Source organism: Flavobacterium resistens (assembly GCF_900182645.1).
GTDB classification, from domain to species: domain Bacteria; phylum Bacteroidota; class Bacteroidia; order Flavobacteriales; family Flavobacteriaceae; genus Flavobacterium; species Flavobacterium resistens.
On record NZ_FXTA01000005.1, the window covers coordinates 173,015 to 288,357 of the forward strand.

Sequence of the window (115,343 nt, forward strand, 5' to 3'; positions counted from 1 at the left end):
ATTCGATAACGACACCTTATCTATATATAATGAGCAACTGCAAGAATATGGAAAATCGATTTTTGAAAAACGAAAAGAATTTCTCGAGCAGTTTATACCTATATTTAATACCCATCATCAAGCTATAACAGGATCTGAAGAAAGTGTTCAGTTGATTTATGAAAGTCATTTATTCGAAAAAGACTTATTGACGCTTTTGCAGGAAAACATTAACAAAGACCGCGCGCTTCACTACACAACAGTCGGAATTCATAAAGATGATTTGTCTTTTGAAATTGATTCACATCCAATAAAAAAATTCGGATCACAAGGTCAACAAAAATCTTTTTTGATTGCTTTAAAACTGGCTCAATTTGAATTTTTAAAGAAGCAAAGTGGCGTAAAACCGATTTTATTATTTGATGATATTTTTGACAAACTAGACGAAACACGTGTTGCCAAAATTGTCGAAATGGTGAATACCGAAACTTTTGGCCAGCTTTTTATTTCTGATACGCATCCTGAACGAACTGAAGCGATTGTAAAATCGACACATCAGAGTTATAAAATATTTAATTTGTGATTTTAGCTTATGATTTAAAATTGATATAATTTGTATCAGTTTTCATAATCAATCCCAAAATAGAAATTATTAAATTAGCCTGAATAAAAAACTTAAAAACAACTGCAATAATATTAAGGAATATGTTAGCGAAAGAATCATTGCAATTTTTAGACGATTTAAAAAAGAACAACAATCGAGAATGGTTTCAGGAAAATAAAAAACGATACGAAGTTTTCAAGAAAGATTATCATCAATTAGTAAGTGATTTTCTTGATGCGATGAAACCACTTGATCCGTCATTAGAATTATTGGAAGTCAAAAACTGTACTTTCAGAATCAATCGTGATATTCGCTTTTCTAAAGATAAATCTCCGTATAAAGCACATTTAGGCGTTTGGATTTCCAGCGGAATTAGAGGTTTAAACCGAGCAGGATATTATGTTCATATCGAAAAAGGCGCCAGTTTTATCGCCGGTGGATTTTATTCTCCTGAATCAGAAGATTTAAAAAAAGTCCGTAAAGAAATTGCCTTTTTCTATGATGATTTACAGGAAATTTTAAACGAAAAAAACTTCAAAAAAGAATTTGGAAATTTAGATTTCAACGAAAATAATTCGCTTAAAAGCATGCCACGTGGTTACGAAAAAGACCATCCGGCGATTGAATTTTTAAAATTAAAAAGTTTCACTGCAACTCAAAAATATGATATTTCTGAAGTGACTCAGAAAGATTTCGTTTCAAAAATCAGCAAAAAACTAATTGCTTTAAAACCTCTAAACGAATTTATCAATCGAGCTTTAGATACTGAAGAATTTTAGAGATAAAAAAATCGCCACGAATTCACGAATTATTCAAAATTAATTCGTGAATTCGCAGCGAAAAACTTTTATAATGAAAAGAAAAATACTTTTTCTTGGAGAATCTTATCGCGCCGACGCCATAACTTGGATGAAAGGCCTGAAAGAATTTGGTGATTTTGAAATTATCACTTGGGAGCTTCAAACTTCAAATAATCAGAGATTCAAACGTATTCTAGAGTATTTCTTCGCTCCGATTTCTATTCGAAAAATCATCAAAAAAGAAAAACCAGATATGGTTATCGCAGAAAGAACCACTAGTTACGGTTTTCTTGCTGCTTTATCCGGATCTAAAACTATCGCAATCGCACAGCAAGGCCGCACTGATTTATGGCCGGAAGAATCTAAATTATATCCATTTAAAAAATTCATTCAGAAATATGCTTTCAAAAAAGCGCATTTAATTCATGCTTGGGGACCTGTCATGGCAATTCACATGAAAGCAACTGGCGTTGACATGAACAAAGTTTTGGTTCTTGCAAAAGGAATTAACTTAAAACTTTTTACTCCTTTAACCAATAATTCCAATAAAATTGAAGCCATTGTTACGCGTTCGCTTCAGCCTGAATATCGACACGATTCTATTTTAAAATCCTTTGGAATTTTAAATCAAAAGGGAATTGATTTTTCATTAACGATTGTTGGTGACGGAACAAGATTACAATTTTTAAAAGATTTAGCCAAAGAACTTCAAATCGAAAACAAAGTGATTTTTACTGGAAGAATTCCAAACACAGAACTTCCTAAATTATTACAGCAATCCAATATTTATATCAGCATGCCAATTACCGAAGGCGTTTCGGCATCTTTATTCGAAGCAATGGCTTGTAATTGCTACCCTGTAGTTTCTGATATTCCTGGAAATCAAAGTTGGATTACGCATCGCGAAAACGGACAATTGATTGAAATTGATAATATCGAAATGCTAGCCGAAGAATTGATTTGGTCTTTTGAAAATTCAAAATCTAGAAATGAAGCGATTATTCGAAATAGAAAATTTGTTAAAGAAAACGCGAATTATGATATTAATATGAAGATTATTTCGGAGAAATATCGTGAACTTCTCGATTCTTTAAAGTAATTTAACCGCAAAGACGCAAAGTTTTACGCAAAGTTCGCTAAGCTTTGCGTTCATTGCGTAAAACTTTGCGGACTTTGCGGTTAGAAAAAAATTATAATCCTTACTTTTGACTCAGATTAAAAAGCCTTTAATATATGGAAATCCAATCCAATTTTTCTTTAAAAAAACACAACACTTTTGGTATTGAAGCCAGTGCAAAACGATTCGTTGCCGTTCATTCTATTGATGAATTAAAAACAATTTTAGAAGAAAACAAAAACGAAAAAAAATTTATTCTAGGAGGCGGAAGCAATATGCTTTTAACCAAAGATATTGACGCATTGGTTATTCATATTGATTTAAAAGGAAAAAAAATCACAAAAGAAGACGACGATTTTGTTTGGGTTGAAAGTCAGGCTGGCGAAGTTTGGCATGATTTTGTTCTCTGGACAATCGAAAACAATTTTGGCGGATTAGAAAACATGTCGTTGATTCCTGGAAATGTTGGTACAACTCCAGTGCAGAATATCGGGGCATATGGAACCGAAATTAAAGACACTTTTGTTTCTTGCGAAGCCATAAATATTGCAACTCAGGAAATGAGAACTTTCAACAATACGGAATGTAATTTTGGTTACCGCGAAAGTATTTTCAAACACGAAGTAAAAGACCAATACATTATTACTTCGGTTATTTTTAAACTGACTAAACGCAATCATAAAATCAATACTTCTTACGGAGATATTTTAGCAGAATTAGCGAAAAACAACATTTCTGAACCAACATTAAAAGATGTAAGCAATGCCGTAATTGCTATCAGACAAAGCAAATTGCCAGATCCGAAAGAATTAGGAAATAGCGGAAGTTTCTTCAAAAACCCTATTTTATTAAAATCTGATTTCGAGAAAATACATCAAAAATTCCCTGAAATGAAATTTTATGAAGTATCAGATACCGAAGTAAAAGTTCCTGCTGGATGGTTGATTGAACAGTCTGGTTTTAAAGGAAAACGTTTTGGCGACGCCGGAGTTCATAAAAACCAAGCTTTGGTTTTAGTAAATTATGGAAATGCAACGGGGCAGGAAATTTTGGCCGTTTCAAAAGAAGTCCAGAAAACCGTTTTTGAAATTTTCGGAATTCATATTGAGGCTGAAGTCAATGTGATTTAAAACACAAATTTCACGAATTTACAATTATTGTCAGACTGAGCGAAGTCGAAGTCCTTTTTACACAAAACATTTCGACTTCGCTCAATGTGACAAATTGAATTAAAAACAACAGAGATGTATACACCTGAAATATACAAAAACGAAAATCCTGAAGAAATCAGAACTTTTTTAAAAGAAAATAGTTTTGGAATTCTAATCAATCAAACGAACGGAAAATTATGCGCAACGCATATTCCGATAGAATTTGAAATTAATGCTGACGGAAAAGAAATTTTGCAAGGACATATTTCAAAACTGAATCCGCAAGCTGAAGGTTTTAAGGAAAACGATCAGGTTTTAGCCGTTTTTACAGGTCCACATAGTTATATTTCTTCGTCTTGGTATGACCATGAAAATGTACCAACATGGAACTATATAGCCGTACATGTTTATGGAAAAATCAAGATTGTAGATTATGAAACTTCTGTCGAGCAATTAAAAAAATTGGTTGATAAGTACGAAGCGAATTCAGAAAATCCAGTTCGTGTTGAAAATTTATCAGAAAAAACGATGCGTGAAGCAAGAGGAATCTTTGGTTTTGAGATCGAAATAAGTGAAATTCAAGCAACTAAAAAACTATCTCAAAATCGTGATGATTTTAATTATAAAAACATAATTTCGGAATTAGAAAAAACCGAAAACCCTCAGGCTATTGCTGTTGCAAAAGAAATGTCAAAATGCCGAAAGTAAATTGGTTTTGGACATTGAAAATTAGGAATTCATAAGTACATTTGCACTCGCAAGATTCAGAAATTAAAAGATATTAAAATCAGATGCTTACAATTTTATTTTACTTTTTTATTGGTATCGTTGTCGTACAACTTTTTTATTACTTAGGAGTATTTGGAAAGTTTGCTTTCGCTAAACAACAAGAAATTACACCCAAAAAACTTCCCGTTTCAGTAATTGTCTGTGCCAAAAATGAAGAAGAAAATGTCAAGAAATTTATACCGCTTTTAGCCGAACAAGATTATCCGGATTTTGAAATTGTTTTAATTGATGACGCTTCAAGAGATGAAACTTTAGAGGTTTTTGAAGAATTTGAAAAACAGTATTCAAATATTCGTTTAGTGAAAGTTGAAAACAACGAAGCTTTCTGGGGAAATAAAAAATATGCTCTGACTTTAGGAATCAAAGCCTCGAAAAAAGAATATCTTTTATTTACTGATGCCGATTGTTATCCAACTTCTAAAAACTGGATCACTTCAATGACTTCACATTTTACAATGAACAAAACTATTGTTCTTGGTTATGGAGGTTATGAAAAAATAAATCGCTCAATATTAAACAAAGTAATTCGCTTTGAAACTATTTTAACTGCCGTTCAATATTTTTCATGGGCAAAAATAGGCGTTCCATATATGGGAGTTGGACGAAATCTTGCTTACAAAAAAGAAGAATTTTTCAATGTAAACGGTTTTATTGATCACATTCAAGTGCGTTCTGGCGATGATGATTTATTTATAAATCAGGCAGCAAACAAATCAAACACAACAATTTCCTATAATCCGGAAAGTTTTACATACTCAAAACCGAAAGAGTCTTATAAAGAGTGGTTCAATCAAAAAAGAAGGCACGTTTCGACTGCAGAACATTACAAGTTTTTTGACAAAATGCAATTGGGTGTTTTTTATACGTCACAATTATTTTTCTTTATTTTGGTTATCCTTTTATTGTCATTCCAATTTCAATGGATTGCAGTGTTAGCAATTTTAGCAACTCGTTATACTGTTGCATGGACCGTAATGGGATTTTCAGCTGGAAAACTAAAAGAAAAAGACTTGAAAATTTGGTTTCCTGTTGTAGAGATGATGCTTATATTAACACAAATTAATATCTTTATAACTAATATCTTTTCAAAACCGGTACATTGGAAATAAATTCTAAAATAGAAAAAGCAAAAAAAGGCGATCAGATCGCCTTTACTTTTTTATTAGATTTTTATTGGAATGAAGTTTACGGCTTCATGCTCAAACGCACCGAAAACGAAACAATTGCCGAGGATATTACTATTGAAACTTTCTCAAAAGCTTTCGACAAGATCGCCACATACAATTCCGAATTTAAATTCAACACTTGGCTGATCAGCATCGCAAAAAATGTTTATATCGATTTATTGCGAAAAAAGAAAACCAATCTTTTTATCGAAATCACAGATAGCGAAGACCAGCAAGCATACAACATTGCCGACCCTACTCCATCTGCAGAAGATGCATTAATTAAAGAGCAAAATCTCTCTCGTTTGCTTTTATGCATCAAAGAATTAAAACCCCACTATCAGGAAGTTATTCAACTTCGTTATTTTCAGGAAATGTCCTATCAGGAGATCGCTTCTAAAATTGATGAGCCTTTAAGCAATGTAAAAGTTAAGCTTCTTCGTGCTAAAAAATTATTGGCAGAAATCATTGAACGTAACAGATAATTTATTATCTTTAAGAAAAGATTAAAGTATTATCATACTTTTTCTTAAAAAAATTATTATCTAACATACTAAAACAACAACTTCTGCGTTGTTTGCTAAAACCCAAACCCTATTCGCGTATGATTTAAAGTTACTTAACCTTAAAATCCAAAAATCATGTCAAAATCAAGCATCTATGAAAGCAAGTGGACCGATCTTGTTTTCGAAAACAAAAACAAAGAGTATGGAGCGTATCAATTACGCCAAGAAAATTCTAAAACAACAGTTACCGCATTATTTATGGCGTTGCTGTTGATAGCCGCCTTGGGAAGCGCGTCGATGCTGATTAATAAATTAAGACCACATGAAGCTGTTGAACCTATCACTACTCTTCCAGATCCAATTGTTGTAAAAGTAGATCCATTGGTGAAACCAGAAAAACAAGAACCTATTGCTCCACCTGCACAAAAACAGGAAGCTACTAAACCAATTACTTCGGAACAGTTAACAAATCCTGTTGTATCTCGTACAGAAGAAGCTGTTCAGGAAATTGCAACTAATGCAGAAAACCACACAGTTGTAGACAACGCTACACCTGGTGATGGAACAATAACAAATGTATTACCTGGAAGTGGTAGTACTGGAGGCGAAGCAATTAGTGAACCGCCAGCAACTAATGAACCTCTTCTTCCTACAGCATTAGACAAAATGCCTAGTTTTCCTGGAGGAATGGACAAGTTTTACAGCTATGTTGGTAATAACTTTAAAAGACCAGAATTGGACGCTGAAATGACTCTTAAAGTATATGTTTCTTTTGTAATTGAAAAAGATGGCTCAATAACAGATATCATGGTACAAAAAGACCCAGGTTACGGAATGGGCAAAGAAGCCATTAGAGTATTAAAATCATTAAAAACAAAATGGGTTCCGGGTGTTTTAAACGGAAAAGCTGTTAGAACAGCGTATAATCTTCCTATTACAATTAAAACGCAACCTGAATAAAATAATAATCTAAAAACAGAAAAGCAGAACTTAGGTTCTGCTTTTTTTTTGATTTTTTGTTATTAAAATATTTTTATCTTTAAATGTATTTTACCAAACTAAAAACCAAATGCCATTTACATTTGCCCACCCTGCAATAATTTTTCCTTTAAAATATTTCCCTAAAAAATGGTTTTCTTGGACAGCTTTAATCATTGGAAGCTTAACTCCAGATTTTGAGTATTTTATCAGAATGCAAGTTCAAAGTAAATATAGCCACACAGTCTCAGGAATATTTTGGTTTGATTTGCCATTAGCAATTGCATTGACTTTTGTTTTTCACAATTTGATTCGAAACGATTTATTTTTAAATCTTCCAAATTCTTTTAAATCAAGAATAATTGCTTTTACGGAATTTAATTGGACGAATTATTTCAACAAAAATCTATTTATAGTTTTATTATCAGCAATTATTGGAATCGCTTCTCATCTTTTTTGGGACGCGTTCACTCACAAGAATGGTTATTTTGTAATTCATATTCCAGAGTTAAGAAACACTTTTATTTTGTTTGGAAACAAAGTCACTTTTTGGAAAGCTACGCAACATTTAAGCACTTTAATTGGAGCGTTGTTTATTGCAATAGCATTTCTAAAACTTCCCAAAAAGCATTATAACCAATCTAAAATAAATTTAAAATACTGGATTTTAATCCTTGTTGTTTCAACAGCTATCTTTAGTTTTAGATTTCTTATTTCTTTAAACATAAAAGCCTACGGAAATATAATTGTTTCTCTAATCTCATCGTTTTTACTTTCGTTAATTATAACTCCTATATTAATTAAATCTAACGGCAATTATAAAATTTAACAAATTCAATTACCTTTACGTTTCCTTAAATGCAAAACAATTTTATTTAAACTAAAAACTAAAAAATGGGAATATTTTCTGCTCTTATGGGCAATGCGGGCACTGTCAGTCAAGAAGATTTACTAAAAAAATACGGACAACTTTTAACTGATAACGAAGAAATCGAAATGGGTTTTAAATTGATTCGTGACACTTTTATTTTCACAAATAAAAGATTAATTCTAGTTGACGTTCAAGGAATTACTGGAAGTAAAACGGAATACAAATCAATCGCTTATAAAAGCATTACCCGTTTTAGTGTTGAAACTGCTGGTACTTTTGATTTGGACGCCGAATTGAAAATTTGGGTTTCAAGCGAATTAAACCCAAGTATTGTAAAACAATTCAATAAATCTGTAAATGTGTATGATGTTCAAAAAGTTTTGGCACACCACGTTTTAGGATAATTTTTAAAATAAAAAAAAACGGCAAATTTAAAATTTGCCGTTTTTTATATTAAATCAGAACAACTATTTCTTTTTAGTTGTTGTAGTTTTCTTTGTTGTAGTTGCTTTTTTTGTTGTAGTTGTTTTTGCAACAGGAGCTGTATTGACAATTTTTTGTTGTACATATGGCTTATACAAACCATCTTTTTCAGCTCTTGCTTTAGCATCATCAGCTCTTTTAGCAGAATCTGGATGTGAACTCATCATTCTATCAAGAAAAGAAGCTTCAGCTCCCTCACTCATTTTAGCCAAAATTCTAAAAGCAGACTCTTCAGCATTTACATTGTACCCGTTCTTCTTTAAAAAATTATACGAAAACAAATCGGCTTCAGCTTCTTGTTTACGGCTATGTTTACTATCAATCATTGCACTTCCAATTTTCCCTAGCTGACTATCTGTTACAGCGCTAATTTTTGCAGATTGCGAAGATGCTCCATCAATTAAAGCTTCTTTTTGGTAAGCCGCTCGCATGGCATCTCTCGTATCATTATTTGCTACGTGACCAATTTCATGGCCAATAACAGCCAACAATTCATTATCATCCATAATATCCATTAAACCAGAATATACACGAACACTTCCGTCAGCAGTTGCAAATGCGTTTACTTCTTTCAATTTGTAAACTTTATAATTCAGCGTATATCCTTCACCAGAAGTATATTTTCCAAAAACTCTGTTTAATCTTAAAGTATAACCGTCGTTTGGTCCTGCAACTTCATTCGTCGAATCTAATTTACGAACAGCTTCTTTCGATAAAGTTGCCGCATCAGCATTAGTAAGGGTAAAACTGGTAACACCTTTTTGAAGTGCACCCATTGCTTTATCTCCTAAATTAATTTGCGCATTCATTTTAGTAAATCCCAATGTGGCAAATAAAAACCCTGCTATTATAATTTTCTTTTTCATGTTTTTTTTATAATTACAATTTGACAACAAATGTAGCATAACAAAATGCTATTTCATTTCACACAAAGCTTGTTTTTTCAACAAATAAAGGTATAAAATTTAAATGAGTTTCATAACGATCTGTGGCTATTATTGATATAAGGCCAAATAAAAAACCGGAAAATTCTTTGGAATTTTCCGGTTTTTTATTTTTATGCAAAAATTATTTCTTTTTTGCTGTTGTTTTTTTCACTGTTATTTTTGTTGCTGTTTTTGCTTTTACAGGCACAGTATTATCAATTTTTTGCTTCTCATAAGCACTATACAATCCATCTTTTGTTGCTCTTTTTTTAGCATCGTCTGCTCTTTTACCCGGCTCTGGATGTGATCTCTGCATTCTGGAAATAAAAGATGAATCTTCTCCTTCACTTGCTTTTTGCAGAATTCTAAAAGATGATTCAACGGCATTAACATTGTAACCATGTTTTTTCATAAAATCATACGCAAATAAATCAGCTTTTGATTCTTGTTTTTTACTATGCCCGCTATCAATCAACTTGCTCCCAAATTTCCCTAATTCAGTTTTACTAATTGTCTTAAAAGCTTCTGATTGCGATGAAGCTGCATGTAGTAAAGCTTCTTTTCTATATAATGCTTTAATATGGTTTTTGGTGTCTTGATTTACAACATGTCCTATTTCATGTCCTATAACTGCAAGCAATTCATTATCATCCATAATATCCATTAAACCTGCAAATACACGAACACTTCCGTCTGCGCAAGCAAAAGCATTGATATCTTTTACTAAATAAACTTTATAGTTTAAAGTAACTCCCTCACTAGAAGCATGTTTTCCAAACAAACGGTTTAATCGAATTGTATAACCATCTGTTGAGCTGGCAATTGGATTGTTTGCATCAAGTTCTGCAACTGTTTGTTGAGCCATAGCTGCTGCATCAGCATCACTAAAAGTAAATCCAATCATTGTTTTGTCCAGGAGTGACAATTCTTTTTTTTCTGAATCTTCCTGTGCATTTATTTTATTAAATCCAAAAGTTGCAAATAAAATTCCTAATACGATAAGTTTCTTTTTCATATTTTCTATACTAATTAAATTAACAGTAAAATTAATACGAGAAAAATCTTATACTGGCCCAATAAGTCAATTTTACAAAAGATTAAGACGAAATTTAGAAATTTAAAAAACGTAGCTTAAATATCAAATTATTAGGCAGTAACTAAAAAGATTATCTTAAAGCGCGCTTTAGAATAAACTATTAACATTTGAACTTAACAATCTTAAACAGCAGCAAACATGAAAAGCAAACGAAAAGCAAATTAACGTCTCTAAATAAACTACATTCCTTATCTTTGTATTTTGAATTTTGATATATGGAAACAGTCATTGAAAATATACCAGCTGGAAAACCTAAATGGTTAAAGGTTAAACTTCCAATTGGACAAAAATATACTGAACTTCGTGGTTTAGTTGATAAATACAGCTTAAACACAATTTGTACTTCTGGAAGCTGCCCAAATATGGGGGAATGCTGGGGTGAAGGAACAGCAACTTTTATGATTCTTGGAAACATCTGTACACGTTCTTGCGGTTTTTGCGGTGTAAAAACCGGACGTCCAGAAACAGTAGATTGGGACGAGCCAGAAAAAGTTGCCCGCTCTATTAAAATCATGAACATTAAACACGCTGTAATTACTAGTGTTGACAGAGATGATTTGAAAGATGGAGGATCTATAATCTGGATTGAAACTGTAAAAGCAATCCGAAGAATGAACCCAAATACTACACTTGAAACTTTAATCCCGGATTTTCAGGGAATTGAAAGAAACATAGACCGAATTGTCGAAGCAAATCCTGAAGTAGTTTCTCATAACGTTGAAACGGTTCGCCGATTAACCCGAGAAGTTCGAATTCAGGCAAAATATGACCGTAGTCTTGAAGTTTTGCGTTACTTAAAAGAAAAAGGAATCAACAGAACCAAATCTGGTATTATGTTAGGTCTTGGTGAAACTGAAGAAGAAGTTTTTCAGACTATGATTGATTTACGCAATGCAAATGTTGATGTCGTTACTATTGGACAATACCTACAACCAAGTAAAAAACATTTGCCAGTAAAGGAATTTATTACTCCTGAACAATTTGCGAGATACGAAAAATTTGGACTTGAATTAGGTTTCCGTCATGTTGAAAGCGGTCCTTTGGTTCGTTCTTCATACAAAGCACAAAAACATATTTTATAATAAAAATCAATCGTTCAATTGATTAATCGTTTAATCGTAGATGCGCTTAACGGTTTAAAAACAATTAAACGATTTCAACGATTAAACGAATAAACCAGATAATTGAAAACAAGAATTGCTATAAATGGTTTTGGAAGAATTGGCAGAAATTTGTTTCGCCTACTTTTAAATCATCCAGAAATTGAAGTTGTTGCCATCAACGATATTGCCGACAATAAAACGATGGCACATTTAATAAAATACGATAGTATTCATGGTGTTTTGCCTTTTACCGTAAGTCATGATGAAGAATCAATTATTGTTGACAATAAACATTTTAAGTTTTTTCATGAAAAAAGTATCTCTAACTTAGACTGGAAAAGCCATAATATTGATTTTGTCATTGAATCAACCGGAAAATACAAAACGCATGAAGAATTAAATGCGCATCTGGAAGCTGGAGCAAAAAAGGTAATTCTTTCAGCTCCATCAGAAGTTGACACAATAAAAACAGTAGTTTTAGGTGTAAATGAAGATATTTTAGAAGGAAATGAAACAATTGTTTCAAATGCAAGCTGCACAACAAACAATGCTGCGCCTATGATTAAAATCATTGACGAACTTTGCGGAATCGAACAAGCTTACATTACAACAATACATTCTTACACAACTGACCAAAGTCTTCACGACCAGCCACATAAGGATTTACGCAGGGCGCGAGGCGCAAGTCAGTCGATTGTTCCAACAACTACAGGTGCAGCTAAGGCATTAACAAAAATTTTTCCTAAATTGCATCAAAAAATCGGAGGATGTGGTATTCGTGTTCCAGTTCCCGATGGTTCATTAACAGATATTACATTCAATGTAAAACGCGCTGTTACTATTGAAGAAATTAATAAAGCATTTGAAATAGCCTCAAAAACAAATTTAAAAGGAATATTAGATTACACAGAAGATCCGATCGTTTCTGTTGATATAATTGGAAATAGACATTCGTGCTTATTTGACGCTCAACTTACTTCTGTCATTGATAAAATGGTAAAAGTAGTGGGCTGGTACGATAACGAAATTGGTTATTCATCAAGATTAATAGATTTGATTTTACTGATAAGAAAAACATAAATTCATTGTAAAAGCATTGCCATACATGAAATACCGCATTCTTATTCTTGTTTGTTTTTTTAGTTCAATTTTGTATTCTCAAACTAAAAAGAATACAGATAGTGTTTCCTATTACAATAAATTAGCCAACTCAAATCTCGAAAAGAAAAAGTACAATAAGGCACTTTTTTACACTAAAAAATCTATTGATTTTTGTCAAACCAATAATAAAACTGAAAATTTAGCCAATCAAACTTTCAAACTGGGAAAAATTTATTACAACCAGCAGAAATTTGATGCAGCTTTAAAAAACTTTCATAAAAGCGTTTCTCTATTTGATAAAGTAAAACCAACATGCACAAAAATATTGGCTTTGCACTATATTGGAGCCACCAATACTGCGCAGGGAAATTTTGAAATTGGCAATATTTATTATAAAAAAGCGGACAGCTTATTAAAAGAATTAAAAATTGTTGATCATGGCGAAATTTTAGGTTATCAAAAAGCGATGGCTTTAAAAATTGGAAAAAATTTGCCACTTTCTGCAAAAACTTTCCAAAAAATAGTAAAGAAACCTGATAATCCAAAAATCCTTAAAACAAAAGCAGATTCTTATTATCAGCTTGGACTTCTTGAAACTGCACTTAAACGAAATGATTCGGCTTTAGTTTATTTTGACAATGCGCTCGATTATAGCGCAAAAAACAACAATCTGGTTCAAAAATCTAAGATTATACTTGCTATCAGTCAGTATTACAAAAAAAACAGAAATTTTGATCTTGCTTATTCTTATTTAGATGAGCATTATCAGATTGAAAATTATATTCTAAAACTTAAAAACGCAAAATTGGATCTCAATGAATTTGAGAAATTCAAAAAAACGCAATCAATAAACAATACACTTCAACGAGAAAGTGACCAAAAAATTCAGCTAAAAACATATCGTTATTCAAAATTAGTAAGTATTCTGGCAATTGCATTGATTTCGATTTTATCGCTTTTAAGTCTGGCGCTTTATAAAAACAATATTATTCGAAACCAGAATAATTTACTTTTAAGAGAAAAAAATAAGGAACTGATCTTGGCAAAAAACAAAGCCGAAAAAGCGTCAAAAGCCAGATCTGAATTTTTATCGACAGTAAGTCATGAACTCCGGACTCCGCTTAATGCAATCAACGGAATTACACATTTGCTTTTAGAAGACAATCCTAAAAAAAACCAGCTGAAGTATTTAGAATCACTGAAATTCTCAGGAAACTACCTGACTACTTTTATCAATGAAATTCTGGAAATCAATAAAATTGATTCGACTAAGGTTGAAGTTGAATATATTAGTTTCAATTTAAAAGAACTTCTGTTTAACATTCAAAGCTCTTTAAAAGAATTGGCAACAGCCAATAAGAATTACTTCAATCTTGAAATTGACGAAGCAATTCCTGATAATTTAATTGGTGACCCAACTAAATTGTCTCAAATTATACTAAACTTAATCAACAACGCTTTAAAATTCACACAAAATGGACATGTCAATGTAATCGCAAAATTATATGCGATTGAAGAAGAAAATGCCACTGTTTATTTTGAAATCGTAGATACTGGAATTGGAATTCCGGAAGACAAGCTGCAATCTGTTTTTGAAAGTTTTTCGCAAGGTTCTATTGAAGTAAACCGTAAATATGGCGGAACAGGCTTAGGTCTTACTATTGTAAAAAAATTAATTGAGTTACTTGGCGGCGAAATAAAATTAAAAAGTGAAGTTGGCAAAGGTTCAACTTTTACTTTCAAATTAAATTTCCATATTAATACAGAGCCATTAGAAGTTGTTGAAGAAAACACAAAACTATACAGTGACAAGCAATTAGAGCATAAATCGATTTTATTGATTGAAGACAACAAAATCAATCAGATGATTACTCGAAAAATGCTGGAAAACAAAGCCATTTGCTGTGAAATAATTGACAATGGAGAAGAAGCTGTCGAACTTTTAAAAGTAAAACGTTTTGACATGGTTTTGATGGATGTGCATTTGCCTGGCATCAACGGAACAACGGCTACAAAATTGATTCGAGAGTTTGACAAAACAACTCCAATTATTGCCTTAACAGCCATTTCGCTTGACGAAAACCGTGATATGCTTTTATCTTTCGGAATGAACGATGTAATTACAAAACCATTTGTTCCAGACGAATTTTATAGTACAATTGCTAAGTTTTTTGATTAACTAAGCTTCTAAGTTTGTTTTCACATACTCTAAAATCGTTGCATCAAAATTTTGTTGATGATTGATAAAAGTGCTTTTTATTGGAAGATAATACAATTGTGAAACCAATTTTGAATCTTTCAATCTTACGTAATCTTTCTCTGTTGTAATTATTTTTCTGCCTTTTGCTTTTTCCTGAATGGAATCTAAATCCGCATCAGAAAAATGATGATGATCCGGAAAAGTCAGACATTCATCATTTTCATTTTTAAGATAATCAAAAAATGGTTTTGGTTTTGCAATTCCAGCCAAAATCAATTTTGATTCTGATTTAATTTGATTTATTTCTATTTTTTCTTCTTTACTATAAATTTCATCATCATAATCTATAAACGTAAAAAAGCTTTGTTGCGAACAACTTAAATTTAATTTCAATCGAATTTCAGCCTGTTTTTCATCTGATAAATCTTTTGGGCATTTTGTTACAATTACAATTTTTGCTCGGTTTGCTCCATTTCTACTTTCGCGTAAATTCCCAGTTGGCAACATAAAATCGTCTGAATATAAATCATCATACGAAGTCAACAAAATATAAAAACCAGCTTTTACTTTTCGGTGTTGATAGGCATCATCAAGCAAAATAATTTCGGGCGTAATTTGTTGCGAAAGCAATTGTCTTATTCCATTTGTTCTATTCGCATCAACAGCAACCATAACAAATGGAAATTTTTGATAAAACTGAAAAGGTTCATCTCCTAAAATTTCGGCATTGGAATTTTTGTCAGCTAAAACAAAACCTTCCGACTTTCTTTTATAACCTCGGCTTAAAGTTGCGATTTGATATTTATCTGACAATAACCGAATCAAATATTCGATTTGTGGCGTTTTTCCAGTTCCGCCAACACTTAAATTTCCAACAGCAATTACAGGAATATTAAATGAAGTCGATTTCAGAATTCCTCTATCAAATAGAAAATTTCGGATCGAAGTAATAAATCCGTATAAAATGGCAAATGGAAAAAGTAATTTTCGAAGTAAGTTCATTTTACGAAAGTATAATTTTTTTCGTTAATTTGTTTTACGAATTTGCTTCAGGTTTCGCATTTCAATTTTTCTCCAACGGCATGAAACCTGAAACAAATTAAACCTGAAACCTGAAACTAAAAGCAAAAATGAAAATCAAAAATATAATCTCAGTTCTCGAAGAAATGTCTCCTTTGGCTTACGCCGAAGATTTTGACAATGTTGGACTTTTAGTCGGAGATGCTGAAACCGAAAGCACGGGCGTTTTGGTTTGCCACGACGCTCTGGAAAATGTAATTGACGAGGCGATTTCTAAAAATTGCAATTTGGTTGTTTGTTTTCACCCAATTCTGTTTTCAGGAATAAAAAAAATTACTGGAAAAAATTATGTTGAACGTGCCATTTTAAAAGCGATTAAAAATGATATTGCGATTTATGCCGTTCACACCGCTTTAGATAATCATTCGGCTGGAGTAAATAAAATATTTTGTGATGCGTTGGGCTTGACAAATACCAAAGTTTTAATTCCGAAACAGAATTTTATTCAAAAATTAGTTACTTATACAGTTCCAGAAAATGCTCAAAAAGTGCGTCAAGCTTTATTCGATGCTGGCGCTGGAACAATTGGAAATTATGACAATTGCAGCTTTAATTCGGAAGGAATTGGAACTTACAAAGGAAATTCAGAAAGCAATCCCGTAATTGGTGAGCGTCATGAATTAACAGAAACTCAAGAAATAAAAATCGAAGTTACATTTGAAAAGCATTTACAATCCAGAATTTTAAAAGCGCTTTTTGCCAATCATATATATGAGGAAGTCGCTTATGAAATTTATAATCTTGAAAATCCGCATCAGAATATTGGTTTGGGAATGATTGGCGAATTTGAAAATGAAATGGATGAAAAGGAATTTCTTCACTTCGTAAAAAACAAAATGATTGCCGACGGAATACGCCATTCGGCATTTTTAGGCAAAAAAATCAAAAAAGTAGCTGTTTTAGGCGGCTCAGGAAGTTTTGCCATAAAAAATGCAATTCAGGCTGGAGCCGATGCATTTTTGACCGCCGACTTAAAATACCATCAATTTTATGAGGCCGAAAATCGACTACTTTTAGCAGATATTGGTCATTTTGAGAGCGAACGCTATACAAAAAACTATATTGTTGATTATCTTCGAAAAAAAATCCTTAATTTTGCCATCATTTTATCAGAAGAAAATACAAATCCAGTTAAGTACTTATAGAAACTTATAGAATATGGCGAATACGAAAGAATTAAGTGTTGAGGACAAGTTAAGAGCAATATACGATTTACAGCTTATTGACTCTAGAATTGACGAAATCAGAAACGTGAGAGGAGAACTTCCTTTAGAAGTGGAAGATTTAGAAGATGAAGTTGCAGGTTTAAGCACGCGTTCAGAGAAACTGAAAAGTGAACTTGAAGTGATTGAGGAGCAAATCAAAGCAAAGAAAATTGCTATTGAAGAGCACAAAGAGGTTATCAAAAAATACACAAAACAACAAGAATCAGTTCGTAATAACAGAGAATTTAATTCTTTGACTAAAGAGGTTGAATTTCAAGAATTGGAAATTCAATTAGCTGAAAAGCAAATCAAAGAAATGAAAGCTTCTATCGAGCACAAAAAAGAAGTTATTTCTAATTTAAAAGAAAAACTTGATGCTAAAAGCTCTCATTTAAAACATAAAAAATCTGAATTAGATGCTATCATGGCTGAAACTCAGAAAGAAGAAGCTTTCTTGAGCGAGAAATCTGCTGAATATGCTTCTCAAATCGAAGACAGATTATTAGCTGCTTACAACAGAATCAGAAGCAGCGTTCGTAACGGATTAGCTGTAGTTTCTATTGAAAGAGGAGCTTCTGCGGGATCTTTCTTTACAATTCCACCACAAACTCAGGTTGAAATTGCTTCAAGAAAGAAAATCATCACTGATGAACACTCTGGAAGAATTTTAGTTGATACTCAATTAGCTGAAGAAGAAAAAGAAAAAATGGAACAATTGTTCGCAAAATTCTAAATATCAAGTCCCGATTAAATCGGGACTTTTTTTTTGCATTAATTTTTTTTTGCAAAAGATTAAAATCATATTTTTTACCTTTAGAAAAAATTTAAGTTTTGGGAATTAAAAAAGGCATTCGCTTCATTACATTAAAATCAGTTGGATCTTATATTAACTTTTTGAGTTATGTGCGTCCGCAAAAAGCCGTTGAACTTTCTTATGCACTTTTTAGCCAGCCAAGAATTGGAAGGCTGCAAAAAGAAGAACTACCAAAAGTTTTAAAGAATACAGAAACAGAAATTTTTCATCATAACGAACATCATTTTCAAACCTATATCTGGAAAGGAAATGAAACCAAAATTTTGTTAGTTCACGGCTGGGAAAGCAATGCTTCGCGTTGGAAAAAAACGTTACCTCATCTTCAAAAATCAGGAAGCACTATTATTGCAATTGATGCACCAGCGCACGGGCAAAGTAGCGGAAAAGAATTCAATGTTCCTCTTTATGCGGCATTTATTAATAAGGCAGTCGAAAAATATCAGCCGGAAATAATTATCGGACATTCGATTGGCGGTGCTGCATCTATTTATCATCAATATTTATTTCCAAATACTAGCATTAATAAAATGGTAATTTTGGGAGCTCCGTCAGAATTGAAAACTTTGATTGACAATTACATCTCAATGTTGAGTCTCAATACCAAAATGTTTTCGCTTTTGGAAAGCAAATTTCTCGATAGATTCAATTTTAAATTAGAAGATTTTTCAGGACAAAAATTTGCTTCAGAATTTAATATTCCAGGCTTGATTGCTCACGATGTTTCCGATAAAATTGTTGCTTTTGAAGAAGGAAAAAAAATAGCAAGCAACTGGAAAAATAGTCAATTTATCGAAACAACTGGTTTAGGTCACGGAATGCATGATGATGAATTGTATGATAAAGTCATTGAGTTTCTTTTTGAAGGTTCAAAGTAACAGAGAGACAAAGGTTTTTCCATATTTTTGTCACCCTGAGCGAAGTCGAAGGGCCACAAGCAGCTCGACAAAGATTGACGATTTTAGGAATGGAGTTTCTTGTGTTCCTTCGACTTCGCTCAGGATGACAAGCGCTATCTAAACAACAATTTTAAAATACTTCAACAACTCCTTCTCTCCTTTTGCAGTCACAATTATTGCTCTGGAATTTTCGGTTTTTCTCAACCAATCTTCATTTTTCATTTTATTGAAAAGCAAAGTTCCAACTGAACCGGCAATGTGATTTCTTCGTTCGCTCCAATCTAAACAGGGTTTTAGAAATATTCGCTTTTGCTTTTGCGCTTCTTCTAAATTAATTCCAAAATCAGAAAACCATTTTTTTCCTTCAATGCTAATTTCAAATGCATTATTATTTTCTTTAATAATATTTTGTTCCAATAAACTATCCGTTAACGCAACACCAATTTTTCCGGCTAAATGATCATAACAAGTTCGGCAAAATTTTATTGGAGGATATTTTTCGGGTTTATTTTTTGAAAGAATTTCTGGTTTCGGAACTAAACTTGCCATTGCTTCAAGTGCGTAAGCGACTTCTTTATTCGAAAATCTATAATATTTATGACGTCCTTGTTTTTCTACACAAAGCAAATTGGCATCGAGAAGTTTTCCTAAATGCATGCTTATATTTTGTGGTGAAGTATTTACAGAAACCGCTAATTCTGTGGCTGTAAAAGCTCTTCCGTCCATTAAAGTCCATAAAATTGAGGCGCGTGTTGGGTCGCCAATTAAAGATGCCGTTTTTATAAATTGATCTTCCATCTAAATTTTCATAGTTAAGTACAGAATGAACTATTGCCTTGTAAAGTTAAATAACTTTGCTAAAAACATTCTACATGAATCCTACTTTATTCCTTAAATCTGATGTCAGCAATCCTTATTTGATCTACAAAACCATGTTGCAAAACAATCGGGTTTATTGGGATGAAACGAATAAAATATGGGCAATATATTCTTATGAAGATTGCGTTTCAATTTTGAAAAATTCAAAAGCTGAAATTCCAGTTGTAAATGCGAACAACGAACAAAAACTGAATAAAAAGACTCTAGAAATTTTAAATAATCTGACACGATTATCAAACGGAATTCAGCATGAGATTTCAAAAGAAATTGCAATGTTGCTGTTCTCAAAAATGAAAACAGTTGCTATTAATTTGATTATTTCTCAATTAATAAAAAGTGATCTGACTGAAAATAAAATCGATTGGGTAAATTCGGTTTGCAAAAAATTGCCTGTTTTGGTTGTTCTGAGAAGTTTTGGTTTTGAAGAAAAAGATTGTGAATTTATTTCAGAAAAAATTGAATCTTTGGTTAAAATAATGCTTCCGCAGAAAACAGAAGAACAAGTGAAATTGATAAATGAAGTTTCGTCAGCAATCTTTTTGATTGTAGAAAAGCAGCTTTCTTCATTACATTTTTTCGAATCTTTGCAAGCCAAAATTTCGGAAGCAAATTCTCTTTCGCTTGACGAAATAAAAACAATAAGCATTAGCAATTTAATTGGATTATTTATTCAGAGTTTTGATGCCGGAAGAGGAATTTTAAGTAATTCATTATTACAGATTCTGAATTACAAGACGTTTTCAAATAAAGATGAAATACAAAAATCGGTTATTGAAACGTTGCGTTTTAATCCTCCAATTCATAATACAAGACGAATTGCGACTGAAGATATTTCTATCGGCGAAAGCCAAATTAAAAAAGGTGATCAGATATTAATTGTACTTGCATCGGCAAATCTTGATTCTGAAAAATTTGAAAATCCAATTAACTTTGACATTGAAAGAAGTAACAATAACGAAAATCTGACTTTCGGAATTGGCGGTCATATGTGTCTTGCAAAACATTTTTCAATTCATTTAGCCACTGAAGCTTTATGGTTTTTATTTGATAACTATAAAACAATAGAACTTTTAGAAAATAATATTCAATACGAACCCATGATCAACGCCAGATTGCCAAAAACAATATGGATTTCATTACAATAAAAAATAAAAATATGATAGCTGTAATTTTTGAAGTTATTCCGAACGAAGGAAGAAAAGAAGAATATTTAGATATAGCCGCAAATCTAAAACCTGAATTAAACCATATTGATGGATTCATTTCTATAGAAAGATTTCAAAGCTTAGCTGATCCTGGAAAAATTTTGTCTTTGTCGTTTTGGAGAGATGAAAAAAGCATTCAACAATGGCGAAATCTTGAAATGCATCGTCAGGCACAGGAAAAAGGCAGAAATGAAGTTTTTAAAGATTATCATTTACGAATTGCAACTGTTGTTCGCGATTATGGAATGTTTGAAAGAAATGAAACTCCGGAAGACAGCAAAGAATTTCATTCTTAAGGTTCAAAGTGACAGAGCAACAAAGGGACAAAGGTTTATCTTTTAATACTTATCCCTAGTTTTGTCATTCCGAGGAACGAGGAATCTCCACAAGTAGCTCGACAAAGATTGTCCGCTATTCTGTGCGGAGTTACGTGTGGAGATTCCTCGTTCCTCGGAATGACAAGATTACGGGAAATCTAAAATCTAAAGATCTAACAAATCTAAATTTTGCCTACTTTTGCACTATGGAAGAAAATTTAAAACGTCTTAATAAATTTATTGCCGAAACGGGATTTTGTTCTCGTCGCGAAGCCGATAAACTTATCGAAGAAGGACGTGTGACAATAAATGGTGTTGTGCCGGAAATGGGAACTAAAGTTTCACCAAATGATGAAATACGCGTAGATGGAAAATTAATCGTGGAGAAACACGAAAAAATGATTTATTTGGCATTCAACAAACCGGTTGGAATTGAATGTACAACTAATTTAGAAGTCCGAAATAATATTGTTGATTATATTAATTATCCAAAACGTATTTTCCCAATTGGAAGATTGGATAAAGCGAGTGAAGGATTAATTTTTATGACGAATGACGGTGATATCGTAAACAAGATTTTGCGCGCCCGAAACAATCACGAAAAAGAATATACGGTTACAGTAAACAAACCCATTACAGATCGTTTTATTCAGAGAATGGGAAATGGTGTTCCGATTTTGGATACGGTAACTAAAAAATGTAAAGTTGAGCAAATCAGCAAATACACTTTCAAAATTATTCTGACTCAAGGTTTAAACCGCCAAATTCGAAGAATGTCTGAATATTTGGGTTATGAAGTTACGGCGTTGAAACGTATTAGAATTATCAATATTTCTCTAGACGTTCCTGTTGGTCGATACCGTGATTTGACTGATGCTGAAATAAAAGAATTAAATCAGTTAATTGAGCCTTCGAGCAAAACGGAAGAAGCAAGTTTTCCAAAAGTCGAAAGTCCGAAACCAGCTTCCAATCGAAGAACAACATTTATCTCAAAACACGATCCCCGATTTAAAAAAAGAGGCGATAATTAAAGTAAAATCATAAAAAATCCCGAACCATAAAACAGTTCGGGATTTTTAATTTCTTATTTTTTTTCTGTCAGGAAATCATAATAAAATGCTTTAGACAGGAAAGTAGCGTTTTGGTAAAAATCAATCAATTCCTCTCTTTGTATTTCAGTTTTACCACCATCTAAATTATTTTTTTGAAAATATTCTCTACGAGTATCATCGTTAAAATTCAAACTGCTTAGAAATTGTGGCGTTACTCCTTTATTTACAGAGATATTATAATTTGTAATTAAATTTCCCCAATTTACATAACTGCACAAAAGAACCGTTCCATAAAAATACCAAACCATTTGATTGACCAAATAAGCATTTGTTTTCTGTTTTGCGATTTTCAAAAAAGTATAAACCAAACCAATAATTGCCAAAATAAGAAAAGCATAAACTCCCAAACGTTTATATGTTAAACCAAAAAATGAAACATATTCAGCATTTTTGACAAAAGTACTTACAATCAAAACTCCATTTAGAAAAATCCAGATCTTAGAAAGTGTTTTAAGAAGAGTTGCTTTTTTATCAAAATTGAATCCGCCTTTGAAATAAAACATAATTACGCCAACCGCCATTAAAATTGAAAGGATAACAGAATTTACTCTTTCATGTGTATCAGCACTCAATTTAGAAGCCTGCGCCGTAACTACTTCAAAAAACTGTTCGTAATTATACGTTACGATAAAAACCAAAAGCATCAAATTCAGCAATCCTAAAGTAATTACACCGCTTTTTCTTTCGAAATCTAAATCTAGAAATGAAAATGTATTCTGGCTTTTGACTTCGGCAATATTTTTAAACTCATTATCAAGAAGTTCATTTTTTTCATAACAAACTTCAGGAACCCAATAATTCCAAAAACTGAATGAGATATAAAAACCTGCAATACTTAACAGCAAAAACTGTGGCACATCAATATCTAATTGATAATCTGTAAAAAGAGAAGAAAAATGCGCGCTCCCAAAAGAATAGACAACGAAAAACAATCCTAGAAAAATAGCTGGAATTAAAACAAAAGCAACCAACTTTTTAGCAAAATTATTATGAATTTGCTTTTCTGGAAGCCATTGTTTGAAAATCCAGATACGCCCTAAAGAAGTTATTCCGTTTAGGAATATCAATGGAAAAACCTGAACGATTTTTAATTTATTATCCTGCGTTTTGAACTGCAAAAACAAAATTGAAATTGCCATTGCAAAGAAAGAAGCCGCATCACCGTACCATCCGAAAGCCAAACAAGACAAAACCGATGTTATGACCAATATTAAATGTGTTCTTTCAGTAAATTTATCCTGAAAGAAATAGCAAATAAATCCAATTAAGACAAGTCCAAAAATAGACCAGTTAAGTCCTGGATCTTCTCTGTAAAAAAGCAGTAAAAAGATAAAACTGCAAACTAAAATAATGTGGTGTTTTTTCATGGTTATTTAATTAAAAGTACTTTGCATTTCAAAGTTATTAGACAAAAAAATATAGTTATTAAGATTTCATTAATTTTTCAAGGTAAGAAAGATGCTCTTTAAAAGCCGCACGTCCTAAAGCAGTTACCTGATAAGATGTACGCGGTTTTTTTCCAACAAATTCTTTTTTAACTTCAATATATTCTGATTTTTCAAGCGCTGAGGCATGACTTGCTAAATTACCATCGGTGATATTCAAAAGGGTTTTCATCTCGGTAAAATCTACCCAGTCGTTAACCATCAAAACGGACATAATACCCAGTCTGACACGGCTTTCAAAATCTTTATTTAGTTTATCAATAATTCCCATTGGGTTATTTGTATTTTTTGAACATCACTAATCCGTATATAATATGCAGGATTCCGAATCCAATAATCCAAAATATCAAACCATAACCTATATAAAAAAGCGAAATACCTCCTAAAATAAGCTCCAAAAAGCCCAAATATTTTATATCTGAAAAAGTATATTTTTCGGCATTTATCACTGCAAGACCGTAAAATATCAAAGTTGATGGCGCAACTAAACCGAAATATCCGTGATAGATTAAGGCCAAACAGAAAATACCTCCCGCCACTAATGGAACGGCTAAATTAAACAGCATTTTTTTTGTTGCTGATGTCCAAATTGGCAAATTGTATTTTCGGGATTTTCTAATTGTAAAAAAGGCTCCAAATACAAATGCACAAACTAAAATTACAACTCCAGTCAGGAATAAATGAGAAACCAAGTTTCCAGATAACAAAATATGATCATCAGTAAAATACTCAATACCATTTACCTTAAACAACTGATATACATACAAACCGCCAATTAAGGCCGAAAGTCCAGCAAAGACTCCCGAAAGTCCGCTTAATGATATAAATCGTGAAGAACGCTCCATCATGGAACGAATATGTGCTAAATCTTCTTGGTGTTTCTGATTCATAATAAAAGTACTTTGCAGTACAAAGTTATTATTTATTTTGGATTGACAAATAAAAAAACACTTTTTATTTTATTGAGGTTTAAAGTTTTTTTTCTGAAAAAATTTTAAACCCTTGTAGAAAAGTGATTTGTTATTACCTGAGAGCCGCGTGAGGGATAGAAGCAATCCGCCGCAGCGGAGCGAATAGCCCGACCGTCTCGTTGCAAAAGGGCGCATAACCATAAAGCATATTTGCCCTTTTGCAACGAGACGGTCACGCCCAAAGCATATAAAACGAAAAAAGCCTATTCACATAATGAACAGGCTTTTGTTGTGAATTTTTAATTTAAAACCATCTTCTTCTTTTGAATAAAAAGACTCCGAAAGTTGATAAGATGATGGAGACTAAAAGTAGAATCCAGATTCCGTATTTGCTTTCTTCTAAACCGTTTGGTACGTTCATTCCGTACAAACTGGCAATTAGAGTTGGAATCATTAAGATGATAGAAATTGAAGTCATCTGCTTCATGATGTTATTCATATTATTTGAAATCACCGAGGCATAAGCATCCATCATTCCGGTCAAGATATTACTATAAATATTTGCCGTGTCTTGTGCCTGACTTAATTCGATTTCAACATCTTCTAACAAATCCAAATCGTACTCTGCTTTGTGTGCTTTTAGATTTTTAATGCGTTGAAATAAAACATCATTTGCTTTTAAAGATGTAATAAAGAAAACCAAACATTTTTCAATTTGAAGCAATGCCTGCAGCTCTTCATTTTTAATAGATTTCTCTAAATTATCCTCGGCCAGTTTTATTTTTTGATTTACTTGTTTCAAATATTTTAGATACCAAACACTCGATGACAAAAGCAATCTCAAAACCCAGTCAAAATTATTTTTCACCTGAATGCATTTGCGTCGTGAATACAACATAAAATCATATATAACCTCTGTTTTGTAAAAAGTAATTGTCACGCAAATATCATCTTTGAAAATCACCCCCATCGGAATGGTTTGAAAAGGAAGTTTAATATCGTTACTTTTTATAGGAACACGCATGATAATAAGTGTCCACCCGTCTTCGACTTCTATACGGGGTCTTTCATCAATATCCTCAATATCATTGTAGAATGCTTCAGGAATTTGAAGTTCTTCTAATAAGTATTTTTTTTCTGTTTCTGTAGGATCCTCGATACTTATCCAGCAATTTGGAATCCATTTTGGTATTTCTAGTAATCCGTTGTCGTTTGTGTAAAAGGCTTTCATTTCAAAATACAGGTTTTTATCGCAGCATTTTGAAATTTCAAAAGCTGCTTTTAATTAAATACTAACGAATAATAATCGTCCATTTGGAGAAGTGTTTTTTTAAGTGGTGCAAAAGTATCCTTTATTTTTAAGAACCGAAACTTTAAACTATTAATTAAATATTAAAAACAACAAAGCCTGCTCAAATGAACAGGCTTTGCAAAGTATTTTGAAAAAAAATTATTGATTTCTTGCACTTCTCATTTTACGCGCTAAAAGTGTATTTTTAAGCAACATCGCAATTGTCATTGGTCCTACTCCACCTGGAACTGGTGTTATGAATGATGCTTTTTTGCTTACGCCGTCAAAATCAACGTCACCTTTGATAACGTATCCTTTTGCGTTTGATGCATCTTCTACACGAGTAATTCCAACGTCAATAATTGTTACTCCTTCTTTTACCATATCTGCTTTTAAGAATTCTGGAACTCCTAAAGCTGTGATGATAATATCAGCATTTTTAGTGTATTCTTCTAAGTTTTTAGTACGACTGTGAGTCAAAGTAACTGTAGAATCTCCAGGATTTCCTTTGCGGCTCATTAAGATACTCATTGGACGCCCAACGATATGACTTCTTCCAATTACGACTGTATGTTTTCCTGAAGTTTCAACTTTGTAACGCTCTAATAATTCCATAATTCCGAATGGTGTTGCTGGAATAAAACTTTCCATTTCAAGTGCCATTCTACCAAAGTTAGTTGGATGAAATCCGTCTACGTCTTTATCAGGATCGATTGCTAATAAGATTTTTTGCTCGTCAATGTGTTTCGGCAAAGGCAACTGAACAATATATCCATCTAGATTATCATCTTCGTTTAACTCTTTTATTTTCGCAAGCAATTCGTCTTCGGTAATCGTTTCCGGCAGACTTACTAAAGTAGAATCAAATCCGATTTCCTGACATGATTTTACTTTACTTCCTACGTAAGTTAAACTTGCACCATTGTTTCCAACTAAAACCGCTGCTAAATGAGGCACTTTTCCTCCAGCTGCTTTTATAGATTGAACTTCGATTGCAATTTCGTTTTTAATGTCGTTAGATGTTTTTTTACCGTCTAGTAGTTGCATTGTGTTTTGTTTCAGGTTTAAAGTTTCATGTTTCACGTTATTTGTGAAACTTAAATATTTATGTAATTAAAAAAGTTTCAAATTTCAGTCTCTAACTTGAAACCTGAAACTTGAAACTTTTAATTTTATTATCTCGGCATTCCGCCTGGCATTCCTTTCATTCCGCCCATCATTTTCATTAGGTTTTTTCCGCCCGGACCTTGCATCATCTTCATCATCTTGCTCATTTGGTCAAACTGCTTCATTAACTGATTTACTTGCTCGACTTTAGTTCCCGAACCTTTAGCGATTCTGGCTTTTCTTTTTACGTCGATAATGGCTGGTTTACTTCTTTCTCCTGGCGTCATCGAGTGAATGATAGCTTCGATATGTTTGAAAGCATCATCTTCAATTTCTACATCTTTCATGGCTTTTGAAGCACCTGGTATCATTCCAACCAAGTCTTTCATGTTACCCATTTTTTTCACTTGCTGAATCTGCGTTAAGAAGTCATCAAAACCAAATTCGTTTTTAGCGATTTTCTTTTGAAGTTTTCTAGCTTCTTCTTCGTCAAATTGTTCCTGAGCTCTTTCAACAAGAGACACAACGTCTCCCATTCCTAAGATACGCTCAGCCATACGTTCTGGATAGAAAACATCAATTGCTTCCATTTTTTCTCCAGTACCAACAAATTTGATTGGTTTGTTTACAATCGATTTGATCGAAAGCGCAGCTCCACCACGAGTATCACCATCTAATTTCGTTAAAATAACTCCATCAAAATTCAAGATATCGTTGAAAGCTTTTGCTGTGTTTACAGCATCTTGTCCTGTCATCGAATCGACAACGAACAATGTTTCTTGTGGTTGAATTGCTTTGTGTACACGAGCAATTTCATCCATCATTTCCTGATCTACTGCAAGACGTCCGGCTGTATCGACAATTACGACATTGAAACCGTTTGCTTTTGCATGTTTGATTGCATTTTGAGCAATCTCAACAGGATTTTTGTTTTCTGGTTCTGAGTAAACCTCAACACCTATTTGATCTCCAACAACATGAAGCTGATTAATCGCCGCTGGACGGTAGATATCACACGCTACAAGAAGTGGTTTTTTATTTTTCTTAGTCTTTAAAAAGTTGGCTAATTTGCCTGAGAAAGTAGTTTTACCAGAACCTTGAAGCCCCGACATCAAAATAACAGTTGGATTTCCTGATAAGTTAACACCAGCAACATCTCCACCCATTAATTCCGTCAACTCATCTTTTACCAGTTTTACTAATAATTGTCCTGGTTGTAAGGTTGTAAGTACGTCCTGACCAATTGCTTTGTCTTTTACTCTAGCTGTAAAATCTTTAGCAATTTTAAAGTTAACATCGGCATCAAGTAATGCACGACGCACTTCTTTTAAAGTATCGGCAACGTTTACTTCTGTAATTTTACCGTGTCCTTTTAATATATGGAACGCTTTATCTAACTTATCGCTTAAATTATCAAACATATTATTTTCTTTATTTGAAGTGCAAAGATAATCTAATTAGATATTTCAGGCAATTTTTATTTGTATGCATTTAACCGCAAAGAACGCGATCCCGATAGCCATCGGGATACGCAAAGAATGGTATGTTATTTTGCTCGCAAAGCCGGAAAGTTTTTTCACGCAGATTTAAAAAGATTTAAGCAGATTCAAACAGATTATAATTTTAAGTTCTAAAAAATTAAATCTGCCAAAATATGCGTGAAACAAAAAACGCAAAAGAATAAACCTTTGCGCCTTTGTTACTTTGTCTCTTTGAACCTTTTAAATTAAAATTGAAAGTATATGAAAGGTTGTGATCCTGCTACTGCTGTTGCATAAACAATCCAATAAACGAATCCTAGAATTATTGCTTTTACTAATATTGGCGTTTTATCAAAAACAGATTTCATTCCATTTGTGAAGGTTTCTGGTAAGAAATGCCACACATAACCAAACAACATTAATCCGAATACATTTTTATAACCAATTACAATTGTTTTCCAAAGTTCTGGTTCGAATGTTAATTGGCCAATATTATTAATTACCTGTAAAGCCGTTTCGAAATCTCTTGCACGGAAGAAAATCCAGCAGAAAACTACAAAATGGAATGTAATTACGATGGAGAAAAATCTCCAAAGGAAATTTGGACTTTTATCTTTTTTAGAAGGGAAAATCTCCACGAAAATTTTATGAATCGCCAAAGCCAATCCGTGTAAAGCTCCCCAAACGATAAATTGTGCTCCTGCTCCGTGCCATAATCCGCCCAAAAGCATTGTGGTGAATAAATTTAAATTAGTTACCAGAGTTTGTTTCTTTTTGCTGGAAAGTAAAAATGACAAACAAAAAAGTAATATTGAAACGGACGCAACAATCAACGGAATTACACTTGTATTATAACTTGTGATTCCCCAAACCAACAATCCAAAGAAAAACAAACTAGGGAATAAATATCCCGCAAAAGATCCTTCACGGTTTCCTCCCATCGAAATATATAAGAAATCTTTCAGCCAAGTTGAAAGCGAAATGTGCCATCTTCTCCAGAAATCAGTTATTGAAGTTGATTTATATGGCGTTCTAAAATTGACTGGCAATTTGAATCCAAGCAATAAAGCGATTCCGATTGCCATATCTGAATATCCTGAGAAATCACAATAAATTTGAATTGCATAACCGTAAGAAGCCATTAAATTCTCAAAAGAAGTATAACTCAACGGCGTATCAAAAACACGATCAACAAAGTTTACGGAAATATAATTCGAGATTACTGTTTTCTTAATCAATCCGCCAATAATCAAAAACAAAGCGTTGTTTACATCTTGTCTCGAAAGATTTAATTTTTGATAAATCTGCGGAAGAAAGTCTTTTGCACGCACGATTGGTCCGGCAACTAACTGCGGGAAAAACGAAACGAAAAATAAATATTCGATGTAATTTTTGGTTGGCTTAATTTCTTCACGGTAAATTTCAATAATATAACTCATCGACTGGAAAGTATAAAACGAAATTCCAACAGGAAGAAAAATATCATGAAGCTGATAATTGCCATGAAACATATCATTGAATGTCACAATCATAAAGTTCATGTACTTGAAATAACCTAATAATCCCAAATTCAAGATTACGCTTATTACAAGATATATTTTCTTAGAACTTTCTTTTGTTGCTCTATAAATAATCTGACTTAATCCATAATCTACAACAGAGGAAAGTAATAAAAGTAAAAAGTAAACACCGCTTGACTTATAGTAAAAGAAAAGTGAGAAGAGAATAACATACGTTAATCTCAAATAAAATGTTTTGCGTAAAAAAGCATACACAAAATAAAAAACCAGAAATAATCCGAGAAATAAACCGGTATTAAATAATAATTTTTCGTCTGGATTATAAACAAACCAGCTTTTAACTTGTTCTATTGTAATTGCACCAAAATTTTGAATGAACCAATCATTAATGCTATCTATTGTTATCAATTTAATTCTTTGATTTAAAATTATCGTATGCTTTTAAAACTGCCTGTGCAAACAAGTTTCCTTGTTTCTCATATCCTTTTTTAGAATAATGAACCCAATCTGGCCCAATTAATCCCTGAGTTTTTAATTTTCGGATTCCGTCCATACCTCCAAATTCATCATATAAATCCCAAACGGCAAAACCGTCTTTTTGTGCGATTTCCAAGATTTCTTTGGTATAATCTCTAATATAAGTATTAGGCTTTCTTCTCAATAAAGATGGCGGTGGAGTCATCACGATTATAGGAACGTTGATATTTTGAGCTTTGATATTGCTTATAAACTCTCTCAAATGTCTAATATAACCTTCAACTTCAAGTTTGTCATAACTTTCATTTGTTCCGAGCGAAAAAACAAGTAAATCTGGATGTACTGCTTTTAGCTGTTCAAAAAACAAAGGATATTTATTGTAATCTGAATATTTGGCTCCGTTTACGCCAATACCGCTATACAATATTCCTGGCGCATCTTTTTCCAAAACAATTCCGTTCAATTCATATTTAGAAGCTTCTTTATTCGGAATCAAATAAATTTTTTCTAATGCTTTATCGGAATTGAAGTAATGACAAAAAGAATCTGATTCTACATTCAACGGAACAAATTCGGAGCTTTTAATCGTTTTCTGCTTGGTTTCATTAGTCGGGATTTTTAAAATTCTTCCCGCTCTAATATTATTCGATTTTAAGCTATTCGCTTTTTTAATATCCGTAACTGAAATATTGTATTTGTCAGCAATTGTTGAAATTGCTTCTCCTTTTTTGATTTTATGCGTAATTACTTTTTTCTCTGTCGACTGAATCAGATTCACTTGAGAAGAAGTTGCTAAATCAAACATATTTTGATTTTGAGGCGTAATGATTTTAATGGTATTGAATTTATATGCCATATCTTTCACTCGCAATTCAACAGCAAAACCTCCATTATCACGCCAAAGTCCAATTCCGCTTAAACCAATAGGCGCATTTTTTGCAGGAAGAATATTTCTATAACTTTCCCAGCTTCTGTTCGAATAAAAACGTTCGTTATAAGAGCCGTTTGTTTTTGCCAGCTGATATGGAAAAACCAAACCGCGACCGCCATTTCCAAATTGCTGTTGCAGTTTTTTTCTCACTTCATTTGTCATCAAATCTCCCTGAATATGAGAATCTCCAATATGAACAATATTTATTTTCTGATTGTTCTGACTTTCATTTTCCTTTAATTTTTCGAAAAAATCTTTTAATACTTTCGCATTATAAATTTGATCATCAGAAACAGGATTAGCGACTATTGAATCGACTTTGTGAATCATATTTTTTGTTATTGGAAGTGAATCTGTTTTTGGGGCCTTGTCATTCGAAGAGAAAAAAAGACAACAGAAAAAAATAATCAATTTATTCATTTACACTATCATTTTTGACAGAAGTAGAATCTGCTTTGGTTTTTCGAGCTGCTCTTTGCTGATTCGCAACAGCTTCACGTTTTTCACGCAATATTTTATATTCTTCGTAACCTTTATTTAATTGAGTATATAATAAATTTCCAATTGCTTTTGCACCACGCTGATTAAAGTGCGTGTAATCTTTATTGGCTTTGGCCGGCGTTTCGTCAACCCATTTTACCATCGATCCGTCGCCACCCATCAAAGTATATAAATTTACGAAACCAGATTCAGTATCAAGTGCGTATCTTTTTTGTGCTTTCATCAAAGGTACAACAGCCGAATCAGTTTTCATTTCTAAATCGTATTTGGTCGATTTATCTGCTGTTGAGACAATTAAAATTGAAACTCCCGGGAACGATTCTTTTATTTTATTAACGGTTTTTGTCATTCCTCTTTCATACCAATTATAATTTTTGGTTCCGTAATTCAATACGTTTGTTCCGTAATGCAAAATAATCAAATCGTATTTCAAACTTTTATTAAAACCTTGCATTACATTGGCATTAAACATCGAAATTGGCAATCCAGAATTTCCTCTTTGTGAAAAGTTATCTACGTGAACGCCGCTTCCGTTGTCAAAATTGAAGCCGTAAATTGGAATAGAATCTGCATTTATGAAATTAGCTTTGAAAGCTTTCAAATGTCCTGAACTAACTTTTAAAGTGTTAATCAAATTATTTGGGGCCAAATTTTTCTTCAAAGTATCTTTTCCAATAATGAAATTCACTTTTCCATTTCTCGAAGCTCTTCCGTAAAATAAAGTCGGATTATCTAAAGTTGTTGAGTATTTATTGGTTCCTGCTTCATATTGTACCCAAGTTGGATTTGCTTTATCATTGGCAAAAAATACATGTCCGTTTACACCAAAAGGGCTTGAAGGTTTTTTGACATTTAAATAAGATTGCGTTTTCCAGTTTTTAGAATAAGTAGATTTCACCGAACCGCGCGAAGCCGCCGATTCTGAAGTTATAGAAACAAAACCAACGCCATTTCCGCCAAAACGTTCCTGATAATTAGTTCTTACATCCTGGACTATCAAATCGCCATCGGTCATTGAATCGCCGTAATACGCAATTCTGACATTCGATTCAGGATGTTTCTCTAGTTGATATAATTTTTCATAAAACGAAATCAGATATTGATAACCTTTGTAATTATCAAAAGTTTCAGATGGAAATTCAATTCCTTCGATATTTTCATAAACGATTTCTTCTTTTCCTTCCTGATCTTCAATTGCATCGAGGCTGTCGTTTGTGCCCAATGAATCTTTTGCAACAGCTTCCAAAAGTAAGCTATCAATAAGCACGTTTTTTGAATTCATTTTGCTTTCAGAAAAAATCTTGTCCGGCAAAATTTGCTTGAATCCAATAAAAGCAACCAATGCTAATGCAACAATGGCAAAAGACTGAAAAAAATATGACTTTGTATTCACTTGTAATTTTAAGTTTTGAAGGATGAATTGCAAAAATTAATTATACGAAATTTCTGCCAATTCTTTATGAAAAAATATGTGCAAAGATAAGATTAAAGCTTAATTATTAATTGTTTTTATTAATAAAGTAAAAAACAAAAAAGAGACCAGATAAATCTGGCCTCTTTATCAAAAAAAAAATAAAAAAAACAAAGCTAATGATTAACTAACTGTCTCATAAATGCTATTTGAAAATAACTTTTCCTGATTTAACTTCTTTATTGTCTGATAATATTTTATAAAAATAAAGTCCTTTGCTATAGCTTAAAGGAATATTCCAGCTTATTACCTGATTTGAAGTCACTTTACCCTTAAAAATTGATTTTTTATTTGCTAAATTTTCTGAATATATTACTATTTCAATTTCTTCATTAGTTGAAAAATTGGTTGAGAAATTAACTGACTCAGATGCTGGATTTGGAAAAACCACCAAATCCTGAGATGTGATCTCTAGTTGATTAGTTTTAGCTTTTTTCGCAGTACTTCCATCAGGAAAAATAGTTACAGTATTACTATATGAAACTTTATTACCTGAATAAATTTTTCTATAAAACTTAAGTGGTAACCCACCTATCATAGCTTGATAATAATCACGATTAGTCCCAACCATATCAACTTCTCCAATAACTTCACCATCAAATTCATTATATGCATAATATTCATATCTAAAGGTACCTGTCCCTCCCGTTGGATTACTTCCAGTGATATTAAATCCCGTAGCTTTACTTCCTGACAAAGTAATATTATTATTCGAAATATCTTGTGCAGGGAAAACAATAACAGCATTACTATAAGAACGCTGGTCATTAATCATTGCTTCCCTAACTACAAATGCTTTATCCTGCCCTATATTTCCCCCTGCTATAAAATTGTAAACGCTTGTTGGAATAGTAAAATTTCTAGTACTTTGCTCAAAAACCCAAGGATCTTCACCCTCTAAAGCATAAACATACCATTTATAATAATAATACCCGCCATAGCCTCCATTGGGTATACTACCTTGGACTTCTGAACCAACTAAATTAATGATGTTATTTGATAATTTAGGCCATATAGTTATTGTTATTGTATTACTGGTTCCCAAATAAGCTCCTAAATTATTATAAGTAAGTCGTTGATATAAAGTTGTCGAAACAGTGGTAAGATTTCTCAAATTTAAAGAAAAACCGTTCTCACCTGGAATTGTTTCCCAATCGCCACTACCAACTTTTTTCTGCCATACATAGCTATCAGATTCAGAAACCCACCATCCCCAAAGGGTAATAATTTCACGCTCCCCTTCATAAATATTTGTCGGTTGATTATTAGTTTGTAAAATAAATGGATTAGTTGAAGGAGGATTAGGTATGCTCGCTCCCTTCTTATAATTTACAGTAACCTTAATCATTTGAGATTCATCCTGAGAACAATTATTATTTGTACTAAACTTATAAACTATTTGAGTATCAGCAGTTACGATCTTTTTAAACTTTAATGTTAAAACAGTTGTTTTATTTGCCGTTAACGAGTTTCCGTTTGAGTAATTATGTGAAAAATAACCATCATTCGGCCCTAAGCAAACAACATCTGCACTGAGAACAATTGCAGGATCACTACTGTTCGTTCCTCTACATGTAACTAATATATCAACACTCCCTTCTTGACCTGAATCAAGATTTAAAGTGTGATTGAGCGGACTATAAGTTACAACATTTTGCGAAAAACCAATCTGTATACAAAACGACAAACATATCAATAAAAGTAATTTTATTTTCATATCAATTTATTTTCATATTAATAATCCTTAGTCACTAAAATTTAGTTGTTAGTAACTTTTTTCATGTTAATTTTTTTTTTGATTAAAAAATAACCCTCAAAAAATAAATTATCTGAGGGTTATCAAAATTATTTTATTTTAATATCGCGTACTCCAAAGTAGTATTTCCTCTTAAACCTGCATCATTTGTCATAGCAAGGAATTTCACTTTGTAATAATTTCCAGCTGCATCTTTTACAACATAAAAACGGTCTGTCCTAATGCTTGGCAATGAAGTTGGCCCACCACCATTTCTCCAGTTAGCTCCAATTACTCTTTGATCTGTTGCAGAAACAGTAAAGTTTGCTTCAACTACATCTGCTTTTGCAAAAGCCTCATAAGTTTTAACAGACGTTAATACTTGGTAAGCTTGTGTTCCTCCTTTTGAGTTTGTAGTAATAAAATCAGCATAACCGTATGTTACCTCGCCACTTCCCATGTTTAAGTAGTTTGTAAAAGTTGTGAAATTCAAATCCCATTTTGTTTTTGCTGGCTCTACTGAAACACTATTACCTGAAACTAGGCTAAAAAATGAAAAATTAAAGTCAGCATCTTTTGAGATTGTTTTCTCTGTAAAAGTTGTAGAAGTCAAATCAGCATATTGAATTTTATATCCATTTCCACTTCTTAAGATTCTAACTTTTTTCCATCCTCTTGCATCTCCATCAACACTTACTGAACCAACACCTGGTGTAGTAGTAGAAACTGCAAATCCTAGATTTACTAAATACACTTTGTTGTCAGCATCTGTAGCAGAAATTTCAGCAATTGCTGTTCCGATACCTGCTCCAGCTCCAGCTAAGACTCCAGTTGGGTTATCAACATAACCATTAGATGCAAGGGTTTCACCTGCTCCAACTGAAACATTTGCATCAGCCACCTGAGACAAAGTAATATCTGAAGTAGCTAATTTTTTTACAGCCATTTTAAGAGAACCATTGATGATTACTCTAAATTCTGAACCAGAAGAAAATCCTAAATCCCAAGAAGCTCTGTTTACAGATTTAGTTTCTGCAGCACTTAAATCAAGATAAAGTTGATTTGGTTGGTTTGGTCCACCAACAGAAGTCTTCAAAGTTTCTCCCACTGTTGGGATTTCTACTTTATTGTCGTCATCATTTGAGCATGATGCTAGTGATAGTAACGCGATTGATAAAAATAATAACTTTTTCATTGTATTCTATATTTATATTAAAGATTAAGGTTATATGCTAATTTTAAAAAGTAAGAACGTCCGTATGCAAGCATTACATCTGAGCCTGAAGCATGAGCTCCTGTATTGGCATTCGTTCTGTTTACATTAACTATGTCAAAAATATTTCTAGCGCCAAGGGTAACTTCTAAATGATTTTTGAAGAAATTTTGTCTAATTGAAGCATCAAGCCAGTTACTTGGGTCAACTTCAGACAAAACAAAACCAGAACTTCCTTCGGTAAATTGCTGTGCTTTTCCATTGTATTTATAATATCCCGAAACAACTGTTTTCCATTTTGGAAACATATAAGAAACACTTGCGTTTAAATTTAAAGTGTACAAAAATTGATCAGTCACACCGTTTTCTCCATTATCCATATTTTGAGAAACCCCAGCTAAAGTCGCACCAATATTAAAAGTCAGATAATCCAATCTAAACTGATTGGTCGAAGAGAAGTTCCACATTCTGTATTTACTAATATTGATAAATTGATACATTGGACTTCCTGTGTCTATATTATCTCCAACATATGCCTGATCGATTTTATCTTTTAAATCCAAATAACTTCCAGCAAATGTATTTGCCATTTGCAATCCAGATGAAAAAGCCGTTATTTTTTTGACACTCAATTCATAAGAAGTACTTTTTTCAGGAACTAAATTTTCATTTCCTACAAAAAAGTGGCCATCGAAAATTTGTTTTGAATATAATTCGTTAAAATTTGGCGTCCTAAATCCAGTACCAAAAGAACCTCTTAATTCTAAGCCTTTATCAAATAAATATCTCAAAGCAATTGAGGAAGCGTATTGATTATCAAATTTTGACTGAGCAGAAAAACGTAATCCTGGTTTTATAGAAAATCGTTCTGTCGCTAAAATTTCTGCAGAAGCGAAGAAATCATAGTTTTCCAATGTTTTTTGAATCGGAACATAAACTTTGTTTGCCTCCTGAACTAGAGAAAAACCTTGATTATTTACAAATTCGTATCCTAACTGAAAATCTAATGTTTTACTTTCAAAAAAGTTATTGAATGTTCCCATCGAAGAGAGCACTTCCATCGACTGGTCTTTTACCTTCACATTAAGTGATTCGTCTCTGGTATATAAATTATATCTAAAATCTTCAATATCTCTTTCTTGCTTTTGATGCGTAACGGTAATATTATAATTTACTTGCGAAAACATTTTACCAATAGCATTCAAATTATTAAAATATCGATTTGTAAAATACCTGCTATCTTCAGCATAACGATAAGGTGCAGTATTAAAGCCAGATTGCACAGTACTATTATAATAATCTACATTTTCGTCTAAAAATTCAAATCGGTAAAAAAAACGGAAATTGCCTTTTTGATAGGAAAGCAAAGCTGTACCATTTAATTGTTCTTTTGGTAACCAGCTGTATCCTCTAGTACCATCATTTTCCATATAATTTTTGCCGTTCTTATCTCCTAAATAACCCTGAAAATCATTTCTATTAATTCCGGCACTCACATACCAATTTTCACTAAAAGTATGACCAATACGCAAATTCTGAATATGCCTTCCTTTATCAAAAAGAGAATATTCGTTACCAACCGTTTCTTCTTGAGCAGCAACATTAATATCCCATTTATACTTCGAATATTTTTTTGTAATAATATTAAGAACACCGCTTACTGCATTTGCCCCATAAACAACTCCCATTGCACCTTCTACAATCTCGATGCGTTCTACATCATTAAGGTTAATTTGTGAAAGGTCAGTGTTGTTTCCTAAACCGCCCTCGTTAACCAATGGAACATTATCAACCAAAATTTTAAAATATTGCGCATCCAATCCAAATAACGAAACCGTCGAACGACCACTTGTCCCACTTGGTGTAACTGTAATATTTAAATATTGATTTAACACATCTGATAAATTATTTGCTGCTAAATTCTTGATATCCTTATTAGAAATAACTCGAACATTATATACAGACTTTTTTATAGATTGAGGCTCAATTTGCCCTGTTACAACAACCTCAGAAAGTTTTTCCTGAGAGACAATACTATCTTTTTGCTGAGCAAAAGAATAGGTACAAAATAGAAATCCAGCAAAAAGGGTAATTTTAATTTTCATTATTTTTATTCAGTCTTAATAATGGCGCAAATATATAAACTATTTTTATTTGTTCTAAATAAATTATATATATTTGCAAAAATTAAAAAACAAAATAATAAGTTATGATTACAAAAAGCCTCTATTTATCGGCCGTAATGGCTTTGACTTGTGGTCTTGGTTTCGCTCAGGACAAAAAACAACAAGACATTAAATCAATAAAATCAATGTGTGGTTGTTATGAAGTAAAATTCAATTTTACCGAAACATTTTCATATCCTAAAGATTCTCTTACTTATAAACCATCTGAGACTAAGCACGAATCAGCTTTAGAATGGGTTGAATTATTAGAAGATACTCCAAACAAAATCGTAATGCAGCATTTATTGATTGTAAGCGATGATATGATTATCAAACACTGGAGACAAGACTGGCTTTATGAAAACACAGACTTATATTCTTTCGATAAAGGAACTTCTTGGAAGTATAAAAAATTAGATAAAAAAGCAGTTAAAGGTCAATGGACTCAAAAAGTATATCAAGTAGATGATAGTCCGCGTTATGAAGGATCATCAACTTGGGTACATGTTGACGGAAACGATTACTGGGCAAATGTTGCCGATGCGCCACTTCCTAGAAGAGAGCAAACAAAACGTAATGATTATAATGTTTTAAAAAGAAGAAACATTCACGAAATCACTTCTACAGGATGGAACCATGAGCAAGACAATGACAAATTGGTTCGTGATGATGCTGGAAAAGATGTTTTATTAGCACAAGAAAAAGGTTTTGATGTTTATACTAAAGTTCCAGATTCTAAATGTGCTGCTGCACAAAAATGGTGGGGAACAAACAAAGTACTTTGGAAAAACGTTCGTGATAAATGGCAAACTCTTTTTGACAGACATCAAGATTTAAACTTAGAAGCAAAAGTAGATCGTAAAGCTTTGTATTCTCTTTTATTTGATTTAAAACCAGAAGCAACAAAAGCAGAATCTGATGCTATCATCGAAAAGTTCGTTAAAAAATAAAAATTGTTAGTTAAATAAAAAAAAAGCCGGTAATTTCTAGATTGCCGGCTTTTTTTTGGAAAACAAAAAAGCCGACAGTCATAACTATCGGCTTTAAAATATCTTTGTTTTTAAATATTACATTCTCTCAGGAACCTCAATTCCTAACATAGAAAAGGCCGATTTAATAACTTCGGCTACTTTTTGAGAAAGCTGTACTCTGAAAATCTTTTTAGTCAAATCAACTTCGCCTAAAATATGTACAGATTGATAGAATGAATTATATTCTTTTACCAAATCATATGTATAATTTGCAATCAAAGCCGGACTGTGATTTTGAGCTGCATTCTGAATTACTTCTGGGAAAAGTTCGATTTGTTTTACCAATTCTTTTTCTTTTTCATGTAATTCTTCAATTGTTGTTTTTGCAGAAAAATCAAAATCAGCTTTGCGAATTATCGATTGAATTCTCGCATAAGTATATTGAATAAACGGACCTGTATTTCCAGCAAAATCTACAGATTCCTCTGGATTGAATAAAATACGTTTCTTTGGATCAACTTTTAAGATATAATATTTTAGAGCTCCAAGACCGATTGTTTTAAACAATTTCGATTTTTCTTCTGCAGAATAACTGTCCAATTTCCCTAAATCTTCTGAGATTTGTTTTGCCGTATCCGTCATATCCTGCATCAAATCATCGGCATCTACAACAGTTCCTTCACGGCTTTTCATTTTTCCAGATGGCAAATCAACCATTCCGTATGATAAATGATATAAACTTGAAGCCCAATCAAAACCAAGTTTTTTTAAGATTAAGAATAATACTTTAAAGTGATAATCTTGTTCATTTCCAACAGTATAAACCATTCCACCAACATCTGGCATATCTTTTACACGCTGAATTGCTGTTCCAATATCCTGCGTCATGTAAACTGCAGTTCCGTCAGAACGCAACACAATTTTACGGTCAAGACCTTCATCTGTCAAATCAATCCAAACTGAACCGTCAGGATCTTTTTCAAAAACACCTTTATCTAAACCTACCTGAACAACATCTTTTCCTAATAAATAGGTATTGCTTTCATAGTAATATTTATCGAAGTTAACTCCAAGATTATTGTAAGTTGTAGCGAAACCATCATAAACCCATTGGTTCATCATTTTCCAAAGCTCAATCACTTTTTCATCGCCAGCTTCCCATTTTTTAAGCATTTCCTGAGCCTCAATAATTATTGGAGCTTGTTTTTTTGCTTCTTCTTCTGTTTTTCCTGTTTCAATTAATTGATTGATTTCTGTTTTGTAAGCTTTATCAAACTCTACATAATATTTCCCAACTAATTTATCGCCTTTTAAAGCTGAACTTTCCGGAGTTTCTCCGTTTCCAAATTTCTCCCAAGCCAACATCGATTTGCAAATGTGAATTCCGCGATCGTTGATGATCTGAGTTTTGTACACTTTTTTTCCAGAAGCTTTAATAATTTCAGCAACTGAATATCCTAACAAATTGTTACGAACGTGACCCAAGTGCAAAGGTTTATTTGTATTTGGCGAAGAATATTCAACCATAACTGCTTTGTCATCTGGATTTGGAGTTACGTAACCAAATTTTGTATTGTCTTTTATTTCATTAAAGAAATTCAAGTAATAACTATCTGAAATTACAATATTCAAAAAACCTGAAACTACGTTAAAGCGCGCTACTTCAGAAACATTTTCAACTAGATAATTTCCAATTTTATTTCCTAATTCGACAGGATTGCTTTTGATGACTTTCAGCAACGGAAAAATTACCATTGTAATATCGCCTTCAAACTCTTTTCTGGTAGTCTGAAATTCGATTTTATCAACTGAAACATCAAATAATGCCTGAATTGCTTTTTGTATAGAAGGTGTAAGAATTTGTGATAATGACATGTAACTTATTTTAAAGTGAGCAAAGATACAGCTTATTCATCAATTACAGAAAATGAAAAACATATTAAATCACACAAAACGTTTAGAATTTCTTAAAAAAGCCTTTCAGAAGAATGTTAAAATTATCAAAAAATTAAAACGTTAATCTCCTACAAAACAACAAGTCACAGATTAAATTAAAAAATAATTCATTTTTTCTTGTAACATAATAGATGTAAAAGAGTCTTAATAGTGACTTTGAATTTATTTAAAGCAAAAAAAATCTAACAAAAACAAAAAAAACAATCATCATCAATCAAATCAAAATAATCAGTTATTAATTATGAAATTAAAATTTTTTCTGTTCGCATTATTTAGTTTAATTGCAACAGCACAGGCCCAGAATTCCGGGACAGTTTCCGGAAAAATTATCGAGAAATCGAATAACGCACCAATTTCGTATGCAACTGTTTCTGTCAAAGAAAACGGAAAAGTTGTATCTGGTGTTAACACAGATGACAATGGTGATTTTACAATCAAAAATTTAGCATTAAAAAGCTACACTATCGAAATTCAATATATTGGTTTCAAAAAATATGTTGGTTCATTAATTTTAAGTGAAAACAGAAAAACGGCTACAGTAAATGTTTCTCTTGAAGAAGAAGCAACACAATTGAAAGGTGTAAATGTTGTGGCTGAACGCTCAACTATCGAACAAAAGATTGACCGTAAGGTAATTAATGTCGGTAAAGATTTGACTACAGCTGGTGCTTCTGCATCTGATATTATGAGTAACATTCCATCAGTAAACGTAGATCAAGATGGAAAACTTTCGCTTCGCGGAAATGACAATGTACGTGTATTAATTGACGGGCGTCCATCTAATATTGACCCTGCTCAATTATTGAAACAAATTCCTTCAACTTCTATCAAAAAAATTGAGTTGATTACAAATCCAAGCGCTAAATATAATCCAGAAGGAATGTCTGGAATCATCAACATCGTTTTGCACAAAAATGCAAATACTGGTTTCAATGGAAGCTATAGCGGTGGTATTACTTTTGGAGAAACTGCAAAATACAACCAATCTCTTGATTTGAACTACAAAACCGGAAAAGTAAATTTCTTTGGAAATGGAGGTCAAAACTTTGGTACATATTACAATAAAGGAAGAATCCAAAGATTAGATCAGGATGTTGAGCAAAATTTGAAAATTTCTAACGAAAATGACAATTACTTGTACAAGTTAGGAATGGATTATTTAATCAATGACAAAAATACTTTGTCGTTCTATACCAATCAAAACAAATCAACTGGAAACGGAAATGTAATTACAGACATTGATTACAATAACGCTGATCCAAATATTTTCAATATTTACCAAAATTCAACTTATAAAGGTCCAAGCAAAACAGGAACTTATAATTTAGCGTACAAACATATTTTCAAAAAAGAAGGACATACTTTAGATTTTGAAGGAAACTATAGTGATACTAAATCAGATCAAAATGCAAGTTTTGATACTAAAACAACAAAACCTGACAATACTTCAAATAGCGTAGTTTACAGCGATCAAATAGGTGATCAAAGAAAATTGAGTACAATAAATGTTGATTATGTAAATCCGTTGAATGACAAAACTACGCTTGAAGCTGGTGCTGAAGCTAGAATCACAAGAACAAACAATGATTACAGCACAGGTAATCCATTAGTTGCCGTTGATGCAAGAATTTCAAATTATACTTATTATACTGATATTTATTCAGCATATGTAACTTTTGGTCAAAAATTCAAAAAATTCAGTTACCAATTAGGAACTCGTTTTGAAAGCTATAAAGTAGAAGCGAATTTAAATCACGGTAAGGATAAATTTAATGATGATTATATTACACTATATCCATCGGCATATTTAACGTATAATTTAAACGAAAAAAATGTTTTGCAATTTAGCTACAGCCGTCGTGTTGACCGTCCAAGTATTGAGCAGACAAAACCTATTCGTGAGTTCTCAACTCCGTTGGTAACTTCATATGGAAATCCTACATTAAGACCTCAATTTACAAATTCTGTCGAGGTAAACTATACAAAAACGCTTGATAAAGGAAGCGTTACAGCTGGTGTTTTTGTAAGAAGCATCAATGATCAAATTAGCAGAACTTTGAGCCCGGATCCAAATGACCCATCTGGATACAAACAAATTTTAAGTTATACAAACTACGATCACAACAGCGCTTATGGTTTTGATGTTTCATTAAACTACAAACTGACAAAATGGTGGGATATCCAACCTTCTATCGATTTTTCAAGCATTAAACAACAAGGCGTTGTATTTTTTTATGATCCAGTAAAAAACCAAAATGTAGGAGAAGAGCACCATGTTACAACTACGGCATTTAACGCTCGTATGAACTCAAACTTCAAACCTACAAAACGTTTAAGTTTCTTGTTGTTCGGTTTTTACAGAGGACCAGTTGAAGATGTTCAGCAAAACAGACACGAAATGTACAAAATGGATATTGGTTCACGTTATACATTGTTAGACAACAAAATGAACATTAGCGTACGTTTTAACGATGTTTTCAAAACAATGAAATATGCTTTTGATGGAATTTATCCTTATCCACAAACAGGTGAGTTTTCTTGGGAAAGCAGAACAGTTTATTTAGGTTTGACTTACAACTTTGGTGGTGGAAAAATCAAAAACTTACAACGTAAACAAAGAGAAGATAACACTAATAAAGGTGGTGGCGGAATGTTTTAATCCCACTTTGATTAGTAGATTTTAATAGTTCTTGTAGAAAAGAAAAGCCTGGAGTATGCCAACTCCAGGCTTTTTTATTTAGATTATAAAAAATTTCGCAATTCTTTAATTTCTTCTGGATTTGCAATTTCGGAATTATCTGTAATTGCTGATGAATGATAAAAAGTTGGAGTCAACTTATCTTGCAGCAATTTTATGTTTGAAGATCTTAAGCCTCCTCCTGGCATGATTTCGATTCGGTCTTTGGCTAATTTTTGAATTTGTTCTAAATCGAAAATTCCTTCTTCAACATTTTTTCCTGTTCCAGAAGTCAAAATAGTTTGAAAACCACATTCAATTACATCTTCAAGCCCTTTTTCAATAGAATCTACAACATCAAAAGCGCGATGGAAAGTACATGATAACGGATGCGCTAAATGTACCAATTCTTTATTTTGCCTTTTATTCACTTTTCCGTTTGGCTTCAAAATTCCGAAAACAAAACCGTCAACGCCTAGTTTTTTATACTGTTTGATATCTTGTTTCATTTCTGTCAGCTCTTCATCAGAATAAACAAAATCGCCTCCACGAGGTCTTATAATGACATGCATTTTTATTTTTACGCTTTCGCGGACTTTCACTACTAAAATAGAATTTGGAGTGGTTCCTCCTAATTCCATATTTTCACACAGTTCAATTCTGTCCGCACCGCTTTCCTGAGCAATTATTGCCGACTCATAATTGAAACACGCTATTTCTAGTTGATTTTTTTTCATTTGATTGTTTTTTTGTCATTTCGAATGAAATCACAAGATTTGGGATATCAAAAGTAAAAAAACCTGCTCCAAAAATGAAGCAGGTTTCAAAAAATATAATGTAAGATGATTATTTTACCATTTAATAATTGCGCTCGCCCAAGTGAATCCACTTCCAAAAGCAGCTAAAACTACTGTATCTCCAGATTTTATCTTTCCTTGTTCCCAAGCTTCTGTCAAAGCAATTGGAATAGAAGCTGCAGTTGTATTACCGTATTTCTGGATATTATTATGCACTTGATCATCAGACAATTTGAATTTATTCTGAATGAACTGTGAAATTCTCAAATTCGCCTGATGCGGAATTAACATATCAATATCTGAAACTTGCAAACCGTTTGTCTCTAAACCTTCATTGATAACTTCAGCGAAACGAACTACTGCATTTTTAAACACAAATTGTCCGTTCATGTATGGATAATAACTTTCGTCATTTGGATCATTATCTGCAAGAATATCGGTTACCCAGCGCGCGCCCATTCCCGGTGCCTGCAATGCCAATTCTTCGGCATGCTGACCTTCTGAATGTAAGTGGGTTGACAAAATTCCTTTTGTCAAATCTTCCTCACGACTCAAAACAGCTGCTCCTGCTCCATCTCCAAAAATTACCGAAACACCGCGCCCGCGAGTTGTCATATCTAATCCTGTCGAATGAACTTCAGAACCAATTACCAAAATATTTTTATACATTCCGGTTTTAATATATTGGTCGGCTACAGAAATAGCATAAACAAAACCTGAACATTGGTTTCTTACATCTAAAGCTCCAACAGTTCTTAATCCTAAATCTCTCTGAACCAAAACTCCAGGTCCTGGAAAATAGTAATCTGGACTTAATGTAGCAAAAACTACAAAATCAATATCTTCTTTGGCAACGCCAGAACGTTCTATTGCAATTTTAGCTGCTTTTACGCCCATTGAAGTTGTGGTATCTTCTCCACGAATAATATGTCTGCGCTCCTGAATTCCGGTTCTTTCCTGAATCCATTCGTCATTGGTATCCATAATCTTAGACAAATCATCGTTGGTCACAACATTTGAAGGAACATAATATCCTAAGCCCGCTATTTTTGAATGATACATATTCTTTTTATTGTTTGTTAAAAAATTGGATTGCAAATTTACGTATAGTTTAAAACATAAGCACCCAAATTACTATTTTTTTCGTTATTAGCAATTTAATATACTTTAATTCTAAAGTTTATTAAAACCATTTCTTTTAAAAAAAATCAGTCTTTTGTTAAAAACAATGAAAAGTATTTAAATTATGCTTTAAAATGTAACAAGATTGAAGTACTTTAGTCAAACATTACGAATACCATTTTTTAAACCCCTAAAATTCAAATTATGAAATTAAAGGTTACATTACTCTTATTTCTAAACATTGGTTTTATTGCTTTTGCCCAAGAAAACTTAACGTACCAAAAACCTTCAAAATCTATTTTAGATTTAGCCGATTACGAACGTGCGCCGACAGTATCAATGGATACTAAAAAAGAATACATGTTACTAATGTACAGGCCCACTTATAAAACATTAGACGACTTAAACCAGGAAGAACTTCGTTTGGGAGGCTTGAGAATCAACCCAATTACTAATATTTCAAGTACAGTAACGTATCTTAATAATTTAAAAGTACGCAAAATTAACGGTAAGGACGAAATGCAGGTTACAGGTTTGCCTAGCAATCCAAAAATCAGTAATATTTTATGGTCGCCAAATGACAAAAAAATATTGTTTTCCCATACTGCTGCAACAGGAGTTGAACTTTGGGTTATAGATGTTGCCACTGCAACTGCTTCAAAACTTACTGAAGGAACTGTAAACGCAAATCTTGGAAATCCGTTTAGCTGGTTTTCAGACAATGAAACGATTTTGGTAAAAATGCTTCCTAAAAACAGACCGGCATTATTAGATGCCAAAAAAGATTTGCCAACCGGACCAATTATCTCAAATACTTCTGGAGAAAAATCTCAAAACAGAACATATCCTGATATGTTGAAAAACAAAAATGATGAAGCAAATTTTGAAAATATTGTTACTTCTGAATTATACAAAGTAAACCTAAAAGGAGATGCCGTTTTGTTTAAAGATGCAGCAATGTATGCTGGGGAAAGAATTTCGCCAGATGGAAATTACATTATGCTGACTACAATTCAAAAACCTTTTTCATATGTAGTTCCATTATACAGATTCCCTTCAAGAACAATTGTTTATGATGCAAGAGGAAAAGAAATCAAAACAGTAAACGAAGTTCCATTAAGCGAAATAATGCCAAAAGGTTTTATGGCCGTTAGAAAAGGAAAACGTGAAATGGCTTGGAGAAATGACAAACCAGCTACACTAGCATTCGTAACAGCTTTGGATGAAGGAGATCCAGCAAACAAAGTAGAATTTAGAGATGAAGTTTTTCTTTGGGATGCGCCATTTACAAACAACCCAACTTCATTAGTAAAAACTCCACAACGTTTTAGCGATGTTATTTGGGGGAATGACAATGTTGCTGTTGTTTCTGACGAATGGTACGATACGCGTAATACAAAAACGTATTTAATCAATCCATCAAATCCAAGTGAACAACCAAAACTGATTACAGACAGAAATTCACAAGATGTTTATTCTGATCCAGGTGCTTTTGAAACAAAGAAAAACGAATACAATAAATATGTTTTAGCTATTGAAAACGACAATGCATACCGTATTGGAGATGGATTTACTAAAGCGGGTCAATTTCCTTTTATTGACGAATTCAATTTAAAAACTTTAAAATCAAAACGCGTTTACACTTCTTCTTATAAAGATAAAAAAGAAGATTTATTAGAAATTGAAGATTTTAAATCAGGTAAAGTTTTAGTTCAGATTCAGTCTAAAAGCGAATATCCAAATTATTACTTCAGAAACATTAAAAAACAAAACAGCCTGACTCCTATTACAGCTTTCAAAAATCCTTTTGAGAGTATTAAAGATGTGAGCAAAGAAGTAATCAAATACAAACGTAAAGATGGTGTTGAGCTTTCTGGAACTTTATATTTGCCTGCTGGTTATGACAAAGTTAAAAAAGAGAAATTGCCATTATTGATCTGGGCTTATCCTGCAGAATACAAAGACAAAAACAGCGCTGGACAAGTGACTCAAAATTCAAATGAATTTACAGTTCCTTATTACGGCTCATTTGTATATTGGGTAACAAAAGGATATGCTGTTCTTGATGATGCTGCTTTCCCAATTATTGGAGAAGGTACAACAGAACCAAATGATAATTTCATTTCACAATTAGTTGATAATGCCGAAGCAGCGATTAATGCTGTAGACGCTTTAGGTTACATCAACCGCAAAAAAGTAGCTGTTGGCGGACACTCTTACGGAGCTTTTATGACAGCTAACTTATTGACACATTCTAATCTTTTTGCTTGCGGAATTGCACGAAGTGGCGCCTACAACAGAACTTTGACACCGTTTGGATTCCAAACTGAACAACGTAATTATTGGGAAGTTCCTCAAGTTTACAATACAATGTCGCCTTTTATGAATGCTGATAAAATGAAAACGCCAATTTTATTAGTTCATGGTGAAGCCGATAACAATCCTGGAACTTTTACTTTACAGACAGAGCGTTATTTTCAAGCTTTAAAAGGTTTGGGTGCCAATGCAAGAATGGTAATTTTACCTAAAGAAGCACATAGTTATGTTGCCAAAGAAAACATTTTGCATCTTCTTTGGGAACAAGATCAGTTTTTAGAAAAGTATTTGAAAAACTAATTTAGACACTAATTCTATAAAGCAAAACCCGACAGATTTGAAACTGTCGGGTTTTCTTTTTTAAGTATTCAAAATTATCAAATTAACTCATTTTCTAATTAAAGATAATTTAAACCAAGAAATATTTCCTGTTCAAGAGGCAAATCAATTTCACTTTCAAAGAAGATCAATTGTCTTTTATAAACAGTTTCGATTAAATAATGATTCCCTCTAAAATAAGTTCTTCTGATTTTCACCTGCAATTTTGAATCGGCAACCATTTTAAATTGATGCGGATACACCAATGTTTTATGAGTCTCATCTTCATAATCAAGCAATAAATGAGTTGCAACTTCATTTACTTCTCCAAAAAGCGAAGCAACATATTTAGTTTGAGGATCTTCGTATATTTTCGTTGGATTATCTTTTACAATCACTTCTCCATTACGCATCACAATTGCTTCATCTGCAAATGACAATGCGTCTGTACTGTCGTGCGTAGCAATAATACAGGTAATTCCTTTTTGTTTTAGATATCTAAATAAATTTCGGCGTAAAGCATTTTTCCTAAAAGCATCAATCTGACTGAAAGGTTCGTCAAGCAAAATTACTTCGGGTTCTAAAGCTAAAACTCTAACCAAAGCTACTCGCTGTTGTTGGCCTCCACTTAAAAATTTAGTTTTTACATTGGAAAAATTTTCCATTTCAACCATTTCCAATAATTCCTGAACACGCAGTTTTTTCATATTGGCAAAACCATTCGATAAAAATTTTCCAACATTCTCAGCCACTGTTTCATAAGGAGACAAATCAAAATCCTGAGCCAAATATTTCATATACGGCATTCCCGGAATCAAATTGTATTTTGGACCTAAAACCGGCTTTTCGTTATAAAAAATCTTGCCTTCGTCTAAATCGTATAAACCATAAATTAGTTTTAGCAGTGTACTTTTTCCGCAGCCGCTTTCACCAATAATGGCGATATTTTCACCTTTATTTATAGTAAAAGAAACGTTTTTTATAACGGGCGTATCAATGTACGAAAAAGAAATATTTTGAATATCGAGCATGAGTTGAATTTGAAAGTTCAAATTTACAATGTTTAATTTCTAAAGTCAAAAAAAAAGCTGCTTCAATTATGAAACAGCTTTTAATAAATTTTATTGCCTTCTAAAACTATTTTCCAGCTTCGGCTTTTGCATCGTTTACCATTTTGTCATTTGCAGTAATTGCAAACTCTACACGACGGTTTTGACTTCTTCCTTCTGGAGTATCATTAGTCGCAATAGGATCAGCAATTCCTAAACCTGAGGTTTTGAAACGGCTAGATTTTAATCCTTTTGAAACTAAATAAGCCTGAACAGACGCAGCTCTTTGTCCTGAAAGTGTTAAGTTATATTCTGGTTTACCTGTGTTATCAGTATAACCAAAAATTTCAATATTAGTATCTCCGTAGTCGTTAAACACAGGAACTAATTTATCTAAGTTTGCTTTTGCAGTTGAAGTCAAAGTTGATTTGTTAGTATCAAAACGAACAGCATTTTCATTCAAAGTCAAGTGAATACCCTCACCTACTCTTTCAACATCTGCACCCGGAAGCGCCTGATCGATTTCACGAGCCTGTTTATCCATTTTATTTCCAATAAGAGCTCCGGTTCCTCCACCTACAGCAGCCCCAATAGCAGCTCCTAAGGCAGCGTTTCCACCATGTCCTAAATTGTTTCCTAGAATACCACCAATAAGACCTCCGGCAACAACTCCAATTCCGGCTCCTTTTTGCGTATTATTCGCATTTTTTACTGAATCACAGCTTGCAAAAAAACTACTTAATACAAGTAAACTACTCAACCCTAAAACTTTTATCTTTCTCATGTGTATATATTTTTAATATTAATTAGCTTTCTTAGTTAGCTCTTTGAAATTGGTACGTTACGTCTTTAACTTGTCCGCCTACGTTTATATTGTCAATTAACTGAAAAGAATTATCACTAAGTCCAGCAACTTTCAGCAAATAACCTTCTTTAACGTTTTTAGATTTGGTTCCAGGGTTAACAATTTTAAGAACAAAAAGTCCCTGATTATTGATACTCCAAACAATTGGCGAAGTAAATGCTGTACAGCTTGGCGCATTCAGGGTCATTGTACCTTTATTGTTATTAGAAATAAAATTCCAAGTACTGCCAATAAAACATTTTGAATCAGCTAGATCAAATGAATTCACCTTAATGTAATCAGAACCCGGATAAGATACATTGGTTAAAACCCAATTTCCTTTAATTGCTACTTGAGTTGATTTGTCAAGTTTAGTTGAAAGTGTTGGCGCTTCAGTAGAAGCTGTTGTAGACGAAGATGATTTACACGCAAAAAACATCGTGGCAATCATGCAAATGAAAATAATTTTCTTCATTTTGTACATTTTTTAAGTTAATACTTACGCGTTTAACAATTATTATACCACAAATATACGATTCGTTGAGATATTTTCTCTTCCAAAATCTATTTATTTTCTTTCAAAATTAACACTTCCGACATTTTGTCACCCTAAAAACAATTGGTATTCTATTTGAATAAATGAAAATCATCACATTAAACTCAAAAATTAAAAAAATATGACAACAGGTAAAATTAATGTTTCGGTAGAAAACATCTTTCCCTTAATCAAAAAGTTCTTATACAGCGATCACGAAATCTTTTTACGTGAGCTGGTTTCAAACGGAACTGATGCCACTTTAAAATTAAAACACCTTATCAGTATTGGCGAAGCTAAAGTTGAATACGGAAATCCGGTTATCGAAATCAAAGTTGATAAAGAAGGTAAAAAAATCCATATTATCGACCAAGGTTTAGGTATGACTGCTGATGAAGTAGAAAAATACATTAATCAGGTAGCTTTTTCAGGAGCTGAGGAATTTTTGGACAAATACAAAGATTCTGCTAAAGATTCTGGAATTATTGGACATTTTGGTCTTGGTTTCTATTCTGCTTTTATGGTTGCTGAAAAAGTAGAAATCATCACTAAATCATATAAAGATGAGCCAGCTGCACACTGGACATGTGACGGAAGTCCTGAATTCACTTTAGAACCTGCTGACAAAACTTCACGCGGAACTGAAATCATTCTTCATATCGCTGAAGATTCTTTAGAATTCTTAGAGGATTCTAAAATCAGTGGTTTATTGAGCAAATACAACAAGTTTATGCCTATTCCAATTAAATTTGGAACAAGAACAGAAACGCTTCCAAAACCAGAAGATGCTCCGGAAGACTTCGTAAACGAAACAATTGAAGTTGACAACATTATCAATAATCCAAACCCAGCTTGGACAAAACAGCCTTCTGAATTATCTGATGAAGATTACAAAAACTTCTACAGAGAATTGTATCCAATGCAATTTGAAGAGCCATTATTCAATATTCATTTAAATGTAGATTATCCGTTCAACTTAACTGGTATTTTGTATTTCCCGAAATTAGGAAACGACATGCAGATCCAGAAAGATAAAATTCAGTTGTACCAAAACCAAGTTTACGTTACTGATAATGTAGAAGGAATTGTTCCTGAATTTTTGACAATGTTAAAAGGTGTAATTGATTCCCCAGATATTCCATTGAACGTTTCTCGTTCAGGTTTACAGGCAGATGGTGCAGTTAAGAAAATTTCAAACTATATCACTCGTAAAGTTGCCGATAAATTAAAATCTTTATTCAACGAAAACCGTGCTGATTTTGAAGCAAAATGGAACGATATTAAAATCGTTTTAGAATACGGAATGCTTTCTGAAGATAAATTCTATGAAAAAGCAGGTGCATTTGTATTATATCCAACTGTAGATGATACTTATTTCACTTTAGAAGAATTAAAAGAAAAACTAAAAGAAAACCAAACTGATAAAGATGGTAAACTTGTAGTTCTTTATGCTGGAAACAAAGATGCACAGCACTCTTATATTGAAGCTGCAAAAGAAAAAGGTTACGAAGTATTGCTTTTAGATTCTCCGATTATTTCACATTTAATTCAAAAAATTGAAGGTGACAACAGCGGATTAACTTTTGTACGTGTTGACTCTGATCATATTGATAATTTAATCAAAAAAGATGAAAACACGATTTCTAAATTATCTGATGAAGAAAAAGCGACTTTAAAAACTTCTTTAGAAGCTTATATCCCGAAAGCATACAGCGTACAATTAGAAGCTATGGATTCTCAAGCAGCACCTTTCATTATTACGCAGCCTGAATTTATGCGAAGAATGAAAGAAATGAGCCAAACTGGCGGAGGCGGAATGTTCGGAATGGGAAATATGCCAGAAATGTACAATTTAGTTGTAAACACAAATTCTGATTTAGCTTCAAGCATTTTAAATACTGAAGACAAAACACACCAGGAACATTTGGTAAAACAAGCTTTAGACTTAGCTAAATTATCGCAGAATCTTTTAAAAGGTGAAGCTTTAACTGCTTTTGTAAAAAGAAGCTTTGAGATGATTAAGTAATCTAACTTTCAATAAAAACACCTAAAGCCTTACAGTATTAATTGTAAGGCTTTTTCTAATTATTTTCCTAAAAAATATCTTATTAAATTTTTAATGCATACATTTAGATGAACTTAAAAGCAATCTAAAACATGAAAAGCATTAACCAAATAAAAATTTTCATTTCTTGCCCAGGAGACATTAAAGAAGAAATTGAATCGATAGAATTAATTATAAATGAGATTAACAAAACATCTGGAAAACGTGATGATTATGCATTGGAGCTTTTAAATTGGAAATACGACACATATACAGATATTGGTAGTGATGGACAAGAAGTTATAAACAATCAATTAGAGCATCAATACGATATACTAATTGGAATTTTAGGCTCAAGAGCTGGCACTCCCACAAAAAGAGACAAATCAGGTACGATTGAAGAAATCAATAGAGCAATTTTAGACGATTCAAAAGAAAAAATGATTTATTTCAAGACTTCAGCACCAGAAAACATTTATGACATCGATCCTAAACAACTTGAAATTTTAAAATTATTCAAGAAAGAGCTTACCGAAAAGGGTGTTTTATATAAAGAATTCAACTCTTTAGATTCTTTTGAATCACTATTCCGAATAAACTTATCAAATTTAATAATTGATAAAATTTTAAATAAAAATAAGGCTATTAAGAATCCAATAATCAATAAAAATACAAATAAATATTCCGACATAGTTGATTTAATATCTAAAATTGAAACCAAGGACGATAGTAATATTGAAATTGATCTTTTTAATTTACTAGGAGAAACAACATCATACTTAGAAATAATAACTAAAACTTTGGATTCTATGACTGGTTCTTTAAATTTTCTCACAGAAAAATTAAATTTAAGAACTGAGGAATTAAATAAAATACACCATGTTAAAGATCAAAAACTAAAACAAAGCAAAGCAATTAAGTCTATAAATGATTTGTCTATGGAATTAACTGAATTTAGCACTAGAATTGATAATGATCTTCCAATATTCTCTGAGAACTTCAAACTAGTTGGTAGTTCATATTCAAAAATATTACTAACATTAACAGGAAACAAATCCAATGAGGTTATCAATATGAAAAACCAAATGGAATCTTTTAGGAATAATGTGGAATTTGCTCTTAAAAATTCAGCAATATTATTACAAATTGTGAGTGACTTTCCGTTAATGAACTCAAAATTTAATCATAGTAAAAGACAAACAGAAATATCTATAAAAAACATAACAAAAGAGCTTTTAGAGGGATTATTACTTTTTGACGAAGCAATGGGAATCAACTAAAAGAAAAAAATATATCTCTAAAAATTCGCAAGAAAAAAAATATTTTTTTTTATCTTATAAATAAATTTCTAAAATCCCGTAAGTTCAGCTTACGGGATTTTTTTATTGCGATTCATTTTTTTTGTTACATTTGAAAACCTTTAAAATCTAACTTAACAAAAAACTACTATGAAAAAAATCGCTCTTTTAGTCACAACAGTTTGTGCAACAGCATTAACTTACATCTCGTGTTCCAGCAATGACGATATTGCAACTCAAACTGACACGACAGCTGTTGGCGCTTCAATCTCAATTGATGCCGCAAACGAAATGGATGTTAATACAGGATTATCTGTAACAAACAGCTCAGCAACATCAAAACCTGCTGCGGCAGTTTGCGCAACAATTACCGTTTCTGGAACAACTTATCCTAAAGTTTACACGGTAGATTATGGAACTACAGGTTGTGTCGACAATCAGCTTACAAGAAAAGGAAAACTAAAACTTACTCTTTCTGGACCAGTAACTACTACAGGAAGCAAATTGACTATTGAAAGAATTGACTATTCCATCAACGGAATTAAACTAGAAGGAACAATCGAATATACAAATACTACAACAGTTGCTACTGTACCACAATTTACTAGAAAAGTAACAAATGGAAAATTTACTGACTTATTAGGAAGAGTATACACAAACTCTGGAACCTATACAGTAAAACAAACTGCAGGTGTTGATACTCCATTTGTTCTTGAAGACAACGTATATGAAATGACGGAAGGCACACACACTGTTACTACTGAAAAAGGCACAACTTTAACTTTTACTGTTCAGGAAAGTTTGATTAAAAAATACTCTTGCCAATATATTTCAAAAGGGAAATTAAAAATCGAAGGCGGATTACTTAAAGGAGTTATTGACTACGGAAACAATGACTGCGACAGCAAATTTACATACACTCACGAAAGTGGCGCAACTTACAACTTACAAATGTAATAGGCTCATTTTTATAAAAATACACAAATCCCAATTTAGAAATAAGTTGGGATTTATTTTTTATTAAAATTTTAATCACCATAACCACATTCAAACTATTTTCTTTATTTTGCACCAAAATCTAAAAACCAATGAAAAAATCTATTATTGCCTTTGCTGCAATTGCCCTATTAGCATCATGTAGCAAAAAAAATGAATCTCCTGACAACCTGCACATCACAGGAAACATTAAAGGATTAAAAAAAGGAACTTTATATATTCAAAGAATTGTTGACACTTCGCTAGTTGCAATCGATAGCATTAAAATTGATGGAAATTCGGCTTTTGAGCGCGATATCAAATTAGAATCTCCAGAAATGCTTTATTTGTTTTTAGATAGAGGTGTAACGAATTCAATGGACAATAATATTTTGTTTTTTGCAGAACCTGGAAATATTAACATTGATACCAACTTAGATAATTTCATTTATAATGCTAAAATCACAGGATCTAAAAATCAAGAATTATACGAAGAGTATAAAAAAATAAACGATCGTTTCAATGATGAAAGTCTGGCTTTGGTAGAACCTAGATTTAAAGCAATGAAAAGAAACGATCAAAAAGCTTTAGACAGCATTAACACAAAAGAGGACTCAAATACTAAAAGAAAATATCTTTTTGCTACAAACTTCGCTCTTAACAACAAAGATCACGAAATCGCGCCTTATATTGCTTTAGCAGAGATTTATGATATCAATGTAAAATTCTTAGATACAATTCAGAAATCGATGACACCAAAAGTAGCGCAGTCACTTTACGGAAAGAAGCTAACAAAATATGTTGCTGATATAAAAAAACAAGAACAAAAAGCTCCGGTAGCTGCAGAATAAAAAATAAAAAAACGTCCTGAAATTCAGGACGTTTTTTTTTATACTAACAACTCGGTGTTTTAAATAATGCCATCTAAAATTATCTCCCTAACAAAGACCCTAAAATAGCAAACATAAAAATCAACGCATACAAGACCAACATCGAAACCATCAAAATACCAATAAATTTATAATGCGATTTTAAATATCCTAAAGAAGATGTCAATGCCTCAGAATCATTTTCTCTAAAAGCTCTTTTAGCATTAGAACCAAATCTGAACAAATAATAAACAGGAAAGAAATAAACCGCCGCAATTAACAAATAAAAGAAACTCATAATCGCACCGAAAGAACCTGCAAATACTCCCACTCCTGCCATTGTATTTCCCATTGAAGCAAAAATTGCTCCGGCAAAAATTGCAATTACAACAAAAAGCCCAATTCCTATAAATCCGAGAATTGACAAAAAGTAAGCCCACTTTGCGGTTTCTTTTAAAAAGTCTTTTGCAGATTGATCGAGATGGAGCTCGAATTTTTCAAATACTGAGGTTTCTTCCATTATGATTAGGTTTTTGGTTAAGAAACAAACATAAGAAAAATAGGAATTCAAAAAATTCAAATTTAAAATTTCAAATCCCAATTTAAAACCAAAACCTAAACATCAACAATGTCACCCTGAGCGAAGTCGAAGAGTAAATGCAAAGCTCTTCGACTTCGCTCAGCCTGACAATACAAGCAGAACCTGAAACCTGAAACTTGAAACCTGAAACTTAAAATTTAGAATTCGAGCAAAAAAAAAACCACCACATTTCTGTGATGGTTTTTGAGCCGATAGAGGGACTCGAACCCACGACCTGCTGATTACAAATCAGCTGCTCTAGCCAGCTGAGCTACATCGGCCTTTTTAACGGGTGCAAAGATAAAATTGTTTTTTTAATTTCCAAAAATAATTTCACACCTCTCTCTATAATTTAAAAAACCACCACATTTCTGTGATGGTTTTTCCGTTGAGCCGATAGAGGGACTCGAACCCACGACCTGCTGATTACAAATCAGCTGCTCTAGCCAGCTGAGCTACATCGGCCTCATTACGGGTGCAAATATAAAGCGGTTTTTCGTTTTCCCAAAATAAATTTGCACTTTTTTATACTTTTTTTTGCTTACAATTCGTTGATTTTAGCAATCAATTGATTAGCAACTTGTTCCAATTCTACATTTATTTGTTTGAAGTGCGCTTTTTTATTTTCAACGTTCTTTGCGTTCACTTTTGTGATCAAAGTATCAAATGCAGCGATAGCTTCATCAACTAAAGCATTCGTTTCTGGAGTAGGATTTCCTGTTGTTGACATCTCAAACAAGTAAACTGCCTCAATAATATCTCCTAATACGAAATTGATGTCTTTCTTTAAATTTTTAACGTTTGCCATTTTTATTATAATTTTAATTTGCGTTTGCAAAAGTACATATAATCTTTAGATTAAGTGCTATGAAATGTAAATTTCTAAAATTGAAGCTTTTCCGCTCAAAATAAATGCATTTATCGCAGCCGGAACTAAAACAGTATCTCCTTTTTTATAAGTATGCTTAAAGCCATTATATTCAATTTCAAAACTTCCTTCAATACACATGTAAACTGTAAAAGTTTCACCAGATTTAGAAACCTCGATTTTATTTTCTAACGGAATAAAATTAGTTGTAAAATAAGGACAATCAACAACTGTGTTAGAAGTATTTAATTTCGTTTCGTATTTCTTTTGTGTATCAACTTTATTGTAATTGATCGCATCAAGAGCTAAATCTACGTGCAATTCTCTTTTATTTCCCTGCGCATCTACACGGTCAAAATCATACAAACGATATGTGATGTCAGATGTTTGCTGAATTTCAGCAACAACCAATCCGGCTCCAATTGCATGAACTGTCCCTGTTTCTAAAAAGAAAACATCTCCAGGTTTTGCTTTTACATCATCTAAAATCGAAACTAGTGTATTATCATGCAAATGTTTCAAATATTCTTCTTTACTGGAATCTTCTTTAAAACCAACGATAATTCTCGACTCAGAATCGGCCTGCATTACATACCACATTTCTGTTTTCCCAAAAGAATTATGACGTTCTTTTGCTAATTTATCATTCGGATGAACCTGAATTGAAAGATCTTCGCGCGCATCTAAATATTTAAAAAGCAATGGAAACTGCTTTCCAAAACGATCATAGACTTTGCTTCCTAAAATTTCATTTGGAGTTTCATCAATAAGTTCCATTAAAGATTTTCCTTTCAACTCACCATTTGAAACTACACTAACATCTCCCTGAACAGTTGACAATTCCCAACTTTCGCCTGTAATTTTAGAAACAATAGGTTTATTTAAAACTGTTTTCAGTTTTTCTCCTCCCCAAATTCTTTCTTTCAAAATGGGCTCAAATTGTAATGGATATAATTCTGTACTCATATATTTTTTTTCGAGGCCAATATCTTTATTATTTAAATATTGATCTAATACTATTTTCTTAATCTATAATACTAATTCTTTAATTGTTTCCAATGCTTTCGGAATATGTTTCGCAGCATTCATACTATCAAAAATCAAAATGACAACACCATTTTTATCCACAATATAAGTTACCCTTCCCGGAAGAAGGCCAAATAAATTATTGCGAACACCAAACAGTTGTCTTAATCTTTTATCTTGATCTGAAAGTAAAATAAAAGGCAACTTATGCTTATTTGCAAATTTGTGATGCGATTTTACACTATCACTACTTATACCAATAACTTCGGCACCTAAATCCTTAAAATCTTCGTATTGATCGCGGAAACTGCAAGCTTCAGTAGTGCAGCCCGGCGTATTATCTTTTGGGTAAAAATAAATCACGAGTGGCTTTCTTCCTAAAACGCTCTGGCTGTCAAAAAGTTCTCCATGACTATCTTTTGCAGTAAAATTCGGAACTATATCTCCTATTTTTAACGACATGTATTATTCTCCTTTATAAGTTACAAAATTGCGGTCCGTTTCATTCAGAACGATTTCCAGGTCGAAATCAGGCTGAATTCTTTTTCTAATTTTATTCCATATCACAACAGCAATGTTTTCAGCGGTTGGATTCAAATCCTGAAATTCCGGAACATCCAGATTCAGGTTTTTGTGATCAAACGGAATTTCAACTTCTTCAAGTATAATATCCGCTAATACTTTCACATCTAAAACAAAACCAGTTTCCGGGTCAATTTTTCCTGTAACACTAACTGTTAAACCATAATTGTGACCATGAAAATTGGGATTATTGCATTTTCCAAAAACAGCATTGTTTTTTTCGGATGTCCAATCTTTTCTGTATAATCGATGTGCAGCATTAAAATGTGCTTTTCTTGATATGGTTACTCTCATTTAGGCTTTTGGTTAGTTTTGGTTATAATTTATGGTCTTCAAGATAATGATCAAATTCATCAAAAATTATCTTAAACCAAACAGTATAAATTTCGGGCTGTTTTTCAATATCAGCTTTAACATCTTCAATACTCATCCATTTCCAGGCTTCAACTTCCTCTGGATTAATGTTTGGTTCATCATCATAATAGCCAATCATTACATGATCCAATTCATGTTCAGTCAAGCCATTATCAAAAGGCGCTTTGTAGATAAAATGAAAAAGCTCTTTTAATTCGGCTTTAAATCCCATTTCTTCATACAGCCTTCTGCTTCCCGCTTCAATGTTACTCTCGCCTTCACGCTGGTGGCTGCAACAAGTATTTGTCCAAAGTAAAGGGGAATGGTATTTATGATGCGCTCTTTGCTGTAGCATAATTTCATTTTTATTATTTAAAATAAAAACTGAAAATGCTCGGTGCAAAAGTGCTTTTTCATGTGCTTCTAATTTTGGCATCAAGCCAATCTGCTCGTCGTTTTGGTTAACTAATATTACGTTTTCTTCTGTCATATGGCGTATTGAATTAACAAAAATACGAAAAAAGAAATGGCTATAAAATCCTAGCAGACATTGTGAAAAGTTTAACTACTTTGGAGTTTTTATAAAATTCTGGCTATCAGAATACTACATTCGTTATCAAAATAAAAATCCTTTAAAAATAAGATACAAAAACTACTCCAGTCGTTTTTACGTAAATAACGAAAAGTTAAAACATACTTAAAAAAAACTGAATTGTAATCTAGCTGACATTTCGAAACAGAATCCCACCGTATCTTTGAACATCAGATTAATGCACCAAAAAACTATGAAATCTAAAAACTTAATTTTCAGCCTTTGTTTTGTACTGCCGCTTTTTATTTTTCAAGCCTGCGGACAAAACACAAAAAAACAAGCCCCAAAAACAGCTACTTCTATGGAAAACAAAATCAGCAAACCGGGAAACCCTTATTATTCAAATACGGATACAACCAAATTAAACATTAGCGATGCCGAATGGAAAAAGGTTTTACCTGAAGATGTTTATGCCGTAATGCGCGAGGCTGACACTGAAAGACCTTTTACAGGAAAATATTGGAATACAGATGAAAAAGGTACTTATTATTGTGCTTCCTGCGGAAATAAGCTTTTTAGATCGACTGCTAAATTTTCGAGCAGTTGCGGATGGCCGAGCTTTTTTGAACAAGACAACAAAACAAGCGTGGTTTACAAAAATGACAATTCATTAGGAATGGAAAGAATCGAAGCGCTTTGCGGACGTTGTGGCGGACATCTTGGACATTTATTTGACGATGGTCCTGAACCAACCGGAAAACGCTACTGCATGAACTCTATTGCTCTTGATTTTATTCCTGATAACAAATAATCCAATTATGAAAAATTTACTTTTAATCTGTTTATTGGCTTTATCGCTAAACGGATTTTCACAAAATAAAAAAGCTTCCAATTTAGAAACAATTACGCTTGGCGGAGGCTGTTACTGGTGCGTTGAAGCTGTTTATGAAAATTTGGACGGAGTTAAATCTGTTGTTTCTGGATTCTCGGGTGGAAATGTTCCAAATCCTACTTATGAAGAAGTTTGCACTGGAGAAACTGGTCACGCCGAAGTCGTTCAAATTACGTACGATAAAAACGTAACTGATATTAATGAAATCTTCAAAGTCTTTTTTACCGTTCACGATCCAACAACTTTAAATCGTCAAGGAGCAGATGTTGGAACACAATATCGTTCTGTTATCTTCTACAAAAACGAAGAGCAAAAAAAAGCCGCACAAAGCATTATTGCCGAATTAAACAAAGCAAAAGTGTACAGTAATCCGATTGTAACAAAAGTAGAACCTTTTAAAGCGTTTTATAAAGCCGAAGATTACCATCAAAACTATTACGCAAACAATAAAAGTCAGCCTTACTGTAAAATGGTGATTCAGCCAAAAATAGAAAAGTTCGAAAAAGTCTTTAAAGACAAACTAAAAAAGAAATCATAAAAAAAGGGAAATGAATTAATCATTTCCCTTTTTCACTTTAGCTAGAATACTAAAATTATTTAGCCACTTTTTTAAATCGCATCATTGGCACATCACCCTGAATCAAATTTAATTTGCCATCTTTATCAATAGAATAGCTTGTGATTTTTTTCATTTGCTGTAAAAACTGTTGTTCTCCTCCTCCATCACAAAACATTAATGTGCTTGGTCCTGGTTCTCCAAAAGTCAAAGATTTTCCGCTTAAAGTATAAGGCGCACTGTATCCGTTACATCCATTGTTTCCAAAAACTTTTGTTTCTTTTTGATCAAAAGTAATCTGCGGTTTTTTATTCGGATACAAACCTTCAAAAGCAATTCTTGGCCCGGAGATATATTCTAATTCCCAAGTTGTACCAAATAAATTTCCTCCGCTTGACGCGTCTTTCGATGTTTTACAAGAAGCTAATAATACCATTAAAACTGAAACGGCTGCGAGTGTGTATTTTTTCATAAAAAATGTGTTTTAAAGATTAATATAATTGTTTTTTGAAGATTAAAATTATTCTATAAACATTCCTTTCTCAATATTCGTGCCCAGTTACACGATTTATTAAAGTTTAAATTTCTCGGCAAACTGTAATTTTCTAATCTCTAAGTTACATCATTTTGTTTAAAACAATATTAATCAAACATTTAAATTACAATTTGTGATTACATTTTTTTTGTAATTTGCAGTTATCAAAAAACTAAAAATCATCAATAAAAAACCACAAAATGAAGCAATTATTCGTATTCTTTGCATTCTTACTTACAATCAGCCAAATTCATTCGCAGGAAAATCTTCCAACAGATTACCTTTCAAAAGAGTTTCATAAAGGCCGCCGCGAAGCTTTTAGAGCTCTAATGCCTGCTAATTCCGTAGCGGTAATATTTTCATATCCGGAAAGAGTTTTCTCAAAAGATGTCAATTACAATTATCACGCAAATCCTGACATGTATTACTTATCAGGTTACAAAGAAGCTGATGGTGTTTTATTAATTTTTAAAGAACCACAAGGAGCTGAAAAATACAACGAAGTTCTTTTTGTGAGAGAAAGAAACGCCAATCGCGAAATGTGGACAGGAAGACGTTTAGGAGTCGAAGGAGCAAAATCAAAATTAGGGTTTTCAACTGCTTATAATGGCAAAGATTTCAATGCTTTTAAAGTTGATTTTGAAAAATTCAACAACATAATTTACGATAAAATCCCAACAGATTTAAATAATGATAATAGCGGATTTGATCTTTTTGGTTTAATTCAGATATTTAAATCCAAAGCTTCAATTACACAAGAAAACAAAGCTTCAACCGATTTATTTACCACTATTACAAACTCACTTCGTCAAATAAAAACTCCCGAAGAGCTTGATTTAATGCGCAAAACCGTAAAACTTTCCTGCATTGCACACAATGAAGTAATGAAAGCAGTTGGCCCAGACATGAGCGAAAATGAAGCAGACGGAATTCACGCTTACGTTCACCGAAAATACGGCGCAGAAGACGAAGGTTATCCGCCAATTGTGGGCGCTGGAGCAAATGGATGTATTTTGCATTATGGCGAAAACAATTCAACAAAAATTGACAACCAATTATTATTAATGGATGTTGGTTCTGAATATCATGGTTATTCAGCAGATGTTACCAGAACAATTCCAGCAAACGGAAAATTTACTGAAGAGCAAAAAGCCATATATCAAATTGTTTATGAAGCACAAGAAGAAGTTTTTAAACTTTGTAAAGAAGGAACTCCAATTCAGGATTTAAACAAAAAATCTAGAGAAATAGTTGCTGCTGGATTAATCAAACTAGGAATTATTACTGATCCAAAAGATGCCAGAATATATTATCCGCATGGCTGTTCACATTTTCTTGGCTTAGATGTTCACGACAAAGGAGATTATATGGGCAATTTAAAAGAAAATATGATTCTTACTGTTGAGCCGGGAATCTACATTTCCGCAAACAGCAAATGCGATAAAAAATGGTGGAATATTGGCGTTCGTATCGAAGATGATATTTTGATCAAAAAAGATTCATATGAAAATCTCTCAGCAGAATCACCAAGAAAATGGCAAGATGTTGAAGCTTTAGCCAAACAAAAAAGTACTTTCAATGAGATGAAGTTTCCTAAAATATAATCTGACAGACAATACATTCAAAACTTTAAAACCTACACTTTCAAAATTGAAAATAAAACATGAAGACCTTTTTAAAATTGATTTTATTTGCCTTTATCTTTTCAGGATGCAATCAAAACGTTAATCAAAAAATTGAAAATGCTGCTGAAAAAGATACCATCACAAAAACAAAAAAAACTATTACAGAACCAGTTGTCGATAGTAGAGAAAAGAATACTGGAGATTTGGATCAACTTTTTCCAATAGATATTCTGAATCCCAAAAGTAAAGATGTATTTAAAAAATATGGAATCGAATTTACAGGTAATTGTTATGCGTGCGACTTGGCAATTGTATCGATATCGAAAAAAAGCTTCAAACTAACCAATGTTTGTGATGACAAAACAACACAAGAGTTTGAAATTACTGAATTTTCGGGGTCTGATGATTTAATCGAATTTAAAACAAAACAAAATAATTTTATATTAACGAAAATAGACAAAGCCCCAGTTTACGAATTAAAAATCACTGGCGACACTTTAAAAATTAAAAATCTGAGAATTTCAAAATTCTATACCACACAAAAAATGCTGGATAAATTTGAGGAACACGACTGTGGCGATTTTCAAGGATAAAAGGAATTACTTGCAAAAAGAGGAAAAACTAGCTTAGAAAAACCATTATAGACAGTTTGAACTACTTGAATTGTATTTCAGATATCTATCAACCCGAAACAAAATTGCAAAAATCCAAAAAGACACCATAAATGAAAACTAAAAGCCTTTTACTTTTATTCTTTATTACAATATTAATAGCCTGTAACAGTCGTAATGAAAAAGCAAACGAGTCCAAAAAAAATATTGAAACCAAACATGAAGTCAATACATCAATAGAACCAAAAGAAAAACTAAAAGATAAATCAATTTATGATTCGAAATTTCTTGGAAAAGAAAACGTCCTAATTAATGATCATAAAGTAATATTGACAAAAGATGAATTTGAATCGATTTATACTCATGTTGATTCTATATCAACACAGCTTTGGGAATGTGGCAGTCCGTTTGAATGGTTAGACGAAAAATGGATGATTAAAACATACGGTAAAAAAAATAAAGAAACAGGAAATTTTAATACATTCAATGGAGAAATAACAACGATATTCAGCCAAAATATTCAGTTTGCGACCAATAATCACATTGTATTATTTGATACTGGATTTGTCGGCAATAATTCATTTAAAATTATTTCACACAATATTACATTAAACAAAGACACAACAGTAAAAGAATTTAGGAGTAAGTTTCCAAATACAGAAATGGAAAAAACGGATTATCCGAACGAAGTACGATTTAGGTTTTATTTAGATAATAAGAGTGACGATTGTTTTCTATTTTATTTTAAAGACGGAAAACTTAACTATCTTACTTTATGGTGGCTTTTGTGTTAAAAAAATGCTTTTAAATTTCATTTAAAATCAAAACAATAAACGTCGTAAACAAGCTTCAATTTTCACTTACTTTGTATTTCTAAATTTATTTTAAAAATGAAAGCACTTACCTTCTCTAAATTCGGAGATTCAGATGTTTTAGAATATATCGAAATTCCTGCACCACAACTAAAAAGCGATGAAATTTTAGTCGAAATGAAAGCCATCGGATTAAATTTTGCCGATGTTTACAGACGAAAAGGAAATTATCACTTAAAAGGAAATCCGCCTTTTATTGCCGGTTACGAAGGCGCCGGAATTGTTGTCGATGCAAATAATCATCCTGAATATAAAGTTGGCGACCGTGTGGCTTTCGCCGATGTTCCTTTCGCAAATGCCGAATTAGTTGCTGTAAACACAAACCACGTTTTGCCTTTGCCGGAAGCGATTTCTTTTGAAACCGCAGCTTCTGTTTTATTACAAGGTTTGACCGCGCATTATTTAGCAACCGATAGTCATAAAACTCAAAAAAGCGAAACTGTATTAATTCATGCCGTTGCCGGCGGAGTTGGACAAATTCTGACCCAAATCAGCAAGCTTTTAGGAGCAAATGTAATTGGTTTGACTTCATCTGCAGAAAAAGCAAAAGTTGGTTTTGAACAAGGTGCAGACCATGTTTTTCTTTATAATGACGATTGGAAATCACAGATTTTTAAAATTGTTTCAAAAGGTGTTGACGTAGTTTACGACAGTATCGGAAGCACTTTAAAAGAAAGTTTCGAAGTTACAAAAGAATGCGGACAAGTCGTTTTCTTCGGAATGGCGGGCGGCGATCCCGAATTTGTAGACCCAAGAATGCTAATGGATGGTTCGAAAACTTTAACAGGAGGCGATTTATGGAGTTATTTAAACTCTAAAGAAGAACGAATCAAACGCGCCACTCAATTATTCAATTGGATTACCGAAGGAAAAATCAAACTTTCCGAACCAACTTCTTTTAAATTATCAGAAGGAAAACTAGCACACGATTATCTGGAAAGCAGAAAAAGTACCGGAAAAATAATTTTGATTCCGTAAAACAATCTGGGCGTGCCACCAATAAAAAAAGGAGCCAACTATGCAAAACACTTAGTCGGCTCCTTTTTTTATTGGTGTCGGGCTTTCGCTGCTACTTCGGTAGCTTAGCTCTATCCCTCACGCGAACTCGTATTCAAAAGACTTTTTTTAGTTTATTTCAGAGCTTCAGCAATCATCAAAGCACATTTTTCTCCATCAATTGCTGCCGAAATAATCCCACCTGCGTAACCTGCACCTTCTCCACACGGATATAAACCTTTTATCTGCAAATGCTCTAAAGTCATAGGATCTCTCGGAATTCTCACTGGCGATGAAGTTCGGCTTTCTGGTGCGTGCAAAATCGCTTCATTGGTTAAATAACCTCGCATTGATTTTCCAAATTCCTTAAACCCTTCGCGTAAAATCTGAGACAAAAATCCAGGAAAAACCTGTCCCATTTCAACCGAAGTTGTTCCGGGAACATAGGAAGTTTTTGGAATATCTGCTGAAACTTTATTTTGTGTAAAATCGATCATTCTTTGTGCCGGAACTTTTTGAGTTTCTCCAGCCAAATGCCACGCTTTTTGTTCAATACTTTTTTGAAATTCCATTCCAGCCAAAGCACCAAATTTTGCAAAAGGTTTAAAATCTTCCAATTTCAACTCTATTACAATTCCCGAATTTGCCGTCGCCTGATCTCGTTTTGATGGTGACCATCCATTGGTAACAACCTCACCCGGACTTGTAGCACAAGGCGCAATTACACCGCCCGGACACATACAAAACGAATACATTCCACGACCATTAACCTGCTTTACAATCGAATATGGCGCTGGCGGCAAATAATCTCCACGATAATCACAGCTATATTGAATACTATCAATTAATTCCTGCGAATGTTCAGCACGAACTCCTAAAGCAAAAGGTTTCGCTTCAATAAAAATCTTCTTCTTATCCAACAATTCAAAAATATCTCGCGCCGAATGTCCGGTTGCTAAAATCAATTTGTTAGCCAGAATTTTATCTCCGGTTTGAGTTACGATTCCTTCAACTTCATTATTTTTTACCAAAATATCAGTAACTCTGGTATCAAACAAAACCTGACCACCAAATTCGATGATTTTATTTCGAATATCTTCAATAATTTTTGGCAACTTATTGGTTCCAATATGAGGATGTGCTTCTACCAAAATATCTTCTGAAGCTCCAAAAGCTACTAAAAGTTCTAAAATTCGGGTTACATCACCACGTTTTTTGGAACGCGTATATAATTTTCCGTCAGAATAAGTTCCGGCTCCGCCTTCTCCAAAACAATAATTAGAATCTTCATTAACGATATGTTCACGGTTGATTGCTTTCAAATCGCGTCGGCGTCCACGAACGTCTTTTCCTCGTTCGAGGACAATTGGCTTTAAGCCTAATTCTATTAATTGCAAAGCTGCAAAAAGTCCAGCAGGACCTGCACCAACAACAATAACTTCCTGAGCAGAAGAAACGTCTTTGTATAAAGGAAGTTCAATTTTAGTTTCCTGAAAAGGTTCTCCTTTTAAATATATAATAACTTTCAAATTAATTTTAATCGCTTTCTGACGTGCGTCAATTGAGCGTTTTAAAATCGAAACATGCTGAATTTCTTGAACCGAAACTTTTATTTGCTTAGACAAATGGTCTTTTAGCAAAGATTCGTTTGCAGCAATTTCTGGTGTAACTTGAAGTAAAAGTTCTTTAGGCATTTTATAAATGAAATAATATTTTTAAAAGATTGAAGCTACAAATATGTATGCAATATAACATAGTGGCACAATAACTATTGATAGGTAATGAAACTTTAAATATTTAAAGGACATTTCTAATGAATCTGAATCATCACATTCTAGAGCCATTTTTAAACTCGCTGAAAACTTAAATAGAAAGTATAATGGAAAAAAAATCATAGAGCAAATTATGTAAAAAATCCTAGACATCTCCATAATAAGTATATAGCCAACTCCACCACCAGCAGGAACATCATCCCAATTAGACATTTTAATATCATCATAAATAAAACGAAGAATTAAAAAAATCATAATTGTTAATGCAATAATAGACATTATGTATACCCATTTCGCAATAGTATTTAAATGAGCCTTTGCATTTTCACTTAATAACAATTCCTCTGAAACCGAATTCTCCTCCATTTAGTTTTTTTAATTAGAATTTAAATACAATGCAAAAATAGTGTTTTGAAATGAGAATATGTAATTACATCTATTAGCACATTTCTTCTAATCGAGTAAAATCGAAATACATTTTGTTCCCGACTCCGTTCAAATTGACAATCGAACAAAAGATAAAAATCCATTTTCAAAAGAGACTTTGTACCTTTGTCACTTTGAACCTTTGCACCTTAAAAAAAATGTCTAGAAAAATAAAATTGATTTGGGATTTCCGAGGCCCGGCTTCTGCAAAAACTGCCGAACATCACGAAATTCATTTAAAAGAATATATTGCTATTGAAAAGCTTCCTTTAAATATTACAGGATTTAAAATCATCGATGATATGTACGCCATAGCTTTTATGGTCGTAACCGATGAAAATATGATTCAGGTAAGAGATGCTTTGAAACCCCATCGTGGCGAAGTTTATACTGAATAAAATTCCAAACTTTGAAAACTTCAATAAAAAAATCCAAATTCCAAGTTGGCGATACAATTGGAATTTGGATTTTTTTTATTTTGAGATTTAATTTTTCTTATTTCAAATCAAGTTTATAATCGGTAAATATATAGGTATTGTTATCTTTTCCCGAAAGCTTTATGCTTTTAAATTCAACAGATTCTTCACCTTTCACTTCATAATTATAAACATCAATATCTTTAGTACTTGAAGCCGCTTCATAAAATTTGCCGTTTTCTGTCCACCATTTCCCTTTTTCAGTCATAGTTTCAACTTCACAATCTTGTTTTGCTGTAAACATGATTACATAAGTACCATCTGCAAATCGTTGCTGAATCCAATGTTTTTCAACTCCATCAATCTGTCCGTCTTTTTCAAAACCTTTCCAAATACCGACTAGTTTTGCATCATTGTCTTTTTTATCGATAGTAAAACTTAAAATTAAAATTGAAAATACTGCAAAAACAGCAACATAAAATAACGTAGATACTTTTTTCATAAATATTAATTTGTTGGAATTTCTATTGTTTTAATGTAGTCTGATAAATAAACATACATAAACGAATCAACTTGTTTTTCTGCTCTAAACTCGGCCTCTCTTTTCTTTAAGGCTTGATTTTCTTTCCCTATTCCCGGATTTCCTTCTACAAAACTGCTATTTGGGAAATTATTTTCAGCCATCATTTCTTTAAATTCTTTGGCTTTCAGCTTATACTCATCTGTCTGTTTAAAATATTTAAAATAATCCATTTTAAACTTCTGGAATTCTTTGCCAGTAAACTTTTTCGATTTAATATTGACTCCGTTTTTTATCTCTATAAGATCATAGTTTTCATAAACCGAACTATATCCCATATGAACATACTCCAACATTTTCCCCGAAGGACAAATCAATAATCCAGAATAGAAATTGCATTCAAAATTTTTACGATCGCCAAAAATCTCTTTATAGATCGAAGTCAATAAATATTTAAGATCCCCTTTTTCATTTTCAGAATAGTCTTCCTTGTAAATATTCTCGACAACTAATTTTCCGTTTAAAAACTTAAAATATGCAACATAACCTCTCCAATTAGCAGTAGAAATACTTCTGTTTAAACTTTTTGGCATTGGATGTTCCTTAAAATAATCTTCCAATGGATTGGATTGAATCATTAAAGTATCCTTGTCCACAATCAAATAATCTGGAACTTGAGCAGTTGCAAAAGATTTAAATGAAAATAATAAGAAAACAAAAAACAGTCTATAAAGTTTCATGGAACATTTTTAATTAGCAACTTCGCTGATAAACTTAATACGCATCAAACGCAATTCATCAATATCGTAATCGCCATCAAACTCTTTTAAGGCATCTTCAATTTTATCCGATTCTGATTCCATGAAGTAATCGTGAATTTCTTCCTGTTGATCATCATCCAGCATATCATCAACCCAATATTTAATATTCAGTTTTGTACCAGAATAAACAATTTGTTCCATTTCTTTGATCAAAGCATCCATCGAAAGTCCTTTTGCAGAAGCAATATCACTTAAAGGAAGCTTTCTATCAATATTCTGAATAATGTACAATTTATTAGCAGAGTTAACTCCGGTAGATTTTACAACCAAATCATCCGGACGAATAATATCATTATCCTCAACATATCGGCTGATTAATGCTACAAATTCTCCGCCATATTTTTTGGCTTTTCCTTCTCCAACTCCATGAATATTATATAATTCAGTTAATGAAATTGGATATTTTAATGCCATATCTTCAAGTGAAGGATCCTGGAAAACAACAAAAGGAGGAACACCTAATTTTTTGGCTACTTTTTTACGAAGTTCACGAAGCATTCCCATCAAAACTTCATCAGCAGTTCCTGATGATTTTCCTGCCGTTACAATTGCTTCATCATCAGCTTCGCTATATTCATGATCTTCTGACATCATAAATGAAACCGGTTTTTTGATAAAATCTAAACCAGCTTTCGTGATTTTTATTACGCCATAAGTTTCAATATCTTTTGATAAATATCCCGAAACCAAAACTTGTCTTAACAACGCCATCCAATATTTTTCATCATGATCTGAACCTGTCCCAAAGAAAGACTGCGCATCTGTTTTATGTGCTTTAATTACCGCATTAATACGGCCAATTAATGTAAACACAATTTCTTTTGACTTATAAATATGTTTCGTGTCGCGCACAATTTCAAGTAATTTAACGACTTGATCTTTGGCTTCGACTTTATGTTTAGGATTTCGAACGTTGTCGTCCATATCTGCGCCTTCTCCGGTTTCGCTGTCAAATTCTTCTCCGAAATAATGCAACAGAAATTTTCTACGTGACATTGAGGTTTCGGCGTAAGCCACAACTTCCTGTAAAAGAGCAAAGCCAATTTCCTGTTCGGCAACTGGTTTCCCAGACATAAATTTCTCCAGCTTTTCTACATCTTTATAAGAGTAATAAGCAAGACAATGTCCTTCTCCTCCATCACGTCCGGCGCGACCTGTTTCTTGGTAGTAACTTTCTAGCGATTTTGGAATATCGTGGTGAATTACAAAACGAACATCTGGTTTATCTATTCCCATTCCGAAAGCGATTGTTGCCACAACTACATCAACATCTTCCATCAAAAACATATCCTGATGTTTGGCGCGTGTTTTTGCATCTAAACCTGCGTGATAAGGAACGGCACTGATTCCGTTAACTTGTAAAACTTCGGCAATTGATTCTACTTTTTTACGGCTTAAGCAGTAAATAATACCCGATTTGCCTTTATGTTGTTTGATAAATCGAATAATATCCGACTCAATATTTTTCGTTTTCGTGCGAACTTCATAAAATAAGTTCGGTCTGTTGAATGATGCTTTAAAAGTATTGGCATCAGACATATCAAGGTTTTTCAGAATATCTTCCTGAACTTTTGGGGTTGCAGTTGCGGTAAGCCCAATAATTGGCACTTTTCCTAATTGTTTGATTATATTTCTAAGGTTCCTGTATTCCGGCCTAAAATCATGCCCCCATTCTGAAATACAATGCGCTTCATCGATTGCTACAAAAGAAATTGGTACACTTTGTAAAAAGGCAACATATTCTTCTTTGGTCAAAGATTCGGGCGCAACATACAAAAGCTTTGTCAGGCCTGAACTAATATCCTTTTTAACTTGGGCAATTTCTGTTTTTGTGAGAGAAGAATTGAGCACATGCGCAATTCCATTTTCTGAAGAAAGGCTTCGAATCGCATCAACCTGGTTTTTCATCAAAGCAATTAAAGGAGAAACAACAATTGCTGTTCCGTCCTGAATTAAAGCGGGTAATTGATAACAAAGAGACTTTCCACCGCCCGTAGGCATAATTACAAAAGTATTCTCTTTACCTAAAATACTCGTAACGACTTGCTCCTGCAAGCCCTTAAATTGGCTAAAGCCGAAATACTTCTTTAATTCCTTGTGTATTTCAATTTCGTTTGAATTCATTCTTTATTTTAATGGATATTTTTGTATAAATTTGCAACACATAAAGATACAACTTTCTTTTATACATACAAATTTTAAATATTCTGTTTTGATCACAAAAGAAAATATATTGGCAATCGCCAAAAAAACCATACTATCTGAAAGTGAGGCAATTACAAAATTAATTGATTTTCTTGATGAAAATTTCTACGAAGCGGCACAGCGTATTTATGAATGCAAGGGCCGTTTGATCGTTACAGGAATCGGAAAAAGCGCCATTATTGCGCAAAAAATGGTTGCTACTTTTAACTCTACCGGAACTCCATCGATGTTTTTGCATGCCTCAGAAGCCATTCATGGCGACTTAGGAATGATTCAGAATGACGACATTATAATCTGTATTTCAAAAAGCGGGAACAGTCCTGAAATTAAGGTCTTGGTTCCTTTATTAAAACGCTTCGGAAATACTTTAATTGCAATAACAGGAAACATAACTTCGTTTCTGGCAAAAGGTTCCGATTTTGTTCTCAACACAACCGTTGAAATGGAAGCTTGCCCAATAAATCTCGCACCAACAAACAGCACTACAGCTCAACTTGTTATGGGAGATGCACTAGCAGTATGTTTGATGGAAATGCGCGATTTTAAACCTGAAGATTTTGCAGTTTATCATCCGGGAGGCGCTTTAGGCAAAAAATTATTGCTTAAGGTAAAAGACATGATTGAGCATTCATTAAAACCAATGGTTACTCCGGAAACCTCAATCAAAAAGGCTATTTTTGAAATTTCAGAAAAAAGATTAGGCGTAACTGCTGTTATTGAAGACAACAAAATCGTCGGAATTATTACCGATGGGGATATCAGAAGAATGCTAAACGACAGAGATTCAATTGCTGATTTAACAGCAAGGGATATTATGTCCAAAAACCCAAAATTAGTTTCATCAGAAACAATGGCTGTTGATGCTTTGAATATTCTAGAAGATTTTTCTATCACACAGCTAATCGTTGCCGACAATGGCGAATATAAAGGAGTATTACATTTACATGACATTTTAAAAGAAGGAATCGTATAATGGCAAAGAAAAACCTTGGCGAGATGTCATTTTTAGATCATCTTGAAGAACTTAGATGGTTATTGGTTAGAAGTACAATTGCAATATGTATTATGGCATTTGTTACTTATTTTATTAGTGATTATTTATTTGATCAAATTATTTTAGGTCCAATTAGACCAACATTCTTTACCTATGTTTGGTTTTGTGACCTATCACATTCATTGGGATTTGCAGATAGCATTTGTATTACTGAACTGAATTTCATTATTCAGAATACCGAAATGGAGGGGCAAGTAAATATTTTTGTATGGATGTGTCTTCTGGCAGGTTTCATATTGAGTTTTCCTTATATTTTATGGGAAATCTGGAAATTTATCAGTCCGGCGCTATATGAGAAAGAACGTAAAAATGCGAAAGTTTTCATTTTTGTTTCGTCGTTGCTTTTCTTCTTAGGAGTATTATTTGGCTACTATGTTGTAATTCCGATGTCAGTGAATTTCGTTGCTACTTTCTCAGTAAGTGACGTTGTAAAAAATCAATTTACACTTGATTCATACATGGGAATGGTAAAAACAAGTATTCTTGGAAGTGCGATCTTTTTTGAGCTTCCAATCGCAATTTATTTCTTAACCAAGTTAGGATTAGTAACCCCAACTTTCTTAAGAAAATACTGGAAATATGCAGTAGTAATTATTTTAATTATCGCTGCAATCGTAACACCACCGGATGTAGTAAGCCAAACCATTGTGGCAATTCCGATGTTGATTATCTATGAAGTGAGTATTCTTATTTCAAAGATTGTTTATAGAAATAAAATGAAAGAAAATGTCTGATATCGTACAAGAATTTAACGACTATCGTTCTAAAATGAACGAAAAATTACTAGCTGACAACAACAAAATTGTAAAGCGAATTTTTAACCTTGACACAAACGCATACGCTCCGGGAGCACTTGACGTAAAAACAAAAGAACTTTTAGGTTTAGTTGCTTCAGCCGTTTTACGTTGTGACGACTGTGTAAAATACCATTTAGAAACCAGCTACAAAGAAGGTATTTCTAAAGAAGAAATGATGGAAGCAATGGGAATCGCAACTCTTGTTGGCGGAACAATTGTAATTCCGCATTTAAGAAGAGCTTACGAATTCTGGGAAGCTCTTGAAGAAGCAGGGAAATAAATAATTGTTAATACGTTTAACTGTTGAATCGTTTATTCGTTAATTTGCAGCGACTAAACGATTTATCGATTAAACGATTAAACTTAGAAAATGAAATTAAGAGCCGATAATTTAATCAAAACCTATAAAGGACGAAGTGTTGTAAAAGGAATTTCTGTTGAGGTAAATCAAGGAGAAATTGTGGGACTTTTAGGTCCGAATGGTGCTGGAAAAACAACTTCTTTCTATATGATTGTTGGATTGGTAAAACCAAATCAAGGAAATATTTATCTTGATGATTTAAATATTACCGATTATCCGATGTACAAACGTGCTCAGCAAGGAATTGGTTATTTGGCACAGGAAGCTTCGGTTTTTAGAAAATTAAGTATTGAAGACAATATTCTGAGCGTTTTACAATTGACTAAACTTTCAAAAGAAGCTCAAATTGCCAAAATGGAAAGTTTAATCGAAGAATTCAGCTTAGAACACATTCGTACCAACCGAGGCGATTTACTTTCTGGAGGTGAGCGTCGTCGTACCGAGATTGCCCGCGCATTGGCAACTGACCCAAAATTTATTTTGTTAGATGAGCCTTTTGCAGGAGTTGACCCGGTTGCAGTTGAAGATATTCAGCGAATTGTAGCGCAGTTAAAAAACAAAAACATCGGAATTCTGATTACCGACCACAACGTTCAGGAAACTTTAGCAATTACCGATAAAACATACTTAATGTTTGAAGGAGGAATTCTAAAAGCAGGAGTTCCGGAAGAATTAGTAGAAGATGAAATGGTTCGACGTGTTTATCTCGGACAAAACTTCGAACTTCGTAAAAAGAAACTTGAATTTTAAAGATGTTATATGTGAATGGTAAAAAGTAAAATGTTAGTTACTTTTTACCATTTTTCTTTTAACATTTCACTTTTCACATCTTACTCTACAGTAATAAACTGCAATTGCTCTAAATCGCCATTGTAAATATTAACATCAACTCTGTGTTTGATTCCCGGCAGAGAAGCTTTTTCTGTAAACTGCCAAAACAGCCAATCATCTTCAATTTTTTCTCTGTAGAAATTGTAATTGGCAATCCAGAATAAATATTCGCCAAACTCTTCTTTTAGAAAATCAGTATAATATCTTTCCCCTGAATAAATAATTGGGCGAACCTGATAATGTTTCTCCACTTTAGCCAGCCAACGTTTTAAACCTTTTTTTAAACTGTCCAAAGGCTGATTTTTTGGTAATTTTTCAATATCTAAAACTGGCGGAAGATCACCTTTTTGCAATTTTACTGTTTTAATAAAAAGATTCGCCTGTTCAATAGAATTTTCGTTTGGACGATAATAATGATAAGCGCCGCGCATAATTTTATTTTCTTTTGCGCCTTTCCAATTTCGTTTAAATTGTCTATCCACATAATCATTTCCGGCAGTTGCACGTATAAAAACAAACTTGACAGGGTATTTCTCGTCTAAAATTTCAACTTCTTCCCAATCTACTTTTCCTTGAAATTCAGACACATCAAATCCGACGACTTTTCCTTTATGATTTTCGAGAACCCTAATATTTCGAACATCAGAAAGGTGTTTATCTACCTCATTTTCATCTAAAACCTTACCCGATCTGAATCCGAGATAATAAGCTAATCCGGCTCGATAATGGTAAATTGTACCAATGAAAAGCGCTGCTAAAAAAGCAAACACGATAAAACGCATTAACTTACTGAAAAAAGATCTTCCAGCCGGTTTTCTTGCATAGGTTTTACGATAAGTCGTTTTTCTTGCCATTCGGATACAACTACTTTTTCAGAAACACATTGTTTATGATTGACAGCAATACATAAAAAGCAATGATAACAGGAATAGCACCAAATTGAAGCAATAAAAGTAAAACCAGAGAAATTGCTAAAAATACAATTTGCAGTACATTATCCTTAAAAGTAAATTTTTTAATTTTTAAAGCAAAAAGCGGAATTTCAGCATTTAAAATATAAGCGCTACACAAAGTAATTGCCAATAAAATCCACTCATTGGTTAAAATTTCCAACAGTAAAAGTGATGAACCTGCATAAATATCCAGAACTACTTTCAAACTAATTATAAAAAGCGCATTTGCCGGCGTTGGCAATCCAATAAATGAATCGGTTTGACGTGTATCAATATTAAAATTAGCCAAACGATAACAAGAACCCAAAGTAATTATGAATCCCAAAAGAGGAATAAATTCGTTTGTCCCTAACTGATGTCCGCTATTAGCAAACATCGTGTACATTACATAACCTGGCGCAACACCGCTAGTAACCATATCTGCCAGAGAATCCAACTGCAGACCAAGCGGACTTGAAACTTTGAATAATCTGGCGAAAAAACCATCAAAAAAATCAAAAAAGATTCCTAGACAAACCATATAAAAAGCCATTTCATATTTGGCTTCAGAAATAAAAACAACGGCTACGCAGCCACAGAAAAGGTTTATTAAGGTGATTAAATTAGGAATGTGTTTTTTAATATTCATCTTTACAATTTTTGATAATGGTGAGGAACAAATTTCGGATAAAATAAAATGACATCAACATGATTTGCATAAATAATTTTCACAATTTGTTACAAATAACTTACACCAAAAAGAAAACGAGTTCGTTAAAATAAAGTTTGAAATTATAACTTTTCGATATTTATCAGAAGGACAGAAATTAGGTGAGTAAAATATTCTATTTTTGGTGAAAATTAAAAACAGGTCTCAGTCTGCAAATAAATAACCGTTGAAAAAACTTTTTGCGTTTTTATTATTTTGGAATTTTGCTGCACAGTATGCACAAACCGTTCGGAAATATTCGAACGAGTTTATGAATATTGGTGTTGACGCCGCGGCATTAGGAATGTCGAGCGCCGTTGTTGCTTCAACAAATGATGTCAACGCAGTTTACTGGAATCCAGCAGGTTTGACCAATCTTGAAGATCATCAAATTTCATTAATGCATGCGAATTATTTTGCCAATATTGCACAGTACGATTTTATTGGATACGCAAGTCCGATTGATGACCGAAGTGCCTGGGGAATTTCGATGATTCGTTTTGGTGTTGATGATATCATGGATACCACACAATTGATCGACAGCGAAGGAAATATAGATTACAACCGAATCAACTTGTTTTCGACTGCTGATTATGGCTTTACATTTTCTTATGCTAGAAAATTGCCTGTAGAAGGTTTTCAATATGGTGTAAATGCAAAAGTGATTCGAAGAATTATTGGAAAATTTGCCAATTCGTGGGGTTTTGGTTTTGATGTCGGTTTACAATTTGAACGCAATGATTGGAAATTCGGATTGATGCTTCGCGACATTACGACCACTTACAATATTTGGAATATCGACGAAGAAGAATATGCCAAAATCGCCAATGCAATTCCCGGAGAAAACAACGAATTACCAGAAAGTACCGAAATTACTTTGCCAAAAGCACAATTAGGTGTTTCAAGAAAATTTGATTTCCATAATGATTACAGCCTTTTGACTGCTGTAAATTTAAATATGCGATTTGAGCAGACAAACGATATTATTTCTTCAAAAGCCGTAAGTATTGATCCAGCAATTGGTTTTGAATTTGGTTATACAGATCTTGTTTTCTTGAGAGCTGGCGCAGGAAATTTTCAGAATGTAATGCAATTGGACAATACTGAAAAATTAAATTTCCAGCCAAATATTGGACTTGGTTTCAAATACAAAGGAATTCAGGTTGATTATGCTTTGACCGATTTAGGAAACCAAAGTGCTGCACTTTATTCTAATATTTTTTCTCTAAAAGTAGATTTAGGTATCTTTAGATAATATTTACAAAACCATTAAACTTCTTAAAAATTTTAAATTATGAAAAATGTCATTTTCAAAAAAACACTTTTTTGTTTACTATTATTATTGAGCTTTATTGGTTTCAGCCAAAATCTGCCTTTATCAAAAGATGCTCGAATAAGTGTGATTACTTGTGGTTTAGGAAATGAAACATATTCTTATTTTGGCCATACCGCCATTCGTGTTGCCGATCCGGTAAACAATATTGATGTAGTTTATAATTATGGCGCTTTTGATTTTAGGACGCCAAATTTTGTTGCCAAATTTGCAAAAGGAGATTTGCAGTATTTTGTTATTGTTCATTCTTTTATTGATTTCATGAATGAGTACAATTATGAGAAAAGAAGTGTTTTTGAACAAGAATTGATTATTCCACAAGATTTAAAACAAACGCTTTTTGACAAATTAAATGCTACTTTGTCATCTGAAGATCGTTACTATACTTATAAATTTATTGATAAAAACTGTACATCTATGGTCGTTGATGTAATCAATAAATCATTAAACCAAAATGTAATCACTAAAAAAGGCGATACAGATATTACGTACCGCTCTATTTTATTTCCCTATTTTGATGGGCATTTTTATGATAAATTAGGCACCAGCATTATTTTTGGAACCAAAGTAGATCAACTCGGAACTAAAATATTTTTACCTTTTGAATTAAAAAACAGTTTAGCTAAAACTACTTTTCAAAATCATCCTCTGGCAAAAGAAAGTCAAACACTTTTAAGTTTTGAAAAAGAAACGCCAACATCATGGTGGAATAATGTTTATAGTTATCTTATTGTATTGGCCTTTGTTATTTTGGCAAAAAATAAAATAATTGATAAAATTTTCCTTTTGATTTTATCTTTAATGGGCGTCTTTTTTGTTGCCGTTGGATTTTATTCTTTTCATCACGAATTGGCGATGAATTACAATGTGCTTTTGTTTAGTCCGCTTTTATTGATTTTGATTGTTTTCTCAATTCTAAAAAACAAACGATGGACGTATCGCTTTGCCGTATTACATCTGATGTTTTTACTTATTTACACCTTATTTTTAATCAACAAAGCCCACTTTTTTATTGTTTTACCAATGATTATTACAAGCGGATTTGTTTTGGTTAGAGTTGTTCTAAGAAACAAAAAACGCATTCCAATTATTATCTAAAAACTATTGCCCTCGATAGAATAAAACGGTTGTAATTGTTTTGAAGGTAATGCTTAAATCCAGAAAAACACTTCGATGCTTTATATAATATAAATCATACTGAAGTTTTATCAAACTCTCGTCAATAGATTCGCCGTATGAATAATTTACCTGAGCCCATCCTGTCAAACCCGGCTTGATAACATGACGTGTTTCATAAAAAGGCATTATTTTAGCAATTTCAGCAACAAAATAAGGCCGTTCAGGTCTAGGTCCTATAACACCCATATCGCCAATTAGAATATTGAAAAACTGCGGCAATTCATCTAATCTTGACTTACGCATGAATTTACCAAATGGTGTAATTCTTTTATCATTTAATTGAGCAAATGGTCCATTTACATCTGTGTTTTCAATCATTGTTCTGAACTTGTAAATCTTAAAAACAACGCCATTTTTACCTACACGTTCCTGCGTATAAAACAAGCTCCCTTTGTTGGCTATTAAATTTCCAATAAAAATTACAGGAATAAACAGAACACAAAATAGCAAACCAATAATCGAAAGAGAAAACTCTATTAAACGAATTAAAATCAAATACAATTTGTTGCTATTACTGCGACTAAATGGAAAAAAACGATAGAAATCACGTTCAATATAATGCACAGGAATACGCTGTGTTTTACTTTCATAAACATGAGTATATTCTTTTATGATATTTCCAGATTCTAATAAGTGAAGAAGTTGCTGGTATAAATCAGGCGTAATTCCATCCGTTTTTTGAGCTGCGATGACAATCTCAGAAACATTGTGATGCATTACAAAATCCTCTAAATCCTGTTTTTTGATTTCCTTGACATAATTAAACTCATTGCTTTGCTCTGTAACCGAGTCAGAATTCACAAAACCAATAATATTATAATGAGGATCAACATTTTCAAGACCCGAAACCAATCCTTCGACCTGATCCTTCCCACATATTAAAACCACACTTTGAGAAAAACGGTGCGAAGCTAAAAAAATAGCGTAAAAAAAGCGCCATACCAATAATATGATTAAAATCGTAAAATAAAAAACAAGAATTACCAAACGTTTTTTTGGAAGTTCGGGCGATAAAATAGGCGTAAATAAATATAAAATTACCGAAGCTGTTGCTGTTAAAACGACACTGCGAACGATTTGGACCTGATTGCTTGAAACCTGAAGATTATACATTTCAAAGATTACTCCAAAAATAAATATATAAGTAATCAGCAAAATTGGTCTATAAAAATAAGCCAAATCCAAAATGTAATAGCTATTGTCAAAAATAAAGTGTAGTAGGTAGAGACCGGTCATCAAAAAAGCAGCATCAAAAAAGCGCAATAATATTTTCCGTTCCGAAATCTCGAAATGCATTTTTTTTCGTGCCATAGTAAGTTGTAAGTTTTAAAGTTGGGGACTTTTTCTTCAACGCAAATGTATTATAAAAAATTATAATTTAACCATCTGATTGTTCAGCTTTTTGAGGCACCATTATATGTACTGAAAGTAATGATAAAGCATAAACAAATGCTGGTGCTGCGATTCTCATTGCAGCGTGATTTATAGTCAATAACCAAAAAAGATAAAACGAAAAAAAGTAAATATGCTGCCTATTATATATAAAATGAACAATTGGAGTTATAAATAATATTAAAAGTGCAAAAATACCAAACATACCATGTTCTGCCAGCATTCGGGTTATTTCATTGTGTGAGGCAATTACGCTACCTGATTCTTTTCGAAATTCTTTTCCCATTCCGGCACCTACTCCCATGATTGGATTATCTAAAAAAAGTTTTATTTCAGAATCCATAATACCTTCTCGTCCGCTCAAAACACTTTTCTTCTCTCTTCCTAAAGCATCTTTATTTGCATATCTTTTCTCAATTAACCCTCCTGTTTGAATAGAACTATAAGTCCAAACACCAATACCCATCAAAGCCGTTAAAATAAGTACAAAACCAAATTTTATCTTTCCTTTTGCATTTGAAAATTGATACAAAAAAAACAGAAGACAAGCAATCATGACAACTCCAGTTATAATCCCACCTCTAGAAAAAGTTACAACTCCTCGATAACCGATAAAGGCAAGTAGACATCCATTCAAAATAATCTCTTTTATTGATTTGGAAGACAACACAAGTTGCCTAAAAAAAATAAAAACCCCCAAACCTAAAATTGTTGATACCTGATTTGGTCCAAACCCTCCCGATGTTTCAAAATTAGAACCTGTACTTGTTACTACATCTCTCACACTCGGTGTGTATAAAAACAAATAGACTGTCGTAGTCAAAATCGGTAATCCCATTACAGAAAGAATATTCTGCAATTGAGAAAATTGAACCCGCCTGGAGTACATATATATAGAACAAACTCCTAAGCAAACTGGTCCGGAAAGATTAAAAAACAATAGTTTTTTTACATCAATATTAATTTGATCTACTGAAGCAGTGACCAAAATACAAGGAACGAGTAAAATTAAGAAAAACCAATAAATAAAAGAAGATGATGAAAAACTGCTGTAAATCATGCCTAGGAACATGAAAAAAACAAGATTAAATTTTACATATTCATTATTAAAATTCCCTCCTGTCATACGCAAAAAAACCTCAACGCCCACCAAATAGGCGCACACTAACAAAACTTCATTATTTCTGTTATTTGTTTTATTTACCAAATAAATTCCAACTATTGGTATTATAACCGCATAAAGTTTCGAAAGAACTGGTAAAACAAAAACTGCTAAAGCAATAAGCAAATGAAATAAAATAAGGTAATTATATGTGATGGTTTTATTTTTCATTAATATTTTTAAACTGAAGTTTAGGAAGTAAAATTAGTTAAAGAATTTAACCATTGTAAATAATCTTTGATAATTGATTTTTGAGAATATCTTGACTCAACAACATCGTGTAGTGCTAACCCCATTTGAACACGCTCATCTTCATTCTCAATTAATCTCAACAATGACTCTGTAAATTGGCTTAGATTATTTGAATCGACTAAAAGACCTTCTTTAGCTGACTTAATAATTTCAGAAATCTGCCCTACATTTGTAGCTACCACTGCTTTTTTATGCAATCCGTACTCTAAAATTGCTAGAGGAAGTCCTTCTGATAAAGATGGTAAAACTGCAATTTCACATTGTTTTAAAACTAAAGCTACATTATCAACTGTACCGTAGAAAAAAACAGATTTTTCTAATTTTAATTCGCTAATCAAATTTTTAATTTTTTCAGAATGAATGTCTTGAAAATCTTTTCCAAAAAAATGAAAAGTCCAATCTGGATATTTTTCTTTAATTAAATGCGCCGTTTTAATTAATAATTCATGATTTTTTTGCGGACGTAGATTAGCTACACAGATAATTCTTTTATTGTCTTTTCCTTTTAGTAAAAACTCTTTTTGTGAATTAATAATATCATCGATGAAATTAGGAAAATAGACAACGTTTTTGATCCTTAAATAGGATTCTGCCCAGTTTTTTAAAGCCGAATTAACCGCAATGCTTCCTTCAAAAAAGGATGAGCCTATTTTCAATCCTATGTTTTTTCGTTCTGCCAGATTCTGCGAAATGCCATAATGATCATGCCAAACGATTTTGATTTTAGGAAAAATACATTTAACCAGAACGGCTAAAAAAAATGAAGAGCTATGTGCGTGAATAACATCGACTGCATTTTTTTTAATATATGCTCTCGCTGCAAAAACTGCTTTTAAATCAATTTTTTTCTTCTTATTTAAAAATAAGTATATAACGTTTTCATCAATTTGATTTATAAGCAAACCTTCTTTTCTGGTTGCAATTAAACCTGAAAATTCAATTTCTTTTGACAATGCATTAGCATAATTGACCGCCATACGCTCAGCTCCTCCAGCTTCTAAAGAATCAATTATTTGAACAATTCTCATTAAAGTAAATTTTTAATTTCTTTTTCAAAAAAATCAGTTGTATAATTTTGAGACCATTCTTGAGACAATCTACTCTTATTCATGAGAGTCTCATTGTTTTTAATAAGATTGGTCAGTTGAATCAGATCTTTTTCTAAACTCATTTCCAATAAAACACCTCTATTTCCATAATCTAACATAAACGGAACACACGAAATCTTAGTTGCAATTGGAACACAGCCCCAAAACATACCTTCAGCGATTGCTTTTGGCCAGCCTTCACTTTTTGATGGCAATAGTACAAAATGGCTTTTTTTATACGCTTGCGAAATCACATCTTTTTCTTGATTTCCACGCAAAAAAACAAATTCTTCTAGTTTATTCTCTATGATGTAATTTTCCAGATTATTTTTTTCGATGCCATTTCCATACAAATCTAGATTTGCTTTTATTCCGCTTTCATTTAACACTTGTACAAGTTTAATAGCATAAAGCGGATTTTTTCCAACAACTAAACTGCCTACAAAAATAAATTTCGCTACTTCGTCTATATTATTCTTAAGAACAGTTTGTTTTTCATTTTCGGAATAAGTTGCCGTAAAAAATGATTTTATGTTCTTAGATTGATTTTTCCAGTCTCCATAAACTAAAACTTGAATATTACGAGTTAGAAAGGAATTACTAAGGATCCATTTTTGCAGACGATAAGATAAAGGCTGTTTACTTTCTGGATCCCAATTGCCGGCATATTTGGCAGTTTTCTTTTTATTTGGAAAAAAAATTTGTGCAAAACAACCTATTAAACCTACATTTCCAGGACAACGCAAATGAATATGATCTGCTTTGTACATAGCCCAAAATATTCGCCAAAAAATTAAAGGAAGCTTAAATACCGAATTAAAAGTATTTTTCAAACTAATGAAATTGAAATTTGGAATTTGCTTAAAACTGATACTTTCACAGTCATAAAAAGTATCAATTTCGGTCAAATCTTTTTTTATCTCCAGAGGAGCGACAACAACTACTTCATCAATATATTTAAACCAAATATTCATTTCTCTAATGTACGGAGCATAGCCCCAAAAAGCACCATCCTTTTGAACATGAACAACATGGGTTATAACAACTAATTTCATTGGAAAAGCATATTGGAAAAATTATTGCAATAATTCGATATCTCAAATTTTTCCAGAAAAGTTATTCTGGCATTCTCACTCATCTCATTATATTTCGGAAAATTATTTTCGACCTTATTAAATAGAGACACCATTGATTCTAAATTTGGATCAAACTTAAAACAATCCAAACCATCTTGTAAGTAATTTGCTAATCCTGTAAAATTAGAGATCAATAAAGGTGTAGAATTCATTAATGACTCTAGCCCTACTGTTGGTAAATTATCTATTTTTGAAGGTATTATTACAAAATGACTCCTCAACAAATAGTCATCAACTTTATCATACGAAATTCCACCAAAAAACTTAATTGCCTCTTCATTAATAATCATTTTTTTTATTTTGCCCTCTAAACTCCCTGTACCAGCAATATTTAAAAATAAATTTGAAAGTTTATTTTTTGTCCTATAACTTACAAATGCTTCTACTAATTCTAATATTCCTTTTGAAGGATCGAGTCTTCCTAAATAAGAAATAATAATTTTATTCTCATTTTGAATACTTTTGCTTTGAAATCTATCCTTCATTGGATTCAAAACAACTAAACCCTTTTTTAAGTTATAACTTTTTTTCAAATCTTCTTGCGCTAAATCTGATGGACAAATAATTACATCACAAAAAAATTTATAAAATATACTTTTTCTAAAAATTAAAATATTTCTTTTCAAATTTCTGCCTTTGCTATCTAAAGCAATTTGTCCCATCAAAGTATGATAATAACTAAATGTTTTGACGCTGTTAAATGATAACAATTTTGACAAACCAATAGCAATATTGGCTCCAACAAAATGTCCTATAACAATAGTAGGTTTATATTTAAAATAAAGTTTAGAATACCAAAGAGCATCTTTTATTGATGTAGGTCTACGTTCAGTAGGCCATGAACAAATAATTATTTCACCTTTTTGTTTTTTAATTGTTTTCATCTCATTAAAAAATGGCTTGTGCGATATAAAGACAACTCGATTCCCTAAATCTGCTAAATGATTCGCCAAATAATAACTCATTGAAGCAAAGGAATCTTCAGAATAATTATGTGCAATTAAAATTGTTTCTTTAGTTTTCATTTTCAATTTTTGGCTTATTGAATAATAAACTCCACCAACCTATAGTTCTTCCCATAGCTTCCGTAAAAGCTTCTTTTTTCTTAGTACCTCTAAGAGCATTACTAAATCTGATTATTGTCAATAAAATCGTTATTGCGTTCCATTTAAAATGGTCTTTTAGTTCTGGGTTTGGATTTTTTACTCTCCAGACATACCAACCATTTCTAACGACCATTTTTCCATATTTATATTGATTTGGACGGCCAGACGAGGCATGAAAATGACTTAATTTTGCTGATGTATTTAAATATAAATTACCAATTTTAGAAACTCTTATCGTAAAATCTGCATCTTCGTATAAACCATATCCTTCAAAATAATTCGAAAAAGAAAGTTTATCAAAAACTGATTTTCGAAAAGATGAAACACCTCCCATTAATTGCTCCACTTTATATACTTTATCACTTGGAGGCAAAAAACCTACACTTCTTCCATGTGAAAAATTTGGCGCGAAACCTGGAGGGCAATTACTGTCTAAACTAAGTTTTTTTCTAAGAATAAATCGACTTCCGTCTGTACGTTTCCAACCGTCATAATAAAACTCATTATTTTTTGGCACATAATCTTCAGATGTTTTTTCCCATTTTATCTCATTACATATATATCCGCCAACACCTAAAGCATCAGGAAATAATTTATATGTTTCTAAAATTTTCTGAAAATAATCTGTTTCTAAAACCGTATCGTCATCTAAAAAACAAACAATCTCTAGGTCCTCTCCAACTTTGTCAATACCAAAATTTCTTTGTTTTGTAAGGCCTCGATTGACATCATCAACCAAAAAATATTTTAAGTTTTCGAATTGATTTTCCTCTAAAATAATTTTAGTTTCATTATTTGAAGATCCGTCAATAATTAAAATTTCATCTGGATAAAAACTCTGAATTTGTACCGATTGCAATAATTTCAGCAATGGTTCAGGACGCATATAGGTGCAAATAATTAAGGAAAATTTCATACTTTGTCAAATAACTTATTTGCCCAATATAAACTTTTCGCCCATTCTTTTTGGAACTGAGTAAAATACTTTAGTGGGTTTTTAATTGATTGTTTTCTGTAATACTTAAAAAATAAAATTACTTTATATCCTTTATGCTGTTCTTTTGTCTCATGCAAAATTTTATACAATGACACTGTCGGAGATGGTTTTGGCTTAATACTATCATTATTCCAAGCTAAATCTGGCTTTGTCCGAAATCCTCCTATTGGCGCTTTTAAATGCAAGATAGCTGGATTTGGAAAGTATAATACATCGCATCCCATGTTGCGTAATTGCATACCAAAATCTCCATCTTCGCCAAATCCAAATTCATATCTGAGATCAAATCTTGTCATTTTCGCCGCTTCACTTTTTACAAAACTACAGCCAGACCCAAATGCATTCCATTGAAAAACTTTTGTATTGCTTTTTTTCTCATCCTTTTGCAAACAACTAAAACTAACAGCTTTACATTTATATTTTGAAATATCCTTAAAGGCTGATTCAATGAAAAAATGATCTATTCTAATATCATCATCTGCAAAAAAAATCCATTCACTTTCGACTTGATCCAAAGCTATATTTCTTGCATTACAAGCACCCGCTTGATTGGTGAAAGTATGTTTTATCTCGAATGGCCAATCCTCAGAAGTTAAATAATCAAGCTCAGACACACTCCCAGAAAGGGGATTTTGCTCAACAATTATTACATTTTTTGGCAAATAAGTTTGAATAGAAAGATCCTGTAAAAAATCATATAAATATTCTTTTCTTCCGATAGTTGGAATTATAACATCCAAAGCCTCGAAATTAGTCTCATTTTTTGACGAACAATCAACTTCAATTTTGTCAATATTGATAGTCTGTTTATTTATATTTCTAAAGAACACACTATAAATTAAAGATAAAAGGGGGAATTTAAATTCATAAATCACAAAATTTAAAAATAAAATAAAAGTCCATCTTAGCTTATAATGTTGCTTTGTAAATCTAAAAAGAGTAAAACGGGAGGACTTTGAAGAATAAATAAAATCCTTTCTTTTTAATAACTGGGGTTCAGAATAACACAATAAGCCCAAAGGCATACAAACTTTTGCTATTGAGTTTAAATAATAATCAAAATTAGAATGTGGTTTTATAACACTGCAAATCTCCAATAATACTTTAGAATGAACAACTCCAACTAAACTGCTCATTTCCCATGTTGGAAAAGTTACTTCTTTATTGATTTTTATAAATGGAGATGCATCAATGTATCCTATTTCTTTGCCTAAAAAACCAAATGTATTTGGATTGTAACTCAACATCATTTTTTCATGATAAAAAATGTCATTTAAGCTATCCAGATTTAAAAAAGCTTCAAAATTTTCGTTGCACCAAACAATTCCTGACTCTGGATATTTTATGGCAAAATCAATTAAAACTGAAGAAATAGTTCCTTTTTTATTAAAAGGTAGAATTTCATCAGTCAATGTAGAAACTTTTACTACCTTATTATGATTATGGTAAATTATTATCATAGTTAAGATATTATAGTTTTATAAAATTCAATATTTCTTTTTGTCAAAACTTTAATATCAAAAGCTTCTTCAACTTTTTTTCGAGCTGCTTTTCCTGTTTCAGAACAAAGTTTCTCATTATTTAAAAACTCGATTATTCTTTGGGCGTACAAATCGTGGTTATTTGGATGTATTAAAAATCCATTTTTCCCTTCATCTATCATTTCATTTGCCCAACCTATATTTGATGCTACAATAGGTTTTTCCATTGCCATTGCTTCTAACCAGGAAACTGGAAAAGCCTCTGCAAACGATGGAAAAACACATATTTTTGATTCTTGAATTTTTTGTTTTATTTCTTCATATGGAACGCTTCCCAGATAATCAACGTTTTTGAATGCTTCCTCAGAAAAAAGATGCTGCATCATTTTCCATGTTGATGAATTTCCAGATATAATATCTGGAACATCCTTGCCTATCAAAACAAGTCTTGCGGCAGGAATTTTTTCAATAACTTTATTAAAAATCAAAGGCAATTCTAATAATCCTTTTTTTCGAATCAAACTTCCGAAATACAATATAGTTTGTTTTGGTTCTGTGTCTGAATAATCATTTTTAAATAATTCAGAATTAATAAGATTTGGAATTATTTCAAATTTCTTATTTAAACCAAAAATGGAATTTGTTTTATCTGCAGTAAACTGACTTACTGATAATAATGCATCTGCTTTTCGAATTGCTCTTTTTTCATGAAACTTATTTATCCACTTTACAGGACGATTGTCCAAATGACAAAAATAAGCATCAGAACCGTGCAGTCTCAAAACTATTGGGCAATTATCCGGTTGTATGAATGATGTAATACCTGTCCAATCTGGTGCTTCTATTAAATCAATTTCTTTATTAGAATATAATTCATTAATAATTCTTTCAATTTTTTTTCTTGTCAACAGCCAGGAAAATCCTTTTAATTTGATATTTTTTATTTGTTGAACAACAATGGAATTGTCTTCAAAAACAGCATCATTTTTTTGACCATAAACAAGAACGCGGACTGAAACTCCTTGTGCTACAAGTCCAATTGCCAAATTTTTGATACTAGTGCCAAGGCCTCCTGAATTACCAGTTTTGGCATGTGGATATTCTGGTGTCAAAAAAGCTATTTTCATATTTTTATTTATTGAAAAAATCTTTTAACACTCTCTTTGTAAATAGTCTTGCCCCACTATCTGTCATATGTCCACAAGAAGAAAAATATTTATCCTCAATTACAACATTTTCATAATTGTGAATTTCAGGATATGCTTTTTTGACCTTCTCAAAATAATTCATCCCTACAACATTTTCACACATTGGCGTCATAATTGCGATAAAATTAATGTTGTTTGATTTACAAATACTTTTAATTTCTTCGTAGTATTTGTTGTGCGGAAGTGGATTTAAGTTAACAATATTATTTTTCATATTGCCGTTTTTATGCTTTTCTAAAGGGTAATATCCTAAATTATCCAATTTATTGGTCTTTTTATGAACCGCTGTAAAAAAAGCTTCTCTGAATCCAATTTTTGTTTCATATTTAATATATCTGTAAAACGGAATATAATATAATTCAGAAAAATTTTCCTGATCTGAAAAATGATCTTTAATAACCTCCGAATTATGAATATAAGGTAAAAAAAGAGCTGAAATACCTTCGGCCATATGATCGTTAGACAAATTTAAATCGGCTTCAAGAATTACGTTTTTGATTGTATATTTTCGTTCAATCATTAATTTTAACATTAATGATGCTTCAAATAAATGTCCACCGCTCATTCCGTAATTAAATGCTTTTAAACCTTTATCTTCAAACATCTGTGCTACAAAATGATTGTTTGCCCTTGAAGAACCTAAAATTACAACATCATATTTTTGAGCGCTTGAATTAAAAGCAGTTTCAATTTTTCCTCTATTTTTTGATTGCATAAAGATATAGGTATAGAGTCCGTCTAATGCTATAGCTATCAAAATTACCAGAGCTAAAATTTTTGCTGTATAAATTAAAAAATTCTTCATTAAAACTGAAAATATATAAATTCCTTATAATCTGAAAAAGTTCCGAAAGCCATAATTGCTGCGATCGCTAAAGCTACCTTCAATAAGCTTCTTTTTCCTGAAAGCGGTTCTACCTTGTTTCGATTATTCCATTCGATCAAAACAAATAAGCCAATCATTCCTATTAACTCATAACTATAACGTTCATTTTCTAGAAATTGAAAACTAAAATCTCTACTTGAAAAAATTCTCTTTATATACAAAACTGCATCAGTAATTGTTTTAGCTCTAAAAAAAATCCAAGCAATGCATGTTAATGAAAACGTATATAAAATACTGAACATTACTTTTACAGAGTCAAAATCAAACTTTAGTTGGATCGCATCTATATTGTTTCTGTTGCTGTTTGATAAAAGCAATGGCAGAAAATAAACAGCATTAATAAATCCCCAGATTACATAAGTCCAATTGGCTCCATGCCAAAATCCGCTTACAAGGAAAATGATGAAAGTATTCCGGATTTTCATCCAAAGCCCGCCTTTACTTCCTCCTAATGGAATATATAAATAATCTCGGAACCATGACGAAAGGGAAATATGCCAACGACGCCAAAACTCGGCAATATCTCTTGAGAAATAGGGATAATTGAAATTTCGTAATAAATCTAAACCAAATAATTTTGAAACTCCTAAGGCAATATCAGAGTAGCCTGAAAAATCTCCATAAATCTGAAACGCAAAATAGATAGCGCCCAGAATTAATGAAAATGAATTCATCCCTGTATAATTATCAAAAATTGCATTAGCATAAGTTGCACAAGTATCGGCAATAATTACTTTTTTTACTAATCCCCAGATAATTTGATAAACACCTTCTTTTGCAGTTTGAAAATCAAACTCTCGCTTTATTTTTACTTGCGGAAGTAGATGTGTTGCCCTCTCAATTGGACCAGCAACCAAAAGGGGAAAATAACTCACGAAAAGTGAATAATCAACAAAATTGTATTCGGCTTTAATTCGTTTGTAATAAATATCTATAACATAAGAAAGTCCGTGGAATGTATAGAATGAAATTCCCACAGGCAATATTACTTTCAATAAAATTGGACTCGCCTTAAAACCAATTCCATTTAATAAATCTGAGAATGAAGTGGCGAAAAAGTTATAGTATTTAAAAACGCATAAAAAACCGAGATTGACAATGATACTAAGCCAAAACCAAAATTTACGACTATTTTCAGATTTTCCTTTTTCAATTTGTATTCCTGTATAATAATCTAAGAATGTTGAGAATACCAGCAAAAACAAAAATCTCCAATCCCAACACGAGTAAAAATAGTAACTAGCAACTATTAACAAAGCATTTTGGGTGCTCTTGGTTTTATTGAAAACAAACCAATACAGAAAAAAAACAATCGGTAAAAAAATAGCGAATGCTAATGAATTAAAAAACATCTAAGGTATTTGTAAATTTTAAAATTTGTTGCTGTTAAGCAATTGGAAATGATCTTCTATCATTTTCGGCAAAGAAAAGGAATTGGCGATTAATTCCCTTGTATTTATAGATATCTTTTTGTTGCCTAAATAAACATCTTCTAATAATTGTGTTAAAGCTTTTGTATTTTTGGCTTCAAAAATATATCCATTCTTTCCATTTGCTATTGCTTCAGTATTTCCACCGACATTTGTTGTAATAACTGGAACATTTGCAGCGAGACTTTCTAAAATAGACAAACTAAAACACTCCATATGTGTTGGTTGCAACATATAATCATACAGAAAAAAAATTTCATTTAAATTGGCTTTACTTCCTTTAAACGAAAAACAATTTCCAAGAGAATTTTGTTCCACTCTTTCCATTAATTGATTTTTATAAGGTCCATCGCCATAAACATCAATTCTTATTTCGTCTTTTATTTCTTCTGAAAGAAATGACACTGCATCAATTAAATCCTGAATTCCTTTTGATTCTCTCAAGTGCGATGCAACCAAAAAAGATGGTTTTACAATATTTCGATTTTCTCGAACTAAAATTTTCTCTATAACAACTCCGTTATAAATTGTCTTGGTTTTGGACTTTAAATGAAACCCAAAATCTTTCAGGATCTCATTTACCGTATAATCTGAAACTCCAACAAAAAGATCAATATATTTTGCATAAAAAAGTCCTTTTACTTTTTTATTGATTCTCTTTTTTAATGAATAGCCATGCAAAGGTCTTGGATTGTGATCAACAGCGATAATTTCAGCTTTTGACAACTTTTTTATTTTAGAGAAAAAAGGAGTGCATAATTCAACAAAATGAGTAATAATACAAGAGTAGTTTGGCTTATTCTGTTCAAGAAATTGCAGAAAACTGTTTTCTACGTTTAATTTTCCAGCTTCATGAATAGTCAATTTTGGATAGTTTCCATGATTAGAAATATTTGGAAAAAACCAATCGATTTGAATACCATTTTCTTTGCATTTTTTGTCAAAATCCCAGAAAAAATAGTCCATACCTCCTACACGTTCTGGAAGTAATTCATAATTGCAGATTATAGCTATTTTGTTAGTCATTGAAAGATGCTAAAGTTGAAGCAATTCTTTTACTGGTTCCTTCTAAATCCTGCCCAATTTGCAAGTCGATCATAGCCTTTCTTTCCAACTCTCTTTCTTTAGGATGGTTCAATGCTAAATTAATCTGCTCGATGAGTTCCTTTTTATCTTTAGCAATTGTTACAGCATTTCCATCTATAACTTTTTTGTAATGCACATAATTTAGAAATCTTTGATCATTATAGAGTCCATTTTCCAAATTCCCAAAAACAGTATTTACTACAGGTTTATCAAAAAGCATAAAATCAAGACTCATAGTTGAGCACATATTGATACTCAAGTCAGAATTTTCTAATAATGCTCGTAAATCCATAATATCTTCTTGACTAGGAATTCGTTGTGACCAGCTTTCTTGGTGATTTTCTCTTGTCAAAATCCATTTTGGAACATTCCAGATAATTTCTGGAAATTCGTCCCGAATTGCCTTAAATCTACTATCATCCTCAGCTGGACTGGTTCTAACTAAAAGCTGAGCTTCGGTATTAATTTCGTCATTTCGAAGTGCTTCTGCAATAGTTCTAATTACCAAGGGATCATTTGGTCCAATAGAAACATCTGCACAACTATAACAAATAATTTTTTTTGAAGGATCTAATCCAAATTTTGAAATAAATCCTTCTCTTGATGATTTATATTTATCTAAAACATAAGGTTCAAACTGTGGCGTTCCAACAATATGAACATTTTCACTTTTTGCATTTGGATAAAAGTACAGCAACTCCTCTTTCATCAATTTGCTCCAAACTAAAAATTTATCGAATGTTCCAAGCATACGACCTTTTGAGGCCAGATTATCCCAACTAAAAATAAAAGTACTTGTTGGAATTTTTAACTGAATAGCCGCATATAAAAACGGAGCCAAATATGGAGGCCTTTGATGTGTAAAAAACAAATGTGATGGTTTGTCTTCCTTTAATATTTCGAAGTATCTTTTAGTAATTTTATTTTTAGAAAAAGATAAAAATTGAAGTTTTTCTGCAAATAAAATGCTTGAAGTGGAATTTACATATTTTGTAAAAAAATAAATTCCTTTAATGATAAGTGAGCGAGCAGAATTATTTCTAGGAAGACCTGAAACCAAGTTATCGTTCATTCCATAAAAATTTTTAAACTTTTGTAAATGCCCTAATTCCTTCCATTTTCTAAAAAACCAAGTGCCTTTCTTTTCAATAAATACTGGCAATTCGATTATTTCTAACTTTGGACTATTAAAATCATCAAAACAACTTTTTGGCAATCCAGAATAAATCACAATTTTATCAAATTGGGATAAAGCCTCTGTAATGAAATCGCTCATCACAAAATTTCTGAAACCTACGCCATCTGTTATTACGATTCCTAATTTCTTCATTTTTATAGTGTTTTATCTCATTTTATTTGGCTCTTACCAAATAAAATAAAACCTCTTATCAAAGTATATTGTGTGTTTTAAAATTTGATCTTTTCAACATTTCATAAAAACTAATGCATTGCCAAATATGAAAACTAGATTGACTGTTTCCTTGAAAATAGCTCTCTAATTCCGTTTTCAAAACTTTATTATCAAACCAATCTGAATACTCTGATTTTTCTAAACCTGCAAAACATTGTGTTATCCATTGTTTTAAATCAACAGCCAACCATTCTCTTTGTGGTGTCTGCAATGGTCTTTTTGGTGCAAAAATTAATTCATCTTCAAAATACTCCGATGCAATTTCTCTCAGCATGAACTTAGAAATTCCATTTTTTATCTTATAATCCAATGGAAGAGAAAATGCAAATTCGACCAAACGATAATCTAAAAAAGGCTCTCTTAACTCTGTCGAAAAAGCCATTGAAATTCGATCATTAAATCGTAAAGCTCTTGGTATTTTGGTGTAAAATAAATCTCTATATTGTTTATTTAAAACTTCATCCTCAAAAGGCTTAGGATATGAAGGTTTTTCTGCTTTTGCTAAAAAAGATTCAGACAGCATTTGTGTTTTATACGGAGAATCTTGAACGCCTTGTATTGTGGCTTCATTATTTTGAGTATAATAATCATAGCCAGCCCATTGTTCATCCATTCCTTGTCCGTCTAACAAAACCAAAATTTTGTCCTTTCTTGCTTGCTCAAAGATTTTGGCATAAGCCAATGTTGGAATTCCGCCATAGGGTTCGTCTTGCTGCCACTGCATTTTTTCGTTTAAATCTGGAACCTCATCAGCTTGCAAAAGAACTTTTACTAATGGATTTTGAGTATGTGAAATCATATTTTCGACCCAAGGCAACTCATCATAATCTACATTATTTGTATAAAACGTATAGGCATTGATTTTTGAATTATCTTCCTGTTCATTAACTAAAGCCAGCAATACCGAACTGTCCAAACCACCACTAACGTTAAAACCAACAGGAACATCCGCTCTAAATCTTAGATTAATACTATCTTTTAAAAGAGAAATATAATGTCTTTTGGCTTCATCAAAAGTTAGGTTTTGGGGTTGTTTTGCAACTTCTTTTTCAAAATAATACCATTTTTCAATTGATAGTTTTTGATTTTCAAATTCCAATAAAAAACCGCCAGGCAACTGCTCTACATTTGACCAAAAAGTTTCATTGGGCATACCATAAGAGCCAAATGCAAAATAAGAAACCCAAACTTTTTCATTAGGCACTTTTTCAATTCCAGCAATATGCAATGCTTTTATTTCAGATGAGAAATAAAAAATGCCATTATGTAAACTGTAATAAAAAGGTTTTACCCCAAATCGGTCTCTTGCGGCAAATAATTTCTTTTCTTGTTTGTCCCAAATAGCAAAAGAAAACATCCCATTAAGTTTCTCCAAACAAGATTTTCCGTAAATAATATATGCTGCTAAAAGTACTTCTGTGTCTGATTCTGTTCTGAAATTGTATTGATCTTTTAAAGTCGTTTTAATCTCTAAATAATTATAAATTTCGCCATTAAAAACAATAGCAAAACGTCCCGAATTATCAATAAATGGCTGATTCGAATCTGAAGTCAAATCAATAATTGCCAAACGATTATGTCCCAAAGCAACAAAATCAGAATCAAAATATTTTTGAGTGGCATCTGGTCCTCGATGGCTTTGGACAGATAACATTTTATCTAATTGGCTTTCTTTATAATTACCAACAATTCCTGCAATACCACACATTATTTCTGTTTATTTCGAATCATTATTTCTGCTTTTTCCCAATCTTGCATGGTATCAATATTAATGTAGAATTCAGGATCAGATTCAATAAAAGCAGTACTCTTACCATATAAAGAATGTTCTTTTAGAATAACCTCCGTTTTGATAATATAAATACTCCCATCTCTATGATATGCTTTAGGAAGTTCCTGTCTTCTGCTGATAATTTTGTCTTCGCCTGTAGCTATTTTTAAATTCCCTTCTGCGTTTACTTCAAATGTCCAATGCGGGTTATATTCATGTGGAACTTGTAAAACGGAAACCAAAGAATCACAATCACTTTTTATAAATTTTTCAATCGCCTGATTGACAAAAGAAACTGTTCTAAAAGGACTAGTAATTTGAAGAAGACAAACAGCATCAAAATAAATATTTTGAGATTGATACCATTCTAAAGTATGAATAATGACATCAATAGTAGGCGTATTATCTTCGGCTAAATACTTTGGCCTAGTAAATGGAACACTTAAACCTATCTTTTTGCCAGTTTCAATAATGGCCTCGTCATCACTGGATAGTATGACATCTGAAAAACAATCAGATTTTAAAGCTATCTCAGCAGTATATTCTAGTAAAGGTTTACCTCCTAAGCTTTTTATATTTTTGCCAGGAACTCCCTTTGAACCGCCTCGAGCTGGAATTAAACCTAGAACTTTCATTAATTATAAAAAATATTAAAACTTTTTTTAATTATCTTTTTCCTAAACCCAAAATACTTATTGTACCACCAGTTATTCAACAAATTAATTGATTGAGTATTTTCGTGATTTTTAGTATTGGCTGATATTCTTTTATTTTCATTTTGCAAATCTATCATCCAAGTTTCTAATTTATTTCCCATATGAAAAGCATGGTTATTGTAGGTAGACAATCGAAGTTTTTTTGCTTTATCAATAGGGAAATCAACATAATCATTTTCAGAACTTCCTCCAACAAGAGTTAAGGACGGATTTGTAGGTACAGTTTTAAATAAAATATCTCGATCAATTGTTAATACCTGGTGTCCGCTTCCAATATTAGCCTTACAATTATTACTTTCAACGACATTCCATTTATTGTCATTACGGTCTTCCAAATCCCAATTTATACTTGAAAGATATTTATTATATGCATCAAAATTTTCAGGAATAGCTATCCTCTTAAATTTAATTCGGCGCAATAAGATTTGCTTCAAAACAGATGATGTACCAAAATATAGGCCTTTTCTAACTGGAATAGGAGATACTGCACCAACATTCGGAAAATTAGCAAAAATCTCTTTCGTTTTTTCTTGCCATCCGGTCGTAAAAAGAATATCTGAATCTGTAAGAGTAAGGTACTTTTCACGTGCACCTCTGGCCGCACCTATTAATGCATCAATTTTCCCAATATTTTGATTATGCGAAATTAGAGTATCTATTTTTTTTTCCTTTAAATACAAATTTAAGTAATCAGATACTTTTTGGTATGAACCATTATTAACAACAGTAATGGCTGCATCTGAATTTATAGTTGAAATCAAAGAATTCAAACATGTTTTAAAAACTTCAAATGAATTTTCATAAAAGCCTTCTTCGCTTGGAATATAAACAACTACAATAATTCTATGATGAGTGTTTAAAAGTATCTTTTTTTCACTTTTTTGAGGGTTCCATCCAATTCTCATTTTATTTGTATTAGTACATTATAGTTTTATGAAATTGCAAAGGAACTTCTGTCAACAACTCAGCTATTTTCTCACCCGCTTTCCCATTTCCATATATGGATGAAGAAACCGCTTTTCCTTTTTTAATTGAATCTAAAATAGCATTTTCAATTTGTTCTTGCGAATAGTCCACATCAACACTATTTCCTCCTCTATCTCTTCTGTTTTGGCGTGAACCAATATTGACTACTGGAACTCCCAAAAAAGCACATTCTCGAATTCCTACGCTTGAATTACCAATTAAGCAATCGCTATGCTTCAATAATTGCAGAAAATCCCTTCCTTCCATATTCTTGAAAAAGTGAACATTTGGCAAGAGATGTTGTTCTCTAAAAGCACGAATTCCGGTTGAAGTCCCATCTGCTCCTGCATCGACATTAGGCCAAAACCAGAGTGTGGGTCTATCCAACTTATATATTGCTTCTAGCGTCGATTCTATATGTTTTCGAGAATCTTTGTATTCAGTAGTTACCGGATGTTGCATAACAACCAAATAACCCTTTGACAAATCAGGTTTTGCTCCTACACCCCCGTATTTTTCATACGGATCAAAAGGAAGATTTTCGCTTTCAATTATTTCTTTTGCTAAATCTATTGAAGGACATCCTGTATTGAAAACCATTTCAGGATTTTCTCCTAATTTTATAACGCGTTCTTTAGCGCTTTCAGATGCAACAAAATGATAATCGGCTAATTTTGTGATTGAATGACGCACTTTTTCGTCAATATTTCCGGTTACTTCCCCTCCTTGTATATGTGCTAAAGGAATATTCATGTAAGATGCTGCAATTGCCGTGGCCATTGTCTCGAAACGATCTGCAACGGTCACTGCTATATCTGGTTTCAAATTATCAAAAACGCTTGATAATTCTAAAATTCCAATTCCTGTTGTTTTTGCTGCGGCAGTTAAATTTTCGCCTTCCAAAACATTAAATACTCTTGCTGCAATTTTAAAACCATCTTTTTCAATATAATTTACCGCAGAGCCATATCGATCTAATAATGCTGATGCAGCAACAATCAATTGTAGTTCTAAATCTGGATGATTGTCTATTGCTTCTAAAACCGTTTTTACACGACTGTATGATGGGCGAGCTGTAATTACTACAGCAATTTTTCTTTTTTGGTTCATGTTAAATCTTCTTCATTTAAAAAATCCCATTGTTTCATATCTGACCTAAGAGATCTACCTATAATGTCTTTGTATTTGCTGGCTAAAATACCAAATCCTTTTGGCTTTTTAGCTTCCAAATCTTCGAATTTTAGAATATGATTTTTAGGTAAATCTTTATTAATTGCTAATGATTTTTCAAAAATTTGTTTTAAAGGTTTTACTGCTTCAATATCATTTTTATCTATTGGGTTTGCGATCGCTTTTGCAATATTCCGAACAGATTCTACAAGTTCTTTTGTTTCAAGAAGCGTCAAAGAAGCTTTCGAATCAGGTCCGAAAAGTTCTCTGTCAAAAACAACGTGAAATTCTAATATTGATGCTCCTAATGCTGTAGCGGCAATACATGCTTCTTTTTTGGCAGAATGATCTGAAAAACCAATTGAGACATTGTAACGTTTTTTTAATTCGTCAATAACATTTAAGCCATATTGTTCTGGTTCTGTCGGATAAGCTGTTGTACACTGCAAGATTGAAAAATCAACATTTCTCTCTTTTAAAAAACCAACTGTTTCATCTAATTCTGCATAAGAGCTCATTCCTGATGACAAGATAACTGACTTTCCAGTTTGGGCAATTTTTTCTAGAATCAAAAAATTGTTTACTTCTCCAGAACCAATTTTGTAGCATTTTACGCCAATTTCTTCCAACCATTCAACCGCTAAATTGCTGAAAGGCGAACATATAAAATCCAGGCCAACCTCATCGCAATGTTCTTTGATTCCTTTCCATTGTTCTAGAGAAAACCCCATTCTTTTCCAATAATCAAATCGTGTTTTGTCTTCTAATGAAAATTTTACTCGGAAAGGTTCATATTCACTGCTTTCAGCTTCAGCAATATGCATTTGAAATTTAACTGCATTGACGCCGGTTTTTGCAATTGCATCAATATAGGAATACAATATTCCTAAACTGCCTTCGTGCGCTTGGCCAATTTCAGCAATAATATAAGGTGACGATTTGGTTAATAACATATTTTTATGTCAGATTTATTCAAACAAAAGTAACTATTTTTCAGGTTTCCAAAAGATTTTGGCATTTTCTAAATTTTGATATTCTCTATATTCCTCCATTGAAAGACGATTTGCATTTTTCATTATCTTAGGAAACAAAAACAAAACATTGAAAAGAGCAAAAACAAGTGCTTTTAATGCTTTAAAATCGCCTTTAAAAACTTTGCCTTTTAGTTGGATCCAGATAGAATACAACATTTTTCTTGGAATTTTAGCAATAGGATAAAATAGGAAATACAAATACCAGCCTGAACGCAATGATCTTTGTAAGCGCAATGCATAATCTTTATTGTTTTTTCTACCTGAAATATCTACTCGATGATTTACTAAAACTTCTGGCAAATAATATATTTCCCATTTCTTTTTCAATAATTCGTAAGAAGCAAAATCTTCTTCGCCATAAAAAACAAACCATTCTGGATAATTTCGAATTTCATGCCATGCTTGCATTCGCCATACATGCGCACAACCCACAAAACTTTTCATTCTAACTATGTCTTCGTTAGTATAAGTCGAATTTGGGTTTGCTGTAGACCAAAAAACTCGAAATCCCAGTAAACCAGTTTTTTCATTTTTGGCAAAACAACTCTCAATTATTTCCAACGGTTTTTCTGTAACAAAATGAGCGTCATCATCTAATGAAATAGCAAAATCAGCTGTTGTTTCGTTTAGCATTTTGTTCCGGCAATACAGATATCCTTTAGAGATTTTGTTTGTATGCAAAATGATCTGCGGAAAATTCTCTTTTATAAATTCTGTAGTTCCATCAGTAGATCCATCATCAAAAACAACACAAGTAACGTCCTCCCGATCTAACAAATACTGAATTTTTTGCAGTGTAAAACCTAAATCATCTTTACGATTCTTGGTACTAATGAGGATTGAAAAGGTGACTTTAGTCATTAGTTTAATAATTTATTAATCGTTTCTTTTAAATGTGCAACAGAAACATATTCTTCCAAATCTTTTCGGTTTAAATCTAGATTATTTGGGTTTTGTTTCCATAACTGATATAATCTCTCTATTAAAGATGCTATTCTAGAGATATTATCCACTTCTGACCAATATTCATAATCATTACCAAGCAGCCTTCTGGTTTCACTATAATAGGGAGCCAACGAAAGAATAATTTTGTTTGCTTCTATACAGTGTGGGAATTTAGCTGGAAGAAATGGGCTAATTTCTCCCTTTGCTTCAAGAATTATATTAATGGACACATTTTTTTGCAAATAATATACCTCATCAAATAGTTTATTTCCGTTATAGATATATATTTCGGGACTATTTTTTGCATACTCTTCGAGCATATCAGTATGATACGATGCATTACCTAACAAAAGGAGTTTCGCATCTTTTTTTGCCTCCGAGTTTTGTTCCAAAAACATTTTAAAACCTTCTATCAAACCTCTTGGCGAACGCTGTTTCATTAAATTACCTGCGTGTAGCAAATTGAATTTTTCTGGGTCAAAATAAGATGGGAAATTTTCGTTTTGGACTTCATATTTTTCATTTTGATGAGGAATTATTATACCAGTTTTGGAAAACTCCGGAAAATAGCTACTCATCCATTCCTGTAACAACTGACTTGGGAAAGCGCTATATGCCGCTTTTTGTGCAAGTTCCTTAAAAAATAATTCTTTTCGAGCGTAATTAGGTTCAACCCAATTGTAAGGTCTCGGATAAAAATGGAAAGGATACGGATCATGAATATATGCCATCCATTTATTATGAAGCTCTGGAACTTTTAAAATTGCATAATGTGATCTAAAACTAGCTCCTTTGCTTAAGGTAAGTACCAAATCGGGTTCAAAAGATTGTTTCATTACTGCTTTGCGTATGCTGTTTATATCATTAAAAAAAGTAAATGAAAAACCAAATCTTTTTTCTAAAAAAGGAGCAAGGTTCACTTTAAAATGTCGGCTGAAAACCCTTTGAAACCTGCTTAAAAAGTATAAAATACTCGATTTTATTTCAGGTATTTCAAATGTAATTACGTTTTTTAAGCTTATATTTTTACGTGTGTAATGATAAACCAAAATTTCAAATCCAGCTTCCTGCAAATTATTAATCAGAGCCACATTTGCTTTAGATCCGCTACTGTCTTCTATGTTTATAGAATCAACTACAATAAGTATTTTTTTTATCATCTTACCAATTTGTTCTCCAGTCTATATCTTGTTTTACTACATTTGCCGGATTCCCTCCAATAATGGTATTATTTTCTAAGAATTTTTTTGTAACAACGCTTCCAAGGCCTACTAAATTTTGACTTTCAATCACAACTCCAGGTGCAAAAAGACAAGCAGAGCCAATATAAATGTCATTTTTAATAATAATTGACAAATCTTTATTGTTCAATTTTGTATGAATGGAACCATGTGTCCAAAATTGACTGTTTTTTCCGGCAACCCATGTATTGTTTCCAATTTGAATGTTATGCCACAAATCAAAATGGTGATTATTAATAATTCTGGAGTTTGTTCCTAAACAAAAATTTGCCCTTCCCTGAATTACATTTCCAGAATGAATTGAGGAATTTTCTCCAATTGAAAACTCATTGCAAACAATGCTATTTTTACTTGCAATATGTACATTATTTCCAATATATACTTTATTACAGTTAATTATAGTTTTTCCAATTTTAACATTTTTACCTATAGAATAATTAAATAGATTTTTGAGCAAAAATACTTTAACTGAATTAAAGGGTATGTATTTAATTATCCTTAAAATAATCGATTTTAATGTCATACAATGCTAGTTAAGATTCTGTAAAAAACTAATTATATTCTTCGATGCATTCCCATTCCCATATGGGTTTGATTTATTTTCAAAACCATTGAAGTTTTCTAATAGTTCTTGTATGACATTTATAATTTTTTCTTTATCAGTGCCAACTAATTTTGAAAAACCTTCCATTACTCCTTCGGGTCTTTCTGAAGTATTTCTGGTTACCAAAACAGGTTTTCCTAAAGAAGGTGCTTCTTCCTGAATACCTCCGGAATCAGAAACAATTAAAAATGATTTTTGCATTAACCATACAAAAGCAGGATAAGATACAGGATTAATAAGCAGGATATTTTTTTTATCGGACAATAATTGGTTTACTACATCTTTAACATTTGGATTTAAATGTACCGGATATACAATTACAACATCTTCGCGTTTAGACACTTCTAACAATGCTTCACAAAGATTATTCATTCCTGTACCAAAATTTTCTCTGCGATGACCCGTAACTAATATAATCTTTTTATTACTGGGGATTATATTTTTTAATTCTTCTATTTCAGGGTGGATGTAATTTTGTTTTTCAATTTTACTAATAGTCCAAAATAAAGCATCAATCACAGTATTTCCTGTTTGAATAATAGTGGATTGAGAAATTCCTTCTTTTACCAAATTACTCGTTGCTTCGTTGGTAGGTGTAAAATGAATATCAGCTAATCGTCCTGTTAACTGTCGATTGATTTCTTCTGGAAAAGGAGAATGTTTATTGTAAGTTCTTAATCCAGCTTCTACATGTGCAACTTTTATTCCGCGATGAAATGCTGCCAATGCTACCATTGAAGATGTTGTGGTATCTCCATGAACAAAAACCAAATCTGGATTAACTTCTAAAAGTACTTTATCCATTTTGCTTAAAATGAGAGCACTCAAATTATTTAAAGTTTGATTTGGCTGCATTAAATCTAAATCATAATCAGGTTTAATATCGAAAAAATCTAATACCTGATCCAACATTTCCCGATGTTGCGCTGTTACACTAACAATTACTTCAAAATTATTTTCTTTGAGTTTATGATATAAAGGTGCCATTTTTATAGCTTCTGGGCGCGTTCCAAAACAAAGGAGAATTTTCATTTTTTGAAGTTTTTTTTCATTTTATAAATTGGCGAACGCAAAAAATATGATCTGTAGTAGATTTGCCATTTTATTTCTTGAGTTAAGGGCAAATTTAGAATTTTTAAGATTTGGCCAAATAAATCATATTCTTTGTAATCTAATGAAGTCGAAACAAAATATCGAATTAACGAATTCTTAGCTAATTGTCTTTCTTTAAGATTCTTGATTACTAACACTATAGCATCACAATGCGATTTCCTTCTGATAGGATTGTGTGCAAAAAATTCACCAGTATTTGATTGCAAATGTTTTCTACCGTAGAATAGGCTCTTTTTTATAGAAATCCCTTTAATTCCTGATGATAATATTCTTGAATATAGCTCCCATTCTTCTGCATACATAAGATGTTCTACAAATCGATTATTTGCAAAACATTCTTTTTTCCACATAACTGCACATGAATTGAAAGGCAAATTATTGTTTAACAATTTTTCTAAATCATTAACATCGATGAAAAATGAAGAATATTCTTTTGAATAATCAAAGTCGTAATTAAAGTTTCCAGTAAATACTTCCCTTTCATATCTGCAAAAAAATATTTCTGTTTTCTCTAATTCATTTACACACAATTCCAGATTTTGAGGATGCACTATATCATCATCATCAAAAAAAATAATTCTCGATCCTTTTGCTAGATCTAGTCCATAATTTCTGCATCCAGGCAAGCCTTTTTGGTAAGTATCGGGGCGTTTTAAGAATTTAAAACGCAAATCTTCATTCAATATCTGATCGATAACTTCATGGGTATTATCATTCCCTCCGTCATCAATGATCAAACATTCCCAATTTAAATAGGTTTGCTTTTTAATCGACTGTAATGTTTCGACTATAAAATGCGCCCTGTTATAGGTAGCCATAATAATGGTCACTTTAGAATCAATCATTTTAATATTGGTTTAATATCATTCAACTATTTAAAAAAAGAATATTTAATGAGTGTTTTAACTGAATTTTTATCTAAGACCTTCCTATAATTTCTAATTATAAAAACAGATCTCAAAAAATTTCTTTTGGTTTCTTTTTCATTAGTCATCACTCCAATTGTTCTTTGCAGGAAAACTTTTTCTACCATCAATTCATTAGAGAAATTTTGGTTCTTTTTTATTTTTGTTTTTATTTCTTTTATTTTATCATTATTAGCAACTATCGAATCAAAATCGATCTTTTCATGCAGCAACAGTTTGGTTGACAATTCTGCTATTTCAAAATAATTATTTTTTGCAAAATTTTCCCAAAAGCTAAGAAACATTGCTTTTAAATTCTTTTTCCAAAGTATATTTTTTGCTTCGTCAACATTGATTTGGTTCGTTAGACTTTCTTGATGTTTTCTATAATTGTACAAGTATTCATTTATTTGATAAAACTTGCTATGCAATGTGGCTCGCAACCAAAAATCATAATCTTCAATCAGAAAATAATCTTCATTATATCTAATATTCCTTTGATATACTTCTCTTTTGTACATGAAACAGCAACTAATGACATTACCAAAAATCAAATTTTCAATTCCAGGAAGCGTTACTTTTCTAATTTCTTGATCTTTATCATCTATCAATGTAAAGTTGCTATATACAACGTCGGCTTCATTTTGTAGAAGATTATTCAATAAGATTTTTAATGTATCTAATTCATAAAAATTATCATCGCTGGTCCAGGTTATAAAATTTCCTTTGCTGGCATTATGACCAATATTTAGACTTGCTGGTAGTTTTTTATTTATAGAATTACTTATGATTTTTACTCTACTATCTTTCTCAGCATATTGATTTGCGATATTCAGCGTATTATCGGTTGAATTGTCATTGACAATGATTAGTTCAACATTCTGATACGTCTGATTTAATACGCTTTCAATCGATTTTGATAGAAATTTTTCTCCGTTAAAAACCGGCAAAACAACCGATATTAAAAAATTGTTTTCCATTAGTTTTGAAGAATATTATTCTTAACGTTTTTTAAAACTTCCAACCATTTAAAACCAAATTTCAGATCGGGTTCTAAATGATTTCCTTCGGCCCATTCGTTCCAAGATTTGATCATTATGATTTGAGGGTTTTTAGGATTTTTCAACAATTCATCAACTGCTTTTTGCAAATGTTTTTTCCACGACTCAGGATTTGAATTGATAAAGATTAATGACTTTTTTCCGCTACGGGCAGAGTTGTCCCAGTTGGGAAAAACACACGGGATATATTTCTGATTGGGAAAAGTAACATTAATACGAGAAACTGCCTTTGAATAATCTATAATTATAGGCTTAAGTCTTTTGCCAATTACAGTAGTAAATCCAAAAGCTACCTTTATTTTTCTTTCAAGCCAACCTAAGTATCTTACATCATGAAATAAAAAGCCATTTTTGTACCTCATTTTTTGAAATACTTCGTCACCTATTTTCCCGTAAATATGATTGTTTTTGAGAACATTTTCAGATGCGATTGTTGCAACAAAATAGATTCCGGAAAAGCCGTTGGCAATAGCCAATTCATTAAAGACATTTATAAATTCTTCTATATTTGGTATATCATCAAACCTGTAAACATGAAACATCGGTTTATTGTCAATTGTAATATAACGCTCGTCTTTGAAAAATGGCAATAAGTAATCAAAATAAATCTGATATCCTTCTTTTCCATTATAAGTTTGCTCAATCAAAACAGAAGGATTATCTAGTCCATGCCAAATCCCTTTCCATGTTTCATTTGCCCAACAAAAACAATAAGGAAGATCAATATTTTTGTTAAGAAGCATTGCTTCAGCAGGTTTTTCGAGCAACATTTTATTGTCACCAAACCAATATTGATAATAAACAAAACCATCAAGACCATATTCTTTGGCCAATCTTGCTTGTTGTTCCTGAACTTCGGGGATTCTTAAATCATAAAAACCTAAATCAGCAGGCAAAATAGGCTGATTATGTCCTTTAAATAACGGTTTGGCTTTGGTAACGTTTGTCCATTCAGTAAAACCTTTTCCCCACCATTCATCATTCTCTGGTATGGGATGGTATTGTGGCAAATAGTAGGCAAGAAATTTTATTTTATTTTTGGGCATTTGGGGACTTTTTAATTTCTATTGAATATTATTCTTTGTATTTGCCAAATATTGTAAAACCAAAAAATCTTTTGCAGAAAACATCGATTACAAATTTTTCACTCTTCAGGTTTTCTTTATTTTCTCTCTCTACGGCTATTAATTGATGTTCCATTGCTTTAAAAGACCCATATTGCTTTACAAAAAAATCAGCATGTTTAATACTTAAATAATTCAAGTTTTCATTTTCGTTTTCTCTTCCTATACTCTGAAGCATTGAAGTTTTTTTTATTCTGTAATAAAAATTAACCTCATTCAAACATTTGACATTACCTCCATTTTTTAAAATAGCGATCCAAAATTCCCAATCCTCCCAGCCATTTTGCATGGCTAAGTCATAACCATTAACTGATTTCCAATCTTCTTTCTTAAAAAAAGCACTACAGAAAATCAAATTATTGCGACTTAAATTAAAAAGTGAAAACTCAGGCAAATTCCATAAACCATTTTCATCTCCAAATTTCTCCGCCTTGCAATAAACTACTGTCAGAGAATTATTGTCATTAAAAGCTTTTGTTGCTAATTCTAAATATTTATTTCCTATTCGATCATCTGCATCTAAGGGTAAAATTAATTGTCCATCAGCAATATCAATTCCAGCATTTCTGGCACTGCACAAGCCTCCGTTTTTCTTTTTTAAATATTTAAATCTTGGATCTTTGTCACACCACTTTGAAGCAACATCTTCTGTATTGTCTGGGCTTCCATCATCTACAATTATACATTCCCAATTAGAATAGGTTTGATTCAAAACTGAAATCAATGCTTCATCCAGATATTGTGCTTGATTATAACATGGAACAATTACTGATACTTTATTATACATGTTTTTTCAAAATGCTTTTTAAAAATCTTTTGCTAAACTTTTTTATGGAATAAAAATCTAAATATCTAAGATAAAAATAGGTCAAAAAACACCACTCTGAAAGTTTCAATTTTCTTTGTGTAATAATCTCACTTTCATAAAATCTTATGATTATTTCTCTTTCTGGTAATGCATAAAATTTTAATTTATTTGCAATTAAAAACCTATAAAATGATATGGCCGACAATTTTTTTTCATCTTGTTTGTCTTGTTTGCCAGAAATATTCAATGTCGAAAGTCTCACATACACTAGGGCCTTATTTATTGTAAAAATGGGCTTATTATCAGAGAAATCTAGCCAGGCACGATCGTCACTATTCCACGCAAGAGGATAATTATGAAATCCATGCTTAAGGAATGTTTTTCTTGAAAAAATATATTCTGACAACGAACTTCTTGTTAAGTGTCTAAATTTCCTGTAATAAGATTCTGTAGCCACTTCCCAAACAGGATGCAAAAAAGTTTCTGTTACCTCTTTGGTTTCCTGAATTATCATTTTAGAAGCAAAACGAACGAGATTTGCTTTTTTATAAAATAAGTCGAAATTTTCGTACCATAATTCAACTACTGTATCTCCAAGAAAATCGTCATCTCCTAAAATCATCAACCATTCTTGATCTTCACTCAACTTGATACAGCGTTCCCATTGTTTTGTAAGAGAAACAGATCCTAAATTTTTTTCGAACCGTTTGTATACAAAATCAAACTTTCCGTGAAACTTTTTTAATATTTCTTCTGGAGAATCTGGACTTGCATCATCTCCAATATAAACTTTAAATCTTTTATCTGTTTGATTGGCCAATGATTGTAAGACTTCTTCAAAAAAATCAATTTTGTAATAAGGAATAATTATTGCTAACACTTATAACTTGTTTAATATTCTTTTTAAAAATCTAATTTGCCATTTCAATCTCGGGTGCAAAGTAAAAAGTTTCAGCCAAATAAAAAATGCAATCCTATATTTTTTAAATGTCACACTTTCTTCAATAAAATTTGCTGCATTTGCGATTTCAGTTTCTTTTGATACTATATGTGATTTATTGTTTAAAGGCAATATACTTTTATACTTTCTGTGTATATAATAACATGACTTTACCCAATCTTCATTAAGCTTTCCAGTAGAAAAATGCTCCAAAAGAAGCTGTTTGGTTATTACAACTTTATAATCATGTTTTTTATATTCTAAAGAAATATTAAGATCATAATTATGAAAGCCCGCCATTTTAGAATCAAATTGTATCTTTTCAACTTTTCGCGCACTCATAAAAACGCCATCAAGTACCGCTGCTTCAACATTTAAATCTTCATTAAATCCAGAAGTCATGCTCTCTTTATCTTTATGACTGTAATGCTGAATGATATTAATTACAGATTGATTATTTGGACAATTCCACCATGGAGATGGCATTTTACTTTTTATTTTGGATCCTGCTATTCCTATTAAACCAATTTTAAGATCTTCTTTAAAAATTCCTACTATTATTTTTCCCCAGTCCTGGGTATGCATACAAATATCATCGTGAATAAAACATAAAAATTCAAATTTGCTTTTTTGAATTCCTAAATTATATGCTTCAAAAATTGAGTGAGTATTTTTTGAGTTATCAATGATTATTAATTCATAAATACAGCCGATGGTTTTTTCCAGATTTTCGCGTAAAGACAAAGAAATGTCTGAAGTTCTTGAACAAACAATAATAGAAATCATTACTTTATAATTTTAACTATTTTTGATTTGAGTTTTTGCTTCAATTTATATCTTTTTAGAAAAGTCGATAAGATACTCCCTAAAACAAACATTCCTCTTATTTTCTTATTCGTTTCAAGAAATAAAAGACCTTTTTCATATTTCAAATCAATATTTATTTTTTTATTTTGAGAAAAAATAGAAGGCAATTGAGCTGATTTATTTTCGAATAAAAATTTAATAATCTTTTTTCTGGTTTTTAATTCAATATCTATAATAGATGTTCTTTGATCTTTGTGAAGCGATCTTGAAATTACACTATCTGAATGATATCTGAAGTTATTTAGCGATTCGTGAACAAATGCAATTTTGCCATTATTGACTAATTTTATATAAAACAGCCAATCCCCGCAAGTTTTTAAAACCGGATCAAAATCAAATTCTCCTACTTGATGCGCATTTTTCTTTTTAAAAACAACTGCACTGGCATTTGGAATTACATTTTTATAGATCAAAAAATCCTTTATGAATTCGTTGCCGTCCTGTACGAAATTTTCAAGAAATGAAATTTGATTTAAATTATCTGTGTGGGTTATCCAATTTCCTGTAATTTCTCCATTTTGATTTACTCGATTCGATTGACAATATGACAAAACCAATTCAGGTTCATCTTGAAAAGGTTTTATTACTTTTTCTAAAAAATTGTTTTCACAAAAATCATCCGACTCTGCAATCCAGATCAAATCACCTTTGGCTAATGAAATTCCTTTTGACCACTGTTTAAAAGTATTTCCAGAGTTTATTTCATTAAAAACACAATGAGTAACTTTTTCATTTTTTGCATATTGACTTAAAATTTCTCTACTGACATCTGTACTTTTATCATCTAATAAAATGACTTCAAAATTTTGATATGTTTGATTAAAAATAGTGTCTAAACGTTGAGCTAAGTAACTACTGTGATTAAAATTGGGAACAATAACTGATATTAAAGGAAAAAAGGTTTTCATCTTCAAATTAAAAATTATCAAATTCTGTTTTGAAAAGTGAAAACTTGAAAAAAGTTTTGCAAAATAAATCTACAATCACTTTTTTGCTTTTCAATTTGTTGCTGTAATTCCTTTTTAAAACAGCAGGATAATCAAGTACCTGGCAATAGTGATCATAAAATAATCTAGAATGTTTTTTTACAATATAATCTTGATTTAATAAAATCACTTCATCAGTAAATGATTTACTCATTGAGGTACTTGAAACATAATATTTGAAAGTTATTTTGTCTAAATAATAAAATTTAACTTTTAATTCTGCTAATGAAACCCAAAACTCCCAATCTTCATGTCCTTGGTAAGGCATATTTTCATCATAACCACCTACTTTTTGCCAAAGACTTTTCTTAAATATAGCACAAGCATCAATATAATTATGAACTAGCATTTTGTCTAAACTAAATTCATCAACTTTCCAAAGCCCGGTTTTTTCGCCATAAAATTCTGCGTTTCCATAAACAACCCCAATATTTTGATCTTTATCAAAAATTGACATCGCATCAATTGCAAAATTTTCTGTTACTTGATTATCTGAGTCTAGAGGAAGTATAAATTCTCCTTTAGCTTTTTTTATACCATAATTACGAGCAGATCCTAGACCGCCATTTTCTTTCTTGAAATAAGTAAATCTTGTATCTTTTTCTACATATTTCAAAGCAATTGCCTCTAAATTATCTGGAGATCCATCATTAACCATTATTGCTTCCCATTCTTGGAATTCTTGATTAAGAACCGATTTCAAAGTTGTTTCTAAAGTAGATTCAGAGTTGTAACAAGGAATAATTATGCTAAGTTTAGTACTCATAAAATTATTATTTAGTTGCGAAACCATACAAACCAGAAAACATCTGATTGTTTGCAAAATTTTGCTTTTTATCTTTTTTTACCAACGTATTTACAATGTAATTAAAAAAAGGTTTAATAACTTTTTTTCGACTCTCTGACCAATAATTATCATACCAAATTGCCAGTGACAAAGCTAAATGATAATTTCTTCCGCCTAAAAACTTTATATCACTTTTACTAAAATTAGCAATTTTAAAATGTTCGCTCAATGCATATGGGGTAAATCTATGGTAGTCATATGGAACTTCATGCAAAGGCCAAACATTAGGGACTGTGAAAAAAAATGTTCCGCCAGGTTTTAAAACTCGCTGTATTTCTTTCAAAATTGATGAAGTATCAAAATAATGCTCTAAAAATTCTGTTGCGATTACAAAATCAAATGTTTCAGCTTCGAAAGGAATTTTTTGACCATCCCAATAAAAATCAGGTTTTTCTAGATTATGATATTCAGTTGGCTCCAAATCGACGCCAATGTATTCCTCAACCGAATCATTCATCAAATATTCTTTGTAAGGCATCAATCCGCAGGCTAAATCAAGAACCTTTCCTTTAATTATGGGTTTTAATTCACTTACAGCACTAAGTAATGACTTTCTAATTATATAATAAGAAATAGGCAAATTTTCAACCTTTAAATCAATAAATTGATCTTTAATTATCTTTTGATTATTCATTTTTTACTTTTTAACATCTCTATGATCTATTCTTTTTTAGTGACAAATCATAATAATTGACCTATAACTGCCTATATATATTTGAATTAAAGCTTTAAAGAAAAGTACTTTAAATAGATTTGTGATAAAAATTTGTTTTGAGGAAATTTCAGTCTTGCAATTTCTTGTTTAACTATTTTTACTTTTGATCTAACCACTTTTTTTTCATTCTCATCTAATACCGGAAAAATTGATCTATAAAATTCTAAATATCTTTTTTTGCTTTTCATTTGATCCATTCCTGACCAAACTCCTTTATCATGAATTCTGTAGACAGACATAATTTCAGGCAAACAGTAAATATTTTTTGTACCTGAAACTATTTTATATAGACTCATGTCTCCAATGAGCATAGTATTAAACCACTTAGGCAAATAAAAATTTTCTGGTTTTCTAAAAACCACACTTGCAGTCATTATAAAATTAAAATATTCTAAAAGCTCTATATATTTAAATGGTTTGCTTTCAAATTCCTGTGGCATCTGATGCAATCGTAATTCTCCTTTTTCGAGCATATTTGCACGATGAAAACAGATGTTACAATCTTGATTTGCTTCCAGAAAATCAACTTGTTTTTGTAATTTGTACGGATCGGTCCAATAATCATCACCTTCGCATAAACTAATATATTCTCCCGAACACATTTCTAAAGTAGTCATGAAATTCTGCTTGCCAGGAAGGCCCATACCTCGCTTTTCTCTTAAATTGAGCTTTATTATATCTGGATATTCATAAGCATAATTTTTGATTATCTCCCTTGTTCCATCTGTCGAATTATCATCTCCAATTACAATTTCGATTGGAAAATTTGTTCTTTGCATCAAAATACTATCGATACAATTTGAGATATAATCTTTTTGATTATAAGTTATCACATGACAACTAACCTTTTTATTCATATGTTCGATAAATGTCTTTTCTTTTCTAATTGACTTTAGCTAAGATTTGTATTATTTGTAGATTTTCAAAACATCTTCGAGTTGGGGAAAATCCTTTGTAATTAGTTCTTCAACAGGCTTATAAATATATGCATGTGCATATTTCCTTTCAATAAATGTAATATCATCTAAATCATTATATCTAAAATGACAGCTCCATCGTGGTGCATTTGAAATATTATTGCCACTTTGATGAACCAAAAAAGATGAAAATATCAGTACGTCTCCTGCATTAACTTCGACAGACAACAAACTTTGATTTTCTTCTTCGGATAAAGAAACCATTCCAAAACCATTATCGATATGATCTGTTCTTAGTCCCCAGAGATGACTTTTAGGAATTATCTCTAATGCACCCAATCTTATATTTATATCTATTAAAGGCACCCATACTACTATCGAATTTAAAGATCCTTGCATCGATCTCCAATCTTGATGCGCATCCACTTTATAAAATACCTTTTGCTTTGCTAATTTTGGATGATTAAAGAATAAAACTGGTCTTGTACTAATATTTGGTGTTTTTATACCTAATTCTGTAATTTTTTCAATAATTTTTTCATCTAATGATAATCTATGAAGACTTATTAGATGTTGGACTTGTTTTCCGCAATTCACAAAACATTCCAAATCTTCTTCAAACAATTTATATAGACAGCTATTAAACGAATCTTCATTAATATCGTCTATAGAATTTTCAGATGACAAATATCCCTTTATTAAAAACTGTCTAAAAAAAGTACTTTTAGCATCCTTTAATACTTGGGCAATCATTTCTTTTGAAAAAAAAGCCTCCAAATGTAAATAGCCGTTTTCCTTAAAAAAATCTAACGATTTTACCATAAATAACTAAATTTCATTCCACAATGCATAACCAAATCCCGATTTTCCAAATCCGTTACCATTATAAAACATTACTAAATTGTTGCTAGCTTGAATAACATTTGGATATGAAATCATTTCAGAATCCCAACCATTTTTAGAAATATCAATTCCTGCAAGATTATCTTTCCGTTTCCAATTTATACCATCTGTTGATTCAGCATATCCTATCCTATATGTATTATTGATATTTATTCTGTAATCACTTTGCTTTCTTTTTCCGAACCACATTTTATAGAGACCATTTTCTTTAATAACTGACGCACTCACCAGTCCTCCTTCATCATCATTTAATTCAATGGCAACTTTTCCTGTTTGATTCCAATTAATCCCATCTAAAGATTCTGCGTATTTAATATTATAAATTGGCTCTGACTTTCCATCATAAACTTCCCATTTTATACATGACAAGTACCACATTTTAAATATTCCTTCATCAAAAATAACATAAGATGTTCCTGAAAAATAAGGCTCAATATGATTTACCGTGATAACTGGTCCATCAGAAATCCTATTAAAACTCAAACCTCCATCATCGCTTATAGCAAGTCCAATGGCATTTTGATAGGGCACCGACTGTCTTGTAGTCCAGCCAACATAATACAAATATTTTTTATCCCCTACTGTAACAATTGAAGAAGGCATTATTCCTGAATCATCAAATGTGCCTAGTTTACCAAAATTGAATAATGGCTTTTTATTCTCGGATATAATTTTATTTGGCTCGTCTTTGTCTACCTCAATAAATGAAACGTTACTTTTTCCTAAAGTATTTCTTGTAGCATAATAAATTCTAATACGGTCTAAAAGTAAATCAGCTACTGGCACTTGAGCATGACTTTTGTTCCATTCATATTCACCATTTACATTATAAATAAGTCCTTTCTTATTCCACATATTACAAATCTTTACTTGACTTTTCTGATGCCATTGCCGGATTCCCTTTATACATTTTCCAAGCATGAGTGTTTTTAATTACGCTTGCTGCCATGGCAACAAAAGTTCCCTCTGCAATAGTTAATCCATCTCTAATTGTTGCATTAACTCCAAAAACGCAATAATTTTCTACAGTACAATGACCAGATAAAACAACATGAGAAGTAAACATAATATGATCTTTTATTACACTGTGATGTCCAATATGATTCCCACTCCACAGGATTACATTATTCCCAATAGATACGAATGGTTGAATTGTATTATTTTCTAATATAAAACAGTTATCACCAATAGAATTATTAAAAAGTGTAGCCTTACTGCTTATGTAACTAATCATTTCATATCCTTTAGCTTTAATTTCATAATAAATCTTTTCTCTCAAGCCATTCATTTTAT

109 protein-coding genes and 2 tRNA genes (2 of these 111 running past the window's edge) are annotated in these 115,343 nt (G+C 32.0%); 39 read left to right on the forward strand and 72 right to left on the reverse strand.

What is annotated here, in order from left to right:
- The 10 genes from recF to FN795_RS17800 form a co-directional block, all read left to right on the forward strand.
- Window positions 1-562, forward strand: the 3' portion of a protein-coding gene (gene recF / locus FN795_RS17755; protein ID WP_142451871.1) for a DNA replication/repair protein RecF. Its footprint begins 518 nt before the window's first position; only the last 562 of its 1,080 coding nucleotides appear in the window; its start codon lies beyond the left edge, outside the window; it ends in the stop codon at window positions 560-562.
- Window positions 563-684: 122 nt separating this feature from the next.
- On the forward strand, window positions 685-1,362 hold the full coding sequence (locus FN795_RS17760; protein ID WP_142451872.1) for a DUF2461 domain-containing protein: 678 nt from the start codon (window positions 685-687) through the stop codon (window positions 1,360-1,362).
- 73 nt (window positions 1,363-1,435) lie between these two features.
- Window positions 1,436-2,482 (forward strand): glycosyltransferase, encoded by a 1,047-nt coding sequence (locus FN795_RS17765; RefSeq protein ID WP_142451873.1) that lies wholly within the window; start codon window positions 1,436-1,438, stop codon window positions 2,480-2,482.
- A gap of 134 nt (window positions 2,483-2,616) precedes the next feature.
- Complete coding sequence (murB, locus tag FN795_RS17770) at window positions 2,617-3,630, forward strand: UDP-N-acetylmuramate dehydrogenase (RefSeq protein WP_142451874.1); 1,014 nt, start codon at window positions 2,617-2,619, stop codon at window positions 3,628-3,630.
- 114 nt (window positions 3,631-3,744) lie between these two features.
- Window positions 3,745-4,359: an FMN-binding negative transcriptional regulator gene (locus FN795_RS17775; RefSeq protein ID WP_142451875.1), complete on the forward strand. Its 615-nt coding sequence runs from the start codon at window positions 3,745-3,747 to the stop codon at window positions 4,357-4,359.
- 83 nt (window positions 4,360-4,442) lie between these two features.
- Window positions 4,443-5,549 carry a glycosyltransferase gene (locus FN795_RS17780; RefSeq protein ID WP_142451876.1) on the forward strand — a complete coding sequence of 369 codons (1,107 nt, stop codon included), beginning with the start codon at window positions 4,443-4,445 and terminating at the stop codon, window positions 5,547-5,549.
- A complete protein-coding gene (locus FN795_RS17785; protein WP_035650130.1) occupies window positions 5,540-6,091 on the forward strand; it encodes an RNA polymerase sigma factor in 552 nt (183 codons plus the stop codon). The genes FN795_RS17780 and FN795_RS17785 overlap by 10 nt, the downstream gene beginning before the upstream one ends.
- Before the next feature lie 156 nt (window positions 6,092-6,247).
- Window positions 6,248-7,072 carry an energy transducer TonB gene (locus FN795_RS17790; protein WP_142451877.1) on the forward strand — a complete coding sequence of 275 codons (825 nt, stop codon included), beginning with the start codon at window positions 6,248-6,250 and terminating at the stop codon, window positions 7,070-7,072.
- A 109-nt stretch (window positions 7,073-7,181) separates the two neighbouring features.
- Entirely contained in the window at window positions 7,182-7,919 is a 738-nt protein-coding gene (locus FN795_RS17795; RefSeq protein WP_142451878.1) for a DUF4184 family protein, read from the forward strand.
- A 65-nt stretch (window positions 7,920-7,984) separates the two neighbouring features.
- Window positions 7,985-8,365, forward strand: a complete 381-nt coding sequence (locus tag FN795_RS17800; RefSeq protein WP_035650134.1) for a PH domain-containing protein — start codon at window positions 7,985-7,987, stop codon at window positions 8,363-8,365.
- Window positions 8,366-8,428: 63 nt separating this feature from the next.
- Here the strand turns inward: FN795_RS17800 and FN795_RS17805 are convergent, their stop codons facing one another.
- Both FN795_RS17805 and FN795_RS17810 read right to left on the reverse strand, forming a co-directional pair.
- Entirely contained in the window at window positions 8,429-9,310 is an 882-nt protein-coding gene (locus FN795_RS17805) for a M48 family metalloprotease (RefSeq protein ID WP_142451879.1), read from the reverse strand.
- A gap of 202 nt (window positions 9,311-9,512) precedes the next feature.
- Complete coding sequence (locus FN795_RS17810; protein WP_142451880.1) at window positions 9,513-10,385, reverse strand: M48 family metalloprotease; 873 nt, start codon at window positions 10,383-10,385, stop codon at window positions 9,513-9,515.
- Window positions 10,386-10,681: 296 nt separating this feature from the next.
- Between FN795_RS17810 and lipA the strand changes: the two genes are divergently transcribed.
- The 3 genes from lipA to FN795_RS17825 all read left to right on the forward strand — a co-directional run bounded on the left by lipA (window position 10,682) and on the right by FN795_RS17825 (window position 14,849).
- A complete protein-coding gene (lipA, locus tag FN795_RS17815) occupies window positions 10,682-11,548 on the forward strand; it encodes a lipoyl synthase (protein WP_142451881.1) in 867 nt (288 codons plus the stop codon).
- 102 nt (window positions 11,549-11,650) lie between these two features.
- Window positions 11,651-12,649, forward strand: coding sequence for a type I glyceraldehyde-3-phosphate dehydrogenase (gene gap / locus FN795_RS17820; RefSeq protein ID WP_142451882.1), 999 nt, complete (start codon window positions 11,651-11,653; stop codon window positions 12,647-12,649).
- A gap of 25 nt (window positions 12,650-12,674) precedes the next feature.
- On the forward strand, window positions 12,675-14,849 hold the full coding sequence (locus FN795_RS17825; protein ID WP_142451883.1) for a tetratricopeptide repeat-containing hybrid sensor histidine kinase/response regulator: 2,175 nt from the start codon (window positions 12,675-12,677) through the stop codon (window positions 14,847-14,849).
- On the opposite strand, the gene lpxK is transcribed toward FN795_RS17825, so the two are convergent.
- A complete protein-coding gene (gene lpxK / locus FN795_RS17830) occupies window positions 14,850-15,872 on the reverse strand; it encodes a tetraacyldisaccharide 4'-kinase (RefSeq protein ID WP_142451884.1) in 1,023 nt (340 codons plus the stop codon).
- A gap of 128 nt (window positions 15,873-16,000) precedes the next feature.
- On the opposite strand from lpxK, the gene FN795_RS17835 reads away from it, so the two are divergent.
- From FN795_RS17835 to FN795_RS17845, 3 genes are all read left to right on the forward strand, one after another.
- Window positions 16,001-17,095, forward strand: coding sequence for a Nif3-like dinuclear metal center hexameric protein (locus FN795_RS17835; protein ID WP_142451885.1), 1,095 nt, complete (start codon window positions 16,001-16,003; stop codon window positions 17,093-17,095).
- Window positions 17,096-17,108: 13 nt separating this feature from the next.
- A complete protein-coding gene (locus FN795_RS17840) occupies window positions 17,109-17,888 on the forward strand; it encodes a zinc ribbon domain-containing protein (protein ID WP_142451886.1) in 780 nt (259 codons plus the stop codon).
- A 98-nt stretch (window positions 17,889-17,986) separates the two neighbouring features.
- On the forward strand, window positions 17,987-18,844 hold the full coding sequence (locus tag FN795_RS17845; protein WP_142451887.1) for an alpha/beta fold hydrolase: 858 nt from the start codon (window positions 17,987-17,989) through the stop codon (window positions 18,842-18,844).
- Between the two features lie 138 nt (window positions 18,845-18,982).
- On the opposite strand, the gene FN795_RS17850 is transcribed toward FN795_RS17845, so the two are convergent.
- Window positions 18,983-19,663 (reverse strand): ArsR/SmtB family transcription factor, encoded by a 681-nt coding sequence (locus tag FN795_RS17850; RefSeq protein ID WP_142451888.1) that lies wholly within the window; start codon window positions 19,661-19,663, stop codon window positions 18,983-18,985.
- A 74-nt stretch (window positions 19,664-19,737) separates the two neighbouring features.
- Between FN795_RS17850 and FN795_RS17855 the strand changes: the two genes are divergently transcribed.
- The 3 genes from FN795_RS17855 (at window position 19,738) to rluF (ending at window position 22,297) form a co-directional block, all read left to right on the forward strand.
- Window positions 19,738-20,889, forward strand: coding sequence for a cytochrome P450 (locus tag FN795_RS17855; protein WP_142451889.1), 1,152 nt, complete (start codon window positions 19,738-19,740; stop codon window positions 20,887-20,889).
- 11 nt (window positions 20,890-20,900) lie between these two features.
- Complete coding sequence (locus FN795_RS17860; RefSeq protein ID WP_142451890.1) at window positions 20,901-21,245, forward strand: antibiotic biosynthesis monooxygenase family protein; 345 nt, start codon at window positions 20,901-20,903, stop codon at window positions 21,243-21,245.
- 227 nt (window positions 21,246-21,472) lie between these two features.
- Window positions 21,473-22,297: a 23S rRNA pseudouridine(2604) synthase RluF gene (gene rluF / locus FN795_RS17865; RefSeq protein ID WP_142451891.1), complete on the forward strand. Its 825-nt coding sequence runs from the start codon at window positions 21,473-21,475 to the stop codon at window positions 22,295-22,297.
- 53 nt (window positions 22,298-22,350) lie between these two features.
- Here rluF and FN795_RS17870 read toward each other — a convergent pair whose 3' ends face one another.
- The 12 genes from FN795_RS17870 to FN795_RS17925 form a co-directional block, all read right to left on the reverse strand.
- Window positions 22,351-23,745 carry a DUF4153 domain-containing protein gene (locus FN795_RS17870; protein WP_142451892.1) on the reverse strand — a complete coding sequence of 465 codons (1,395 nt, stop codon included), beginning with the start codon at window positions 23,743-23,745 and terminating at the stop codon, window positions 22,351-22,353.
- A 58-nt stretch (window positions 23,746-23,803) separates the two neighbouring features.
- Window positions 23,804-24,094 carry a winged helix-turn-helix domain-containing protein gene (locus FN795_RS17875; protein ID WP_026727744.1) on the reverse strand — a complete coding sequence of 97 codons (291 nt, stop codon included), beginning with the start codon at window positions 24,092-24,094 and terminating at the stop codon, window positions 23,804-23,806.
- Window positions 24,095-24,098: 4 nt separating this feature from the next.
- Window positions 24,099-24,713 (reverse strand): hypothetical protein, encoded by a 615-nt coding sequence (locus FN795_RS17880; RefSeq protein WP_142451893.1) that lies wholly within the window; start codon window positions 24,711-24,713, stop codon window positions 24,099-24,101.
- A gap of 325 nt (window positions 24,714-25,038) precedes the next feature.
- Window positions 25,039-25,965 (reverse strand): magnesium transporter CorA family protein, encoded by a 927-nt coding sequence (locus tag FN795_RS17885; protein WP_035650188.1) that lies wholly within the window; start codon window positions 25,963-25,965, stop codon window positions 25,039-25,041.
- Between the two features lie 219 nt (window positions 25,966-26,184).
- Window positions 26,185-27,072 (reverse strand): bifunctional 5,10-methylenetetrahydrofolate dehydrogenase/5,10-methenyltetrahydrofolate cyclohydrolase, encoded by an 888-nt coding sequence (locus FN795_RS17890; protein ID WP_142451894.1) that lies wholly within the window; start codon window positions 27,070-27,072, stop codon window positions 26,185-26,187.
- Between the two features lie 128 nt (window positions 27,073-27,200).
- Window positions 27,201-28,553: a signal recognition particle protein gene (gene ffh / locus FN795_RS17895; protein WP_035650191.1), complete on the reverse strand. Its 1,353-nt coding sequence runs from the start codon at window positions 28,551-28,553 to the stop codon at window positions 27,201-27,203.
- Window positions 28,554-28,858: 305 nt separating this feature from the next.
- Entirely contained in the window at window positions 28,859-30,541 is a 1,683-nt protein-coding gene (locus FN795_RS17900; protein ID WP_142451895.1) for an MBOAT family O-acyltransferase, read from the reverse strand.
- Between the two features lies 1 nt (window position 30,542).
- A complete protein-coding gene (locus FN795_RS17905) occupies window positions 30,543-31,871 on the reverse strand; it encodes a GDSL-type esterase/lipase family protein (RefSeq protein WP_244290003.1) in 1,329 nt (442 codons plus the stop codon).
- Between the two features lie 82 nt (window positions 31,872-31,953).
- The gene (locus FN795_RS17910; protein WP_142451897.1) at window positions 31,954-33,435 is read right to left on the reverse strand and encodes an SGNH/GDSL hydrolase family protein; all 1,482 of its coding nucleotides are present in this window, start codon (window positions 33,433-33,435) and stop codon (window positions 31,954-31,956) included.
- 223 nt (window positions 33,436-33,658) lie between these two features.
- Complete coding sequence (locus tag FN795_RS17915) at window positions 33,659-35,230, reverse strand: T9SS type A sorting domain-containing protein (protein WP_142451898.1); 1,572 nt, start codon at window positions 35,228-35,230, stop codon at window positions 33,659-33,661.
- A gap of 133 nt (window positions 35,231-35,363) precedes the next feature.
- Entirely contained in the window at window positions 35,364-36,443 is a 1,080-nt protein-coding gene (locus tag FN795_RS17920; protein ID WP_142451899.1) for an HmuY family protein, read from the reverse strand.
- A 17-nt stretch (window positions 36,444-36,460) separates the two neighbouring features.
- A complete protein-coding gene (locus tag FN795_RS17925) occupies window positions 36,461-38,566 on the reverse strand; it encodes a TonB-dependent receptor plug domain-containing protein (RefSeq protein WP_142451900.1) in 2,106 nt (701 codons plus the stop codon).
- A gap of 104 nt (window positions 38,567-38,670) precedes the next feature.
- Here FN795_RS17925 and FN795_RS17930 point away from each other — a divergent pair, with 104 nt between their 5' ends.
- Entirely contained in the window at window positions 38,671-39,576 is a 906-nt protein-coding gene (locus tag FN795_RS17930) for a DUF6607 family protein (protein WP_142451901.1), read from the forward strand.
- A 117-nt stretch (window positions 39,577-39,693) separates the two neighbouring features.
- Here the strand turns inward: FN795_RS17930 and argS are convergent, their stop codons facing one another.
- A complete protein-coding gene (gene argS, locus FN795_RS17935; protein WP_142451902.1) occupies window positions 39,694-41,472 on the reverse strand; it encodes an arginine--tRNA ligase in 1,779 nt (592 codons plus the stop codon).
- Window positions 41,473-41,794: 322 nt separating this feature from the next.
- Between argS and FN795_RS17940 the strand changes: the two genes are divergently transcribed.
- Entirely contained in the window at window positions 41,795-44,212 is a 2,418-nt protein-coding gene (locus tag FN795_RS17940; RefSeq protein ID WP_142451903.1) for a TonB-dependent receptor domain-containing protein, read from the forward strand.
- Window positions 44,213-44,295: 83 nt separating this feature from the next.
- Here the strand turns inward: FN795_RS17940 and FN795_RS17945 are convergent, their stop codons facing one another.
- Both FN795_RS17945 and FN795_RS17950 read right to left on the reverse strand, forming a co-directional pair.
- The gene (locus FN795_RS17945; RefSeq protein ID WP_142451904.1) at window positions 44,296-44,967 is read right to left on the reverse strand and encodes a copper homeostasis protein CutC; all 672 of its coding nucleotides are present in this window, start codon (window positions 44,965-44,967) and stop codon (window positions 44,296-44,298) included.
- A gap of 114 nt (window positions 44,968-45,081) precedes the next feature.
- Window positions 45,082-46,089: a 3-oxoacyl-ACP synthase III family protein gene (locus tag FN795_RS17950; protein ID WP_142451905.1), complete on the reverse strand. Its 1,008-nt coding sequence runs from the start codon at window positions 46,087-46,089 to the stop codon at window positions 45,082-45,084.
- 264 nt (window positions 46,090-46,353) lie between these two features.
- On the opposite strand from FN795_RS17950, the gene FN795_RS17955 reads away from it, so the two are divergent.
- The gene (locus tag FN795_RS17955; protein ID WP_142451906.1) at window positions 46,354-48,765 is read left to right on the forward strand and encodes a S9 family peptidase; all 2,412 of its coding nucleotides are present in this window, start codon (window positions 46,354-46,356) and stop codon (window positions 48,763-48,765) included.
- A 98-nt stretch (window positions 48,766-48,863) separates the two neighbouring features.
- Here FN795_RS17955 and FN795_RS17960 read toward each other — a convergent pair whose 3' ends face one another.
- The 3 genes from FN795_RS17960 to FN795_RS17970 form a co-directional block, all read right to left on the reverse strand.
- Window positions 48,864-49,814, reverse strand: a complete 951-nt coding sequence (locus FN795_RS17960) for an ABC transporter ATP-binding protein (protein ID WP_142451907.1) — start codon at window positions 49,812-49,814, stop codon at window positions 48,864-48,866.
- 106 nt (window positions 49,815-49,920) lie between these two features.
- Complete coding sequence (locus FN795_RS17965; protein WP_142451908.1) at window positions 49,921-50,616, reverse strand: OmpA family protein; 696 nt, start codon at window positions 50,614-50,616, stop codon at window positions 49,921-49,923.
- A gap of 31 nt (window positions 50,617-50,647) precedes the next feature.
- Window positions 50,648-51,151 (reverse strand): lipocalin family protein, encoded by a 504-nt coding sequence (locus FN795_RS17970; RefSeq protein ID WP_167498096.1) that lies wholly within the window; start codon window positions 51,149-51,151, stop codon window positions 50,648-50,650.
- A gap of 202 nt (window positions 51,152-51,353) precedes the next feature.
- Here FN795_RS17970 and htpG point away from each other — a divergent pair, with 202 nt between their 5' ends.
- The 4 genes from htpG to FN795_RS17990 all read left to right on the forward strand — a co-directional run bounded on the left by htpG (window position 51,354) and on the right by FN795_RS17990 (window position 56,379).
- Window positions 51,354-53,237 carry a molecular chaperone HtpG gene (htpG, locus tag FN795_RS17975; RefSeq protein ID WP_142451909.1) on the forward strand — a complete coding sequence of 628 codons (1,884 nt, stop codon included), beginning with the start codon at window positions 51,354-51,356 and terminating at the stop codon, window positions 53,235-53,237.
- A 131-nt stretch (window positions 53,238-53,368) separates the two neighbouring features.
- A complete protein-coding gene (locus tag FN795_RS17980; RefSeq protein ID WP_142451910.1) occupies window positions 53,369-54,535 on the forward strand; it encodes a hypothetical protein in 1,167 nt (388 codons plus the stop codon).
- Window positions 54,536-54,703: 168 nt separating this feature from the next.
- A complete protein-coding gene (locus tag FN795_RS17985) occupies window positions 54,704-55,510 on the forward strand; it encodes a hypothetical protein (protein ID WP_142451911.1) in 807 nt (268 codons plus the stop codon).
- A 131-nt stretch (window positions 55,511-55,641) separates the two neighbouring features.
- Window positions 55,642-56,379 (forward strand): DUF4369 domain-containing protein, encoded by a 738-nt coding sequence (locus FN795_RS17990; RefSeq protein ID WP_142451912.1) that lies wholly within the window; start codon window positions 55,642-55,644, stop codon window positions 56,377-56,379.
- Between the two features lie 79 nt (window positions 56,380-56,458).
- Here the strand turns inward: FN795_RS17990 and FN795_RS17995 are convergent, their stop codons facing one another.
- The 8 genes from FN795_RS17995 to idi form a co-directional block, all read right to left on the reverse strand.
- Window positions 56,459-56,917 (reverse strand): DUF5362 family protein, encoded by a 459-nt coding sequence (locus tag FN795_RS17995; protein ID WP_142451913.1) that lies wholly within the window; start codon window positions 56,915-56,917, stop codon window positions 56,459-56,461.
- A 267-nt stretch (window positions 56,918-57,184) separates the two neighbouring features.
- Window positions 57,185-57,258: transfer RNA gene (locus FN795_RS18000), tRNA-Thr, on the reverse strand.
- A gap of 110 nt (window positions 57,259-57,368) precedes the next feature.
- Window positions 57,369-57,442: transfer RNA gene (locus FN795_RS18005), tRNA-Thr, on the reverse strand.
- A 76-nt stretch (window positions 57,443-57,518) separates the two neighbouring features.
- On the reverse strand, window positions 57,519-57,785 hold the full coding sequence (locus FN795_RS18010) for a hypothetical protein (protein WP_035650232.1): 267 nt from the start codon (window positions 57,783-57,785) through the stop codon (window positions 57,519-57,521).
- Between the two features lie 57 nt (window positions 57,786-57,842).
- On the reverse strand, window positions 57,843-58,811 hold the full coding sequence (locus FN795_RS18015) for a type I phosphomannose isomerase catalytic subunit (RefSeq protein WP_142451914.1): 969 nt from the start codon (window positions 58,809-58,811) through the stop codon (window positions 57,843-57,845).
- A gap of 63 nt (window positions 58,812-58,874) precedes the next feature.
- Entirely contained in the window at window positions 58,875-59,333 is a 459-nt protein-coding gene (locus FN795_RS18020; protein WP_142451915.1) for a peroxiredoxin, read from the reverse strand.
- A gap of 3 nt (window positions 59,334-59,336) precedes the next feature.
- Window positions 59,337-59,747 carry a 6-carboxytetrahydropterin synthase gene (locus FN795_RS18025; protein ID WP_035650236.1) on the reverse strand — a complete coding sequence of 137 codons (411 nt, stop codon included), beginning with the start codon at window positions 59,745-59,747 and terminating at the stop codon, window positions 59,337-59,339.
- 22 nt (window positions 59,748-59,769) lie between these two features.
- A complete protein-coding gene (idi, locus tag FN795_RS18030; protein WP_142451916.1) occupies window positions 59,770-60,297 on the reverse strand; it encodes an isopentenyl-diphosphate Delta-isomerase in 528 nt (175 codons plus the stop codon).
- A 295-nt stretch (window positions 60,298-60,592) separates the two neighbouring features.
- On the opposite strand from idi, the gene msrB reads away from it, so the two are divergent.
- Window positions 60,593-61,150, forward strand: a complete 558-nt coding sequence (gene msrB, locus FN795_RS18035; RefSeq protein ID WP_142451917.1) for a peptide-methionine (R)-S-oxide reductase MsrB — start codon at window positions 60,593-60,595, stop codon at window positions 61,148-61,150.
- 7 nt (window positions 61,151-61,157) lie between these two features.
- Entirely contained in the window at window positions 61,158-61,769 is a 612-nt protein-coding gene (gene msrA, locus FN795_RS18040; protein ID WP_142451918.1) for a peptide-methionine (S)-S-oxide reductase MsrA, read from the forward strand.
- Between the two features lie 55 nt (window positions 61,770-61,824).
- Here the strand turns inward: msrA and FN795_RS18045 are convergent, their stop codons facing one another.
- Window positions 61,825-62,259, reverse strand: a complete 435-nt coding sequence (locus tag FN795_RS18045) for an META domain-containing protein (RefSeq protein ID WP_142451919.1) — start codon at window positions 62,257-62,259, stop codon at window positions 61,825-61,827.
- Between the two features lie 263 nt (window positions 62,260-62,522).
- Here FN795_RS18045 and FN795_RS18050 point away from each other — a divergent pair, with 263 nt between their 5' ends.
- From FN795_RS18050 to FN795_RS18065, 4 genes are all read left to right on the forward strand, one after another.
- Complete coding sequence (locus FN795_RS18050) at window positions 62,523-63,926, forward strand: aminopeptidase P N-terminal domain-containing protein (protein WP_142451920.1); 1,404 nt, start codon at window positions 62,523-62,525, stop codon at window positions 63,924-63,926.
- A 59-nt stretch (window positions 63,927-63,985) separates the two neighbouring features.
- On the forward strand, window positions 63,986-64,540 hold the full coding sequence (locus tag FN795_RS18055) for a hypothetical protein (RefSeq protein ID WP_142451921.1): 555 nt from the start codon (window positions 63,986-63,988) through the stop codon (window positions 64,538-64,540).
- A gap of 131 nt (window positions 64,541-64,671) precedes the next feature.
- On the forward strand, window positions 64,672-65,352 hold the full coding sequence (locus tag FN795_RS18060; RefSeq protein WP_142451922.1) for a hypothetical protein: 681 nt from the start codon (window positions 64,672-64,674) through the stop codon (window positions 65,350-65,352).
- 96 nt (window positions 65,353-65,448) lie between these two features.
- Window positions 65,449-66,408 (forward strand): quinone oxidoreductase family protein, encoded by a 960-nt coding sequence (locus tag FN795_RS18065; RefSeq protein WP_142451923.1) that lies wholly within the window; start codon window positions 65,449-65,451, stop codon window positions 66,406-66,408.
- A gap of 152 nt (window positions 66,409-66,560) precedes the next feature.
- On the opposite strand, the gene FN795_RS18070 is transcribed toward FN795_RS18065, so the two are convergent.
- Window positions 66,561-68,120: an NAD(P)/FAD-dependent oxidoreductase gene (locus tag FN795_RS18070; protein ID WP_142451924.1), complete on the reverse strand. Its 1,560-nt coding sequence runs from the start codon at window positions 68,118-68,120 to the stop codon at window positions 66,561-66,563.
- 21 nt (window positions 68,121-68,141) lie between these two features.
- Window positions 68,142-68,564 carry a hypothetical protein gene (locus tag FN795_RS18075; RefSeq protein WP_142451925.1) on the reverse strand — a complete coding sequence of 141 codons (423 nt, stop codon included), beginning with the start codon at window positions 68,562-68,564 and terminating at the stop codon, window positions 68,142-68,144.
- Window positions 68,565-68,782: 218 nt separating this feature from the next.
- Here FN795_RS18075 and FN795_RS18080 point away from each other — a divergent pair, with 218 nt between their 5' ends.
- Window positions 68,783-69,022, forward strand: a complete 240-nt coding sequence (locus FN795_RS18080; protein ID WP_142451926.1) for a hypothetical protein — start codon at window positions 68,783-68,785, stop codon at window positions 69,020-69,022.
- 97 nt (window positions 69,023-69,119) lie between these two features.
- On the opposite strand, the gene FN795_RS18085 is transcribed toward FN795_RS18080, so the two are convergent.
- From FN795_RS18085 to recQ, 3 genes are read right to left on the reverse strand one after another with little or no spacing between them, the layout of a single operon-like run.
- The gene (locus FN795_RS18085; protein ID WP_142451927.1) at window positions 69,120-69,542 is read right to left on the reverse strand and encodes a hypothetical protein; all 423 of its coding nucleotides are present in this window, start codon (window positions 69,540-69,542) and stop codon (window positions 69,120-69,122) included.
- 5 nt (window positions 69,543-69,547) lie between these two features.
- Window positions 69,548-70,300 carry a hypothetical protein gene (locus FN795_RS18090; RefSeq protein ID WP_142451928.1) on the reverse strand — a complete coding sequence of 251 codons (753 nt, stop codon included), beginning with the start codon at window positions 70,298-70,300 and terminating at the stop codon, window positions 69,548-69,550.
- Window positions 70,301-70,309: 9 nt separating this feature from the next.
- Window positions 70,310-72,505, reverse strand: coding sequence for a DNA helicase RecQ (gene recQ / locus FN795_RS18095; RefSeq protein ID WP_142451929.1), 2,196 nt, complete (start codon window positions 72,503-72,505; stop codon window positions 70,310-70,312).
- Between the two features lie 88 nt (window positions 72,506-72,593).
- On the opposite strand from recQ, the gene FN795_RS18100 reads away from it, so the two are divergent.
- From FN795_RS18100 to lptB, 4 genes are all read left to right on the forward strand, one after another.
- Window positions 72,594-73,559, forward strand: a complete 966-nt coding sequence (locus FN795_RS18100; RefSeq protein WP_154275328.1) for a KpsF/GutQ family sugar-phosphate isomerase — start codon at window positions 72,594-72,596, stop codon at window positions 73,557-73,559.
- Window positions 73,559-74,374, forward strand: a complete 816-nt coding sequence (tatC, locus tag FN795_RS18105) for a twin-arginine translocase subunit TatC (protein ID WP_142451930.1) — start codon at window positions 73,559-73,561, stop codon at window positions 74,372-74,374. Before FN795_RS18100 ends, tatC begins: the two co-directional genes overlap by 1 nt.
- Window positions 74,367-74,717: a carboxymuconolactone decarboxylase family protein gene (locus tag FN795_RS18110; protein ID WP_035650271.1), complete on the forward strand. Its 351-nt coding sequence runs from the start codon at window positions 74,367-74,369 to the stop codon at window positions 74,715-74,717. Before tatC ends, FN795_RS18110 begins: the two co-directional genes overlap by 8 nt.
- Before the next feature lie 90 nt (window positions 74,718-74,807).
- Window positions 74,808-75,548: an LPS export ABC transporter ATP-binding protein gene (gene lptB, locus FN795_RS18115; protein ID WP_012022391.1), complete on the forward strand. Its 741-nt coding sequence runs from the start codon at window positions 74,808-74,810 to the stop codon at window positions 75,546-75,548.
- Window positions 75,549-75,628: 80 nt separating this feature from the next.
- Here the strand turns inward: lptB and FN795_RS18120 are convergent, their stop codons facing one another.
- Together FN795_RS18120 and FN795_RS18125 are read right to left on the reverse strand one after the other, a co-directional pair.
- Window positions 75,629-76,483 carry a glycoside hydrolase family 25 protein gene (locus FN795_RS18120; RefSeq protein ID WP_142451931.1) on the reverse strand — a complete coding sequence of 285 codons (855 nt, stop codon included), beginning with the start codon at window positions 76,481-76,483 and terminating at the stop codon, window positions 75,629-75,631.
- A gap of 10 nt (window positions 76,484-76,493) precedes the next feature.
- Window positions 76,494-77,210 (reverse strand): CDP-alcohol phosphatidyltransferase family protein, encoded by a 717-nt coding sequence (locus tag FN795_RS18125; RefSeq protein WP_142451932.1) that lies wholly within the window; start codon window positions 77,208-77,210, stop codon window positions 76,494-76,496.
- Between the two features lie 247 nt (window positions 77,211-77,457).
- Between FN795_RS18125 and FN795_RS18130 the strand changes: the two genes are divergently transcribed.
- A complete protein-coding gene (locus FN795_RS18130; protein ID WP_262711391.1) occupies window positions 77,458-78,525 on the forward strand; it encodes a putative type IX sorting system protein PorV2 in 1,068 nt (355 codons plus the stop codon).
- A gap of 39 nt (window positions 78,526-78,564) precedes the next feature.
- Window positions 78,565-79,701 (forward strand): lipoprotein N-acyltransferase Lnb domain-containing protein, encoded by a 1,137-nt coding sequence (locus FN795_RS18135; RefSeq protein ID WP_142451933.1) that lies wholly within the window; start codon window positions 78,565-78,567, stop codon window positions 79,699-79,701.
- Between the two features lie 3 nt (window positions 79,702-79,704).
- On the opposite strand, the gene FN795_RS18140 is transcribed toward FN795_RS18135, so the two are convergent.
- From FN795_RS18140 to FN795_RS18305, 34 genes are all read right to left on the reverse strand, one after another.
- Window positions 79,705-81,093 (reverse strand): exopolysaccharide biosynthesis polyprenyl glycosylphosphotransferase, encoded by a 1,389-nt coding sequence (locus FN795_RS18140; RefSeq protein ID WP_142451934.1) that lies wholly within the window; start codon window positions 81,091-81,093, stop codon window positions 79,705-79,707.
- A 67-nt stretch (window positions 81,094-81,160) separates the two neighbouring features.
- A complete protein-coding gene (locus FN795_RS18145) occupies window positions 81,161-82,507 on the reverse strand; it encodes an O-antigen ligase family protein (RefSeq protein ID WP_142451935.1) in 1,347 nt (448 codons plus the stop codon).
- A 20-nt stretch (window positions 82,508-82,527) separates the two neighbouring features.
- Window positions 82,528-83,616 (reverse strand): glycosyltransferase, encoded by a 1,089-nt coding sequence (locus FN795_RS18150; protein WP_142451936.1) that lies wholly within the window; start codon window positions 83,614-83,616, stop codon window positions 82,528-82,530.
- The gene (locus FN795_RS18155; protein ID WP_142451937.1) at window positions 83,616-84,731 is read right to left on the reverse strand and encodes a glycosyltransferase; all 1,116 of its coding nucleotides are present in this window, start codon (window positions 84,729-84,731) and stop codon (window positions 83,616-83,618) included. The genes FN795_RS18150 and FN795_RS18155 overlap by 1 nt, the downstream gene beginning before the upstream one ends.
- On the reverse strand, window positions 84,728-85,837 hold the full coding sequence (locus tag FN795_RS18160) for a glycosyltransferase family 4 protein (protein ID WP_142451938.1): 1,110 nt from the start codon (window positions 85,835-85,837) through the stop codon (window positions 84,728-84,730). Before FN795_RS18160 ends, FN795_RS18155 begins: the two co-directional genes overlap by 4 nt.
- Window positions 85,827-86,834 (reverse strand): glycosyltransferase family 2 protein, encoded by a 1,008-nt coding sequence (locus FN795_RS18165; protein WP_142451939.1) that lies wholly within the window; start codon window positions 86,832-86,834, stop codon window positions 85,827-85,829. Before FN795_RS18165 ends, FN795_RS18160 begins: the two co-directional genes overlap by 11 nt.
- Window positions 86,831-88,375 (reverse strand): glycosyltransferase family 2 protein, encoded by a 1,545-nt coding sequence (locus tag FN795_RS18170; protein ID WP_142451940.1) that lies wholly within the window; start codon window positions 88,373-88,375, stop codon window positions 86,831-86,833. Before FN795_RS18170 ends, FN795_RS18165 begins: the two co-directional genes overlap by 4 nt.
- 2 nt (window positions 88,376-88,377) lie before the next feature.
- Complete coding sequence (locus tag FN795_RS18175; protein WP_142451941.1) at window positions 88,378-89,523, reverse strand: glycosyltransferase family 4 protein; 1,146 nt, start codon at window positions 89,521-89,523, stop codon at window positions 88,378-88,380.
- 4 nt (window positions 89,524-89,527) lie between these two features.
- Complete coding sequence (locus FN795_RS18180; RefSeq protein ID WP_142451942.1) at window positions 89,528-90,409, reverse strand: hypothetical protein; 882 nt, start codon at window positions 90,407-90,409, stop codon at window positions 89,528-89,530.
- On the reverse strand, window positions 90,409-91,842 hold the full coding sequence (locus FN795_RS18185; protein WP_142451943.1) for an MBOAT family O-acyltransferase: 1,434 nt from the start codon (window positions 91,840-91,842) through the stop codon (window positions 90,409-90,411). The genes FN795_RS18180 and FN795_RS18185 overlap by 1 nt, the downstream gene beginning before the upstream one ends.
- An 18-nt stretch (window positions 91,843-91,860) precedes the next feature.
- Window positions 91,861-92,946, reverse strand: coding sequence for a glycosyltransferase family 4 protein (locus FN795_RS18190; protein ID WP_244290004.1), 1,086 nt, complete (start codon window positions 92,944-92,946; stop codon window positions 91,861-91,863).
- Window positions 92,939-94,336 carry a hypothetical protein gene (locus FN795_RS18195; RefSeq protein WP_142451944.1) on the reverse strand — a complete coding sequence of 466 codons (1,398 nt, stop codon included), beginning with the start codon at window positions 94,334-94,336 and terminating at the stop codon, window positions 92,939-92,941. The genes FN795_RS18190 and FN795_RS18195 overlap by 8 nt, the downstream gene beginning before the upstream one ends.
- Before the next feature lie 58 nt (window positions 94,337-94,394).
- Complete coding sequence (gene asnB, locus FN795_RS18200) at window positions 94,395-96,125, reverse strand: asparagine synthase (glutamine-hydrolyzing) (RefSeq protein ID WP_142451945.1); 1,731 nt, start codon at window positions 96,123-96,125, stop codon at window positions 94,395-94,397.
- Window positions 96,125-96,823 carry an acylneuraminate cytidylyltransferase family protein gene (locus tag FN795_RS18205; RefSeq protein ID WP_142451946.1) on the reverse strand — a complete coding sequence of 233 codons (699 nt, stop codon included), beginning with the start codon at window positions 96,821-96,823 and terminating at the stop codon, window positions 96,125-96,127. Before FN795_RS18205 ends, asnB begins: the two co-directional genes overlap by 1 nt.
- Entirely contained in the window at window positions 96,823-97,809 is a 987-nt protein-coding gene (locus FN795_RS18210; RefSeq protein WP_142451947.1) for a glycosyltransferase family A protein, read from the reverse strand. The genes FN795_RS18205 and FN795_RS18210 overlap by 1 nt, the downstream gene beginning before the upstream one ends.
- 10 nt (window positions 97,810-97,819) lie before the next feature.
- Window positions 97,820-98,980, reverse strand: a complete 1,161-nt coding sequence (gene neuC / locus FN795_RS18215) for a UDP-N-acetylglucosamine 2-epimerase (RefSeq protein ID WP_142451948.1) — start codon at window positions 98,978-98,980, stop codon at window positions 97,820-97,822.
- Complete coding sequence (locus FN795_RS18220) at window positions 98,977-99,993, reverse strand: N-acetylneuraminate synthase family protein (RefSeq protein ID WP_142451949.1); 1,017 nt, start codon at window positions 99,991-99,993, stop codon at window positions 98,977-98,979. Before FN795_RS18220 ends, neuC begins: the two co-directional genes overlap by 4 nt.
- Window positions 99,994-100,026: 33 nt before the next feature.
- A complete protein-coding gene (locus tag FN795_RS18225; protein WP_142451950.1) occupies window positions 100,027-100,935 on the reverse strand; it encodes a glycosyltransferase family 2 protein in 909 nt (302 codons plus the stop codon).
- The gene (locus tag FN795_RS18230) at window positions 100,935-102,179 is read right to left on the reverse strand and encodes a glycosyltransferase family protein (protein WP_142451951.1); all 1,245 of its coding nucleotides are present in this window, start codon (window positions 102,177-102,179) and stop codon (window positions 100,935-100,937) included. Before FN795_RS18230 ends, FN795_RS18225 begins: the two co-directional genes overlap by 1 nt.
- A 1-nt stretch (window position 102,180) precedes the next feature.
- Complete coding sequence (locus FN795_RS18235; RefSeq protein WP_167498097.1) at window positions 102,181-102,717, reverse strand: hypothetical protein; 537 nt, start codon at window positions 102,715-102,717, stop codon at window positions 102,181-102,183.
- Window positions 102,718-102,789: 72 nt separating this feature from the next.
- Window positions 102,790-103,896, reverse strand: a complete 1,107-nt coding sequence (wecB, locus tag FN795_RS18240) for a non-hydrolyzing UDP-N-acetylglucosamine 2-epimerase (protein ID WP_142451953.1) — start codon at window positions 103,894-103,896, stop codon at window positions 102,790-102,792.
- Entirely contained in the window at window positions 103,893-104,822 is a 930-nt protein-coding gene (locus FN795_RS18245; protein WP_154275329.1) for a glycosyltransferase family 2 protein, read from the reverse strand. The genes wecB and FN795_RS18245 overlap by 4 nt, the downstream gene beginning before the upstream one ends.
- 26 nt (window positions 104,823-104,848) lie before the next feature.
- Window positions 104,849-105,862 (reverse strand): glycosyltransferase family 2 protein, encoded by a 1,014-nt coding sequence (locus tag FN795_RS18250; protein WP_142451954.1) that lies wholly within the window; start codon window positions 105,860-105,862, stop codon window positions 104,849-104,851.
- Window positions 105,862-106,989: a glycosyltransferase WbsX family protein gene (locus FN795_RS18255; RefSeq protein WP_142451955.1), complete on the reverse strand. Its 1,128-nt coding sequence runs from the start codon at window positions 106,987-106,989 to the stop codon at window positions 105,862-105,864. The genes FN795_RS18250 and FN795_RS18255 overlap by 1 nt, the downstream gene beginning before the upstream one ends.
- Before the next feature lie 28 nt (window positions 106,990-107,017).
- Window positions 107,018-107,854: a glycosyltransferase family 2 protein gene (locus FN795_RS18260; RefSeq protein WP_142451956.1), complete on the reverse strand. Its 837-nt coding sequence runs from the start codon at window positions 107,852-107,854 to the stop codon at window positions 107,018-107,020.
- Window positions 107,847-108,755 (reverse strand): glycosyltransferase, encoded by a 909-nt coding sequence (locus FN795_RS18265; protein ID WP_142451957.1) that lies wholly within the window; start codon window positions 108,753-108,755, stop codon window positions 107,847-107,849. The genes FN795_RS18260 and FN795_RS18265 overlap by 8 nt, the downstream gene beginning before the upstream one ends.
- Window positions 108,756-109,601, reverse strand: coding sequence for a glycosyltransferase (locus FN795_RS18270; protein ID WP_142451958.1), 846 nt, complete (start codon window positions 109,599-109,601; stop codon window positions 108,756-108,758).
- Window positions 109,601-110,590: a glycosyltransferase family 2 protein gene (locus FN795_RS18275; protein ID WP_142451959.1), complete on the reverse strand. Its 990-nt coding sequence runs from the start codon at window positions 110,588-110,590 to the stop codon at window positions 109,601-109,603. Before FN795_RS18275 ends, FN795_RS18270 begins: the two co-directional genes overlap by 1 nt.
- Window positions 110,591-110,597: 7 nt before the next feature.
- Window positions 110,598-111,434: a glycosyltransferase family 2 protein gene (locus FN795_RS18280; RefSeq protein WP_167498098.1), complete on the reverse strand. Its 837-nt coding sequence runs from the start codon at window positions 111,432-111,434 to the stop codon at window positions 110,598-110,600.
- A 7-nt stretch (window positions 111,435-111,441) separates the two neighbouring features.
- The gene (locus FN795_RS18285; RefSeq protein WP_142451961.1) at window positions 111,442-112,149 is read right to left on the reverse strand and encodes a class I SAM-dependent methyltransferase; all 708 of its coding nucleotides are present in this window, start codon (window positions 112,147-112,149) and stop codon (window positions 111,442-111,444) included.
- Window positions 112,150-112,235: 86 nt separating this feature from the next.
- Window positions 112,236-113,087: a glycosyltransferase gene (locus FN795_RS18290; RefSeq protein WP_142451962.1), complete on the reverse strand. Its 852-nt coding sequence runs from the start codon at window positions 113,085-113,087 to the stop codon at window positions 112,236-112,238.
- A gap of 51 nt (window positions 113,088-113,138) precedes the next feature.
- On the reverse strand, window positions 113,139-113,969 hold the full coding sequence (locus tag FN795_RS18295; protein WP_142451963.1) for a phytanoyl-CoA dioxygenase family protein: 831 nt from the start codon (window positions 113,967-113,969) through the stop codon (window positions 113,139-113,141).
- 6 nt (window positions 113,970-113,975) lie between these two features.
- On the reverse strand, window positions 113,976-114,905 hold the full coding sequence (locus FN795_RS18300; RefSeq protein WP_142451964.1) for a glycoside hydrolase family protein: 930 nt from the start codon (window positions 114,903-114,905) through the stop codon (window positions 113,976-113,978).
- A 1-nt stretch (window position 114,906) separates the two neighbouring features.
- Window positions 114,907-115,343: the 3' portion of an acetyltransferase gene (locus FN795_RS18305; RefSeq protein WP_142451965.1), read on the reverse strand. It continues 217 nt past the right edge of the window; only the last 437 of its 654 coding nucleotides appear in the window; the start codon falls outside the window, past its right edge; its stop codon occupies window positions 114,907-114,909.

What these genes read in the sequence shown, in the direction of transcription:
- FN795_RS17760 (WP_142451872.1), top strand. Translation starts at nt 685, where the DNA reads ATGTTAGCGAAAGAATCATTGCAATTTTTAGACGATTTAAAAAAGAAC.
- FN795_RS17765 (WP_142451873.1), top strand. Translation starts at nt 1,436, where the DNA reads ATGAAAAGAAAAATACTTTTTCTTGGAGAATCTTATCGCGCCGACGCC.
- murB (WP_142451874.1), top strand. Translation starts at nt 2,617, where the DNA reads ATGGAAATCCAATCCAATTTTTCTTTAAAAAAACACAACACTTTTGGT.
- FN795_RS17775 (WP_142451875.1), top strand. Translation starts at nt 3,745, where the DNA reads ATGTATACACCTGAAATATACAAAAACGAAAATCCTGAAGAAATCAGA.
- FN795_RS17780 (WP_142451876.1), top strand. Translation starts at nt 4,443, where the DNA reads ATGCTTACAATTTTATTTTACTTTTTTATTGGTATCGTTGTCGTACAA.
- FN795_RS17790 (WP_142451877.1), top strand. Translation starts at nt 6,248, where the DNA reads ATGTCAAAATCAAGCATCTATGAAAGCAAGTGGACCGATCTTGTTTTC.
- FN795_RS17795 (WP_142451878.1), top strand. Translation starts at nt 7,182, where the DNA reads ATGCCATTTACATTTGCCCACCCTGCAATAATTTTTCCTTTAAAATAT.
- FN795_RS17800 (WP_035650134.1), top strand. Translation starts at nt 7,985, where the DNA reads ATGGGAATATTTTCTGCTCTTATGGGCAATGCGGGCACTGTCAGTCAA.
- FN795_RS17805 (WP_142451879.1), bottom strand. Translation starts at nt 9,310, where the DNA reads ATGAAAAAGAAAATTATAATAGCAGGGTTTTTATTTGCCACATTGGGA.
- FN795_RS17810 (WP_142451880.1), bottom strand. Translation starts at nt 10,385, where the DNA reads ATGAAAAAGAAACTTATCGTATTAGGAATTTTATTTGCAACTTTTGGA.
- lipA (WP_142451881.1), top strand. Translation starts at nt 10,682, where the DNA reads ATGGAAACAGTCATTGAAAATATACCAGCTGGAAAACCTAAATGGTTA.
- FN795_RS17825 (WP_142451883.1), top strand. Translation starts at nt 12,675, where the DNA reads ATGAAATACCGCATTCTTATTCTTGTTTGTTTTTTTAGTTCAATTTTG.
- lpxK (WP_142451884.1), bottom strand. Translation starts at nt 15,872, where the DNA reads ATGAACTTACTTCGAAAATTACTTTTTCCATTTGCCATTTTATACGGA.
- FN795_RS17835 (WP_142451885.1), top strand. Translation starts at nt 16,001, where the DNA reads ATGAAAATCAAAAATATAATCTCAGTTCTCGAAGAAATGTCTCCTTTG.
- FN795_RS17840 (WP_142451886.1), top strand. Translation starts at nt 17,109, where the DNA reads ATGGCGAATACGAAAGAATTAAGTGTTGAGGACAAGTTAAGAGCAATA.
- FN795_RS17850 (WP_142451888.1), bottom strand. Translation starts at nt 19,663, where the DNA reads ATGGAAGATCAATTTATAAAAACGGCATCTTTAATTGGCGACCCAACA.
- FN795_RS17855 (WP_142451889.1), top strand. Translation starts at nt 19,738, where the DNA reads ATGAATCCTACTTTATTCCTTAAATCTGATGTCAGCAATCCTTATTTG.
- FN795_RS17860 (WP_142451890.1), top strand. Translation starts at nt 20,901, where the DNA reads ATGATAGCTGTAATTTTTGAAGTTATTCCGAACGAAGGAAGAAAAGAA.
- rluF (WP_142451891.1), top strand. Translation starts at nt 21,473, where the DNA reads ATGGAAGAAAATTTAAAACGTCTTAATAAATTTATTGCCGAAACGGGA.
- FN795_RS17870 (WP_142451892.1), bottom strand. Translation starts at nt 23,745, where the DNA reads ATGAAAAAACACCACATTATTTTAGTTTGCAGTTTTATCTTTTTACTG.
- FN795_RS17875 (WP_026727744.1), bottom strand. Translation starts at nt 24,094, where the DNA reads ATGGGAATTATTGATAAACTAAATAAAGATTTTGAAAGCCGTGTCAGA.
- FN795_RS17880 (WP_142451893.1), bottom strand. Translation starts at nt 24,713, where the DNA reads ATGAATCAGAAACACCAAGAAGATTTAGCACATATTCGTTCCATGATG.
- FN795_RS17885 (WP_035650188.1), bottom strand. Translation starts at nt 25,965, where the DNA reads ATGAAAGCCTTTTACACAAACGACAACGGATTACTAGAAATACCAAAA.
- FN795_RS17890 (WP_142451894.1), bottom strand. Translation starts at nt 27,072, where the DNA reads ATGCAACTACTAGACGGTAAAAAAACATCTAACGACATTAAAAACGAA.
- ffh (WP_035650191.1), bottom strand. Translation starts at nt 28,553, where the DNA reads ATGTTTGATAATTTAAGCGATAAGTTAGATAAAGCGTTCCATATATTA.
- FN795_RS17905 (WP_244290003.1), bottom strand. Translation starts at nt 31,871, where the DNA reads ATGATTCACAAAGTCGATTCAATAGTCGCTAATCCTGTTTCTGATGAT.
- FN795_RS17915 (WP_142451898.1), bottom strand. Translation starts at nt 35,230, where the DNA reads ATGAAAATAAAATTACTTTTATTGATATGTTTGTCGTTTTGTATACAG.
- FN795_RS17920 (WP_142451899.1), bottom strand. Translation starts at nt 36,443, where the DNA reads ATGAAAAAGTTATTATTTTTATCAATCGCGTTACTATCACTAGCATCA.
- FN795_RS17925 (WP_142451900.1), bottom strand. Translation starts at nt 38,566, where the DNA reads ATGAAAATTAAAATTACCCTTTTTGCTGGATTTCTATTTTGTACCTAT.
- FN795_RS17930 (WP_142451901.1), top strand. Translation starts at nt 38,671, where the DNA reads ATGATTACAAAAAGCCTCTATTTATCGGCCGTAATGGCTTTGACTTGT.
- argS (WP_142451902.1), bottom strand. Translation starts at nt 41,472, where the DNA reads ATGTCATTATCACAAATTCTTACACCTTCTATACAAAAAGCAATTCAG.
- FN795_RS17940 (WP_142451903.1), top strand. Translation starts at nt 41,795, where the DNA reads ATGAAATTAAAATTTTTTCTGTTCGCATTATTTAGTTTAATTGCAACA.
- FN795_RS17945 (WP_142451904.1), bottom strand. Translation starts at nt 44,967, where the DNA reads ATGAAAAAAAATCAACTAGAAATAGCGTGTTTCAATTATGAGTCGGCA.
- FN795_RS17950 (WP_142451905.1), bottom strand. Translation starts at nt 46,089, where the DNA reads ATGTATCATTCAAAAATAGCGGGCTTAGGATATTATGTTCCTTCAAAT.
- FN795_RS17955 (WP_142451906.1), top strand. Translation starts at nt 46,354, where the DNA reads ATGAAATTAAAGGTTACATTACTCTTATTTCTAAACATTGGTTTTATT.
- FN795_RS17960 (WP_142451907.1), bottom strand. Translation starts at nt 49,814, where the DNA reads ATGCTCGATATTCAAAATATTTCTTTTTCGTACATTGATACGCCCGTT.
- FN795_RS17965 (WP_142451908.1), bottom strand. Translation starts at nt 50,616, where the DNA reads ATGAGAAAGATAAAAGTTTTAGGGTTGAGTAGTTTACTTGTATTAAGT.
- FN795_RS17970 (WP_167498096.1), bottom strand. Translation starts at nt 51,151, where the DNA reads ATGAAGAAAATTATTTTCATTTGCATGATTGCCACGATGTTTTTTGCG.
- htpG (WP_142451909.1), top strand. Translation starts at nt 51,354, where the DNA reads ATGACAACAGGTAAAATTAATGTTTCGGTAGAAAACATCTTTCCCTTA.
- FN795_RS17980 (WP_142451910.1), top strand. Translation starts at nt 53,369, where the DNA reads ATGAAAAGCATTAACCAAATAAAAATTTTCATTTCTTGCCCAGGAGAC.
- FN795_RS17985 (WP_142451911.1), top strand. Translation starts at nt 54,704, where the DNA reads ATGAAAAAAATCGCTCTTTTAGTCACAACAGTTTGTGCAACAGCATTA.
- FN795_RS17990 (WP_142451912.1), top strand. Translation starts at nt 55,642, where the DNA reads ATGAAAAAATCTATTATTGCCTTTGCTGCAATTGCCCTATTAGCATCA.
- FN795_RS17995 (WP_142451913.1), bottom strand. Translation starts at nt 56,917, where the DNA reads ATGGAAGAAACCTCAGTATTTGAAAAATTCGAGCTCCATCTCGATCAA.
- FN795_RS18010 (WP_035650232.1), bottom strand. Translation starts at nt 57,785, where the DNA reads ATGGCAAACGTTAAAAATTTAAAGAAAGACATCAATTTCGTATTAGGA.
- FN795_RS18015 (WP_142451914.1), bottom strand. Translation starts at nt 58,811, where the DNA reads ATGAGTACAGAATTATATCCATTACAATTTGAGCCCATTTTGAAAGAA.
- FN795_RS18020 (WP_142451915.1), bottom strand. Translation starts at nt 59,333, where the DNA reads ATGTCGTTAAAAATAGGAGATATAGTTCCGAATTTTACTGCAAAAGAT.
- FN795_RS18025 (WP_035650236.1), bottom strand. Translation starts at nt 59,747, where the DNA reads ATGAGAGTAACCATATCAAGAAAAGCACATTTTAATGCTGCACATCGA.
- idi (WP_142451916.1), bottom strand. Translation starts at nt 60,297, where the DNA reads ATGACAGAAGAAAACGTAATATTAGTTAACCAAAACGACGAGCAGATT.
- msrB (WP_142451917.1), top strand. Translation starts at nt 60,593, where the DNA reads ATGAAATCTAAAAACTTAATTTTCAGCCTTTGTTTTGTACTGCCGCTT.
- msrA (WP_142451918.1), top strand. Translation starts at nt 61,158, where the DNA reads ATGAAAAATTTACTTTTAATCTGTTTATTGGCTTTATCGCTAAACGGA.
- FN795_RS18045 (WP_142451919.1), bottom strand. Translation starts at nt 62,259, where the DNA reads ATGAAAAAATACACACTCGCAGCCGTTTCAGTTTTAATGGTATTATTA.
- FN795_RS18050 (WP_142451920.1), top strand. Translation starts at nt 62,523, where the DNA reads ATGAAGCAATTATTCGTATTCTTTGCATTCTTACTTACAATCAGCCAA.
- FN795_RS18055 (WP_142451921.1), top strand. Translation starts at nt 63,986, where the DNA reads ATGAAGACCTTTTTAAAATTGATTTTATTTGCCTTTATCTTTTCAGGA.
- FN795_RS18060 (WP_142451922.1), top strand. Translation starts at nt 64,672, where the DNA reads ATGAAAACTAAAAGCCTTTTACTTTTATTCTTTATTACAATATTAATA.
- FN795_RS18065 (WP_142451923.1), top strand. Translation starts at nt 65,449, where the DNA reads ATGAAAGCACTTACCTTCTCTAAATTCGGAGATTCAGATGTTTTAGAA.
- FN795_RS18070 (WP_142451924.1), bottom strand. Translation starts at nt 68,120, where the DNA reads ATGCCTAAAGAACTTTTACTTCAAGTTACACCAGAAATTGCTGCAAAC.
- FN795_RS18075 (WP_142451925.1), bottom strand. Translation starts at nt 68,564, where the DNA reads ATGGAGGAGAATTCGGTTTCAGAGGAATTGTTATTAAGTGAAAATGCA.
- FN795_RS18080 (WP_142451926.1), top strand. Translation starts at nt 68,783, where the DNA reads ATGTCTAGAAAAATAAAATTGATTTGGGATTTCCGAGGCCCGGCTTCT.
- FN795_RS18085 (WP_142451927.1), bottom strand. Translation starts at nt 69,542, where the DNA reads ATGAAAAAAGTATCTACGTTATTTTATGTTGCTGTTTTTGCAGTATTT.
- FN795_RS18090 (WP_142451928.1), bottom strand. Translation starts at nt 70,300, where the DNA reads ATGAAACTTTATAGACTGTTTTTTGTTTTCTTATTATTTTCATTTAAA.
- recQ (WP_142451929.1), bottom strand. Translation starts at nt 72,505, where the DNA reads ATGAATTCAAACGAAATTGAAATACACAAGGAATTAAAGAAGTATTTC.
- tatC (WP_142451930.1), top strand. Translation starts at nt 73,559, where the DNA reads ATGGCAAAGAAAAACCTTGGCGAGATGTCATTTTTAGATCATCTTGAA.
- FN795_RS18110 (WP_035650271.1), top strand. Translation starts at nt 74,367, where the DNA reads ATGTCTGATATCGTACAAGAATTTAACGACTATCGTTCTAAAATGAAC.
- lptB (WP_012022391.1), top strand. Translation starts at nt 74,808, where the DNA reads ATGAAATTAAGAGCCGATAATTTAATCAAAACCTATAAAGGACGAAGT.
- FN795_RS18120 (WP_142451931.1), bottom strand. Translation starts at nt 76,483, where the DNA reads ATGGCAAGAAAAACGACTTATCGTAAAACCTATGCAAGAAAACCGGCT.
- FN795_RS18125 (WP_142451932.1), bottom strand. Translation starts at nt 77,210, where the DNA reads ATGAATATTAAAAAACACATTCCTAATTTAATCACCTTAATAAACCTT.
- FN795_RS18135 (WP_142451933.1), top strand. Translation starts at nt 78,565, where the DNA reads ATGAAAAATGTCATTTTCAAAAAAACACTTTTTTGTTTACTATTATTA.
- FN795_RS18140 (WP_142451934.1), bottom strand. Translation starts at nt 81,093, where the DNA reads ATGGCACGAAAAAAAATGCATTTCGAGATTTCGGAACGGAAAATATTA.
- FN795_RS18145 (WP_142451935.1), bottom strand. Translation starts at nt 82,507, where the DNA reads ATGAAAAATAAAACCATCACATATAATTACCTTATTTTATTTCATTTG.
- FN795_RS18150 (WP_142451936.1), bottom strand. Translation starts at nt 83,616, where the DNA reads ATGAGAATTGTTCAAATAATTGATTCTTTAGAAGCTGGAGGAGCTGAG.
- FN795_RS18155 (WP_142451937.1), bottom strand. Translation starts at nt 84,731, where the DNA reads ATGAAATTAGTTGTTATAACCCATGTTGTTCATGTTCAAAAGGATGGT.
- FN795_RS18160 (WP_142451938.1), bottom strand. Translation starts at nt 85,837, where the DNA reads ATGAAAACTAAAGAAACAATTTTAATTGCACATAATTATTCTGAAGAT.
- FN795_RS18165 (WP_142451939.1), bottom strand. Translation starts at nt 86,834, where the DNA reads ATGAAATTTTCCTTAATTATTTGCACCTATATGCGTCCTGAACCATTG.
- FN795_RS18170 (WP_142451940.1), bottom strand. Translation starts at nt 88,375, where the DNA reads ATGATAATAATTTACCATAATCATAATAAGGTAGTAAAAGTTTCTACA.
- FN795_RS18175 (WP_142451941.1), bottom strand. Translation starts at nt 89,523, where the DNA reads ATGAAAATAGCTTTTTTGACACCAGAATATCCACATGCCAAAACTGGT.
- FN795_RS18180 (WP_142451942.1), bottom strand. Translation starts at nt 90,409, where the DNA reads ATGAAGAATTTTTTAATTTATACAGCAAAAATTTTAGCTCTGGTAATT.
- FN795_RS18185 (WP_142451943.1), bottom strand. Translation starts at nt 91,842, where the DNA reads ATGTTTTTTAATTCATTAGCATTCGCTATTTTTTTACCGATTGTTTTT.
- FN795_RS18190 (WP_244290004.1), bottom strand. Translation starts at nt 92,946, where the DNA reads ATGACTAACAAAATAGCTATAATCTGCAATTATGAATTACTTCCAGAA.
- FN795_RS18195 (WP_142451944.1), bottom strand. Translation starts at nt 94,336, where the DNA reads ATGAAGAAATTAGGAATCGTAATAACAGATGGCGTAGGTTTCAGAAAT.
- asnB (WP_142451945.1), bottom strand. Translation starts at nt 96,125, where the DNA reads ATGTGTGGTATTGCAGGAATTGTTGGTAATTATAAAGAAAGCCAATTA.
- FN795_RS18205 (WP_142451946.1), bottom strand. Translation starts at nt 96,823, where the DNA reads ATGAAAGTTCTAGGTTTAATTCCAGCTCGAGGCGGTTCAAAGGGAGTT.
- FN795_RS18210 (WP_142451947.1), bottom strand. Translation starts at nt 97,809, where the DNA reads ATGAGAATTGGATGGAACCCTCAAAAAAGTGAAAAAAAGATACTTTTA.
- neuC (WP_142451948.1), bottom strand. Translation starts at nt 98,980, where the DNA reads ATGAACCAAAAAAGAAAAATTGCTGTAGTAATTACAGCTCGCCCATCA.
- FN795_RS18220 (WP_142451949.1), bottom strand. Translation starts at nt 99,993, where the DNA reads ATGTTATTAACCAAATCGTCACCTTATATTATTGCTGAAATTGGCCAA.
- FN795_RS18225 (WP_142451950.1), bottom strand. Translation starts at nt 100,935, where the DNA reads ATGACTAAAGTCACCTTTTCAATCCTCATTAGTACCAAGAATCGTAAA.
- FN795_RS18230 (WP_142451951.1), bottom strand. Translation starts at nt 102,179, where the DNA reads ATGATAAAAAAAATACTTATTGTAGTTGATTCTATAAACATAGAAGAC.
- wecB (WP_142451953.1), bottom strand. Translation starts at nt 103,896, where the DNA reads ATGAAAATTCTCCTTTGTTTTGGAACGCGCCCAGAAGCTATAAAAATG.
- FN795_RS18245 (WP_154275329.1), bottom strand. Translation starts at nt 104,822, where the DNA reads ATGATTGATTCTAAAGTGACCATTATTATGGCTACCTATAACAGGGCG.
- FN795_RS18250 (WP_142451954.1), bottom strand. Translation starts at nt 105,862, where the DNA reads ATGGAAAACAATTTTTTAATATCGGTTGTTTTGCCGGTTTTTAACGGA.
- FN795_RS18255 (WP_142451955.1), bottom strand. Translation starts at nt 106,989, where the DNA reads ATGCCCAAAAATAAAATAAAATTTCTTGCCTACTATTTGCCACAATAC.
- FN795_RS18260 (WP_142451956.1), bottom strand. Translation starts at nt 107,854, where the DNA reads ATGTATAATAAAGTATCAGTAATTGTTCCATGTTATAATCAAGCACAA.
- FN795_RS18270 (WP_142451958.1), bottom strand. Translation starts at nt 109,601, where the DNA reads ATGATTTCTATTATTGTTTGTTCAAGAACTTCAGACATTTCTTTGTCT.
- FN795_RS18275 (WP_142451959.1), bottom strand. Translation starts at nt 110,590, where the DNA reads ATGAAAACCTTTTTTCCTTTAATATCAGTTATTGTTCCCAATTTTAAT.
- FN795_RS18280 (WP_167498098.1), bottom strand. Translation starts at nt 111,434, where the DNA reads ATGAGTACTAAACTTAGCATAATTATTCCTTGTTACAACTCTGAATCT.
- FN795_RS18285 (WP_142451961.1), bottom strand. Translation starts at nt 112,149, where the DNA reads ATGAATAATCAAAAGATAATTAAAGATCAATTTATTGATTTAAAGGTT.
- FN795_RS18290 (WP_142451962.1), bottom strand. Translation starts at nt 113,087, where the DNA reads ATGAATAAAAAGGTTAGTTGTCATGTGATAACTTATAATCAAAAAGAT.
- FN795_RS18295 (WP_142451963.1), bottom strand. Translation starts at nt 113,969, where the DNA reads ATGGTAAAATCGTTAGATTTTTTTAAGGAAAACGGCTATTTACATTTG.
- FN795_RS18300 (WP_142451964.1), bottom strand. Translation starts at nt 114,905, where the DNA reads ATGTGGAATAAGAAAGGACTTATTTATAATGTAAATGGTGAATATGAA.